Source organism: Acinetobacter sp. YH12041, assembly GCF_013419975.1.
Lineage (GTDB): Bacteria > Pseudomonadota > Gammaproteobacteria > Pseudomonadales > Moraxellaceae > Acinetobacter.
This window is the reverse complement of sequence record NZ_VOZC01000011.1, coordinates 1-115,343: the sequence shown is the minus strand read 5'-3', so window position 1 is coordinate 115,343 and position 115,343 is coordinate 1. Positions and strand designations below refer to the sequence as shown.

Annotated in this window: 108 protein-coding genes (1 of these 108 running past the window's edge); 75 read left to right on the top strand and 33 right to left on the bottom strand. The window is 43.8% G+C overall.

The window, feature by feature from the left end:
• The 7 genes from FTU00_RS10420 to hisC form a co-directional block, all read left to right on the top strand.
• Positions 1-571, top strand: the final stretch of a protein-coding gene (locus FTU00_RS10420; protein WP_159124272.1) for an RNA polymerase factor sigma-54. It extends 875 nt beyond the left edge of the window; only the last 571 of its 1,446 coding nucleotides appear in the window; its start codon lies off the left edge, out of view; the stop codon is at positions 569-571.
• A gap of 185 nt (positions 572-756) precedes the next feature.
• Positions 757-1,089: a ribosome hibernation-promoting factor, HPF/YfiA family gene (gene hpf / locus FTU00_RS10415; protein ID WP_004783414.1), complete on the top strand. Its 333-nt coding sequence runs from the start codon at positions 757-759 to the stop codon at positions 1,087-1,089.
• A 135-nt stretch (positions 1,090-1,224) separates the two neighbouring features.
• A complete protein-coding gene (gene ibaG, locus FTU00_RS10410; RefSeq protein ID WP_004783413.1) occupies positions 1,225-1,476 on the top strand; it encodes a BolA family iron metabolism protein IbaG in 252 nt (83 codons plus the stop codon).
• Positions 1,477-1,483: 7 nt separating this feature from the next.
• The gene (gene murA, locus FTU00_RS10405; RefSeq protein WP_180032234.1) at positions 1,484-2,740 is read left to right on the top strand and encodes a UDP-N-acetylglucosamine 1-carboxyvinyltransferase; all 1,257 of its coding nucleotides are present in this window, start codon (positions 1,484-1,486) and stop codon (positions 2,738-2,740) included.
• Positions 2,740-3,441 carry an ATP phosphoribosyltransferase gene (hisG, locus tag FTU00_RS10400; protein ID WP_005234128.1) on the top strand — a complete coding sequence of 234 codons (702 nt, stop codon included), beginning with the start codon at positions 2,740-2,742 and terminating at the stop codon, positions 3,439-3,441. The genes murA and hisG overlap by 1 nt, the downstream gene beginning before the upstream one ends.
• Before the next feature lie 187 nt (positions 3,442-3,628).
• Positions 3,629-4,930, top strand: coding sequence for a histidinol dehydrogenase (gene hisD / locus FTU00_RS10395; protein WP_180053004.1), 1,302 nt, complete (start codon positions 3,629-3,631; stop codon positions 4,928-4,930).
• A gap of 118 nt (positions 4,931-5,048) precedes the next feature.
• Positions 5,049-6,140, top strand: coding sequence for a histidinol-phosphate transaminase (gene hisC / locus FTU00_RS10390; protein ID WP_180047903.1), 1,092 nt, complete (start codon positions 5,049-5,051; stop codon positions 6,138-6,140).
• Positions 6,141-6,266: 126 nt separating this feature from the next.
• Here hisC and FTU00_RS10385 read toward each other — a convergent pair whose 3' ends face one another.
• Complete coding sequence (locus FTU00_RS10385; protein ID WP_180047905.1) at positions 6,267-7,598, bottom strand: anthranilate synthase component I family protein; 1,332 nt, start codon at positions 7,596-7,598, stop codon at positions 6,267-6,269.
• A 261-nt stretch (positions 7,599-7,859) separates the two neighbouring features.
• Here FTU00_RS10385 and FTU00_RS10380 point away from each other — a divergent pair, with 261 nt between their 5' ends.
• The 6 genes from FTU00_RS10380 (at position 7,860) to FTU00_RS10355 (ending at position 16,105) form a co-directional block, all read left to right on the top strand.
• Positions 7,860-8,927 (top strand): DUF6160 family protein, encoded by a 1,068-nt coding sequence (locus FTU00_RS10380; protein ID WP_180179669.1) that lies wholly within the window; start codon positions 7,860-7,862, stop codon positions 8,925-8,927.
• A gap of 191 nt (positions 8,928-9,118) precedes the next feature.
• Complete coding sequence (locus tag FTU00_RS10375; protein WP_180003094.1) at positions 9,119-9,952, top strand: C39 family peptidase; 834 nt, start codon at positions 9,119-9,121, stop codon at positions 9,950-9,952.
• A 38-nt stretch (positions 9,953-9,990) separates the two neighbouring features.
• The gene (locus FTU00_RS10370) at positions 9,991-11,244 is read left to right on the top strand and encodes a hypothetical protein (protein ID WP_171505611.1); all 1,254 of its coding nucleotides are present in this window, start codon (positions 9,991-9,993) and stop codon (positions 11,242-11,244) included.
• A gap of 12 nt (positions 11,245-11,256) precedes the next feature.
• Entirely contained in the window at positions 11,257-12,921 is a 1,665-nt protein-coding gene (locus FTU00_RS10365) for an OmpP1/FadL family transporter (protein WP_005234148.1), read from the top strand.
• Between the two features lie 7 nt (positions 12,922-12,928).
• On the top strand, positions 12,929-14,158 hold the full coding sequence (gene filE / locus FTU00_RS10360; RefSeq protein ID WP_180179668.1) for a putative pilus assembly protein FilE: 1,230 nt from the start codon (positions 12,929-12,931) through the stop codon (positions 14,156-14,158).
• Between the two features lie 21 nt (positions 14,159-14,179).
• A complete protein-coding gene (locus FTU00_RS10355; RefSeq protein WP_180179667.1) occupies positions 14,180-16,105 on the top strand; it encodes a hypothetical protein in 1,926 nt (641 codons plus the stop codon).
• 45 nt (positions 16,106-16,150) lie between these two features.
• Here the strand turns inward: FTU00_RS10355 and FTU00_RS10350 are convergent, their stop codons facing one another.
• Positions 16,151-16,699 carry an NUDIX hydrolase gene (locus FTU00_RS10350; protein WP_166136775.1) on the bottom strand — a complete coding sequence of 183 codons (549 nt, stop codon included), beginning with the start codon at positions 16,697-16,699 and terminating at the stop codon, positions 16,151-16,153.
• A gap of 123 nt (positions 16,700-16,822) precedes the next feature.
• On the opposite strand from FTU00_RS10350, the gene FTU00_RS10345 reads away from it, so the two are divergent.
• The 13 genes from FTU00_RS10345 (at position 16,823) to FTU00_RS10285 (ending at position 28,327) form a co-directional block, all read left to right on the top strand.
• A complete protein-coding gene (locus tag FTU00_RS10345; protein ID WP_034705731.1) occupies positions 16,823-17,437 on the top strand; it encodes a CoA pyrophosphatase in 615 nt (204 codons plus the stop codon).
• Between the two features lie 14 nt (positions 17,438-17,451).
• Positions 17,452-17,982 carry a gamma carbonic anhydrase family protein gene (locus tag FTU00_RS10340; RefSeq protein ID WP_180003086.1) on the top strand — a complete coding sequence of 177 codons (531 nt, stop codon included), beginning with the start codon at positions 17,452-17,454 and terminating at the stop codon, positions 17,980-17,982.
• 140 nt (positions 17,983-18,122) lie between these two features.
• Positions 18,123-18,788: a tRNA (adenosine(37)-N6)-threonylcarbamoyltransferase complex dimerization subunit type 1 TsaB gene (gene tsaB, locus FTU00_RS10335; protein WP_180053744.1), complete on the top strand. Its 666-nt coding sequence runs from the start codon at positions 18,123-18,125 to the stop codon at positions 18,786-18,788.
• Positions 18,789-18,804: 16 nt separating this feature from the next.
• Positions 18,805-19,629, top strand: a complete 825-nt coding sequence (locus FTU00_RS10330) for an undecaprenyl-diphosphate phosphatase (protein WP_034705726.1) — start codon at positions 18,805-18,807, stop codon at positions 19,627-19,629.
• Positions 19,623-20,441 carry a class I SAM-dependent methyltransferase gene (locus FTU00_RS10325; RefSeq protein ID WP_159124259.1) on the top strand — a complete coding sequence of 273 codons (819 nt, stop codon included), beginning with the start codon at positions 19,623-19,625 and terminating at the stop codon, positions 20,439-20,441. The genes FTU00_RS10330 and FTU00_RS10325 overlap by 7 nt, the downstream gene beginning before the upstream one ends.
• 124 nt (positions 20,442-20,565) lie before the next feature.
• Positions 20,566-21,966: a C13 family peptidase gene (locus tag FTU00_RS10320; protein ID WP_166136755.1), complete on the top strand. Its 1,401-nt coding sequence runs from the start codon at positions 20,566-20,568 to the stop codon at positions 21,964-21,966.
• Between the two features lie 39 nt (positions 21,967-22,005).
• Positions 22,006-22,842, top strand: coding sequence for an S-formylglutathione hydrolase (gene fghA / locus FTU00_RS10315; protein WP_159124257.1), 837 nt, complete (start codon positions 22,006-22,008; stop codon positions 22,840-22,842).
• A 160-nt stretch (positions 22,843-23,002) separates the two neighbouring features.
• Positions 23,003-24,049 carry a YjgN family protein gene (locus tag FTU00_RS10310; protein WP_257218933.1) on the top strand — a complete coding sequence of 349 codons (1,047 nt, stop codon included), beginning with the start codon at positions 23,003-23,005 and terminating at the stop codon, positions 24,047-24,049.
• Positions 24,050-24,060: 11 nt separating this feature from the next.
• Positions 24,061-25,200: a M48 family metallopeptidase gene (locus FTU00_RS10305; protein WP_180179666.1), complete on the top strand. Its 1,140-nt coding sequence runs from the start codon at positions 24,061-24,063 to the stop codon at positions 25,198-25,200.
• Positions 25,201-25,435: 235 nt separating this feature from the next.
• Positions 25,436-26,122 (top strand): ribulose-phosphate 3-epimerase, encoded by a 687-nt coding sequence (rpe, locus tag FTU00_RS10300; protein ID WP_034170624.1) that lies wholly within the window; start codon positions 25,436-25,438, stop codon positions 26,120-26,122.
• Between the two features lie 627 nt (positions 26,123-26,749).
• Positions 26,750-27,067 carry a quaternary ammonium compound efflux SMR transporter SugE gene (gene sugE / locus FTU00_RS10295; protein ID WP_034170625.1) on the top strand — a complete coding sequence of 106 codons (318 nt, stop codon included), beginning with the start codon at positions 26,750-26,752 and terminating at the stop codon, positions 27,065-27,067.
• A 69-nt stretch (positions 27,068-27,136) separates the two neighbouring features.
• Entirely contained in the window at positions 27,137-27,619 is a 483-nt protein-coding gene (locus tag FTU00_RS10290; protein ID WP_034170626.1) for a methylated-DNA--[protein]-cysteine S-methyltransferase, read from the top strand.
• 33 nt (positions 27,620-27,652) lie between these two features.
• Positions 27,653-28,327, top strand: coding sequence for a nuclease-related domain-containing protein (locus FTU00_RS10285; protein ID WP_180003071.1), 675 nt, complete (start codon positions 27,653-27,655; stop codon positions 28,325-28,327).
• A 19-nt stretch (positions 28,328-28,346) separates the two neighbouring features.
• Here the strand turns inward: FTU00_RS10285 and FTU00_RS10280 are convergent, their stop codons facing one another.
• From FTU00_RS10280 to paaZ, 3 genes are all read right to left on the bottom strand, one after another.
• The gene (locus tag FTU00_RS10280; protein ID WP_180179665.1) at positions 28,347-29,282 is read right to left on the bottom strand and encodes a tRNA-dihydrouridine synthase; all 936 of its coding nucleotides are present in this window, start codon (positions 29,280-29,282) and stop codon (positions 28,347-28,349) included.
• 198 nt (positions 29,283-29,480) lie between these two features.
• Positions 29,481-30,920 (bottom strand): MFS transporter, encoded by a 1,440-nt coding sequence (locus FTU00_RS10275; RefSeq protein WP_180179664.1) that lies wholly within the window; start codon positions 30,918-30,920, stop codon positions 29,481-29,483.
• A 206-nt stretch (positions 30,921-31,126) separates the two neighbouring features.
• Positions 31,127-33,238, bottom strand: a complete 2,112-nt coding sequence (paaZ, locus tag FTU00_RS10270) for a phenylacetic acid degradation bifunctional protein PaaZ (protein WP_180179663.1) — start codon at positions 33,236-33,238, stop codon at positions 31,127-31,129.
• Positions 33,239-33,500: 262 nt separating this feature from the next.
• Here paaZ and paaA point away from each other — a divergent pair, with 262 nt between their 5' ends.
• The 11 genes from paaA (at position 33,501) to FTU00_RS10215 (ending at position 43,612) form a co-directional block, all read left to right on the top strand.
• A complete protein-coding gene (paaA, locus tag FTU00_RS10265; RefSeq protein ID WP_180179662.1) occupies positions 33,501-34,445 on the top strand; it encodes a 1,2-phenylacetyl-CoA epoxidase subunit PaaA in 945 nt (314 codons plus the stop codon).
• A 28-nt stretch (positions 34,446-34,473) separates the two neighbouring features.
• Positions 34,474-34,761 (top strand): 1,2-phenylacetyl-CoA epoxidase subunit PaaB, encoded by a 288-nt coding sequence (paaB, locus tag FTU00_RS10260; RefSeq protein WP_004783374.1) that lies wholly within the window; start codon positions 34,474-34,476, stop codon positions 34,759-34,761.
• 16 nt (positions 34,762-34,777) lie between these two features.
• On the top strand, positions 34,778-35,533 hold the full coding sequence (paaC, locus tag FTU00_RS10255; RefSeq protein WP_004783372.1) for a 1,2-phenylacetyl-CoA epoxidase subunit PaaC: 756 nt from the start codon (positions 34,778-34,780) through the stop codon (positions 35,531-35,533).
• 28 nt (positions 35,534-35,561) lie between these two features.
• Entirely contained in the window at positions 35,562-36,062 is a 501-nt protein-coding gene (gene paaD / locus FTU00_RS10250; RefSeq protein ID WP_180003062.1) for a 1,2-phenylacetyl-CoA epoxidase subunit PaaD, read from the top strand.
• 65 nt (positions 36,063-36,127) lie between these two features.
• Complete coding sequence (gene paaE / locus FTU00_RS10245) at positions 36,128-37,186, top strand: 1,2-phenylacetyl-CoA epoxidase subunit PaaE (RefSeq protein WP_180179661.1); 1,059 nt, start codon at positions 36,128-36,130, stop codon at positions 37,184-37,186.
• Between the two features lie 64 nt (positions 37,187-37,250).
• The gene (gene paaG, locus FTU00_RS10240) at positions 37,251-38,042 is read left to right on the top strand and encodes a 2-(1,2-epoxy-1,2-dihydrophenyl)acetyl-CoA isomerase PaaG (RefSeq protein WP_180031824.1); all 792 of its coding nucleotides are present in this window, start codon (positions 37,251-37,253) and stop codon (positions 38,040-38,042) included.
• 442 nt (positions 38,043-38,484) lie between these two features.
• Positions 38,485-39,696, top strand: coding sequence for a 3-oxoadipyl-CoA thiolase (gene pcaF / locus FTU00_RS10235; RefSeq protein WP_180179660.1), 1,212 nt, complete (start codon positions 38,485-38,487; stop codon positions 39,694-39,696).
• A 58-nt stretch (positions 39,697-39,754) separates the two neighbouring features.
• Positions 39,755-41,047, top strand: a complete 1,293-nt coding sequence (paaK, locus tag FTU00_RS10230; protein ID WP_180179659.1) for a phenylacetate--CoA ligase PaaK — start codon at positions 39,755-39,757, stop codon at positions 41,045-41,047.
• Between the two features lie 60 nt (positions 41,048-41,107).
• Positions 41,108-42,049: a phenylacetic acid degradation operon negative regulatory protein PaaX gene (paaX, locus tag FTU00_RS10225; RefSeq protein ID WP_034701554.1), complete on the top strand. Its 942-nt coding sequence runs from the start codon at positions 41,108-41,110 to the stop codon at positions 42,047-42,049.
• Positions 42,050-42,091: 42 nt separating this feature from the next.
• Positions 42,092-42,691 carry a gamma carbonic anhydrase family protein gene (locus FTU00_RS10220; RefSeq protein ID WP_179993128.1) on the top strand — a complete coding sequence of 200 codons (600 nt, stop codon included), beginning with the start codon at positions 42,092-42,094 and terminating at the stop codon, positions 42,689-42,691.
• 141 nt (positions 42,692-42,832) lie between these two features.
• A complete protein-coding gene (locus FTU00_RS10215; RefSeq protein WP_179993127.1) occupies positions 42,833-43,612 on the top strand; it encodes a class I SAM-dependent methyltransferase in 780 nt (259 codons plus the stop codon).
• 55 nt (positions 43,613-43,667) lie between these two features.
• On the opposite strand, the gene FTU00_RS10210 is transcribed toward FTU00_RS10215, so the two are convergent.
• The gene (locus FTU00_RS10210) at positions 43,668-44,477 is read right to left on the bottom strand and encodes an inner membrane protein YpjD (protein WP_004783358.1); all 810 of its coding nucleotides are present in this window, start codon (positions 44,475-44,477) and stop codon (positions 43,668-43,670) included.
• 138 nt (positions 44,478-44,615) lie between these two features.
• On the opposite strand from FTU00_RS10210, the gene ffh reads away from it, so the two are divergent.
• The 3 genes from ffh (at position 44,616) to FTU00_RS10195 (ending at position 47,500) form a co-directional block, all read left to right on the top strand.
• Entirely contained in the window at positions 44,616-46,022 is a 1,407-nt protein-coding gene (gene ffh / locus FTU00_RS10205) for a signal recognition particle protein (RefSeq protein WP_004783356.1), read from the top strand.
• Positions 46,023-46,181: 159 nt separating this feature from the next.
• Positions 46,182-46,757, top strand: coding sequence for an alpha/beta hydrolase (locus FTU00_RS10200; RefSeq protein WP_179992862.1), 576 nt, complete (start codon positions 46,182-46,184; stop codon positions 46,755-46,757).
• A gap of 137 nt (positions 46,758-46,894) precedes the next feature.
• Complete coding sequence (locus FTU00_RS10195; protein ID WP_166136715.1) at positions 46,895-47,500, top strand: alpha/beta hydrolase; 606 nt, start codon at positions 46,895-46,897, stop codon at positions 47,498-47,500.
• Here the strand turns inward: FTU00_RS10195 and FTU00_RS10190 are convergent.
• Positions 47,454-48,194 (bottom strand): type III pantothenate kinase, encoded by a 741-nt coding sequence (locus FTU00_RS10190; RefSeq protein ID WP_180179658.1) that lies wholly within the window; start codon positions 48,192-48,194, stop codon positions 47,454-47,456. The genes FTU00_RS10195 and FTU00_RS10190 overlap by 47 nt on opposite strands.
• Positions 48,195-48,208: 14 nt before the next feature.
• Positions 48,209-48,964: a biotin--[acetyl-CoA-carboxylase] ligase gene (locus tag FTU00_RS10185; RefSeq protein WP_180070304.1), complete on the bottom strand. Its 756-nt coding sequence runs from the start codon at positions 48,962-48,964 to the stop codon at positions 48,209-48,211.
• Between the two features lie 27 nt (positions 48,965-48,991).
• On the opposite strand from FTU00_RS10185, the gene FTU00_RS10180 reads away from it, so the two are divergent.
• From FTU00_RS10180 to rlmF, 6 genes are all read left to right on the top strand, one after another.
• The gene (locus FTU00_RS10180) at positions 48,992-49,795 is read left to right on the top strand and encodes a sulfite exporter TauE/SafE family protein (RefSeq protein ID WP_180070302.1); all 804 of its coding nucleotides are present in this window, start codon (positions 48,992-48,994) and stop codon (positions 49,793-49,795) included.
• Positions 49,796-49,989: 194 nt separating this feature from the next.
• On the top strand, positions 49,990-50,685 hold the full coding sequence (locus tag FTU00_RS10175; RefSeq protein WP_034170647.1) for a GntR family transcriptional regulator: 696 nt from the start codon (positions 49,990-49,992) through the stop codon (positions 50,683-50,685).
• A gap of 11 nt (positions 50,686-50,696) precedes the next feature.
• Positions 50,697-54,149, top strand: a complete 3,453-nt coding sequence (gene smc, locus FTU00_RS10170; protein WP_180179670.1) for a chromosome segregation protein SMC — start codon at positions 50,697-50,699, stop codon at positions 54,147-54,149.
• A 1-nt stretch (position 54,150) separates the two neighbouring features.
• Positions 54,151-55,146, top strand: a complete 996-nt coding sequence (locus tag FTU00_RS10165; protein ID WP_180179657.1) for a cell division protein ZipA C-terminal FtsZ-binding domain-containing protein — start codon at positions 54,151-54,153, stop codon at positions 55,144-55,146.
• A gap of 96 nt (positions 55,147-55,242) precedes the next feature.
• The gene (ligA, locus tag FTU00_RS10160; RefSeq protein WP_180179656.1) at positions 55,243-57,282 is read left to right on the top strand and encodes an NAD-dependent DNA ligase LigA; all 2,040 of its coding nucleotides are present in this window, start codon (positions 55,243-55,245) and stop codon (positions 57,280-57,282) included.
• A gap of 224 nt (positions 57,283-57,506) precedes the next feature.
• Complete coding sequence (gene rlmF, locus FTU00_RS10155) at positions 57,507-58,481, top strand: 23S rRNA (adenine(1618)-N(6))-methyltransferase RlmF (protein WP_180179655.1); 975 nt, start codon at positions 57,507-57,509, stop codon at positions 58,479-58,481.
• A gap of 121 nt (positions 58,482-58,602) precedes the next feature.
• On the opposite strand, the gene FTU00_RS10150 is transcribed toward rlmF, so the two are convergent.
• Positions 58,603-59,670, bottom strand: a complete 1,068-nt coding sequence (locus tag FTU00_RS10150; protein ID WP_180179654.1) for an aldehyde reductase — start codon at positions 59,668-59,670, stop codon at positions 58,603-58,605.
• A gap of 337 nt (positions 59,671-60,007) precedes the next feature.
• On the opposite strand from FTU00_RS10150, the gene bfr reads away from it, so the two are divergent.
• Complete coding sequence (gene bfr / locus FTU00_RS10145) at positions 60,008-60,472, top strand: bacterioferritin (RefSeq protein ID WP_004783337.1); 465 nt, start codon at positions 60,008-60,010, stop codon at positions 60,470-60,472.
• A 53-nt stretch (positions 60,473-60,525) separates the two neighbouring features.
• On the opposite strand, the gene FTU00_RS10140 is transcribed toward bfr, so the two are convergent.
• The 5 genes from FTU00_RS10140 to FTU00_RS10120 all read right to left on the bottom strand — a co-directional run bounded on the left by FTU00_RS10140 (position 60,526) and on the right by FTU00_RS10120 (position 65,860).
• On the bottom strand, positions 60,526-60,945 hold the full coding sequence (locus tag FTU00_RS10140) for a biopolymer transporter ExbD (protein ID WP_004783336.1): 420 nt from the start codon (positions 60,943-60,945) through the stop codon (positions 60,526-60,528).
• Between the two features lie 20 nt (positions 60,946-60,965).
• On the bottom strand, positions 60,966-61,391 hold the full coding sequence (locus tag FTU00_RS10135; protein WP_005234255.1) for a biopolymer transporter ExbD: 426 nt from the start codon (positions 61,389-61,391) through the stop codon (positions 60,966-60,968).
• A 15-nt stretch (positions 61,392-61,406) separates the two neighbouring features.
• On the bottom strand, positions 61,407-62,306 hold the full coding sequence (locus FTU00_RS10130; RefSeq protein ID WP_180017059.1) for a MotA/TolQ/ExbB proton channel family protein: 900 nt from the start codon (positions 62,304-62,306) through the stop codon (positions 61,407-61,409).
• Between the two features lie 36 nt (positions 62,307-62,342).
• Positions 62,343-63,044, bottom strand: coding sequence for an energy transducer TonB (locus tag FTU00_RS10125; RefSeq protein WP_086044090.1), 702 nt, complete (start codon positions 63,042-63,044; stop codon positions 62,343-62,345).
• A gap of 149 nt (positions 63,045-63,193) precedes the next feature.
• Entirely contained in the window at positions 63,194-65,860 is a 2,667-nt protein-coding gene (locus FTU00_RS10120; RefSeq protein ID WP_180031806.1) for a TonB-dependent receptor, read from the bottom strand.
• A 741-nt stretch (positions 65,861-66,601) separates the two neighbouring features.
• On the opposite strand from FTU00_RS10120, the gene FTU00_RS10115 reads away from it, so the two are divergent.
• From FTU00_RS10115 to FTU00_RS10090, 6 genes are read left to right on the top strand one after another with little or no spacing between them, the layout of a single operon-like run.
• Positions 66,602-68,359 carry an ABC transporter substrate-binding protein gene (locus FTU00_RS10115; protein WP_180179653.1) on the top strand — a complete coding sequence of 586 codons (1,758 nt, stop codon included), beginning with the start codon at positions 66,602-66,604 and terminating at the stop codon, positions 68,357-68,359.
• A gap of 22 nt (positions 68,360-68,381) precedes the next feature.
• The gene (locus tag FTU00_RS10110; RefSeq protein ID WP_180179652.1) at positions 68,382-70,184 is read left to right on the top strand and encodes an ABC transporter substrate-binding protein; all 1,803 of its coding nucleotides are present in this window, start codon (positions 68,382-68,384) and stop codon (positions 70,182-70,184) included.
• A gap of 19 nt (positions 70,185-70,203) precedes the next feature.
• Complete coding sequence (locus FTU00_RS10105) at positions 70,204-72,207, top strand: M3 family metallopeptidase (protein WP_159123537.1); 2,004 nt, start codon at positions 70,204-70,206, stop codon at positions 72,205-72,207.
• A gap of 17 nt (positions 72,208-72,224) precedes the next feature.
• Positions 72,225-73,163, top strand: a complete 939-nt coding sequence (locus tag FTU00_RS10100; RefSeq protein ID WP_004783323.1) for an ABC transporter permease — start codon at positions 72,225-72,227, stop codon at positions 73,161-73,163.
• A 7-nt stretch (positions 73,164-73,170) separates the two neighbouring features.
• Positions 73,171-74,319 (top strand): ABC transporter permease, encoded by a 1,149-nt coding sequence (locus tag FTU00_RS10095; protein ID WP_034170660.1) that lies wholly within the window; start codon positions 73,171-73,173, stop codon positions 74,317-74,319.
• 10 nt (positions 74,320-74,329) lie between these two features.
• Complete coding sequence (locus tag FTU00_RS10090; protein ID WP_180047961.1) at positions 74,330-76,057, top strand: ABC transporter ATP-binding protein; 1,728 nt, start codon at positions 74,330-74,332, stop codon at positions 76,055-76,057.
• Positions 76,058-76,104: 47 nt separating this feature from the next.
• Here FTU00_RS10090 and FTU00_RS10085 read toward each other — a convergent pair whose 3' ends face one another.
• The 4 genes from FTU00_RS10085 to FTU00_RS10070 form a co-directional block, all read right to left on the bottom strand.
• Positions 76,105-76,605 (bottom strand): hypothetical protein, encoded by a 501-nt coding sequence (locus tag FTU00_RS10085; protein WP_166136674.1) that lies wholly within the window; start codon positions 76,603-76,605, stop codon positions 76,105-76,107.
• A gap of 79 nt (positions 76,606-76,684) precedes the next feature.
• The gene (gene rluB, locus FTU00_RS10080; protein WP_004783318.1) at positions 76,685-77,728 is read right to left on the bottom strand and encodes a 23S rRNA pseudouridine(2605) synthase RluB; all 1,044 of its coding nucleotides are present in this window, start codon (positions 77,726-77,728) and stop codon (positions 76,685-76,687) included.
• A gap of 42 nt (positions 77,729-77,770) precedes the next feature.
• Positions 77,771-78,361: an SMC-Scp complex subunit ScpB gene (gene scpB, locus FTU00_RS10075; protein WP_180179651.1), complete on the bottom strand. Its 591-nt coding sequence runs from the start codon at positions 78,359-78,361 to the stop codon at positions 77,771-77,773.
• On the bottom strand, positions 78,358-79,152 hold the full coding sequence (locus FTU00_RS10070; RefSeq protein ID WP_180179650.1) for a ScpA family protein: 795 nt from the start codon (positions 79,150-79,152) through the stop codon (positions 78,358-78,360). The genes scpB and FTU00_RS10070 overlap by 4 nt, the downstream gene beginning before the upstream one ends.
• A gap of 449 nt (positions 79,153-79,601) precedes the next feature.
• Here FTU00_RS10070 and FTU00_RS10065 point away from each other — a divergent pair, with 449 nt between their 5' ends.
• Positions 79,602-80,165, top strand: a complete 564-nt coding sequence (locus FTU00_RS10065; RefSeq protein ID WP_125278774.1) for a hypothetical protein — start codon at positions 79,602-79,604, stop codon at positions 80,163-80,165.
• Positions 80,166-80,191: 26 nt separating this feature from the next.
• On the opposite strand, the gene FTU00_RS10060 is transcribed toward FTU00_RS10065, so the two are convergent.
• From FTU00_RS10060 to FTU00_RS10050, 3 genes are all read right to left on the bottom strand, one after another.
• Positions 80,192-80,464, bottom strand: a complete 273-nt coding sequence (locus tag FTU00_RS10060) for a hypothetical protein (protein WP_125278773.1) — start codon at positions 80,462-80,464, stop codon at positions 80,192-80,194.
• Positions 80,465-80,502: 38 nt separating this feature from the next.
• Positions 80,503-81,120, bottom strand: a complete 618-nt coding sequence (locus FTU00_RS10055) for an L-threonylcarbamoyladenylate synthase (protein WP_004783309.1) — start codon at positions 81,118-81,120, stop codon at positions 80,503-80,505.
• A gap of 84 nt (positions 81,121-81,204) precedes the next feature.
• Positions 81,205-81,867: an elongation factor P hydroxylase gene (locus tag FTU00_RS10050; protein WP_125278772.1), complete on the bottom strand. Its 663-nt coding sequence runs from the start codon at positions 81,865-81,867 to the stop codon at positions 81,205-81,207.
• Between the two features lie 99 nt (positions 81,868-81,966).
• On the opposite strand from FTU00_RS10050, the gene FTU00_RS10045 reads away from it, so the two are divergent.
• From FTU00_RS10045 to lysM, 6 genes are all read left to right on the top strand, one after another.
• Positions 81,967-82,524, top strand: coding sequence for a DUF177 domain-containing protein (locus tag FTU00_RS10045; protein WP_004783305.1), 558 nt, complete (start codon positions 81,967-81,969; stop codon positions 82,522-82,524).
• 77 nt (positions 82,525-82,601) lie between these two features.
• Positions 82,602-82,784: a 50S ribosomal protein L32 gene (gene rpmF, locus FTU00_RS10040; protein WP_004783304.1), complete on the top strand. Its 183-nt coding sequence runs from the start codon at positions 82,602-82,604 to the stop codon at positions 82,782-82,784.
• 245 nt (positions 82,785-83,029) lie between these two features.
• Positions 83,030-84,016: an ACP S-malonyltransferase gene (fabD, locus tag FTU00_RS10035; protein WP_034701605.1), complete on the top strand. Its 987-nt coding sequence runs from the start codon at positions 83,030-83,032 to the stop codon at positions 84,014-84,016.
• Positions 84,013-84,747 carry a 3-oxoacyl-ACP reductase FabG gene (fabG, locus tag FTU00_RS10030; RefSeq protein WP_159123542.1) on the top strand — a complete coding sequence of 245 codons (735 nt, stop codon included), beginning with the start codon at positions 84,013-84,015 and terminating at the stop codon, positions 84,745-84,747. Before fabD ends, fabG begins: the two co-directional genes overlap by 4 nt.
• Before the next feature lie 86 nt (positions 84,748-84,833).
• Positions 84,834-85,070 carry an acyl carrier protein gene (acpP, locus tag FTU00_RS10025; RefSeq protein ID WP_004783299.1) on the top strand — a complete coding sequence of 79 codons (237 nt, stop codon included), beginning with the start codon at positions 84,834-84,836 and terminating at the stop codon, positions 85,068-85,070.
• Between the two features lie 182 nt (positions 85,071-85,252).
• Positions 85,253-85,762, top strand: a complete 510-nt coding sequence (gene lysM, locus FTU00_RS10020) for a peptidoglycan-binding protein LysM (protein WP_034701613.1) — start codon at positions 85,253-85,255, stop codon at positions 85,760-85,762.
• 124 nt (positions 85,763-85,886) lie between these two features.
• Here lysM and FTU00_RS10015 read toward each other — a convergent pair whose 3' ends face one another.
• Complete coding sequence (locus tag FTU00_RS10015) at positions 85,887-86,354, bottom strand: Lrp/AsnC ligand binding domain-containing protein (RefSeq protein ID WP_180002408.1); 468 nt, start codon at positions 86,352-86,354, stop codon at positions 85,887-85,889.
• Positions 86,355-86,494: 140 nt separating this feature from the next.
• Here FTU00_RS10015 and FTU00_RS10010 point away from each other — a divergent pair, with 140 nt between their 5' ends.
• The 4 genes from FTU00_RS10010 to FTU00_RS09995 all read left to right on the top strand — a co-directional run bounded on the left by FTU00_RS10010 (position 86,495) and on the right by FTU00_RS09995 (position 90,895).
• Positions 86,495-87,754, top strand: coding sequence for a D-amino acid dehydrogenase (locus tag FTU00_RS10010; protein ID WP_180179649.1), 1,260 nt, complete (start codon positions 86,495-86,497; stop codon positions 87,752-87,754).
• Positions 87,755-87,789: 35 nt separating this feature from the next.
• Positions 87,790-88,902 carry an alanine racemase gene (gene alr / locus FTU00_RS10005; RefSeq protein WP_180002410.1) on the top strand — a complete coding sequence of 371 codons (1,113 nt, stop codon included), beginning with the start codon at positions 87,790-87,792 and terminating at the stop codon, positions 88,900-88,902.
• Between the two features lie 38 nt (positions 88,903-88,940).
• Positions 88,941-89,303 (top strand): RidA family protein, encoded by a 363-nt coding sequence (locus tag FTU00_RS10000; protein ID WP_034701622.1) that lies wholly within the window; start codon positions 88,941-88,943, stop codon positions 89,301-89,303.
• 152 nt (positions 89,304-89,455) lie between these two features.
• The gene (locus tag FTU00_RS09995; RefSeq protein ID WP_180179648.1) at positions 89,456-90,895 is read left to right on the top strand and encodes an amino acid permease; all 1,440 of its coding nucleotides are present in this window, start codon (positions 89,456-89,458) and stop codon (positions 90,893-90,895) included.
• A 54-nt stretch (positions 90,896-90,949) separates the two neighbouring features.
• Here FTU00_RS09995 and FTU00_RS09990 read toward each other — a convergent pair whose 3' ends face one another.
• Together FTU00_RS09990 and FTU00_RS09985 are read right to left on the bottom strand one after the other, a co-directional pair.
• The gene (locus tag FTU00_RS09990) at positions 90,950-91,402 is read right to left on the bottom strand and encodes a CopD family protein (RefSeq protein ID WP_004783286.1); all 453 of its coding nucleotides are present in this window, start codon (positions 91,400-91,402) and stop codon (positions 90,950-90,952) included.
• A gap of 23 nt (positions 91,403-91,425) precedes the next feature.
• The gene (locus FTU00_RS09985) at positions 91,426-92,655 is read right to left on the bottom strand and encodes a beta-ketoacyl synthase N-terminal-like domain-containing protein (protein ID WP_005234293.1); all 1,230 of its coding nucleotides are present in this window, start codon (positions 92,653-92,655) and stop codon (positions 91,426-91,428) included.
• A 275-nt stretch (positions 92,656-92,930) separates the two neighbouring features.
• Between FTU00_RS09985 and FTU00_RS09980 the strand changes: the two genes are divergently transcribed.
• The 7 genes from FTU00_RS09980 to rimI all read left to right on the top strand — a co-directional run bounded on the left by FTU00_RS09980 (position 92,931) and on the right by rimI (position 100,854).
• A complete protein-coding gene (locus tag FTU00_RS09980; RefSeq protein ID WP_180179647.1) occupies positions 92,931-94,433 on the top strand; it encodes an EcsC family protein in 1,503 nt (500 codons plus the stop codon).
• Positions 94,434-94,588: 155 nt separating this feature from the next.
• Entirely contained in the window at positions 94,589-94,963 is a 375-nt protein-coding gene (rpsL, locus tag FTU00_RS09975; RefSeq protein ID WP_004783283.1) for a 30S ribosomal protein S12, read from the top strand.
• 180 nt (positions 94,964-95,143) lie between these two features.
• The gene (gene rpsG / locus FTU00_RS09970; protein WP_004783282.1) at positions 95,144-95,614 is read left to right on the top strand and encodes a 30S ribosomal protein S7; all 471 of its coding nucleotides are present in this window, start codon (positions 95,144-95,146) and stop codon (positions 95,612-95,614) included.
• Positions 95,615-95,745: 131 nt separating this feature from the next.
• Positions 95,746-97,881 carry an elongation factor G gene (gene fusA, locus FTU00_RS09965; protein WP_159123545.1) on the top strand — a complete coding sequence of 712 codons (2,136 nt, stop codon included), beginning with the start codon at positions 95,746-95,748 and terminating at the stop codon, positions 97,879-97,881.
• A gap of 94 nt (positions 97,882-97,975) precedes the next feature.
• The gene (tuf, locus tag FTU00_RS09960; RefSeq protein ID WP_166139643.1) at positions 97,976-99,166 is read left to right on the top strand and encodes an elongation factor Tu; all 1,191 of its coding nucleotides are present in this window, start codon (positions 97,976-97,978) and stop codon (positions 99,164-99,166) included.
• A 234-nt stretch (positions 99,167-99,400) separates the two neighbouring features.
• Complete coding sequence (locus FTU00_RS09955; RefSeq protein WP_180179646.1) at positions 99,401-100,282, top strand: metal-dependent hydrolase; 882 nt, start codon at positions 99,401-99,403, stop codon at positions 100,280-100,282.
• A 113-nt stretch (positions 100,283-100,395) separates the two neighbouring features.
• Positions 100,396-100,854: a ribosomal protein S18-alanine N-acetyltransferase gene (gene rimI / locus FTU00_RS09950; protein ID WP_180002414.1), complete on the top strand. Its 459-nt coding sequence runs from the start codon at positions 100,396-100,398 to the stop codon at positions 100,852-100,854.
• Positions 100,855-100,881: 27 nt separating this feature from the next.
• Here the strand turns inward: rimI and FTU00_RS09945 are convergent, their stop codons facing one another.
• The 3 genes from FTU00_RS09945 to trxB form a co-directional block, all read right to left on the bottom strand.
• On the bottom strand, positions 100,882-101,697 hold the full coding sequence (locus FTU00_RS09945) for an arginyltransferase (RefSeq protein WP_005234302.1): 816 nt from the start codon (positions 101,695-101,697) through the stop codon (positions 100,882-100,884).
• Positions 101,698-101,718: 21 nt separating this feature from the next.
• A complete protein-coding gene (gene aat, locus FTU00_RS09940; RefSeq protein ID WP_180179645.1) occupies positions 101,719-102,450 on the bottom strand; it encodes a leucyl/phenylalanyl-tRNA--protein transferase in 732 nt (243 codons plus the stop codon).
• An 83-nt stretch (positions 102,451-102,533) separates the two neighbouring features.
• The gene (trxB, locus tag FTU00_RS09935) at positions 102,534-103,493 is read right to left on the bottom strand and encodes a thioredoxin-disulfide reductase (RefSeq protein WP_004783272.1); all 960 of its coding nucleotides are present in this window, start codon (positions 103,491-103,493) and stop codon (positions 102,534-102,536) included.
• Between the two features lie 238 nt (positions 103,494-103,731).
• Between trxB and FTU00_RS09930 the strand changes: the two genes are divergently transcribed.
• Complete coding sequence (locus FTU00_RS09930) at positions 103,732-106,782, top strand: DNA translocase FtsK (protein ID WP_180002417.1); 3,051 nt, start codon at positions 103,732-103,734, stop codon at positions 106,780-106,782.
• A gap of 61 nt (positions 106,783-106,843) precedes the next feature.
• Here the strand turns inward: FTU00_RS09930 and FTU00_RS09925 are convergent, their stop codons facing one another.
• From FTU00_RS09925 to FTU00_RS09900, 6 genes are all read right to left on the bottom strand, one after another.
• The gene (locus tag FTU00_RS09925; RefSeq protein ID WP_004783267.1) at positions 106,844-107,131 is read right to left on the bottom strand and encodes a PA4642 family protein; all 288 of its coding nucleotides are present in this window, start codon (positions 107,129-107,131) and stop codon (positions 106,844-106,846) included.
• Positions 107,132-107,380: 249 nt separating this feature from the next.
• A complete protein-coding gene (gene minE / locus FTU00_RS09920; RefSeq protein WP_004783265.1) occupies positions 107,381-107,653 on the bottom strand; it encodes a cell division topological specificity factor MinE in 273 nt (90 codons plus the stop codon).
• A gap of 2 nt (positions 107,654-107,655) precedes the next feature.
• Positions 107,656-108,468, bottom strand: a complete 813-nt coding sequence (gene minD / locus FTU00_RS09915) for a septum site-determining protein MinD (protein ID WP_166137968.1) — start codon at positions 108,466-108,468, stop codon at positions 107,656-107,658.
• A 64-nt stretch (positions 108,469-108,532) separates the two neighbouring features.
• Entirely contained in the window at positions 108,533-109,243 is a 711-nt protein-coding gene (gene minC, locus FTU00_RS09910; protein ID WP_180002419.1) for a septum site-determining protein MinC, read from the bottom strand.
• A gap of 157 nt (positions 109,244-109,400) precedes the next feature.
• The gene (locus tag FTU00_RS09905) at positions 109,401-110,465 is read right to left on the bottom strand and encodes a preprotein translocase subunit SecA (RefSeq protein WP_180138561.1); all 1,065 of its coding nucleotides are present in this window, start codon (positions 110,463-110,465) and stop codon (positions 109,401-109,403) included.
• A gap of 17 nt (positions 110,466-110,482) precedes the next feature.
• The gene (locus FTU00_RS09900) at positions 110,483-111,409 is read right to left on the bottom strand and encodes an acyltransferase (protein ID WP_166137960.1); all 927 of its coding nucleotides are present in this window, start codon (positions 111,407-111,409) and stop codon (positions 110,483-110,485) included.
• Between the two features lie 253 nt (positions 111,410-111,662).
• Here FTU00_RS09900 and FTU00_RS09895 point away from each other — a divergent pair, with 253 nt between their 5' ends.
• The 3 genes from FTU00_RS09895 to dut all read left to right on the top strand — a co-directional run bounded on the left by FTU00_RS09895 (position 111,663) and on the right by dut (position 115,010).
• Entirely contained in the window at positions 111,663-112,316 is a 654-nt protein-coding gene (locus tag FTU00_RS09895) for an OmpA family protein (RefSeq protein WP_159124472.1), read from the top strand.
• Between the two features lie 136 nt (positions 112,317-112,452).
• The gene (rep, locus tag FTU00_RS09890) at positions 112,453-114,492 is read left to right on the top strand and encodes a DNA helicase Rep (protein ID WP_159124471.1); all 2,040 of its coding nucleotides are present in this window, start codon (positions 112,453-112,455) and stop codon (positions 114,490-114,492) included.
• Positions 114,493-114,557: 65 nt separating this feature from the next.
• Positions 114,558-115,010 carry a dUTP diphosphatase gene (gene dut, locus FTU00_RS09885; RefSeq protein WP_180017037.1) on the top strand — a complete coding sequence of 151 codons (453 nt, stop codon included), beginning with the start codon at positions 114,558-114,560 and terminating at the stop codon, positions 115,008-115,010.
• The last annotated feature ends 333 nt before the right edge of the window (positions 115,011-115,343 follow it).

The following is a 115,343-nucleotide window of genomic DNA, read 5'->3' as shown; positions in this document are numbered from 1 at the left end:
GTTAAACCCTGATGTGATGCCTAAGTTGAGACTAAATTCTTTTTATACCAATATGATCCGTCGTGCTGATCAGAGCGAAGATAATCAATATTTGCGTAATCAGATGCTGGAAGCGAAAAACTTTATTAAAAGCATCGATGAACGTCATAAAACTTTATTGAAAGTAGCCACCTGTATTGTTGAACATCAGAAAAGTTTTTTAGAAATTGGCCCTGAAGGTATGAAGCCTCTGGTTTTACGTGATATTGCTGAAGAAGTGGAACTACATGAATCAACTGTATCTCGTGTAACGACTAACAAATATATGCTGACCCCACGTGGATTATTCGAACTGAAATACTTCTTCTCGAGTCATGTGGGAACGACTTCGGGTGGTGAGGCTTCATCTACTGCAATCCGTGCCAAAATTAAGAAAATGATTGCTGAAGAAAATGCACGTAAGCCTTTATCTGACAATGCAATTGCCAATCTTTTGAAAGAAGAGGGGATTGATGTGGCACGACGCACGGTCGCGAAATATCGTGAATCGTTACATATTCCTTCATCTTCTGAGCGAAAAGTCTTGATCTAGTTTTTGAAATTTGATTATTCTAGAGATTCATTATGACATCGTAATGAATCTTTTTTTCTTTTGAGGAATGGTAAAAATGATCTGAATAAATGCTTTAAATCACGATTTTGCTTGAGCAAGTTATTGTATTCTTTTCATTTTTAACTGTGACTCTTCTGATCCTAACGAAGGTGAGGGATAGAACTATGCAAATAACAATTCGTGGACATCATTTATCAATTACGCCAGCGATTGAAGAAACTATAAAAACGAAATTTTCACAGATGACCAAACATCTGGATCAAGTGAACAGCATGCAGGTTAAGCTTTCCAAAGATCATCAGATTGATAAGCGCTCAAAAAGAGGCAGCAGTAACCATATCGCAGAAGCGATTGTCCGTTTACCGGGTATTGAGTTTTTTGCCCATGCTAATGCTGATGACATGTATACCTCAATTAAAATTTTGACGGAAAAATTAAAAAAACAGATTGACCGATATCGCGAAATGCAGCTGAATCATCAGAGTTTAGCCATTTAAGCGACCAAATGGGGAAAAAGAGGTTTTTAAAAGCCTCTTTTTTTATATATATAATGTATGTGACTAATGAATTATTTTTTACATTTATAGTAAAATGACTCGTTTTACACCCTTAGTCCTATAAGAGGTCTTGTGATGAATAATGAACAGCTCGCTGAAATTTTAAAAGCCGCTTTTCCTGAGGCGGATGTTGCTGTGAGTGGTCAGGGCGGAAAATTCGATCTCCGTATTGTGGATGATCAGTTTGAAGGTAAACGTCCGGTTGCACGTCAACAAGCTGTTTATGCTCCTCTCAATTCCCATATTGCCAGTGGTGCAGTGCATGCTGTAACCATTCGTGCATTGACCAAAGAAGAATGGCGTAAAGCAAGCTTATTTGGAGCTTAATCAATTAATGGATAAATTCTTAATTCAGGGCGGTATTAAGCTCGACGGTGAAGTGCGTATTTCTGGTGCAAAAAATGCAGCGCTTCCATTATTAGCAGCAATGATTCTTGCTGATACGCCAATCACACTTAAAAATGTTCCAAATCTAAAAGATGTAAATACCTTGGTAAAGCTGATCGCAGGTCTTGGGATCACGATTAGTTATGAAGGCGATACAGTTATTGCAGATACCTCTACTTTGGATAACCAGTTTGCACCTTATGAACTCGTAAAAACCATGCGTGCTTCTATTTTGGTGCTTGGTCCTCTATTGGCGCGCTACGGTAGTGCAAAAGTATCCCTGCCAGGTGGATGTGCGATTGGTTCTCGTCCAGTCGATCAGCATTTGAAAGCACTAGAAGCTTTAGGTGCCGAGATTGAGGTTGAGGCCGGCTATGTCCATGCTAAAGTCGATGGTCGTCTGAAAGGCGGTGAAGTTGTCTTTGATATGGTGACTGTGGGTGGTACTGAAAATATTCTGATGGCTGCAGTATTGGCGGATGGTGTGACTACGATTCGTAATGCGGCGCGCGAACCTGAAATTACCGATCTTGCCCAAATGCTGATCAAGATGGGTGCGAAGATTGAAGGTCTGGATACCGATACGCTAGTGGTAATCGGTGTAGAAAGCCTGCATGGCTGTGAATATGCAGTGGTTGCCGACCGTATTGAAACCGGTTCTTACTTGGCTGCTGCAGCCATTACTGGTGGACGTGTTAAAACCACGCATACAGATCCGGCTTTAATGGAAGCTGTACTAGATAAGTTTGAGGAAATGGGCGCAGAAGTCACTCGTGGTGATGACTGGATTGAACTGGATATGATGGGTAAACGTCCGAAAGCAGTGAGCTTCCGTACCTTGCCACATCCAGATTTCCCAACAGATATGCAAGCCCAGTTAATGGCAGTCAATGCCATTGGCCGTGGATTTGCCACAATTTCTGAAACGATTTTTGAAAACCGTTTTATGCATGTTCCTGAATTGGCTCGTATGGGAGCCAATATTCAGGTCGAAGGTAATGATGCTGTCGTAACAGGTGTAGAAAAACTTTCTGCAGCGCCTGTGATGGCAACAGATTTACGTGCTTCATTCTCTTTAGTTCTTGCAGCACTTGCAGCCGAAGGAGAAACATTGATTGACCGTATTTATCATATTGACCGCGGTTATGAAGATGTCGAAGCAAAGTTACAAGGTTTAGGTGCCCAAATTAAGCGAGTAAGTTAATGAGTGATATGAGAAACGATGATCCAAACTTTGACGTAATGGGCAATTTTGATCATGGTTTAACGTTAGCATTAAGCAAGGGCCGTATCTTAAAAGAAACTTTACCTCTGCTTGAAACAGCAGGGATTAACCTGCTGGAAGATCCGGATAAATCACGAAAGCTGATTTTTCCAACCACGCATAAACAGGTGCGTATCCTGATTTTACGTGCCTCTGATGTGCCGACTTATGTTGAGAATGGTGCGGCAGATATCGGTGTAGCAGGTAAAGATGTGTTGATGGAACATGGCGCGCAAAATGTCTATGAACCATTAGATCTTAAAATTGCCAACTGCAAATTGATGACAGCAGGTAAAGTCGGCATGGAGCGTCCGAAAGGCCGTTTAAAAATTGCGACTAAATACGTGAATCTGACCCGTCAATACTACGCGAGCCTCGGTGAACAGGTTGATGTGATCAAGCTTTATGGTTCAATGGAACTTGCACCATTGGTGGGTTTAGGTGATTACATTGTTGACGTGGTCGATACAGGCAATACACTGCGTGCCAATGGTCTTGAACCACTTGAAGAAATCTGCAAAGTCTCTTCACGTCTGATTGTGAACAAAGCCAGCTTTAAACGTAAGCAGGCATTACTGAATCCGATTCTTGCTCAGCTTGAGCAAGCAGTGGAAGCACGCGAACAGGCGAAAAAAGCTTAAATTTAAGCTTTATCAAAGACCGTCCACTTTGGGCGGTTTTTTATTGCTGATTATAAATATAAGAAGCTCAATGCTTTCATCAATTTTATCAAAAGCTATTTCCAATAAAACTCATAGCACAAGTCTGTTCTAGCTACCGACAAAGTCTTTGAAAACAGGTAAACTAAAGCCTTCGAATTCAAACCTTATGGGTAAATTGATGCGACGTTTATCGACACAAGATCAAAACTTCAAGCAAGCGTTTGCTGACTTGTTGGCTTTTGAAACCGTGAATGATCCTGAACTTTTAAAAACTGTAGACCAAATTATTGCTGACGTACGTCAGCATGGTGATGCTCATGTTCTTAAATTGACTCAGCAGTTCGATCGACATCCAGCACATCAATTTTCAGATTTGGAACTGACCCAAGAGCAACTTAAAGCAGCCTTTGAAGGCTTAACGACTGAAGTGCGTGAAGCTCTAGAATTGGCTGCAAACCGCATTCGCGAATTCCATCAGGCACAAAAACAGGATGGTTGGACGTATGTCGACGCTCTAGGTAATACCTTGGGTCAGAAAGTGACGCCATTGGATCGCGTAGGGATCTATGTACCAGGTGGCTTGGCTTCTTATCCATCTTCAGTATTAATGAATGCTGTTCCTGCACATGTGGCAGGTGTGGGTGAAATTGTTATGGTGGTGCCTGCTCCAAATGGTGAACTGAATCCATTGGTCTTGGCTGCTGCCTATCTGGCTGGCGTACACCGTGTATTTACCATTGGTGGCGCACAAGCGGTTGCTGCATTGGCCTATGGTACAGAAACCATTCCACGTGTCGATAAAATCACTGGTCCAGGTAACCGTTTTGTGGCTGCGGCAAAACGTGCAGTATTTGGTCAGGTCGGTATCGACATGATTGCTGGTCCTTCAGAAATTCTGGTCTATGCAGAAGGGCAGAACAATGCCAAATGGCTGGCAATGGATTTGTTATCTCAAGCTGAGCATGACACTGTTGCTCAAGCTGTATTTATTACGCCTGATGAACAGCTATTAAGTGAAGTAGCGCAAGCAATTGAAGAGCATTTACAAGCCCTACCGAAAGCAGATATTGCACGTACTTCTATTGCCAATCGTGGTGCATTAGTGCTTGTGAAAGATCGTGCTGAAGGTATTGAGCTAATTAACCAAGTAGCACCTGAACATTTAATGCTATGTTTGGATGAAGCTCAAGAAATGGCTGAAGAGATTCGCCATGCCGGTGCGATCTTCATGGGACGTTATACGCCTGAAGCGATTGGTGACTATTGTGCAGGTCCAAACCATGTATTACCGACATCGGGTACAGCACGTTTCTCATCACCACTGGGTGTGTATGATTTCCAGAAACGTTCAAGCCTGATTATGTGTTCTGAAGATGGTGTGAAAACCCTTGCGAAAACTGCAGATGTTCTGGCACAGCAGGAAAATCTGGATGCGCATGCCCGTTCAGCACGCTACCGTTATCAGTAATTAAATACTTATATTAAATAAAAGATATTTCTTTCCCTTCGGGAGAGGTTAGGTAAGGGGAATTATTTGACCTCTCCCTAACCCTCTCCTAAAAGGAGAGGGAATTTGAGAATAGAAAATGTCGAATATCACCATAGAGCAAATGCGTTTTTGGAGCCCTGAAGTCCGTGAGCTAGAGCCTTACGTTCCAGGTGAACAGCCCAAAATTCAAAACCTTTTAAAATTAAATACCAATGAAAATCCGTATCCACCATCACCGAAAGTCGTGGAAGCGGTGCAAAAAGTTTTAGCCAATGGCGCAGATGTTTTACGCCTTTATCCAGATCCCGATGCATCTGAATTGAAACATGCCATAGCTAAACAACAAAATGTGGCTGCTGAAAATGTCTTTGTCGGTAACGGTTCTGATGAAGTTCTAGCACATATCTTTAAAGCCTTTTTTATTCAGGAACAGCCACTGCTTTATCCAGATATTACCTATAGTTTCTATCCGGTTTATAGCCAGTTCTTTGGTGTCAAAACCAAAATCTTGCCACTGAATGAAAATTTTGAAATTGTGGTAGATGATTATAAACAGCCAAATGGCGGCATTATCATCACCAATCCGAATGCGCCAACCAGTATTGCGCTTAGTTTGTCTGCCATTGAAGAAATTCTGCAGGCGAATCCTGATTCAGTGGTCGTCATTGATGAAGCCTATGTAGATTTTGGTGCTGAATCAGCAGTGAGTTTGATTGATAAATACGAGAATCTAGTAGTCTGTCAGACGACTTCAAAATCCCGCTCTTTAGCAGGCCTACGTGTTGGTTTCGCGATTGCTCAACCTCATCTGATTGCAGCGCTTGAAGCGGTAAAAAACAGCTTTAACTCTTATCCAATGGATCGTTTTGCCATTGCGGCTGCGGTAGCTTCATTTGAAGATCAGGAATACTTTGAAGCACAAAATGCCAAAGTCATTGCCAGTCGTGAAAAACTGGTTAATCAGTTGAATGAGCTCGGTTTCAAAGTCTTGCCATCAAGTGCGAACTTTATTTTTGCTTCACTACCATCAAAAGATGCAGGTGAGTTAGCGGCAGAATTACGGGAACGCGGCATTATCGTACGTTACTTTAATAAACCTCGTATCAATCAATTCTTACGTATTACCATTGGTACAGATGAGCAAAATCAGCGTTTAGTAGACACGTTGAAAAATGATATTTTAGCTTAATTAAATCCACCCTAACCCTCCTTTGATAAAGGAGGGAACCTTTTTCTTTTTAAAGAGAGAGAATCCCCCTCTTTGTTAAAGAGGGGGGTAGGGGAGATTCAAGACTCTATGGAGTCGCTTTTTTATTTATTCGGGTTTATACCAAGTATTGAGTAAATCCAACATGGCTTCAACCTTATCAAAACACTCCTGATATTCCGCATCACAATCCGAAGAAATCGTAATTCCGCCACCGGCCCAAAGTGAAACCTTATCCTGATATTTCTGAATGGAGCGAATCAGAATATTCCAGCTTCCTGTTCCATCGAAATTAAAATAGCCTAATGAACCACAATATGCTCCACGTGGAGCGCCTTCTAACTCTTCAATAATTTGCATGGCACGAATCTTTGGTGCGCCGGTAATTGATCCACCCGGAAGCGCAGACAATAATACATCAAAAGGATGCACATCTTCTTTTAAAGTCGCTTCGACTTCGCTAACCATATGATGTACCTGATTAAATGACTCAATATTGAATAACTTAGGTGTCTTGACTGAACCTGTTTCCGCGTAAACGCTAAGATCATTGCGTAGTAAATCTACAATCATGACATTTTCAGCCTGATCTTTCTTTGAGTCTTTTAATCGTTGTTTGGATTGCTCATCAAGCACCGGATCGGCAAAACGTGGCATGGTACCTTTAATCGGTTTGGTGACAATTTTTCGATGTGCTTCAAAATCAATAAACAGTTCAGGTGAACAGCTCAATAATTCAAAATCACCAATACGAAGATAGCCCGCATATGGCGCATTGGTTAATGTCCAGAAAGCATGTGCAGTTTCTAATAATGAACCTTCAGCCAGTGCTGTAAATTCTTGGGTTAAGTTAATCTGGTAACAATCACCGGCTAGAATATAATCCTGAATATCCTGGAATGCCTGTGCATAGCGAGATTTGTTCCAACGTGGGCTGCAAAGGGTTTTTAATTGAAACTTAGGCGCTATGGAGGCTTGATTTAATAGATTTTGAAGATGATTGAAAATATCTGCTGCTTGCGGATCATGACTATAAAATACCCATTGATCAGCTTCGAACTTGATATAAGAATCAAATTGACCGATAAATAAGCCAGGTTGAGCTCGCTCCGGGTATTGGATGTGCTGTTGAGCAGCGTAATCATAGCCAATAAACCCAACATAACCCCCAGAAAATTCATTCGCTTGAATATCTGGAGTTTGCTCAAGCTCTAAGATGAGTTTAGCTATATTAGCCTGATATTGTTCGATATCCACTCTCTTAAATGACTGAGGTTGTCCATCTTGCACCATAAAATATTTCTGTGCACAGCAGGCAATAAAAGGCTGCCCATTATTATTTAAATATATCAGGTGATCTAAGGGGCTTAATGCATGCAATAGATCTTTAAGCTGAAGAGATGCAAAACTTAAAGGACAATGGTAAGGAGCTTCGTTCATTCAGTAGCGCATATTCCGATATGACCCGGTATTTTATATCAAGAATAGGAAAAAATATTTCTAAATCATCAAATACCGTTTGTCGGTAAGCTCAATATTGCGACCAACAACAGTTGATCAAAATATGACTCGACGTTAATTTAAGTGGGCGAGCAAAATTACTCAAGGAAAGATGCTTTGCGTTGTCAGAAAATAAAAAACACAACGTCGGCACTGAGTGATTCACAACCAAAAAAAATAGTACTCTTGGGAGAGTAAACAATGAAAAAATTCACAAAATTGGCTTTAGCTGCTTCAGTTGCTTTTAGTGCAAACGCAATGGCGATGCAATCACTGGACGATGCATCTCTAAGCGCGACTACAGGTCAGGACGGTTTGAAAATCGGTATCGGTATTTCAAAAATTGAAATTGAAAAACTATTTATCCATGATAATGATGGTTTAGCTGAGGACTCTACTGCAACAGCGGGTGTTATTGAAATTTATAATAATGATGGAGTTGTTCTTCGCCCTGGAGAGGCTGCTAAGGGTATTGTGGGTGGTACTGGTGAAGCAGGTGCGATCTATATCAAAGCAAATGGTAAAGGAAGAACAACAGCTAATGGTATCGTGATTGGTGCAAACTACGATAACAATGGTGCGTATTTACTAGCTTCACGTAACCTTGCAGATTTAACCATTGACTCAGATGCTGGTGCTGGTAACCCGTTCATCAACATTGCCGCTGAAGTATCTGGTTTAGATATTAACATCGGTGAAATTGGGGTTGTGGGATCAGCTTCATCTCTTACAGATTATGAAAGTGGTTTAGCTTCAGCTACTAGTATTCGCCGTGGTGGTGCTGGTAAGGAAAATGCGATTTTATCTGGCCTATCACTTAAAACAGGTCCAATGTCTGCCAATATTCAATTAGGTGCTGCTCCACAGGGTGCAATGATTAAACTGAATGCAACAATGACTGGCGGCTTAACAATTACAGATTTGGGTATTCTTGATAATTCAACGACTGGTGGACAAGTTGCTGACGGTGTAACCACTTCCGGCCCAGGTGAAATCTTCATTGAAAGCATCAAGTTGACAGATGCTAACTCTAAAGATTTGACATTGAACCAAAGCATCAGTGTATTTGGCGAATCAAGTGCAAACGATGGTTTCATTCGTATTATGAGTACAAGTGGTGCACATGATAACTATGTGAAAGGTATTCACCTAGGTAGCCAAAATGCAGCATCAATTGGTGATATGGAAATTCAAGGTCTGCAAACTTACTTTAGCCCGGCACCTGGCCAATATGCAAAAGGTGCAATTATTACCATTTCTGGTCACTAATTTTTACCTTAAAAAAGCGCGTGTTTACACGCGCTTTTTTTTATGACTACAACATCTATCTAAAAAAATAAAAAAAGACTGTATTTTTTTGAAAAAGAAGGTATCTTTCTAGTTACAGGGAAGTAGAGTAGAATACTCTATAAAAAGAAAAATTAGGCACATCATGCCAATGATAAGAAAAGTAAAAGAATATGTTAGAGATTGCATTGGGCTCGGCATTGATGTATTACGCTGCCAAAGAAGCTCTGGATATTAAAAAACAGCCTCCAGGCGCTGTTCACTATACTGAAGTTCTTGATTCAAGAAATGATTCTTTCGTACGTATGCACCGCGAACATGTGGAAGTCAAACCTGCACTGTTAGACCAGTTTCAGGGGATTGTGCGTCAGGCTTATGATTATAGTTGTGGTTCAGCAGCACTTACGACTTTATTAAATGGCTATGTAGGTACTCGGCTGGATGAGCAGCAAGTCATGAATGGCCTAATGAAATTTGGTGAAACGGATAAAATCATCGAACGTCGTAGCTTTTCCCTTCTTGATATGAAGCGTTTTGTTGCTGCCTTAGGTCTGGAAAGTGGCGGCTATCGCGGAGAATTTGAAGATCTGGTTAAACAGGGGCAACCCGCCATTGTTCCTATTTCCTATGCAGGATTTAAACATTTTGTCGTGTACAAAGCTTATAAAAATGGACGGGTGTATGTTGCAGATCCTGCGCTAGGTAATATCAGTTTTGATGAACAGCGATTTAAGGAAATTTGGGAAAACAATACTTTATATTTAATTAATGTCCCTGAACAATATCGAAAAAACTTTTTGGCATTAAAAGAGTCGGATATGCGTCATGTCGAAGATGCAACCATTAACCGTTATGCTTTAGTTGATATGCAGTATCCACAGTTCTATATGGATAAAATTGCCGATAAAGCATCGACTATCCGTATGGATCGTAACCGTAATGTAGATTCAGAAAAATTTGGGGAATATCAATATAATTTTCTCAGACTTTATTACAAGAATAAATAAAACGAAAAGATGGCTATAGAAAAATTAAAAATGGTGAAATGGATATGAACAGTAAATGGATGAACAAGACATTCTTGGCGCTCAGCATTCAGATGGTTATGGGAGTGGCATGGGCTGCGGATGAGCCTGAACTGGGTGAGTATGAAACGGTTGAGGAAGAAGTAGTCGAGACTGCCGCATCCGTTGATATTCAGCCTGAACCAGCAGCAACTCAGGCTGTAGAAGAACCTGAACTTGGGGGGTATGAAACAGTTCAGGAGGAAGCTGTAGCAGAGCCTGAACTGGGAGGATATGAAACAGTTCAGGAAGAAGCTGTTGTTGAAACAGCTGCACCTGTTGAAGCTCCAGCCACTCAAGCAGTAGATGCATCTCAAGCCTTACAGAAAAAAGAAGGAGATGCTACTCAGGAAGCAAGTCTAGAAGAAGTATTTACTTCAAATGAGCGTCAATACTCACTTATTAAACAAGGCGAAATTTCATCCTATTATGATATTGATTATACCTATTATCGAGATACACAACTCGATATGGAAATGGCACAGGGCCAGTTGTATCAGCTCCGTGTTCAGGAAAATGCAACACATAGCCTGACCAATACTTTCACTTTTCAGTACGGGGTGAAAGATAACCTGACCTTAACAGCTTCCTTACCTTTGGTGGCTAAAACAGATTTATTAAAAGATACCTCTACAGCAGGATTAGGGGATATTAGTCTAGGTGCGCGTTGGGAGCCATTCCCTTTAAAAGCAGGTCGTTTACCACTTATTTTATTTGCCAATTTGTCGACTAAAACAGGTGATAGCCCATATGAAATTAATGCAGCAAAAGATCTGGCTGCAGGTAAGGGGTATTACTCAGCGGGTGTAGGGGCGAGTACACGTAAATATATTGATCCAGTGGTACTATTTGCCTCTGTTTCTGCAAATTATGGGTTTAAGGAATCTGGCTTAGATCAGCGTCGCGGTACACGAATTATTGAAGAGTTTGAACCAGGGATTAGTGGTGGTTTTGCTTTCGGTTTCGCTTATTCATTTAACTATGACGTTTCCATGACCATGTCTTATCAGCAAAGCTTTAACACTGGTGCAGAATTTAAGTATCACACGGGTGAAAGCTATTCAGCCGCTGATCAGACTAGTTCTACTTTTGCGATTTCTTTAGGGGTGCGTGTATCCCCAGAAACCATTGTAAATGGTACGGTCGGATTGGGGCTGACCGAAGATGCACCAGATGTTTCACTGGGACTTTCATTCCCACTTGATATTTTAGGTTTCGGTAAGAAATTCAGTTAATAGGGGTGTCGTATGAAAAACATTCGACTTAGCCCGTTATTAACAGGAATTATTCTTGCGGGCTGTTCAAGTTATACCTTTGCACAATTAGGGACCAACCTTTCTGTTGACCTGCGTGCATTGTCTATGGGGAACGCAGTTACTGCAGATCCGCCAGGAGTGAATGCAATTCACTTTAACCCGGCTGCATTGGCTAAAATTGAAGGCTTACAAACCGAACAGCAAATTATTGTTGCGAACTTTGATATTCAGCGTGAATTTACGGTTCCTGCTGGATATAACGTTTTTGGTTATTCAGATGATCCAATGGTCTGTAATGATGGACCTGAAGTGTCTTCTGATTTATGTACAGATTTTAAGGGCCCAGTGAAGGGTGATGTAGAGTATGTCAGTCTCTACGTACCAATTTTGAAAAAAATGGTGGATTTGGGTGAAGGCCTCCCGATGGCAGCACCTACCATGGGGGTCTCTTATAAACCACCAGGCTCTAAAGCAACTTATGCAACTGCCGTTTATGCACCGCTAGTTGCAGGTTTTGGTCATGAAGATGGTAATCCTGCCAATTTTATGGGACAACAGGTTGCTCTGGAGCGGATTACATATTTATCTCCATCAATTGGTTATGAAGTCAACGACCAGCTTTCGATTGGTGCTTCAATCGGGATGTCTTATCAAGCCATTGCCATGAAAACAGATTTACGTTTTCCCAATGAGCTGATTGGCATGTTGCGTATGATTGATGAAGTCGTATGTACACCATTTAAAGAAAATTCTGACATCATTACTGACATCTTGTTGCTCGGGATCTGTAATGCTGATGAAGGAATGAACCCATTTGGTAAATTTGGCCAAATGCAACTTTCATTAGAACAAAATTTAAGTCCAAGCTATAACCTGGGTGTTCTATGGGAGCCTACTGAAGATTTCAGTTTTGGTATGGTTTACCAGAGTGCTGCCAAAATGCGCTTAAAAGGTAAATATCATATCGATAATGCCAAAGCACCACAGGAAATGATTAAAGGTCTGATGACCTCCCCAACTGGCCAGATTTTAGCTGCAATTCTTGGTTTTCCAAATTATATCCCTTCAAGTGAATCGGGTCTGGTTTCCATGGATTTCGAATACCCAGCTCACTTTCAGGCGGGGATCAAATATAAGGTAATGCCAGATCTACAAGTCAATTTTGATATTGGCTGGACAGATTATGCTGCTTGGGACCAATTCAAGTTTGAGTTCGACCGTACCCTGTCTGCCTTGAAGATTGCCAAACTGTTATCTGCCAATGTAACGGATTCTTCACTTGCATTACCGCTTAGGTTTGAGTCGCCATGGAACTTCGGGATCGGAGTAGAGTATTCAGCAACTGACCGACTGAAACTTCGTGCTGGCTATGAACCACGTACCAGTGCCATTCCAAAAGATAAACGCAATACTATGGTACCGATTAATGGTGCACAGCTATTTGGTTTAGGAGTGGGCTACCGTTTTGACGCAGATACGGATCTGGATCTATCTATTGGTTTCTTACGCAGTAAAGATAATATTCCAGCAAATACCAGTAGCCTAGCGAACCAGACCGGGGTAAATAACCTGTTACTGAATCCATATGCAGGCTTGAATGTCAAAACAGATACCAAGATCACAATTTTAGGTTTGAACTATCGCACCCGTTGGTAAGGAAGAAATGATCAGAACAGGGAACTTAGGGATAAAAATGGTACTGGCATTAAGTCTGGTACCATGGTCTTTTTATACAAATGCCAGAGAGTTTATTACGATCATTGGGCCCGATGGGCGACCATTAGTTGTGCCACGTCAAAATAATGAGCAGAAAGAAACAACAAAAAACCAAGCGGCCACTACTCCGAAAAAATTGACTACGCCCGTTACATCTACTGCACAGGATCTGAAAAAATCCGAGCCAAAGGCGGTGGAAAAAAGTGTGACAATAGGTGAGCAAAAAAATAATATGGTTGTACAACCAGTACAACCAGTACAACCAGTACAACCAGTACAACCAGTACAACCAGTACAACCAGTACAACCAGTACAACCAGTACAACCAGTACAACCAGTACAACCAGTACAACCAGTACAACCAGTACAACCAACTAAACACGTTGAGTCTAGATTACCGCAGCACTTACCACCAGTGACACAGCTTCAAACCCCTGAACCTGTCATTCAGGCAGTACCTGATCCTGTTCAAAAACAGGGTTTCAGTCAGGTTGAAGGGGTGGAATATGTGGATAGTGAATATCTGGAAAATAAAGAATTTAATCTGGAAGGTAAAAAACGTTTCTATAGTATGCCTGAAGGGATAGTTGATAAAAATATTGGGTCAACACGTGTACAGACGATTGAGCGTGAAAAAGGAGTTGGACAGTCGATTATAAAATCCTTGTTTCAACAACCTGTCGTAGATTCTGGTCCTATTGTACTGGCTCAAACCTACTATCGTATTTCTCAGCCTGAATCTGTAGAAAGCTTAGGTAAGCAGTGTTTTAAAGATAAAAAAGTTAAGAATGCGAAAGAGATTAGTGCAGGTAAATCCATTAATCTGTGGCCACGGGCACCGCTGAAATCAGATGAGTTTGATTATGAAATTGTGAAGCTAAAATCTGATATTAAAAATATTCAGATTCAGTCTTATGCTTCCCGTCAGAATAATCCTGCTTATTACTGGCCATTTGTTGTATTTCTGGATGAACGAGGCTGTGTTTTAGAAGGGGCGGGCGGTTTTAAAAATCAGGAAGCACAAGCCAATATTATTCAACATGAGAAGATACAGGGAATTATTCAGATTCCTGCGCAAAGCCAATATGTATTAATGACCCCACTCGCTTCAGCCATAGATGTTGAAGACAAGATGCTGACAAATTATGGACAACTAAAACTAGTCGCCATTCGATAAGGACGATTCGAGTAGAATAAGATGAAAAATAAAATATTATATCCATTTGCTTTCACTGCTTTATTTGCCGCCCTCAGCGGATGCGGAGGTGAAAGTGCGAATGTCATACCAGAACAAAATGATGAAGCCACCACGAATGGTTCCTGCTCTGCTACTGCAACGAATTGTCTGGAATGGGGGCTTGAATATCCAATTGATGGTCTTAACTTTAATTGTAGTGGTGATAAAGAAAATACCTTTATTACTTTATTTGACCAAAATGATGGTGTGGCATCAGGTACTTGTCAAAAAGCAGATAGTATTGAATTTTATCTGAAAAGTTTTAGTGATACCAAAATCAAATTGGGTACTGTAAAGCTTTCTGAATATATGAACCTCAGTACATCGAGCCAATTACCCCGACTAAGTGTACTTGATATTGCCAAGGGAATTACCGGCCGTAACATTGCCAGAATCGAACAGACAGATCCAACCGTACAGGTGGCGATGAAACTGGTCAAAATCTGGCAGACCTTGGCACTGGAAAAAGGCCGTATCTATAATCCGACGGATGTACAGCCCTTGTATATCACAGAAGATATGCGAAAGAATCTGGGCAAAATTAATAAAGATATCAGCCTGACAGATGCAAATTTGGCAGAAATCCTTAAACCTTTTATTGATATTAGCCAGATTAGTGATGATCAGGCCTTTGAAGTTGTAAAAAAACTGGCCAATATTGCCAGCGCAGCAGTATATCAACCGGAATTTTCTCTGTTCTCAACTTCAGGCATTATTAGCAGTAACTTGACTGGTTCTGATGGTCTGGCGGGTTGTAATAAATCTGTATGTGACATTAAAGATAAAACGACTAAATATTTATTTGGACATTTTATCCTGATTACAGACCGCCAGGGTTATACCTTTGGCAGTGGACTACAGTGGCGTGACACTCAGCTAAAACTGGGCTCCAATAATCTGGGATCTTTGGGGGGCATTAATGCGGAATTGATCCGTAAAGTCAAACCACAGCAAATTACTGCAGTACCGCAAACCAGCTGGATTAGCCCTGCCACGAGAATGCTTTCATCAAATGCACCATATAAAATGAATGTGGCTAACAACAGCAATCCATTAGAAATTTACCAAGGTCGTTTGCTGAGTGATTATGTGATTGCCGGTAAAGAAGCATTTTATAAGATGGCCACAGGTAAGACTGAACTCAGCGATGCTGATCGTGCCAGTCTTGGCTTATGGCGTTTTAATGCCGATGATGACAACTATAGTGGCTCAATTGATCTTTATAAAATTTTCCCGATCAGCTATCTGGATCGTCAAGTCTTTAGAACAGCTGAAAATGTAGAGCCAGGTGAAGAATATATTTTCCCAATGTATGGCAACATGGAGTTTAAATTTAGCGAAAACTCAATTAGCCCTGTTACAGTGGGTGTTGTGATTGATAGTAATGGTGATGTGCGTACCAATATGCAGTCCGCGAGCAATCTTGCAACTGATAGCATTAATGGTTGCCAGGGAGATATCTTACCGGCTGGACTTAAAGACAATAACGGCGTTCAACAATATCGTCTCGGTACCTTAGGCCGTGCATTTATAGATGAAAAAACAGTATCTATGCGACTGGTCTTCGCTGATCCTGTATTTGGTTCATTAAATGGTGCCTTGGTAGGTATGAACTCCACTATTCAGGCTTCAACCAATACAGATGATAAGATTGTGATTGGTGGGGCATTACTCAATTTATCTAATATATTGAATGGAACCAGTCGTGTGGGCTTTACCAACTCAGCTGGAGAAAGTGTAGGCTGGGCAAATACTTATGCCAGCTTCCAGAAAGTCTATAACAACAATAATACTGATGAAACGACAGAAGAGACCAATCTGGCCAAGCTAAGTGGCGGAAGTGTTTCATTTAAATTAGCGGATTGTTATAGCATCAAAACCAAATAATGAAAAAAGCCCATCAAATGATGGGCTTTTTTATAAAAAGACATTTTAACCTGTGTGATCCAAACGAGTTCCCAAGGTCTCAAGATGCATCGGGAAGTTATTGGTTTTACGGTCTTCAAAATAATGACGGAGTGTATGTTCTACACTCGGGAAAGCCAGTTCACTCCAGGGAATTTCATCTTCATCAAATAAACGTGCTTCAATGGTTTCTTCACCTGCACCAAATTTTCCATCAATCAGTTGAGATTTAAACAGGACATAAATCTGGCCAATCCGCGGAATATTGTACATGCAGTACAGCTGTTCAATATCTACTTCAGCTTCGGCTTCTTCACGGGTTTCACGTGCTGCGCCCTGTTCCATGGTTTCAAACAGTTCCATATAACCGGCAGGGAGGGTCCACAGTCCATAACGTGGTTCAATCGCACGGCGGCAGAGCAGAACTTTATCTTCCCAGAGCACCAATGCACCGCAAATCACTTTTGGATTAATGTAATGAATATATCCGCATGTAGTACAAACCTTGCGAACCTTCTGATCGCCTAAAGGAATTTTCTCTGTTGTTTTATGTCCACAGTTCACACAGAAGTTCATATTCATCATCAATGATAACAGTAAGGTCAGGATAACTGAAAAATCAAAATTTGGCATCATTTCTATCCCGCCAAATCAAAAATCAGCTATGATGAAATTATAGTCGCATAGGGAGCTGAATGAATGGATGAGCTGGGATTAATACAACGCTTGCAGAAACATTTACGATTTTCCAAACGGATTCAAACTGCACAGGCTGCTGTATTAATTGCGATCACAGATGAAGCTGATCCCAAAGTTTTGCTGACACGTCGTTCAGCTTATATGAATAATCATGCAGGGGAAGTCTCTTTTCCAGGGGGTAAACGCGACCCGCAAGATACCAGTAATATTGTAGTGGCTTTGAGAGAGGCGTATGAGGAAACGGCGCTTAACCCATTTGATGTGCATCTGATCGGGGATCTCCCGATGCAAAAGGCACGTAACGGGATGCTGGTTAAGCCTGTGGTAGGTATAATTCCGCCTACCATTCAACTCATTCCTCAGCCGACGGAAATTGACCGGATTTTCTTTGCTTCCTTACAGCATTTGCTGGAAGCCCAGCCGATGCCTTATGAAGTGCGGTTTGCCCAGCAGTCTTTATATTTTCCAAGTATGCGGGTGGAAAATGAGATTGTCTGGGGACTGACCGCACGTATGCTAATTTCATTATTTCAGTACGGGCTTGACTATAAAAAAGACTGGCCATTTTTACTTAATTCACCTGCGTTTAAACGCTCAAAATTTTTTAACCGTTGAACAGGATTTCAGCCATGTTATATCAATTTCAGGGACATTCACCAAAAGTAACGCATCAGCCATGGGATGGTTGGGTGGCACCTACAGCGACGGTCATTGGACAGGTTGAATTAGGTAAGCAGGTGAGTGTCTGGTTTGGCGCCGTTATTCGTGCCGATAACAGTAAAATCCGTTTAGGTGACTTCACCAATGTTCAGGAAAATGCGGTGCTACATACCGATGCTGGAATTGAAATGAACATCGGGAATTATGTGACCATTGGTCATCAGGCCATGCTGCATGGCTGTACCATTGGCGATAATAGCCTGATTGGAATTCAGGCAGTGATCTTGAATCATGCCGTGATTGGCAAGAATTGTATTATTGGTGCCAATGCTCTGATTCCAGAAGGGAAGGTGATTCCTGATAATTCGGTGGTAATGGGCTCACCAGGCAAAGTCGTGAAAACTTTAGATGAAGCCAGTATTCAGAAACTGAAAATGAGTGCCATGCACTATGCTGAGCATTTCCAGAAATTTCAGGACCTGGAAGAAGTACAGCTTTAGGCTGTTATCTGAATAATGTCCTCAGTTAAGCCTAGAATTTTCTAGGCATTTTTGTATCTGGCTTGGGAAAATCTCGCCTAGAAGATATGAGTGGAGTATTATATTCAACGTTTTTTATATTCTCTGAATTAAGGTTGTGCATGAAAGTGCTGGCATTGGAGACTGCCAATGAGCAGTGTTCCGTCTCTGTGATCGATGATACTCAAGAACTATTTTTTCAGCTTGATGCGCGTGCCAAGGCACAAACGCAAACCATTCTCCCAATGATTGAACAAGGCCTCAATGATCTGGGCTTGGCTGTATCTGATCTGACAGCGATTGCCTTTAGTCGTGGCCCGGGATCGTTTAGTGGTGTTCGTATCAATGCGGCTGTGACCCAAGCTTTGGCTTGGTCAAATGATCTGCCTGTAATTCCGGTATCCACTTTACAAGCTTTGGCGCAAGCGGCATATCGTTTGCATGGTTTAACTACAGTAACTGCCGTACTGGATGCACGGATGAATGAAGTCTACGTGGCCAGTTATCAGTTAGATGCTCAAGGGATTATGCAGGCTGTTGATGAAGAACAGCTTTTGAGTTATGAACAAAGTGCTGAAGCAGTAAAATTTACTGTGGTGGGTTCAGGTGCCAATCTAGTTCAAGAAACAGCATCTGAATATAAAAATGTCAGTGCAACAGCGCAGGATATTGCCATGATTGCGCGTGCAGCAGCAAAAACAGAAAATTGGGTCAGTGCAGAATTGGCACTTCCGGTATATTTACGTGATAACGCATGGAAAAAAATTCCAGAACAAGGCAAAGCATAATTAATCAGGATTAAGCATGGATCTTTTACTGCTGCTGAAAGCAGCAATTATGGGTATTGTTGAAGGTATTACTGAGTTTTTGCCTATTTCCAGTACTGGGCATCTGATTTTGGCTTCAGAATTAATGAATTTCTGGACTAAACAAAAAAGCGATGTTTTTGTCGTCGCAATTCAGATGGGGGCAATTGCCGCGGTTATTTATGAATATTGGGCACGGCTTTGGGGTGCAGCAACCGGGATCGTAAGTGGTGAACCGCAAGGACGCCGTTTAGGGATTGGCCTGATTCTGGCCTCTATTCCCATTGTGCTGATTGGTCTGACCCTAGGGCAAACTGTAAAAGAACTGCTATTCAATAATATTGCAATTGCCATTGGCTTGATCGTCGGTGGTCTGATCATTATCTGGATTGAAAAGAATCCACCTAAGGTACGTGCCCAGGAAGTTGAAGATCTAACCGTAAAAGATGCGATCTGGATTGGTCTGATTCAGGTCTTATCCCTGATACCGGGAACTTCACGTTCAGGTGCGACCATTATCGGGGCGATGTTCCTTGGCGTATCACGTAAGGCTGCAACTGAATTTTCATTCTTCTTGGGGATTCCGGTTATTATCGGTGCAGGCCTGCTCGATCTGTATCAAAGCTATGATGTTTACAGTACCACAGAAGACTGGACGGTTCTGGCAGTCGGTATCATCGTATCGTTCATCTCAGCGCTTTTATTAATCCGTGCCTTGGTAGCCTATGTGGCAAAACGTGATTTCATGGTTTTTGCCTGGTATCGCATAGCCTCAGGTTTACTGATTTTATTATTTGCCTTTACAGGTTGGAGATTATGGTAAGCACGATTCGCTTATATACCGAATCTGAGTATCAAGAGAAAGCACAGCACTTCGAGGCTGTGCTTTCTTCTCGTGGTGTAGAGGTTAGTATTGAGGTTATTGAAAAGCTGAATGCACGTTTCTTGCGTTTACATCCCGAACTGGCCCTGTGTGTTGATGCTGACGGCCTATGGCTCTGTGCCAATGGCATGAAAATGCAACCAGATTGGCAAGCAGAAGTAGGGCGTTTAAAACGTGCCTCTTTAAAATCGGAAATGATTGCTCGTGCTTGTAACCTCGGAGAAAAGCCGACTCTTATCGATGCGACAGCTGGGCTAGGTCATGACAGTCTGTTGATGGCACATTTGGGTGCTCAGGTGACCTTGGTCGAACGACATCCTATTTTATTTACCCTGCTTGAAGACAGTCATCACCGAGCGAAAAAGGATACTTTTCTAAGTTCGGTGGTTAACCGGATTCATCTGGTTTTTTCAGATTCTGCAGACTATCTGAAATCACAGGCTGAGCAGAATGCGGTCGTCGATGTGGTTTATCTGGACCCGATGTTTCCACAACGTGACCAGAATCAGCAGGCACCGAAAAAGCAGGCACAGGTGAAAAAACAAATGCAGTTATTACATTTGCTTTTACCGGAAGATGGTGAAATGGATCTGGGGGATAATCTCTTAGAATTAGCACAAAAAATTGGCAAGCGGGTGGTGGTGAAACGTCCTCGTCTGGCCGTATTTTTAGCTGGAAAAGAGCCAAATCATCAATGGTCTGGTGATGCTTGCCGTTTTGATGCCTATTTTCAGCATGAACTGGTTACTTAATATGAGAATTGCTTCAAAATAGATCAAGGATTTGTTATATATTTAAAAATTGGCATTGATAAAACTTATATCAAGCATAAACTTATTGGGCACATTAGCGAGCCACTCATCTCCCTGAAATCATATGATCGACTTTAAACCCTCCATCAATTTTTGGCACGATTTTAAAAGCAACCAAATTGCCGGGATGTGGTTATTTCTGGGATCTCGGCGTTCGCTGCAACTGGTGCGTCCCTCTATTCTGCAACTGGTATTCTGGGGGATTTTGGGCGGCTGTGCTAACAGTCTCTTTAGCTGGCTCAGTTCTGGTCGTATGGGAGATTTCAACTCTCAAGGTCTCATCAGTTATGCGCTTTGGCCCTTTATTGCCTTGATTGTCGGGATCTTTTTGTCCCAACGGGTGAATAATCCTCGTCTGATGCTGGTACCCGCATTGCTCTGGCTGGTGCTGGATACGCATATCATGCTGTTCCAGAGCTTGATCCAGTATCTGGGTGATCTGGATTATCTACCCTATATTTTCTATGCCTATATTCCGACCCTGTTTGTCATGCTGTTTGTCTGGCAAAGTCTGGCTGTGGTCTGGGTGATTTCACGTGAATTAAAATGGCCGTGGTGGGAACGGGCACTGATTATGCTGGCCACCTTGTTTACCTTGGTGGTGTGGCAGATTTCGGTGAAAGATCAGCCCATCTGGAAAGTTGAAGAAATTCCACCAAGTTTTGCTGAAGATGCTTTCTATGCTCAGCCGATCTTGCTGAATAAGGCGCTGGATGCAATTGAATATGGTGAATTTGCACAGTCGCATTGGTACTTTATGGGTGTGGCTGGCGCGAGTTATCAGGATGTGTTCTATTCAGAAATAGAGCGGATTAAAAAGCAGTTTGATACCCGGTTTGGGACTTTTGGCCGTTCGATTATGCTGGTGAATCATCCGGCAACACGGACTGAGATTCCACTTGCTTCCAAAACCAGCATGGAATTGGCCTTGCGCCGTATTGGCCAGCAGATGAACCGGGAAAGTGATGTACTGTTCCTGTATATGACCTCACATGGCTTGCCAAATGAATTTGAAATGGAAAATGCACCGCTAGATCTGGCATCAGTCGATCCAAAATGGTTGCGTGATACTCTGGATGCCTCAGGTGTACGCTGGCGAGTGATTGTTATTTCTGCCTGTTTCTCAGGTAGTTTCGCTTCGGCTTTGCAGAATGATAATACTTTAATTATCACAGCCTCTGCTGCTGACCGTCAGTCTTTCGGTTGTTCAAACGAAGCTGATTATACCTATTTCGGCCGTGCTTTCTTTGATGAGGCCATGCGTGAAAATAACAGCCTGAAAGCCTCTTTTGAGCAGGCCAAGACTACAGTGGCTAAATGGGAAGCAGCTCAGGGATTTGAACCGTCAGAACCACAATGGGTGATTGGCAAAAACATGGAATTGATGTTGCCACAACTGGAACAGCGTCTTTTCCCTCCAGCGACGACCACTTCAGCATCTCCGTCTGTCGCTTTGACTCCATAAACCAATCTACAACTTTAGAAAATAGAAAAAGGAATGATGATGGAACTGGTACAGAATAATCGAAGCTTTGAGGGTGAACAGCGGATTTATAGCTTTGAGTCTAAAATATTAAAAAAACCAACCAGATTTGGCATCTTTCTGCCGCCACAAGCTCTGGAAGGCCAAAATTGTCCAGCTTTGTTCTATTTAGCTGGCCTGACCTGTACGGAAGAAACTTTTGCAATCAAGGCACATGCCCAGCGTCTGGCGGCCCAGCTTGGCCTGATTCTGATTACACCAGACACTTCACCGCGTGGAGACGATGTTGCCAAAGGGGATCACTGGGATATCGGGCAAGGCGCTGGCTTTTATATCAATGCCACTCAAGCACCGTGGGCTGAACATTATCAGATGGAAAGCTTTATCGTCGATGAGTTGTATGAACTGGTGTGTGAAGAGTTCGTAGTTCAGGCAGATAAGATCGGGATTTTCGGTCATTCCATGGGTGGACATGGCGCTTTAACTTTGGCTTTTAAATATCCGGAAAAATTCTGTTCAGTTTCGGCATTTGCACCGATTTGTGCACCAAGCCAATGTCCATGGGGTGAAAAAGCATTCTCAAATTATCTGGGCGAAAACCGCAAAGAATGGTTGAAGCATGATGCAACTGCGCTGGTTCAGGAAAAAGGTGCGCTGTTTAGCGATATCCTGATTGATCAGGGCTTTTCTGACCAGTTCTATAGCCAGCTGAATCCGGCGTTATTTCAGCAAGCTTGTGATGCCGTGAACCAGAAATTAACCTTACGTGAACATCAAGGTTATGATCATGGTTACTATTTTATTCAAAGCTTTGTAGATGACCATTTACAATTCCATGCCGTACAATTAAATCCATAAGCCAAGCAACAAAAGCGCAGCAAACTTAAAAGTACAATGAAACTCCAAAAATAGGTCATGTTTCTGGAGTTTTTTATATGAGTATCAAATAAATATAATAAAAATGGCATATAAGTTGCTATTCAAAAATCAGGTAGAACCAGTTGCAGTTAAGAACACGATGCACAATAAGCCTGAACCAGAGATTGACCAACCATCACCTCCACTAGAAAAACACAGCTTCCGATTTCATGGCAGTGCCACTGAATATTTTGGAATCTGGATGGTGAATCTGATGTTAACCATCATTACGCTTACTTTGTATAGCCCTTGGGCAAAGGCACGCCGTATCCGCTATTTCTACGGTAATACCCAATTGTTAAAACATCGCTTTGACTTCATCGCCATGCCAAGCCGAATTCTGCTAGGTCGTCTATTGGCATTGGAGTTGTATGTGGTGACAGTGATCTTGACCAATTACTCCATTCTTGTCACCAGTTCATTATTTCTGATTGCTGCGATCTCTCTACCTTGGTTAATTCGGATGACCCTGAAATTTAAGGCCCGGAATAGTAAATATGGCAATGTCCGGTTTCATTTTAGTGGAAGCAATCGGGAAGCCTATAGGGTTTTATGGCTCGCGATATTGGTCAATATTTTCACCCTGTTTCTTTTCAGTCCAGTGGTGATCTGGCTATACAAACGTTACTGCTTTAATCATTTATCGATCGGCCAACTTCAGTTCAGCTTGGGGATCAAATGGTCTAAATTTATGTCAGCAGTCTATGTTCCCTTATGTCTGTGTCTGCTAATTGGTATCGCATGGATCGCGGCAATCGTTTACTGGGTCGATTTGATCGGTACAACCCTGTTTACCTTAGGTGTTGTGTTGAGCTATCTGTTTTGCCTGGCCTTGGTCTGGCCGATGATCTCTGCACGCTTATATATGTATACCTGGAATCATGTAGAGCTTGGTCAAAGCTATTTTAAAACCCGGGTAACGACATGGCGCTATAGCTGGATTGTACTCAGTAACTGGATAGTGCGTGCACTCAGTTTGGGACTCATGACCCCTTGGGCGAGCATCCGTTTATATGAATATCAACTGGCTAACCTAGAACTCTATCTAGCAGAGGACGAAACTAATCTAAAAAATATCTTGCAGCGTGATCCAAATGCTATAGCCAATGAAGTACTGGATATCTTTGATTTCGATGCATCGTTATAGAGGCAAGTAGGATGAAGCGACCTGTTGAAGTCAGATTTTATGATGGGGTTTTGGCCGAAGCCCAGCGTGCATGGATTGTCCCTGATCAGCAACGCGGGATTGCCCTAAAGCTTAGTGAAGAAACACCCAAGCAAGTGAGCGAGGCTGACTTTTATTTTAGTTATCCTGATATGGCGTATATTGGCGGGGTCGGGAGACGTAAACCGATTATCGAATTACCTGAAGATCGTCGGATTGAATTTTTGACCAAAGCACCGCATTGGCTGAAGATTAAATCCAAAGAAATCTATCATGCCATATGGAAATTTGAACGTTCTCCACTCCTGATTTTCTTCTCGATGATTATCGTGATATGTGCGGTAATTTTTATTCTTAAATGGGGAATTCCATATACGGCCCAGCAGCTCGCTCAATTACTTCCGGAACAGACCTTGATCGAGGTAGGAAAGCAAACTGAGCAGAAATTAATTGAGCAAACTGAGTCATCCAAGCTCTCCGCAGAGCATCAAGCACGTCTAAAAAAATTGTATGAACAAAAAATTGCAGTAGGGAAACCCGCTAAGATTATTTTCCGTCAAGGCGGTGAAACCATGGGACTTAATGCAGCTGCGATTCCGAACAATACCATTATTGTCACCGATGAACTGGTCAAGCTTAGCGGTGCAGATGAAGAAGTTCTTGCAGTACTGGCGCATGAACAAGGTCATCTGGTACAAAAACATAGCATGCAAAAAGTGATTTCCAACCTGGGTGCAGCAGGACTATTTGCCTTGGTAACAGGAGATTTAAGTGATGTGGTGGCGGCATCTATAGCGGTACTCGCCGATGCGGGATATTCACAGGCACTTGAACTTGCTGCGGATGATTATGCCATGCAACATTTACATCAACAGCAGATCTCCAGTATCCATTTGTCGAACTTTTTGCAGCGGGTTGAAAACGCTAGAATCTTGGCAGAGCAGAATAAAACGATAAAAATAAAAAACTTTACTTTGAATATTGATGGAAAAGAACGGCAAATTACTGAGTCTGAGCTGAAATGGTTGCGTTTGATTGGAAAACTCAAAAAATATCTGGAATCGCATCCCGAACTGGATAAAAGAATTGAACGGATTCATGCATTCGAAGAAAAAATGAGCCAACCTGTTTAGCTCTAATATTGAGTATAAAAATTCATATCTCTATATCCTGAGGATCGAGGCGTGTTTAGCCTCGATTTTTTATTGATGGATATGCGAGTTTTCCTGTCTTAATCAATCATTTTCATCTAGGCCAAGTGATATTAAGCATAAATACTGTCCAGCGTTACATAACATCCAAGTCACAGTAGCAGGACTGGATTTGGTATAATGAGAAAAATCCAATTTCAGTTAGCCAGGTCCTTTCATGTCCAAGCCTTATTTAATTGCACCTTCTATTTTGTCTGCCGACTTTGCCCGTTTAGGTGAAGAAGTTGAAAATGTACTTCAGGCCGGTGCAGACGTTGTGCATTTCGATGTCATGGATAATCACTATGTACCCAATTTAACCTTTGGTGCAGGGGTATGTAAGGCATTGAAAAAATATGGTATTCAGGCACCTATTGATGTGCATCTCATGGTGAAACCTGTAGATCGCATGATTGGTGACTTTCTGGAAGCAGGTGCAGATATTATTACGTTTCATCCGGAAGCGTCTGATCATATTGACCGTTCTTTACAATTGATCAAATCGGGTGGTGCTAAAGCCGGTCTGGTATTTAATCCAGCGACACCATTGCATTATCTGGATTATGTACTGGATAAGGTTGATCAGGTATTGCTAATGAGTGTGAACCCTGGCTTTGGTGGACAGAAATTCATTCCAATGACTTTGGATAAATTACGTCAGGCGCGCAAGATCATTGATGCTTCAGGTCGTGATATCCGCTTAGAAGTAGATGGCGGTGTGGGACCAGCAAATATTCGTGAAATTGCAGAAGCTGGTGCAGATATGTTTGTGGCCGGTTCAGCGATTTTTGGCAAGCCGGATTATAAAGCTGTGATTGATGAAATGCGTAGTGAGCTGGCTAAAGTCGGTCAAATCCAGCTTTAATCTCTAAAATGTTTAAGGTGCATAAATCTGTGGATAACTTTATGGATAAGTGTGTAGATATCTATGTTGATAACCATATGGATATGTTGCATATTTTGTAATCGTTTGTAGCCTGATTGATTGTATCTTAGACAAAATTTGTATAAAAAGAACTCAATTGGAGTTCTTTTTACATATGTCAGCCCTTGATTTTAGTGGTCGTTTATTCATCAAAGGTTAATAATCAAGCCAAACAAAAAGTGATCAATAGGTCTTAGTTTTGTGTTTCATTGTGTAAGATCTCCATGCTATTTTTAAATTTAATTCATGTGCATAACTTAATAATATGGACTTATTCCTTGTTTGTTTTTCTTACTCAAGTCTCTGTAATGCCATAACACGATGTCCCATGTTGGCGTTCCTTAAGATAGGCTGAAATCTTCAAGTTGTCCTGAGCATTTGAGTAAGACATGGTTAAGTTAATTCTCATTCAGTCAAATTTTGTAAACGGCAGTTTGGTTTTGTCATCTGTTTTATAAGATGTTTATTTTTTTAGGGGGAACGACCTCCCTTGTTGATTAAATTTATAAAATTCAACAAGAAAAATCGTCAGGACGGCCTGACTCTGTTAATTAGGAGGAAGGCAATATGGCCTGGATTATACTTGTATTCGCTGGACTATTTGAGATTGTCTGGGCCTATTCCATGAAGCTCTCAGAGGGTTTTACTAAACTCACACCGAGTATTTTTACGATTGTTTTTATGGTGCTCAGTTTTGTATTACTGGCCTATGCCATGCGTACTTTGCCTCTAGGAACTGCCTATACCATCTGGACGGGCATTGGCGCAGTCGGCTCATTTCTGGTCGGTGTTATAGTTTTAGGTGAACCTGCTTCTGCTATGCGTATGCTCGCTGCGGTGCTGATTATCTCCGGACTTGTTTTGATGAAATTATCCTCCTCCTAAGAGCTGTTGAGCAGTTCTGATTTCGAGTAAAATAAAAACTGGCAAGCTTGATTCTGTAGGAGTAGGGCCATGCAACTCAGTTATATTTATATGGACTCGCCTGTAGGGCAGTTGCAGCTGGTCGCCAATGAAACGGCGCTGGTAGCTGTACTCTGGGATTGTGAAAAACCGAATCGGGTCAGGTTGGCAACTCTGGTTGAAGATCCACAGCATCCTGTATTGATAGAAGCTCGGCGTCAGCTTCAGGAATATTTTGCCGGTCAGCGCAATGTTTTTGAACTGCCTTTAGATTTTGCCGGTACTGATTTTCAAAAAAAAGTCTGGCAGGCTTTGCTGAATATTCCTTATGGACAGACCCGAAGTTACCGGGAAATCGCTGAACAGGTCGGTAATGTTAAAGCAGTGCGCGCCGTGGGCGCTGCCAATGGTAAAAATCCGATCTCGATTATTGCACCTTGTCATCGGGTGATTGGCAGTAGCGGTAAGCTGGTAGGCTTTGCAGGCGGTCTGGATAAAAAAGAAATTCTGTTAAATATTGAGCGAACCCATTAAGATCAAAATCATAAAATTAATGAAAATTAAAATATGGATCAGTTCGCAACACAAATCTTAGGCCAACTCTGGTCGAGTTTATGGTGGGTTCTTCTACTTTTTATTGGTTTAATCGTTTTTAAGTTATTTAAACCATTTTTAAAAGGAAAGCTGGGAGAATTCGCTGTTGCCACGCATGTCAAACTTTATCTGAAAGACCTTGAGTATCGGTTATTAAACGATTTGACTCTTCCTGATGGAGAAGGGAGCACAACACAAATTGATCATCTCTTATTAAGTCCTTATGGCCTGTTTGTGATTGAAACCAAAAACTATAAAGGCTGGATCTTTGGTGGCGAGCGACAAAAGACCTGGACGCAAAAACTTTATAAAAATAGCTATAAATTTCAAAATCCGATTCATCAGAATTATAAGCACATCAAAGTTCTGGAGCAGGTGCTGGCTGATATTATTGAGCCAGACCAGCTGCATTCTGTGATTGTATTTATGCCAGATGCGGTATTCAAAACCCCAATGCCAAATTATGTATTTCGAGGCGCAGGTTGGACAGATTATGTAAAAAGCTTTAATCAGCGAGTTATTTCTGATACCAAGATTAAACGTATCCAGATTCGCTTGGAGAAGGAAGTACTAGAAAAATCCTGGAAAACCAACCGTGAACATGTTGCAAATTTAAACAGGCGAGAATCCGAACAAAAAAGCCTTTGAATCATTCAAAGGCTTTTTCTTAATTTTTCGAGGCTTTTAGCTTTTCAGTAATTTCAACCAGCTGTTTAATCCGTTTGACCTCATCCCAAAGTGTTTTGGCCTCAGGATAATGCTTGGACATCATACCCAGCCATTGCTTATAACGGCCGACCATATTCATTTCCTTTTTATAGGAACCATTCAGGAAACGGATTTGCAGTTTCAGTAGTTCATTCCAGGTGATGAGCGGCTCATCAGAATTCTGGCGAATACATTGGGTCAGATCAGGTGTAGTGACCGCACCACGGCCAATCATCAGGTCTTCACAGCCTGATTCTAGCTGACATTGCTTGGCATCGGCATTGGTCCAGATTTCACCATTGGCAATCACATTAATCTTTAAGGCTTCACGGATCGGTTGCAGTTGGTCCCAGAAGGCTGGTGGAGTATAGCCATCGGCCTTGGTCCGTGCATGGACAGTGAGCCAAGCCGCTCCAGCATCTTCAATGGCATGTGCATTTTCCATCATGAAGTTGCGATCCATATAACCCAGACGCATTTTTGCCGAAACCGGGATATGTGCGGGCACTGCATCACGAACAGCTTTGACCAGTTCATAAACGACTTCAGGTTCATCTAGCAGTACTGAACCACCACGATGACGGTTTACGGTTTTGGCTGGACAGCCAAAATTCATGTCAATTGCAGGGGCGCCCATGGCAGCGACTTTCACTGCATTGGCTGCCAGCATTTCCGGATTATTTCCCAGAAACTGTACATGCACCGGCGTACCGGCAGCAGTTTTGCCCTCATTTAACAGTTCAGGGCAGTAGGTGTGATAGATATGATCTGGCAGCACCGAATCTGTGACACGAATAAACTCGGTTACACACCAGTCGAAGCTCCCGACGGATGTCAGTACATCGCGCATAATCGGGTCAGTTAAGCCTTCCATGGGTGCAAGAACAAGTTTCAACGGTCAACACCTGTTAATTCGAAAAACGGTGTTATACGGCTTTTTGGTGGGAATGTCCAGGCAGTTTAATTTTCATATGAATTGCAGAAAAAGATTGATCCTGAATGAGTACCTATTGATCTTTTGCTATCGAAATAAAAAAACCTTAAATCGACTGATTTAAGGTTTGGATTTAAATCTTAAAAATCTAATATTGTCTTAATCGATTAGTTTTTCGACTTTCATACTTTCACGATAATACTGACAGCCTTTATACAGTAGGAATACTCCAATTACGCCTGCTACCGCATTCACGATAGAAATTGAATTACCTACCATTAAAGTATTTTCGTAATATTTATCAGTAATGAGTGCAACAGCTGTCGTACCTACACCAAGCGCAATCAGGTTGGAAATTAAAAGGAATTTAGCTGATACCTGAGAGCGCAACTGGTTCGGTGTCAACATCTGGGTAGCAGCGGCTGATGCTGGAATCGGGAAGGTGGAGAAGAACATCGCGACAAAGATCAATGCGAATGAAAGCTGCATATTGTCGACCTGAGTAAACAGCACACTTGGAATGATCAGGGCAGCACAGCCAATTGCACCGGCACGGATCGCTGCATCGCTATAGCCACGTTTAGAAAAGAAGTCGATGAGCCAGCCACAGAATAAGGCACCTGAAGTATTTGCGACAAGAATAATACTTCCAAGGATATATCCGGTCTGGCTTGCATCCAGGCCAAAGTGACGCATGTAGTAGGCCGGTGCCCAGCCGAGCAGGGAATACAGCATCATGGTGTAGAAAGAGAAGCCAACAAAATGACAGAAGAATGTCTTTTTATGGGTTTTGATAAAACCTATCGAATTCTTAAAAGATGCTTTCACTGCGACACCATTCGCATCCATTTTGAGGCCTTTACGTTCTGGTTCACGTACGGTCAGAATCATGAGTAGTGCCAACAATACACCCGGTAAACCGACAATCATAAAGGTCAGCTGCCAGGTTTTGATCTCACCAATTACTGGTAAAGTGACAAAGCTAACATCTTTGAGCAGACCAATGACATAACCGCCAATCAGGAACGCTAGTCCCAAACCGATAAAGGCACCAATGGCATAAACACCCAGCGCACGGCCCAGTTTATGTTTCGGGAATAGATCTGCCACGATTGAGTAAAAAGCAGGAGAAAGTGCGGCTTCACCTGCACCGACACTAAGACGTGCGAGGAACATCTGGATAAAGTTTTTGCTGAGACCGCAGGCTGCAGTTGCCAGACTCCAGAAGGCAATCCCGACCGAAATAATTTTCACACGTGATTTCTTGTCAGCCAATGCAGCGATCGGTACACCCATAAAGGCATAAAATAGGGAAAAGGCCAGCCCCTGCAACAGGCTGAACTGAGTATCACTCAGCATTAGATCGGCCTTAATCGGCTCAATCATCAGGGATAAAATCTGACGGTCTACGAAAGACAGAATATAGGCCACCATACAGATGATCACGACATACCATTGATAGCTGCTACGTTCTGGAGCTGCTGGTGGAATTTCTGTAGCTACCTGTTCAGGGATAGGCGTAGTAATTTTTAGATGAGAATCGAGTGGTTGGACGTCATTGTCAACCTTATCTATGACCAATGTTTTTTCATTCATCATGCAACATCCTGTGCAAGTTATAGTGATTGGTTTATTTGATACAAATTTAATTATTTTTATTTTTAATGTGTATCAATTAATCTAATCTAGGAGTAATTTGCACAGCCGTCAATATGTCTGGATTAAAAAGATACAATTATTTTTAAATCAATAAAAAAGGGAATCAAATAGATTCCCTTCTTACTTTAAGTGTCTGAAAATATTTGTTAAGCAGCTTTTTCTACGAGAGTTAGGATGTCATAGGTCGCGACCAGTTCATTGCGCTGGTTTTTCACCTTGATGTCCCAGACCACGACACCATGCGGTCTCTGCTCATCACGCAGCGGTTTTGGGGTTTTCTGCTTGCAGGTCAGTTCTACCTGAATGGTATCACCAATTTTCACCGGTTCTACGAAGCGCAGGTTGTCCATGCCATAGTTGGCAATAACTGGACCTGGAGCAGCATCAACAAACAAGCCGGCAGCGGCAGAGACAATGAAGTAACCATGTGCGACGCGTTCACCGAACAAGGATTCCGCAGCCGCAATCTTATCCATATGTGCATAGAAGTAATCTCCACTTAAACCACCAAAGTTGACAATATCAGCTTCAGTAATGGTACGGCGTGCAGTCAGCAGGCGTTCACCGATCCGCAGTTCATCAAAGGATTTCTTGAATGGATGCACGCGGTCTTCAAATACCTCCGCACCCGCGGTCCAGCTATGACCGACCTGAGTCAGCACATTTGGTGAGCCTTGAATAGCAGTACGCTGCATATAGTGTTTCACTGCACGCAGACCACCGAGTTCCTCACCACCGCCAGCACGCCCCGGACCACCATGCACTAACAATGGCAGTGGTGAACCATGACCGGTACTTTCCTTAGCGCTTTCACGATCCAGAATATGCACACGACCATGCCAAGGCGCGATCTTGCTGAGTAGCTGTTCAATATTTTCATCATGGTTACGCACGATTGAAGCGACCAGACTGCCTTCACCACGAGCTACTAATGTTGCCAGTTGTGGTAGGTCACTATAGGGCATCAATGTAACCACTGGGCCAAAGGCTTCGATATTATGAATCTGTTGGGCCTGTACCGGATCTTTACATAACAATACTGTTGGTGGATAGAAAGCAGATTTTTCCGGATGTGCGACCTGGATGGCAAAGTCCTGGCGCAGGTGGCTACCTATGATGATTTCAGCTTCCTGTGCCAGCTGTTCTACCTTGGCAGCAACATCATGCTTCTGTTTAACGCTGGCCAGAGCACCCATGGTTACGCCGTCCTGTGCAGGATCACCGATGACTACTTTCTGTAGTTTTTCAGTCAGGCGTTGCTGTACGGTATCGAGCAATGCTGCTGGCACAAAGGCACGACGAATTGCAGTACATTTTTGTCCGGTCTTGGTTGTCATTTCACGGAAGACTTCACGCACAAACAGGTCAATGGTTTCATCGTTGGCTTGCTGGGTCAGGATGGCGCTGTTCACCGAATCGGCTTCCATGCTGAATGGAATGGAGTGGGCATTCAGGTGTGGATGCGCACGCAGTTTCTGGCCGGTAGCAGCCGAACCTGTGAAGGTTACCGTATCCTGTGCATTCAGGTGATCAAACAGGTCGTAAGTCTGCCCGCAGATCAGCTGCAGAGCACCTTCTGGCAGTAAATTACTGGCTAAAATGTCTTTAACGACTGCATGTGTCAGTTCTGCGCCTTCTGTTGCCGGCTTCACAATACATGGCACACCGGCTAGTAGAGTAGGTGCAATTTTTTCCAGCATACCCCAGATCGGGAAGTTAAATGCATTGATATGCACTGCTACACCGGCTTTCGGGCTCAGAATATGTTTGGCACCAAAGCTGCCCTGTTTGGATAATGGAATCCAGGCATCTTCAACCAGTGCCGTTTCATCGCTGAGTTCACGGCGAACCAGACTTGAATAGGCAAACAGGGTGCCAATCCCACCTTCAATATCAATCCAGGCATCTTTGCGGGTACAGCCAGTTGCGGCTGCCAGGCGGTAATAATCTTCCTTACGTTCCAGTAAATATTGTGCCACCTGTTTCAGGGCGTTGGCACGCTGGTGGAAGGTCCAGTGGGCAATGGCAGCACCTTTCTGTTTGGCATATTGCACTACGTTATGCATGTCGATGCCGTGACTGCTGACCTGATAAATCGCTTCACCGCTAATGGCGTGATAGACCGTACGCAAGTCATTTTGTGCGCTATGTTCACCACCTAAAACCAGTGAACTCAATATTTTAACTTTAGCTGCGTAATGCGCCTGTGTGTCGTCCTGAAGATCCGTACTCTGGGTAGTGCTGTCCAGTTCCAACATTGTATAACTCCATTTATGATACGTTGTTGAGTTTATTTTTACTTTTGATGTTTCATAAATTGCAATCAAAAAGCTTAAATGTCAATCATAATCCGCAAACAAAAAAGTAACTTTCATGTAATTAAAAATTTAAAAACAATAAAAACAATAGCTTAATAGAAAATGCTTTTAAAAAATATATGATACTTAAAAAATAGTATTGATTTTATATTTGTATCGTTTTAATTTGATTGTATCAGCACTTGGGATAAGTGAGACAAACATGAATAAGCAACAACAAACATTCGATCAGAAGATAGAGCAGGACATTTCTATTGAAGCGAAGGACTGGATGCCGGATGCCTATAGAAAGACCCTGATCCGCCAGATTGGTCAGCACGGACATTCAGAAGTGATTGGCATGCTGCCAGAAGGTAACTGGATTACCCGCGCACCGACTTTGAAACGTAAAGCGGTATTGCTGGCTAAAGTACAAGATGAAGCCGGGCATGGCCTATACCTCTACAGTGCAGCAGAAACGCTAGGTGCAGACCGTGATGACATGATGGAAAAGCTGATTGCTGGCCGCATGAAATATTCATCCATTTTTAACTATCCAACCCTGACCTGGGCAGATGTTGCTGCGATTGGCTGGCTGGTAGATGGGGCGGCAATCGTCAATCAGGTGGCGTTGTGTCGTACTTCTTATGGTCCTTATGCACGTGCCATGGTACGTATCTGTAAAGAAGAAAGTTTCCACCAGCGTCAAGGCTTTGAGGCCATGATGCAACTGGCACAAGGTACGCCAGAACAGAAACAGATGGCACAGGATGCAGTGAACCGTTTCTGGTGGCCGGCACTAATGATGTTTGGTCCAAGTGACGACAACTCTCCAAACAGTGCACAAAGCATGCAGTGGAAAATCAAATTATTCAGTAATGATGCATTGCGTCAGAAATTTGTCGACAACACTGTGCCGCAAGTATTGCAGCTTGGCCTGACTGTGCCGGACTCAGACCTGAAATTCAATGAAGAAACTGGCCACTATGAATTTGGTCAGGTGAACTGGGATGAGTTCTTCGATGTGCTGGCAGGCAAAGGTCCATGCAACCACGAACGTATCGAAGCACGCCGCAAGGCTTGGGAAGAGGGCAAATGGGTACGTGAATCAGCAGCAGTTTATGCCAGCAAGCAACAGCAGCAGTCAGTTCAACGAAAAATCGCCTAAGGCAACGGAATAGCACAAGGATATGCAAATGAACAAGAATAACTGGTCTTTATACGAAGTATTTATTCGCAGCAAACAGGGTCTGAGCCACCGTCATGTCGGCAGCCTGCGTGCTCCTGATGATGAAATTGCCCTGCAAAATGCCCGTGACGTCTATACCCGCCGCAATGAAGGTGTAAGTATCTGGGTCGTGAAATCTGAACTAATTACCTCATCTCAACCAGATGAAAAATCGGAGTTTTTTGATCCTTCATTGAACAAGGTCTACCGTCATCCGACCTTCTATCACATTCCAGATGGCATCGAACACATGTAAGGTGGAGGAAAGAGCAATGACGAATCAGGTATTGGCACAATTTTTACTGCATGTTGGCGACAGCCAGCTCATCCTTTCACACCGTCTGGCAGAGTGGTGCGGTCACGCACCGGAGCTGGAGCTGGATATTGCATTGGCAAATATCGGTTTGGACCTGCTGGGTCAGGCACGTACCGCGTTGAGTCTAGCCGGTGAAATTGAAGGGCAAGGTCGTGATGAAGATAAACTGGCCTATTTCCGTACCGAGCGTGAATACCGTAACTTACTGCTATGCGAACAGCCAAATAATGACTTCGGTCAAACTATCGTACGTCAGTGGTTGATGGATCATTACCATGCTTTGCTGTTTGCAGCCCTGAGCAATAGCAGGAATGAAGAGATTTCCTCATTCGCCATCAAGTCGCTGAAAGAAGTGAAATACCATTTGCGTTTTTCAACCTCATGGATGGAACGCCTGAGCTTAGGTACAGCAGAAGCTCATGAAAAAATCCAGAATGGTCTGAATCAGCTATGGCGTTTTACCGAAGAGTTGTTCAGCCTGACTGCAGATGAACGTCAGCTGGTTGATGCTCACCTGATTCCGGATGTGGAACTGCTGAAACCGAAATGGTTGGAAAGCATATCTGCTGAGTTGCAACGTTTTGAACTGAGCTTGCCAGAAAGTGGTGCTTACCGTAGTGGCGCCAAGCAGGGACTACATACCGAACATCTGGGTTATGTACTGGCGGAACTGCAATATATGCAGCGCAGCTATCCAGGCATGAACTGGTAAATCCAGCACATCACAGGGAGTGAGTGGCATGAACTTGATTAGACATGTAGAAGATCAATGCTGGGAGGTCCTGGCACAGGTTTCCGATCCGGAAATTCCAGTCCTGTCAGTCCTTGACCTGGGCATGATTCGTGGAGTGGAGATCAACCCACAGGATGAAATCGTGGTTCGATTGACCCCCACTTATAGTGGCTGTCCGGCAACCGATCTGCTCAAGGCGGAAATCACCCAGGCATTTGCAGCACATGAGCTGACGCCGGTCAAAGTCGTGGTCGATCTGTCAGAAGCATGGACCACTGACTGGATGAGTGAGGAAGGTAAACATAAATTGCAGCAATACGGTATTGCTCCACCTAAAGGCGAATCGAATAGCTGCGGTACCCATGTCGCACTTAGTGATGGTATCCAGTGTCCACATTGTCATAGCCACCACACCCGATTACTCAGTGAATTCAGTTCAACCGCTTGCAAGGCGCTGTACAAATGTCAGGAATGCCTGGAGCCGTTTGACTATTTTAAATGTATTTAAGGGCTTAAGCGCACAAGCCATAACAATAAAGCGTGAGATCGCCACAGCTTAAGAAGGATTTTGAAATGAGCCAATTTATTCCGTTAACCATTAAATCGATTCAGCCTCAGACTGAACAGGCAATTTGCATTGCTTTTGAACTGAGTCCGGAACATGCCGAAAATTTTCAGTATCAGCCGGGCCAACACCTGACCATCCGTCATCTTACAGAACAGGAAGAATTGCGCCGTTGCTATTCGATCTGTAGCGATAGTGATGAAGACATGAGTATTGCGATCAAGAAAATTGATCAAGGCCAGTTCTCAACCTGGGCCAATGAAAACCTGAAAGTGGGCGATGTACTGGAAGTGATGCCACCACAAGGTGTGTTTTTCCAGAAAGCGGCCAAGACTGGTGGTAAACATTATCTGGGTTTTGCTGCAGGTAGTGGCATTACACCAATTTTGTCTATTGTCAAAGCAGTGTTGAGCCGTAAGCAAGATGCCACTTTTACACTGGTTTATGGTAACCGTTCCTGGAAACAGACCATGTTCTCTGAACAGATCATGGATCTGAAAGACCGCTTTAAAGAGCGTTTGCAACTGATCAATATTTTCTCGCGTGAGCTAAATGACAGCGAGATTTTCAATGGTCGTATTGATGAAGAAAAATTGCAGCAGTTGTTCCAGGCGGGCCTGATTCCAGCAGAAACTGATCACTGCTTTGCTTGTGGTCCTGAAGAAATGATGAATGCGGTAGAAACCGTATTGCCAACCCTTGGGATCGAACGCAGCAAAATTCACACCGAACGCTTTAATACCGGTACTGCACCAAAAGCCTCTGCGCAGCAGATCGAAAGCCGTACCGAGGAAAAGGTCAACATCATTCTGGATGGTCGTGAGCTGATCATTGAAGTGTCCAAACAGGATGACAGCATTCTGGATGCGGCTTTACGTGCTGGTGCGGATCTGCCATATGCCTGCAAGGGCGGGGTATGCGCAACCTGTAAATGTAAGGTGCTGCAAGGTGAAGTGGAAATGGCAATCAACTATAGCCTGGAAGAAGAAGAAATCCAGAAAGGTTATGTGCTGAGCTGTCAGGCGCGTCCAACCACTCGAAATGTTCGTCTCAGTTTCGACGAGTAAAGATTTTAAATTAAGCACCATGCAGATAAATGCATGAACGAAATAGAAACTTAAAAGGTGTGTAATGGATTACCAAACAATTATTGTTGAAGAAAAAAATGCAGTGGGCTACCTGACTTTTAATCGTCCAAAACAGCTCAACAGTTTTAATGAAACCATGCATCAGGAAGTATCTTCTGTCGTAAAACGCTGGGCGCAAGATTCAGCAATTCGCGCAGTGGTGATTTCTGCAGAAGGTCGTGGTTTCTGCGCTGGTCAGGACCTGAACGACCGTGTAGTAGATCCAAATGCTGATGCTCCAGATTTAGGTTTATCCATTGAAAAATACTACAACCCGCTGATTAAACTGATTACTGAAATGCCAAAACCGGTGATCTGTGCCGTAAATGGTGTAGCAGCGGGTGCAGGTGCCAATATTGCTCTGGCTTGTGACATCGTGGTAGCAGCGAAATCTGCTTCATTTATTCAGGCCTTCTGCCGTCTCGGTCTGGTGCCAGATTCAGGGGGTACCTGGTTCCTACCACGCCTGGTTGGCCGTGCCCAAGCGATGGGTCTGGCGATGCTGGGTGACAAAATCTCGGCTGAACGTGCACTGCAACTCGGCATGATCTGGCAGGTAGTTGAAGATGATCAGTTAAAAGCAGAAGCTGAAAAAATGGCTGAACATCTGGCGACTCAGCCGACTTATGGTCTATCCCTGATCAAGAAAGCGATTCATGCCGCTGCAGACAATAATCTGGATGAGCAACTGATTCTGGAGCGGGATCTGCAACGTCTGGCGGGCCGTTCTAATGATTATCGTGAGGGCGTTCAGGCCTTTATGCAAAAACGCACACCACAATATAAGGGCTGCTAAATCTGCCGGAGAAGGATTTGACTCGGCTCAAAGTTGTTGGATTTTTTCCTTTCAGTTATCGCTTAGCAACTTGGTCGAGTTGAATTATTCCTGACAGGTATGAATATGATACCTATTTGGTCTGATGGTTAGCTAGGTCCTATGTTATATGTAGTAGTACCCTGATAGTAAATGAAATCTGAAAATATAGATTTATGCACTATTTTTCTACTCAAGCTGTTGATTTTTGAATTATTTTTTATTTTTTTTATTCAAAAAAATGATTTGGATGAGTAAATGGAATTTAATATGTCAGGAATTTACAAATATTAAAAAATATGTATCGTATTTTTGGTGAAGAGTGATACAACCTGGTATATATTGAACTAAGCAGACAGCGCTAGGACAGGCGCAACAAGTATCGCCAACAGACTGAGGTATGGCGAGCTAAGGAACAAGAACGATGGAACATGTTTATATTTTTGACGGTATTCGTACCCCAATTGGTCGTTACGCAGGTGGTTTGAGCAGTATTCGTACTGATGACCTTGCTGCTTTGCCGATCCAGTATTTAAAACAGCAGCATCCCAACCTGCCATGGGCAGAAGTCGATGAAGTGATTTTAGGTTGTGCCAATCAGGCGGGTGAAGATAACCGTAACGTGGCGCGTATGGCAGCCCTTTTGGCTGGGTTGCCGGAAAACGTACCGGCGATTACCGTAAACCGTCTCTGTGCTTCCGGTCTGGATGCTGTTGGTTTGGCAGCACGTGCGATTAAATCGGGTGAAGCGCAGTTCGCAGTGGCGGGTGGTGTGGAATCGATGAGCCGTGCGCCATTCGTACAGTCTAAGCCGACAGCAGCCTTTAGCCGTACTCCGGAAATTTATGACACCACTATTGGCTGGCGTTTTATCAATCCAAAATTCAAAGCTGGTTTCGGCGTAGACAGCATGCCGGAAACGGCAGAAAATGTGGCTGAAAAATATCAGATCAGCCGTGAAGACCAGGACCTGTTTGCCTACCGCAGCCAACAAAAAACTGCACAGGCGCAGCTGAATGGTATTTTCCAGGCAGAAATTCTGCCAGTAGAGATCAAGGGTGCTAAAGGCTCTACTCAGGTAATTGCTGAAGATGAGCATCCACGTGCCGATACTACCTTAGAAAAACTGTCATCTCTTAAAGCGCCATTCCGAAAGGAAGGTGGTTCGGTAACTGCTGGTAATGCGTCTGGCGTGAATGATGGTGCAGCCTGTGTGTTATTGGGTAACCTGCAGTTCGCAGAACAGCATGGCCTGAAACCGCTGGCACGTGTGATTGGAATTGCCAGTGCCGGTGTAGAGCCGCGCTATATGGGCATTGGTCCAGTACCAGCAGTGCAGAAAGTATTGAAACAGACAGGGCTCAGTCTGGAACAGATGGATGTAATCGAACTGAATGAAGCCTTTGCTGCACAGTCACTTGCAGTACTACGTGAGCTGGGCCTTCAGGATAATGATCCACGAGTGAATCCGAACGGTGGTGCCATTGCTCTCGGCCATCCTCTTGGTATGAGTGGTACACGACTGGTGATTACTGCGATGAAAGAACTACAGCGTAAACAAGGAAAATATGCCCTTTGTACCATGTGTGTCGGTGTTGGACAGGGTGTCGCACTGATTATGGAAAATGTGGCTTAAGGACTGAATTAAAAAACAGGAACATCAGCAGTCAGGATGACTGCAGCAGGAGCAAAATATGAATAACAATGCAATGGAAAAGATTGAAACCGCTTCAGTGGATGAATTACGTAGCCTGCAACTGGAACGTATGAAAAAAACGCTGCAGCATGCCTATCAGAACAGTACAGTTTACAAGAAAAAGTTTGATGAAGCTGGTGTGCATCCCGATGATCTGAAATCACTGGAAGACCTGGCAAAATTCCCCTTTACCACCAAGCAGGATCTGCGCGAAAACTATCCATTTGGCATGTTTGCTGTGCCTCAGGAGCAGATTGTCCGTGTACATGCTTCTTCAGGAACCACAGGTCAGCCTACTGTAGTCGGTTATACCCAGAATGACATCAACACCTGGTCCAATGTTGTGGCACGCTCGTTACGTGCAGCCGGACTCAGCAGTAAAGATACGATTCAGGTATCTTATGGATACGGGCTATTTACTGGCGGGTTGGGTGCACATTATGGGGTAGAACGTCTGGGTGCCACCGTAATTCCAATGTCAGGTGGCCAGACCGACAAACAGGCACAATTGATTCATGATTTCAAGCCAACAGCTTTAATGGTCACACCATCTTATTGTCTGAACATTATTGAATGTCTGGAGAAAAAATTCGGGACTGCCAAGGATTGTTCCATCAAGACCGGGATCTTTGGCGCAGAACCTTGGACCAATGAAATGCGCCGTGAAATCGAAGAACGTCTGGGTATTGATGCACTGGATATTTATGGCCTGTCTGAAGTGATGGGGCCAGGTGTGGCGATGGAATGTCTGGAATCCAAAGATGGACCTACCATTTGGGAAGACCACTTCTATCCTGAAATTATCCATCCGGAAACTGGTGAAGTATTATCTGATGGTGAATTAGGTGAACTGGTATTTACCACTATTACCAAAGAAGGTATGCCGGTGATTCGTTACCGTACCCGTGATCTGACACGCTTATTGCCAGGTACAGCACGTACCATGCGTCGTATGGATAAGATTGTCGGTCGCAGTGATGACATGATGATTATTCGTGGTGTGAATGTGTTCCCATCACAAATTGAAGAGCAAATCCTGCATATTCCGCAGCTTATTCCAAATTATCAGATTCAGATTTGTAAACAGGGTCATCTGGATACATTGCATATTCGTACCGAAATGCGTAAAGATAGTGCTATAAATATGACACACCAATTGGCAAATCAGCTGAAAGTACAAATCAAGACCATGGTCGGGATTAGTGTCAGTGTGGAAGTTTTACCGGAAGGTAGCTTGCCACGTTCTGAAGGTAAGGCTCAGCGGGTGTTTGATATCCGAAAGTCCGCTTAAATACGTCTGGATGACAGGCTCAGGTCTGTCATCCGGCTTTGACAAGGTAAATTGAACATAATGAATCCGAAATTAAAACAAGTAATTGATGATTTCATTCAGAATGAGACCCTCAGTGGAACCTCATTGGTAATGACGATTTTTGGTGACAGCATTTATCACCGTGGGGGAGTCATTAGTCTTGCCAGCCTGATTCAGCTGATGGATGTATTTGGCTTCAATGAGCGTTCTGTGCGTACCGCTGTATTCCGTCTGGTACAAAATGGCTGGCTGAGTTCAGAAAAGATTGGCCGCACCAGTTATTACCGGATTACCGAAAGCAGCCGTCAGCGTTTTATTACCGCAGACCAAAAGATTTACAGCTTCCAGCATAATGAATGGGATCAGAAATGGGATCTGGTTCTGCTCAGTTCAGTTGAATTGGAAAATAAACAGATACTAAAAAAAGAACTGGAATGGTTAGGCTTTGCCAATATCGCGACCAATGTCATGGCCTATCCGGGTTGTGATCAGCAGAAACTGCAAAACCTTTTACTGAATAACAAGATGACTGATCAGGTGGTAGTATTCCGTGCTGAAACTTTACAGCTTTGGCAGGAATCTTATCCGACCATTAAACGCATGGTTGAAACCAATTGGCCAATCCCGGAATTGCATCAGCGTTATGAAAAATTTATTAGTGATTTCCGTGAATTTTTCTATCTGGTGGAAAATGAAGAGGAACTGGATCCAGTACAAGCCTTTCAGATCCGTATCCTGCTGATCCACCAGTATCGCCGTATTTTACTGAAAGACCCGAATCTGCCATTTGAACTGTTACCAACAGACTGGTTGTCACTGATTGCACGTAACTTAAGTACCAATCTATATCAGGCAGTATTTGCAGCAGGAGATGAGTTTTTCCTGGAGACTGCCCGGACAGCGGAAGGCCTTATGCCACCTGCACATCCACAATTTTATAAACGTTTTGGTGGCTTAAAGCAGCCGGAATTGACTTTTTAATATTTTAAAAAATCATGAATGTAATAGCTCAAGGAGGAGTCTATGCCATGTTATGCGATTGATGGGGTGATTCCTGTCGTCAGCCCTGAAGCTTATATCCATCCTACGGCTGTGCTGATCGGTGATGTGATCATTGAAGCCGGAGTTTATATTGGTCCGTTCGCTTCGCTGCGGGCCGATTTTGGCCGGATTCATATCCAGAAAAATGCCAATGTCCAAGACTCCTGTACCATCCATGGATTTCCGGACAGTGTGACCTTGGTTGAAGAATATGGCCATGTCGGTCATGGTGCCATTCTGCATGGCTGCGTGGTACGAAAAAATGCCCTGATCGGTATGAATAGTGTGATTCTGGATGAGGCCGAAATCGGGGAGAATGTCATTGTTGGGGCCAACAGTACAGTCAAGGCTAAATTCAAAGTACCAGCAAATAATCTGGTACTTGGCAGTCCGGCGAAAGTAGTTCGTCCCTTAGAGGAAAAAGAAATTGCCTGGAAAAGCCATGGCACCGAGCAATATATCCAGCTCACTGCACGTTGCTTGAATACCATGCAGGAAGTAAAAGCTTTAACCGAAAATTCCGCAGAGCGACGTAGTTATCAGAACTTTAAAGCGGATTATCAAATCAAGCAAAATAGTTAAACTAGCTGATGTTTAAAAATTTTAGATAATTTAAATACGCTAATTTTTTAGTTTTAAAAATTATTGGAAATGAAACCAAATTACTATTGTCGCCTTTCTGGATCGAGTTAAGCTGTTAGAAAACAGGTCAGGAAAGTGCAGATGGAAAGGCGGGAATTTAAAGACCATTTCTCCCAGCAGTCCCAAGATTATGCCTTGTTTCGCCCGCATTATCCGGACACTTTGGGGAAGATGCTGGCAGAGCTATCAACGAGTACCAAATTGGCTTTAGACGTCGGCTGTGGCTCAGGACAGTTTTCAGAGGTTTTGGCGCATTATTTTGATCAGATCATTGCCATTGATGCGAGTAGCGAACAAATCGCACAGGCCAAACCTCATCCGAAAATTCAATATCATCAGGCCTTAGCCGAAGAAATCCCATGTGTTGACCAGAGTGTAGATCTGATTTCAGTCGCACAAGCTGCCCATTGGCTGGATCTGGACAAGTTCTATGCGGAAGTTCGCCGTATTGCAAAATCCAATGCCATTCTGGCTCTTATTAGTTATGGGGTATTCAGCATTGATGAAGAACATCTGAATCATTATTTCAGACATTTTTATGAAGTGACGATCGCACCCTATTGGGCACCTGAACGTCGCCATGTCGATGAAGGATACAAAAATCTGCCATTTCCATTTCAGGAAATTTCTGTACAGCCGCCGGTATTACAAGTCGAGTGGAACTTTTACCAACTGATAGGCTATATGAGTACCTGGTCAGCCGTAAAAGCAGCCACCCAGGCACTCGGACATAATCCGCTGAATGTACTGGCAGATGCCTTATTGCCAGAATGGGAAGATCCAGAATTGCCCCGGGTGGTGAGTTGGCCGCTATCGCTACGAGTGGGAAGGATAAATCCAGATCAAGAAAAGGATAATTAAATAAAAAGCCCAGTCTTAGCTGGGCTTTTATAATACCGATCGAAGATCAATCAGCTTATTTGTTTAACAGCATTTCTAGCACAAATTTGGAGCCGATAAAACCGAGCGCCAGCAGGCCAAACCCAAGCAGGGTAAAACGAACTGCTTTCTGACCACGCCAGCCAAATTTCCAGTGGCCGATCAGTAATGCACCATAAACCAGCCAGGACACAATACTAAAGGCAGTCTTATGGGCCAGATGCTGGGCAAAGAAATTATCGATGGTAAAGAAGCCAAAACCCAATGCCAGTGTCAGTAAAATGAAACCGGTCATCAGCATATCGAACAATAAAGATTCCATATCCTGATACGAGGGCAACAGATTCACCCAAACCCGACGTTTCTGTTTTTTCTTCAGTTCACGATCCTGAAACCGCAAAATGACGGCCTGAATCGTCGCCATCAATAACACAGCGTATGCAGATAGGGACAAGATAATATGAATATCCAGGCCTAGAGAATTCTGTGCAATGACTTTCGCTGGCTGGGTGAAACTGAAACCGAGAATTAGGCCGGTTGCAGCGACGGGGATACCAATCAGGTTTAAAGCAATAATCGGCCGATAGGTACTGTAAATGATACTTAGCAGCAGCATTAGCCCTGACGTAAAGGAAAGTAAGGCAAATACATCATAATTCATCCCCATCGGGGTATACATGTCACCTGATAAAACCAAAGCATGCAGTACCAGTCCAACTAAAGCTGTTAAGCCGACAAACCATTGATTTGGAGTACGTTTAGTCATTAAATGAATGAACAGATACCAAAAAGAGGAGGTATAAGCGATTAATGCTAAGATCGTGTAAACCAAGGGTAGGCTAAGCATGTCAAACCTTTTTAAGGGTGATGAATATTCATTTATATAAATTCAGTGCGAACTACAGTATCCTATAGCATTCTATGCATAAATTTTCTATTTTAAGAAACAATTTTTTGCTACTGGCTATTTTAAGCGGATTTTGCAATGTTTGATACCTTAACAGAACGACTCACGCAGAGTTTAAGAAATGTTACTGGCTCAGGGCAGCTAACCGAAGACAATATTAAAGATACGTTACGTGAAGTACGTATGGCACTTCTTGAAGCCGACGTTGCGTTACCTGTAACTCGTGAATTTATCGCGAAAGTTAAGGAAGAAGCATTAGGCCAGGAAGTGATGACTCAGTTATCACCAGGGCAAGCCTTCGTCAAAATCGTCTATGACGAATTGACCAAAATGATGGGCGAGGCTAATGAAAGCCTTGACCTTGCAGCAAAACCACCGGTGGTGGTACTGCTTGCCGGTTTGCAGGGTGCGGGTAAAACCACGACTGCAGCCAAACTTGCGCGCTTCCTGCAAGAGCGTCAAAAGAAAAAAGTAGCCATGGTGTCTGCCGACGTTTATCGTCCGGCTGCGATCAAGCAGCTACAGACGGTGGCTGGCGAAGTTGGCGCGATTTTCCTTGAATCGAGTGCTACTGAAAAACCAATCAGTATCGTTAATCGTGCAATTGAACAGGCAAAAATCCAGTTTGCCGATGTACTGATTGTCGATACTGCAGGTCGTCTGCATATCGATGACGATATGATGGAAGAGATTAAAGAGCTGCATGCAGCGATTAATCCGACTGAAACCCTGTTCGTGGTTGATGCCATGACCGGTCAGGATGCGGCAAATACAGCCAAAGCATTTAACGATGCGCTTCCTTTGACGGGTGTGATCCTGACTAAAACTGATGGTGATGCGCGTGGTGGTGCAGCACTGTCTGTTCGTGCGATTACTGGCAAGCCAATCAAGTTCCTCGGTATGGGCGAAAAACTGGATGCTCTTGAGCCATTCCATCCGGAACGTGTGGCACAGCGTATTCTGGGCATGGGTGACGTGCTTTCTTTGGTCGAAGAAGTTGAACGCAAAATCGACAAAGAAAAAGCCGAGAAAATGGCGAAGAAATTGCAGAAAGGCGGTAGCTTCAACTTTGAAGATATGCTGATGCAATTCGAGCAGATGAACAAGATGGGCGGCATGATGGGCTTCCTGGACAAACTTCCAGGCATGAGTAATTCTGGTATTCAAGATGCGATTGCGCAGGCGAATCCTGAAAAGCAAGTGAAGAAAATGGAAGCGATTATCCAGTCGATGACTATCAAGGAGCGCCGTAACCCTGACCTGATGAATCCAAGCCGTAAAAAGCGTATTGCAGCAGGTTGCGGTATGGAAGTCTCAGAAGTCAACAAGCTGATTAAACAGCATGCGCAAATGGCGAAGATGATGAAGAAATTTGCTAATCCGTCGGGTATGGCAAAAATGATGAAATCACTGAGCGGTCTGCAAAAACAGTTTGGCGGTGGCGGTGGTATGGGCCCACTGTTCGGCGGCAACGACAAAAAATAACTGTTTTAAATAAAAAAGGCGCGTACAGCGCCTTTTTTATTGTCTGTATTTTCTTTTATATCTGGTTTAAACAAAACAACATTTGCTTACCCAAATTTCTAGAAAAATCAGGCAGACTCGAAAACATTCGAAATAAAATAATACAGAAGGATGTATCTAATGACTCAAGTGATTGTGGTGCATGGCTATACCGCAAGTCCTGAAGAAAACTGGTTTCCATGGATTCAGGAAAAAGCCCAGCAGGAACATGTCAGCTTGAAAGTACTCAGACTTGACCCGTCAACTACGCCAAAACTGGAGGTCTGGGAACAGCAAATGCGTGAACAGATTGACGGGATTGACGAAAACAGTATTTTTATTGCGCATAGTCTGGGTTGTCTGGCTGCATTACATTATTTAAGTCGCGAATTAAAAAATCAGAGAATCAAACAACTGGTTTTGGTGGCCGGTTTCAATGGCCGACTGGGACGTCTGGAAGAAGTTAATCCGTTCATTGACGCGGCTGAAGTAGATTTTGATTTACTGAAACGTCAGATTGATGAACGTGTAGTGATTTATTCGGAAGGTGATGATCGGGTTCAGCCTGACTTCAGTCTGGAGCAAGCGGAAAGTCTGGATGCAATCGTAGTCTGTGCCGAACATCAAGGGCATTTTATTAATTCGCAGGGTTGTACTGAACTGCCGGAAGTCTGGCGAGTGATTCAGCCTTATCTGATCCAATCTTCAACTAAATAGGGAGGATGATGAACAGATTGGTTCAATGATGACAGGGTGAAGTTGAATAAGGAATATTGAATTTCATCCGCTAATAAATAATTAAAAACTTAATTTTTTTCGGAGCATTTTGCTCTCAATATAATAAGTACAATGCTATGAAAAATATAACGAAGAAAGTCTATATCGTGCCTGACTATCAGGCGACCTCAAATGACCACTGGTATCCGTGGTTAAGCCGGCAGATCAAAGACGCCGGGTTCGAGGCCAAACGGATCATGCTGGCCAATCCTTTTCAACCTGATCTGGAAGAATGGCAGCACAACCTGAAACTACAGATTCCGTACCTGGATGAGCATAGTTTCATTGTTGCGCATGGCTTGGGTGGCTTAAGTGCTCTAAAGTTTCTCGAAGAACACTATAACCGTACACAATTGAAAATTGGCGGGCTAATGCTGGTCGCAGCTTTTGATACACCACTGGTGGCCTGGTCGGAACTAAACAAAATGGTGCAGGCAGTAAAGCTAGATCTGAACAATTTATCACATGGCGCCAAACGTTTTGTAATGCTGCTTTCCAGCAATAATCCTTATGTGCCTGCACCGATTTCGTTGCGTTTGGGCCATAGCCTGAATGCACAGATTTTTGAAATCAAAAATGCAGGGCATTTTAACAAGCTGGATGGCTATGCAGATTTTTCAAAGTTGCTCGAGCTGCTTAAACTGTGTCTGGCAAATGATCTGCAAAATGCTGCAGGCCTTTAAGCAATAAATCGGGTTCAATAATAGGCTGAAACCGTTCGAGATGCTGGGCAAAGAGTGCAGCATCTCCACCGGTCAGGATCAGCTGTGCCGGAAAATCTTGCAGTACTTTTTCAATGGTACTGAGCAGACCGAATAAAATGCCATGGTGTACAGCATCAATGGTATTACGTCCAGGACTGAGTTCCTCGAAAGCTGCATCCGGGATTTTAATGCCTTTGGTATTCTGGATCAGGGAATCGCGTTGTAAATACAGATTCGGCAGGATATAACCACCGAGATGTTTTTGACCTTGGGCAAGATCAATGGTCAGGGCAGTCCCACAGCTAATCACACAGTAATTTTGCTGAGTTGACTTGGCAACGGCCAGCACTTGCAACCAGCGATCGATCCCAAGCTGGGAAGGATCGTCATAGCCACAAATCAGACCGGCATAGCGTGCCTGTACCCTGGCAAAAACTACAGGAATGTTCAGGCAGGTCAGAATCGATTGAATACGGACATTATTCGCTTTGTCCAATACTGAAGAAATTCCGACCTGATGCAGACCCAAACTTTTAAAGTGCTGAATCAGTCCTAAAAGTAAGTCGGCAGGAGATTGCAAATGCATTTCCGCAGCATGTTCAATGATCTGGTTCTGCTCAGTAATCCAGTACTTGAGCCGTGTATTGCCGATATCCAACCATAATTTTTTCATTGAATGATGCCTGTTCAGCCGCCGTTTTTAAGACGGAGTTGCCCCTGATAAAATGTCTGTGTACCTGCATCCGTTTCGATAATGACCGCACCATCGTCCTGAATGCCGAGGAAAGTTCCGAAATATTGGCCTTGAATATCGGTAAATTCAACTGTTTGCTGGAAAAATGCAGCATATTGGTTAAACCGTGCTGGTAGATTCTGACTGCCGTAATTAAACCATTCACCCGCTTGCTGAATGGCGAGATACAACTCGGCAATCAGATCTACACGTGAAGCATGCTGTAGTCCCAATTCAGTCAGAGAGGTGACCTGCTGGTCTGGAATGCTTTCCATGAGTGGGCTGATATTGATCCCGACACCAACCACCACCTGTTGAGTCGAAATCGGTTCAATCAGAATGCCACCCCATTTCCCCTGCAGGCTGTACAGGTCATTGGGCCATTTCACCTGCAAGTCCAGTCCTTTTAGGCTTGGCATTTGCAGGATATTTAATGCAATTTCCAGTGCCAGGCGACCATCGATTACTTTTTGTGTATGCAGCAATGTGCTTAAATAGATGTTCCCCTCAGGAGAAATCCACTGACGTTGACGCTGTCCACGTCCCTGGGTTTGCACGCGGCTACACACTAGTACCTGTTGTACCCCTTTGGTTGCCAGTTCCCGGACATCGTCATTGGTCGATGTGGTGATCGGCTTGATCAGCAATACTTCAGGGAGTTGGCCTGCTTGACTTAAACGTTGCTGCAGTTCGCGAGTTTCTACATCCATTTGAATCTAAACGTGGTAAATGTCGTTATGGAGTTAATCATATATTTATTGATTGGTGCAATTGCAGGATTTGCCGCAGGCCTGTTTGGCGTTGGTGGTGGTCTGATTATCGTGCCAATTCTGTACATTGTTTTTACCCAGCTCCAGTACGATCCAAGCGTGATTATGCATATGGCAGTCGGAACTTCTCTGGCCACAATTATTGTGACCTCAATCAGTTCGGTGATGGCACATCATCAGAGAGGGGCAGTGTTATGGGATGTAGTGCGTAATCTGGCACCCGGCCTGGTCATTGGCTCATTCTTGGGAGCTGGAATTGCAGATTATTTATCGGGCCAAGGCCTGCAATTGCTGATTGGCTTCTTTGCAGTCTGGATTGCATTCAGAATGTTTAGAGGCGCGCATTATCAGGTTGATCCGAATCAGAAATTGCCTTCAGCCGCATTACAGTTGGCAGCGGGTGGTGGCATTGGCGTGGCATCGGCCATATTCGGGATTGGTGGCGGCAGTTTGACTGTGCCTTTCCTGAATCGTTGTGGTGTCGTCATCCAGAAAGCAGTAGCCACTTCTGCTGCCTGCGGTTTGCCGATCGCAGTGGCTGGTGCCTTAGGTTTCATCTGGTTTGGTCAGAAAGCTGAAGTCGAAGTGCCAAATACGATGGGTTATATTCATATTTATGCGTTTATTGGTATTAGTGTGATGAGTTTTATCACTGCAAAATTTGGTGCAAAAGTGGCGCATTTATTATCACCAGTTCTATTAAAAAAATGTTTTGCGGCCTTATTGACTACAGTTGGTCTGTATTTTATCTATCAAGGCTTTACTGCCTGAACTACTCATTTTTTATCAGCTAAATTTTTTGAGGAGAATAGGTCACTATTCTCCTTTTTCTTTGACTGGGTTGGCTGTATAGACACAAGATTGTCTGACAATGTCAAAGTATTTTCTGCAAAAAAGCCGTTTAATAACTGAAAAGTCATCCAGAATGACTGTATTTGCATCAATAAAAATAAGACAGGAACAGTATGCAACAACAAGAAGCACACAGTTTGTCTGAACAGATTGCCAAGCATATCAGTGAACAGATTATCCGGGGTGAACTGGTTGAAGGCGAACGCATCCAGGAACTCAGAATTGCATCGGAACTTGACGTCAGTCGGGGATCAGTCCGTGAAGCCTTGCTCTTGCTTGAACGTACCCAGCTGATTGAAATCTTCCCGCGTCGTGGCGCCATTGTTTCGGAAATGTCGGCCATGCAGGTTCGTGCCCTGTTTGACCTGACCTCTTTATTGCTGGGGCAGATGGTACATCGCATGGCAGAGACCTGGCGCAGTCATGAGGCAGAGCGCATTCAGCTATTATTAGAACAATTAGAAGCCGAAACCCGCCAAGGCCATATCGAAAAGTTTTATGATTTGATCTTTCAGGGAATGGCCCAGCAACAGGAGATGGTCGGTAATCTTTACCTGATGCGCTACTATCAGGAACTGCTGCCATCTTTACGCCGTAGCTATTTTCTGACCCTGAATATTTCAAGACGTGAGCTACAGGAATCTTTTGAATTATTTAAACTGGTGACGGAGGCGATTTTAATTCGTAAATCCCATCAGGCGACGTTATTTATGGAAGATTTTTGTCGACACTTGCGCAACCTTGTGTTGGAATCTCTGACACGGATGAAACAAATTGAACTCGCGTGGGCCAGACGCTCACGACGTTAAATCAGGACACTATGCGTTTAAGCAGTTTAAAACTTTCAGGCTTCAAATCTTTTGCTGACAGTACCACCTTACACTTCAAGGATAACCGGACTGCAGTGGTGGGACCCAATGGTTGTGGTAAATCAAATGTGATTGATGCCATACGCTGGGTGATGGGTGAGTCCAGTGCGCGCCAACTACGTGGTGGCAGCATGCAGGATGTGATTTTTACCGGAACAGCCAAGCGCAAACCGGTGGGCATCGCCAGTGTAGAACTGCGTTTTGATAATACTTATGGCAAGCTGGGCGGTGCGTATAATGCCTATAATGAGCTGGCAGTGCGTCGTCAGGTCAACCGTGATGGCAAGTCTGAATATTTCCTGAATGGCACTAAATGCCGACGTCGTGATATTACCGATATTTTCTTGGGAACCGGTCTGGGGCCGCGTTCTTATGCAATTATTGAACAGGGCATGATTAACCGTCTGGTAGATGCCAAGCCGGAAGAAATGCGGGTTTTTATTGAAGAAGCTGCCGGGGTTTCCCGTTATCAGGCACGTCGCCGCGAGACCATGCTGCATCTGGATCACACGACGCAGAACCTGTCGCGTCTGGAAGATATTGCCTCTGAACTCAAGTCTCAGCTTAAAACCTTGAAACGCCAGTCAGAAACTGCCATTCAATATAAGGAACTGGAAGGCCAGATCCGTACCATCAAGATTGAAATCCTGTCGTTCCAGTGTGAGCAGAGCCAGCGTCTGCAAGAAGAATATACTGTGCAGATGAATACGCTGGGCGAGAATTTTAAGCTGGTACGTTCTGAATTGACTACTGTTGAGCATGATCTGGGAGCGACCAGTGAACTGTTCCAGCGCTTGATTCAACAGTCCACACCGCTACAAACTGAATGGCAACAGGCTGAGAAAAAGCTCAGCGAACTGGAAATGACCCTGCAGCAAAAGCAGTCCTTATTGCAGCAGAACTCAAGCAGTCTGGTGAAGCTGGAAGAACAAAAAGCACAAACCAAAGAACGTTTACAGCTGATTGAATTGCAACTGGACACCCTGCATCAACAACTCGAAGATCAGACTGCACAATTGCAGCAGCAGGAAGGTCAAAGTCAGGAACAAAACCAGGGTCTGACTGATCTGAAATCCCAGCAAGGCACAATTGCTGCCCAGTTTGCTCAAATTAAAACCCAGGTTGAGCAACAGCAACAACGTAAACAGCAAATGCTGGCGCAAAGTGAACAGCTGGCTAAAAATATTGTCCGGATTGAACAGCAAAAAGAAACCTTGCAACAGCAGGCAGCACAAATTCAGCAGCAGGCGCAGCAAGATGAGCTGGAACAGTATCAGACTGATAGAGCTGAAACTGAACAGCAAATCACTGGCTTTGAGACTCAGCTCAAAACACTGAAAACTGAGCTTGAGCAGCTACAGGCAGAACAGGCAGGTCAGCAGCAATTGCTCATACAGATGAAATCAGAAATTCAGGTACTGCATTCAGAACGGAAAAACCTGAGCCAGTTACTGACCAAAGCCAATCCAAACGCCAAAGCGGATGCGGTGCAGTTAATGCAGGTGTTGAAGCTGAATCCACAGGCCAAAGCTCATGCCAGCCTGATTGAAAAGTTCCTGGCGAAATGGCTTTCTGCACAAGTATTAGAAGAAACTGAGCATTTTTTGAAAAATAGTGCACGCCAGCTCAAAGCTCAGATGATACAGGATAATATTCAGCTTGATGGACTCCCTTGTTTAGCAGACTGGATTGAAGCGCCTCAATACTCACTCTGGCAACAGGTGGCCGTAGCTGAGAACTTTAAACAGGCACTTGGTTTACAAACGCAGTTGCATACAGGCCAGTCGATCTTAAGTCTGGATGGCTATCATGTCGGACCCGACTGGATGATTGCACTGGACTATGATGAAGCCAGTCAGGCGGGACAAGGGGCACTGAGTCATCGTATTCGTCTGGATGAAATCGAGCAGCAACTGATTCAGCTTGAACCAAAATTCGCAGATCTAGAGCAACAGCTTCCTGAGTTAAATGCTCAAGTGAAAGCTTTACAGAGCCAGATTCAGAGCATCAATGAGCAGCAGAAGCAGGCACAAAAGCAGTTACAACAGCTTGATCTGAATATTGCTAAAGTCCAGAGTGCGACACAGGCCTTTGCAGTACAGAAACAGCAATTGCAGAACCAGTTACAGCAACTGGACGAGCAACTGGAAGAAGATGCGATGCAGAAAGACGATCTGGAAATTGATCTGCATGCACTGAATCTGAAACTGGAACAGGCACTGCCAAATTACAAAACCTTGCAATTCCAGCTGGAAGAACTCAATGCCCAGCTGGAAGACTCACAGCTAGTCACTCAGCAGGCGCAGCAGGAATTAGAAGTACTGCGCCGTCAAACAGTACAAAGCCAGCAGCAGGCTGAACTGCTAGAAAAAGACCAGCTGTTTTTGAAAGAACAATATCAGCAGATTATTGCGCAAATAGAACAGGCCAAAAAGTTTGTCGATCCGGTACAGCTGGAATTACCTGCTTTACAGAGCCAGTTCAATGAACAGGCACTGATCACGGAAAAACTGCAAAAAACCTGGGCAGACTGGCAGATCGAGCTGAATCAGATCCAGAGCAAGCAGCAGCACCTGACTGAGCAGCGCCATACTTTCCAGCAGCAGGATGAACAACTGCGTACTGAACTTGAAGCCAAACGTCTGGCTTGGCAAGCTGCCAGATCTGATTTACAGCATTATTCAGAACAACTGAAAGAGTTGAATAGTGAAGTAATTTCAGGGCTAAATATTGATGTAAAAGTACATCAGGCTAAACTGGAAAAAGCACAGGCTCAATTCGATAAACTGGGTGCGGTGAATCTGGCAGCTTCTGAAGAGTATGAAGAAGTTTCGAAACGCTATGGCGAACTCAGCCATCAGATTCAGGACCTGGAAAATACCGTTGAACAGCTGCAGGCAGCAATGAAAAGTATTGATCAGGAAACCCGTAAGCTGTTTATGAATACCTTCGATCAGGTCAATGCCGAGCTGCAAACTCTGTTCCCGAAAGTATTTGAGGGCGGTGAAGCGAGTTTAAGTCTTGAAGATGGATGGCAATCGGGTGTAAAACTGATGGCACGCCCACCAGGCAAGCGCAATAGCTCACTGGCATTGCTTTCTGGTGGTGAAAAGGCTTTAACCGCATTAGCACTGGTCTTTGCAATTTTCCGACTAAATCCGGCACCGTTCTGTGTACTGGATGAAGTCGATGCACCGCTGGACGATGCCAATGTGGGACGTTTTTGTAATTTAGTCAAAGAGCTTTCTGAACAAGTGCAATTTATTTATATTACCCATAACAAACTTGCAATGATGATGGCGACTGATCTTTTAGGTGTAACCATGCCTGAACCGGGAACCTCAAAATTAGTGACAGTAAATTTGGAACAGGCAAAAGAATACGGCTTAGCTGCGGAGGTATAACATGGAAATCACCACAATTATCGGGATTGTTATTGCAATTGTGATTATGCTATTCGGCATAAGACTGATCTTGAAAAAACCTGCGGAGGCTGTACCGTCACTGGATGCGGATCTTCATATTGATCCTGACAGCCAGACTCCGGTTATTCCAAGGCATGTACGATCTCAACTGTCTAAAACAGAAAGTCCGGCAGCTACACGTGTTGAACCGAGCCTGAATGAAGAAGCAGTAGACAACATTGCACCTGTGGCAGAACAAAAAGAAGCAGCCAAAGTAGAGCCAACTTTGACTGAAACCGTCCAGCCCGAAACCAAAGCAGCAAGTCCGCTCGATACACAGGTGGTTGCAGAGGAAGCAGCCAAAACAGAAGAAAACACTACGTCAGCTGAACAAGAAAGCAAGCCTGAAACAGTAGAAGTAGCAGAAACAGCAAAAGAGCCTAAAGCCGCCGAATTTAGCCTGAATAGCAATATTGAGAAAGCTGAAATTTCTGACTTCAATGATGAAAGCAGTATTCTGGATGCACATCTACATGAGCAAAAAATTGTGGATGAAGAATGTTCGCTGGCTACTGCTGAAACGATTATTTCATTGCATGTTTATCCCCAAGGCCGAGCTCTTTCAGGCGAGAAAACTTTAAAAGTTTTACTGAAATATGGTCTGCGTTATGGTGAGCTGGCATGTTTCCATCGTTATAGTGAAGATGGCTCGAAACTGCTATTTTCAGTATTACGTATGGCAGATACCGGTATGGAAGGTTTTGACTTAGAAACTCTGTCGACTGAAGAAGTGAAAGGTCTGGCGTTCTTCCTGGCTTTACCGCATAGCGATGTACAGAATGCCTTCGATACTATGGACAGCATTTCACGTCTGATTGCGCGTGAAGTGGATGGTCTGGTTTATGATCAGAACCAGCAGGAAATGACCCCACAATTACGTGAATTCTGGCGTCATCAGGCGATTGATTATCGTGCTGGACAGACTGCAGAAGTTTAATATTCCAATATTGAATCTGCAGAATCCGATTTTTATAATAGCGAAAAGCTGAATATTGTATAGGGCGGATTTTCCGCCCTTTTTTATGGTGAAATTATGACCCAAGATGCCACTGTCATTGCGCAAATGCGTCAATTGATTCAACTGATTGCCAAGCATAATCATGCTTATTATGTGATGGATCAACCTACGATTGAAGACAGTGAATATGATCAGCTCTTTCATCAGCTCAAAGCTTTAGAAGAACAATATCCACATTTACAGCAGCCAGACACACCGACAGTTAAAGTAGGCGGTCAGGCACTTTCCAAATTTCTGACCGTAACGCATGCGGTGCCAATGCTGTCTTTAGGCAACGTGTTTAACCAGGATGATCTGTTTGCTTTCGCACGCCGTATTGAAGAGCGTTTACCCAATCAAAAGATTGAATACGATGTTGAGCTGAAATTTGACGGTCTGGCAATTTCCCTCTGGTATGAACATGGCGTACTGGTTCGTGGTGTCACTCGTGGTGATGGGGAAACTGGCGAAGATATTACCCAGAATGTCAAAACCATTCGTAACCTGCCGAAATTTCTGTCTCCAGTGAATGGCGTGATTCCAGAATTACTGGAAGTGCGAGGCGAAGTGCTGATGCCGAAATCTGGCTTTGAACGCCTGAATGCAGCCAATGCTGCGAAAGGCGAAAAAACTTTTGCCAATCCACGTAATGCCGCGGCCGGCAGTTTACGCCAGCTTGATCCGAATATTGCAGCTTCTCGACCTTTGGCTTTCTATGCCTATGGGATTGCCCAGTGTGTACCGCATCATGGTCAAACCACGATGTCAGCCAGCCTGGAATGGCTACAGCAGTTTGGCTTTGCTGTGGGTGAGCGTCATTTTATCTGCAGTAGCATCCAGGAAGTGCAAAAGGTTTACGAGCAGATCATTGAAGAACGTTCAAAGCTTAGTGTCGAAATCGATGGTATGGTCATTAAGGTCAATGACCTTAAACAGCAACAAAAACTAGGTTTCTTGAGCCGAGAACCACGTTGGGCAACTGCTTATAAATTCCCGGCAGTGGCTGCATTGACCACCGTTGAAAATATTGACTGGCAAGTGGGCCGTACCGGGACTCTAACGCCTGTGGCACGATTGAATCCGGTTGCTGTGGGCGGTGTAACCGTTTCTAATGTGACCCTACATAATATTGGTGAAATTCACCGTCTGGATGTAAGAATCGGGGATACCGTCAGTGTTTATCGTAGTGGTGACGTGATTCCTAAGGTTGAAAAAGTCTGGCCAGAATTTCGTCCTGCCGATGCGGTAGAAGTGCATTTACCTGAGAACTGTCCAGTCTGTGATTCTCCGGTGGTGATGCCAGAAGGTGAAGCATTGGCACGCTGTTCAGGTGAACTGTATTGTGCGGCGCAGCGTATCGAAACCATCCGTCACTTTGTTTCGCGTAAGGCTATGGATATCGAAGGTCTGGGCGATCGCTGGGTGGAGTCACTGTTACATCTCAATCTTTTGAAAGATGTGTCGGATATTTATCACTTGCATGAGCATCGTGAGCAATTACTGCAAATCGAAAAAATGGGTGAAAAGTCCGTTCAAAATCTCATTGATTCGATTGAGAACAGCAAGAAAACTACATTGGCAGCGTTTATTTATGCGCTCGGGATTCGTGGCGTAGGTGAAACGACAGCACGTATGCTGGCCAATACTTTCCAGACTCTCGACGCTTTACGTAGTGCTGATGTAGACGCTTTAAAGAAAACACCGGATGTGGGTGATATTACCGCAGAATGGATTGTTGATTTCTTCCAGGCACCGCATAACTTGGAAGTATTGGATCGCTTGTTGGCTGCCGGTATTCATTGGGATGCGCCAATTGCACCAACGCGCCAACCACTGAATGGTGAAAGCTGGGTAGTGACTGGAACTTTAAGTTCTATGGGACGTGATGAAGCGACGCAATTACTGCAAGCATTAGGTGCACGGGTCAGTGGCAGTGTCTCTAGCAAGACCAAATGTGTGGTGGCTGGTGAAAAAGCGGGTTCTAAGCTCGATAAAGCAGAAAAACTCGGTGTGCCTGTGATCAATGAAGCGCAATTTATTGCTTTGATGAAGGAGCATGGGCAAATCGAAGAATAATTAGCTCTAAACAATGACTCAAATAAAAAAGACACCCAGGATGATGAATCTTGAGGTGTCTTTTTTATTGCTAGTTCAAAACTATAGGTGAATGAGAGGGGGAGGATAGACAAATACAAGGACGGGTTCGGCAATGTGAGTTGAATTCACGTACAATATCGATTCATTTGCAGGATAGATCCTGCCTGATTGATTCTGTTCTCCCGTTGATGATTGGTATACACATGGCGCAAGCAAAGAAATCTTTTCCGCAACAAAAATCGCAATTACATGCACGAAATCTGCACCGCAGTCGTTACGATTTTCCTCAGCTAATCAAGAGTTGTCCGGAACTTGCGCCTTTTGTCAGCTCGAATCAATACAACGATCTTTCAGTCAACTTCTCTGATCCTCAAGCTGTGAAAATGCTCAATAAAGCATTGCTCAAGCATTTTTACGGCATTCAATATTGGGATATTCCTCAAGATTATCTTTGCCCACCGATTCCGGGTAGAGCAGACTATATTCACTATTTGGCTGACCTGTTAAGTGACAATAATAACGGCCAAATTCCAACAGGGCGTGCAGTTCAGGTGTTAGATATTGGGGTAGGTGCGAACTGTATTTATCCGATCATTGGGCATCGTAGTTATGGTTGGAAATTTGTTGGCTCAGACATTCATCCTGCATCGGTTAAAAGTGCTCAATTTATTGTGGAGGCAAATCCAAATCTCAGGAAGGGGATTCAGATTCGATTGCAAAAGACACCGAGCAATATTTTCAAAGGTGTGATTAAACCTTCAGATCGTTTTGATTTGACCCTGTGTAACCCACCATTTCATGCTTCACAAGATGAGGCAAATGCCACAGCAACGCAAAAATTACGCAAACTTGGCAAACCGGTTGATCGGTCTAAAGTGGTGTTAAACTTTGGTGGACAAAAGAACGAGCTGTGGTGTGACGGTGGAGAAGAACGCTTTGTTTGCCAAATGGTACAAGAGAGCACACAGTTTGCTGAGCAATGTCTTTGGTTTAGTACACTGGTTTCTAAGAAAACCACATTGCCTATGCTGTTAAATACCTTGCGTAAGTGCGGTGCAGTGGATGTAAAAACCATTAAAATGACGCAGGGGCAAAAAGAGAGTCGTTTTGTGGCTTGGACTTTTCTAAATACAAAGCAACAGCAAGCGTGGAAAAATGCGCGTTGGGCTTCTGCTTAAGTAGATTTTTAAGCAGTCGTCATAAGCTTGCCGATAAATGACTTGATGCATAAGCTCAAACTTAATCTGACAGATACAATAAAAAATCGGTCACTGTCAGATCAGGTTTGAGCGAGTACGGTTAAGGAATATATTTTTTTACCAGACCATCATCCAGTAATTGCTGGAAATGTTCGACCAAGCTTTCTTTTACTGGACGATATTCCAGACCGAGTTCATCCTTACTTTTTTGTGCATTAAAGAAAATTGGATAACCCATATTGAGTTCAACAAACTTGCGGCTAAAGCCGGCCAGAGGACCAAAAATCTTGAAAGCCGTTTTTGGCAACTGGTTGCGCGGGAACGGGAATTTAGGACCAAAGGCTTCACGCAGGATTTTACCCATTTCTAGCAGGCTTAAAGTTTCACTACAGATAATATAACGGCCATGCGCTTCCGGGTTAAATGCAGCACGGATATGGGCATCCGCAACATCCTGAACATCGACCACACCATTCCACATCGGTGGAACGCCGAGTAAAGTCATGCCATTGGCAAACTGTTGCAGAACTTCCACACTGCCTGATTGAGTATTAGGCGTTAAGGATTCCCCAAAGACCAGTGCCGGATTGATACAGATCAGGTCCCAGCGATCCTGCGCTTCCGCCATTTCCCAAGCTTTGCGTTCTGCCATGACTTTGGAATATGGATAAGGTTGATGGGTTTCTGAACTGGTGGTATTCCAGTGAGATTCATCAAAACTGGTGTGCTCGGTTTGCAAAATATCAATCGCATCCCCATACGTTGAGGCAATACTTGAGGTGACAATCACACGTTTGACAGATTCAATTTTATTGACACTATTCAGCACATTTTGTGTACCCAGAATTGCTGGTTCAATAATGTCTTTAAGCGCATCCTTATAATTAGTGACCACAAAAGGCGAGGCCATATGAAAGACAATTTCACAACCTTCCATGGCCGCATCAAAAGAACCGGGCTTGAGCAGGTTGGCTTCAAACAGCTTTAAGGTTCCCGGACTGCTGTCTGCAATTTGTTCTAGGTGTGTATAACTCTGGGTTTTATTCAGATCGCGTACAGTGGCATGTACGGTATAACCCTGTTTTAAAAGTTTCTGGATCACCCAACTGGCGATATAACCAGATGCGCCGGTGACCAGAACAGGTGCTGTGCTATGTTGTAATGTCATATTTAAACCGTTGTTGTTTGACTTCTTTCATCGTAGGCACAATTATGCATGAACCAGGCCAAACAGGTGAGTCCAAGATAAAAATAAGCAACAAGATAAGTGCTTATTAATATTTACAAAAATTAACGTTTGAATATTCCAGCTTGCTGGATTGAATAAAAACGGAATGAAAAATGCAAGATATTGTTTTATAAATGGGATTTGGTCGAACAGAGAGCGTAAATGCAAGTGCTTCTCATTTTAATTATATAAAAATCAGACATTTACCATAATTTTGTTTTTGCAAAACAAATATCTTTTCTCCATAATAAGATGATAAAAGCAGGGAGTAATTCAAATGCGCGGTAATCCAGAAGTCGTAGATTATTTAAATATGCTGATCGGTGGCGAACTGGCTGCTCGTGATCAATACCTGATTCACTCTCGTATGTATGAAGATTGGGGTCTGACGAAAATCTTTGAACGCATCGACCATGAAATGCAGGAAGAAGCACAGCATGCAGATGCCCTGATTCGTCGTGTCCTGTTCCTTGAAGGTACGCCAAATATGCAGCGTGACGATATTGAAGTCGGTGAAGATGTGGTGACCTGCCTGAAAGCTGACCTGAAGCTTGAGTATCATGTCCGTGAAAAGCTGGCTCAAGGGGTAAAACTTTGTGAAGAGAAGGGCGATTATGTGACCCGTGACATGCTGCGCCAGCAAATGTCAGATACGGAAGAAGACCATACTTACTGGTTAGAAAAACAGTTACGTTTAATCGAGCTGATTGGTCTGCAAAACTATATCCAGTCGCAAATGTAAGATATTGAATAATAAAAAACCCAGCACATGCTGGGTTTTTTGATTCTGTAGATTTAAGAATTGTTATTGCTGACAATCCCGATTTTTTTCACTTCCAGACGCTGAGCCGCAGCCATCACCATGGCGATATGCTTATATTCAGTTGCGCGATCAGCCTTGATTTTAATCTGATCCTGATCGGCTTTTTGCGCCACGGTCTTGAATAAGGCTTCTAGCGCTTGGGCATTCGCCACCGGCTGATCATTCCAGAAGATCTGGCCTTGAGCATCGAGACGCAAATTCACAATCTCTGGCGGTTTTTCCTCAGTCGGTGGTGGTGTACCATTCGGCAGGTTGATATTAATCGAATTATTCGGCAACGGAATAGTGATAATAAACATAATCAGCAAGACCAGCATGACATCAATCAATGGTGTCATGTTGACGTCCAGCATTACATCATCATCCTGATTTGAGCCAACATTCATTCCCATAACTGGATTCTCCCTCAATCTTAAGGTGAAGCGGGCGGGGTCGTGACAAATGCAATCTTGCCAATACCTGCTTGCTGGGTAGTACTGATGACCTGATCAATCGCTTCAAAAGCTGTTCTTTGATCACCGCGAATATGCACTTCAGGCTGAGGACGTTTCTGGGCTTCTGCCTGTAAACGGGTCAATAAAATTGCCTTGTCCGGAATATAGGATTCATTCCAGAAGATATCGCCATTTTTATTGACTGCCAGTTGGATATTTTCCGGCTTGGTTTCATACGGGACATTACGTTCTTCAGGCAGATCGACCGGTACGGTATGAATTGCAACTGGTACTGTAATCAGAAAGATAATCAGCAGTACCAGCATCACATCAACCAGAGGCGTGGTATTAATGGTACCAATGACCTCATCATCGCTGTCGTTTGAATTGACCATCATTCCCATGGTTGACCCCCATTTTTATTTTGTGTCGCGGTGAACAGGATTGTTTGAGCTGATTTCGCCGCTCAGTAGTACAGCATGCAGGTCAGAACCGAAGGTACGAACTTCTTCCATTACAGCTTTATTACGGCGAGTTAACCAGTTGTAACCAAGTACTGCCGGAACTGCCACAGCCAGACCGATTGCAGTCATGATCAGTGCTTCACCGACCGGACCAGCAACTTTATCGATTGATGCCTGTCCTGAAATACCAATTGCAGTCAGTGCATGGTAAATACCCCAAACGGTACCAAACAGACCTACGAAAGGTGCTGTAGAACCGACTGTAGCAAGGAAGGCCAGACCGCCACTCAGATGGTTCTGGATTTTGTCGATTGCACGTGAAATTGAAATGGTGACCCAGGTATTGAAGTCAATACGCTCAAGTAATGTACCGCCATGATTTTTGGTTGACTTGATGCCTTTTTCCGCAATAAAACGGTAGACGCTGGCTTCATCCAGGTTCTCGGTGGCATTATCCAGAGAAGAAGATTCCCAGAAAGTATTTTCAGCTTGCTTAGCCTGTTTGCGAATCTTGCCTTGTTGTAGGCATTTGCTGATCATGATGTACCAGGTGCCGATCGACATGACAACCAGAATAAACAAAGTGATTTTCGAAACAATATCACCTTCTTTCCACATGGCTTCTAGGCCATAAGGATTGTATCCAGCTTTTTCATCACTAGCTTCATCAGGCAGTGGGGGCGGGGTTGGTGTGGCCGCTGTTGCAGGTGTTGTTACCGCTGTTTCAGTGACAGCACTGGTATTTGGTGTAGCGGACTGTTCTGCAAAAATTGTTTGCAGAGGTAATAAAGTGCTCATGGCAATTACACCGGCAGCAGTCATGTTTTTTAAAGGTTTTAGTGATTTTTTCATCATGGATCTCCTGATTTTTTTCTTTATCTGTTGTATCTGTTAGTCAAGGACAAATTCATAGGGAATGTCATACCAAGATTCTTGCGGTTCGCCATTTTTCATTGCCGGCTTGAAAGTACATAAACTGAAGGCCTTGGATGCTGCACGATCCAGCGCACGACTACCGCTCGACTTTTTCACCTTCGCATCCTGGACCTTGCCGGAGGTATTTACATATACAGAGATCAGGACTTCACCTTGCTCTTCATTCATCAGTGCATCACGTGGATAGTCTGGGCGTTTACATCCTGCTTCACCTTGTGAAACACCACGAGTTACGCCAGCGGGTGGAGGAGCTGGGGCTGGAGCGGCTGCGACTACTGGAGCCGGTGCTGCTACCGGACTTGGTGAAGGACTCGCTGCAACGGGAGTAGGTACTGCAACAGTTGTCGGTTGGGTTGGCGTTGGAAGCGTTTTCTGTACAGGAACTACTTTTTCAACCGGTTTCACCTCAGGCACTTGTGCCACTTTTTCCACGATTTTTGGTGGTTCAGGTGGAGTTTCTTTTGGTGGCTCAGGTTCAGGCGGCTTAATATCTTGAATAATCATTAGTTCAACCGGCTGTTCTGTCGGTTTAATAATGTCTTTTGCCATACCAGCCATGAGTACTAGGCCAACCAGGATATGCAAAAAAACAACGACCCCAATACCAGTCAGTTTTTTGGCGGAGTTTTTTTCTAAGTCTTCAAACTTTGTGCCCATCATGACTCCTAGAATTTAAGACAAACAGGAAATAGTGCACTGATGAGAAAATTGTTTTTAGTTACAGGCAGCATTATTTTTTGTTTGGCTAAAATTAAACGGGGAAAACCGCAAACACCGCTTGGCAGCAGTGTTTGCGAAGTAATTAATTAAAAGAATTTATAGGTACCACGTAGGAAGTAGGTACGGCCCATTGGATCACCGTGACGAGGGTCATAGCCATATTGAGCATTGTTAGTTGCATCAGAAGCAGGTGGTTCTGCATCAAACATGTTGCGAATACCTGCAGTTAGCTCTAAATTCTTGAATCCGCTATAGGTGCCTGCAAAGTTATAAAGCGTATAGGCACTTACATCACGTTCTTGAGAAAAGTCTTCATAACCACGGATATATTGTTGTTCTAGTCTCATTTTCCAGTCTTCATAAGACCAGTTGATATTGGCAATATGTCTCCAGCGGACGACTGCAGGATCATCATAGATGCCGACGAGCCCTTCCCATTCACCGTTTGGTTCTTCTTGCTCATCCATTTTGATGACATAGGTACCATCAATCCCAAAACCAAAACGGCCTGTTGCTGTCATTGGGCTTAAGTAGTTCAGGCTGAGGTCAATCCCTTCAGTTTTTAATCCACCCATATTTTGTAGAGTTGTATTTAAATACTGGATACGACCATCTGGAGCGTAAACGATCAGATTGCCATAGCGATCAAGGTCATTAAAAATGTCATTAGGAGTAACTGAGCTGACTAAACCTTCAATATCAATATTGTAGTAATCAGCGGTGAATACCAGATTCTTGATTGGTTCATATACGAATCCGGCTGTAAAAGAGGTTGATTCTTCTGGCTGTAAGTCTGGGTTACCACCTTGTTTACGCTTGAACTGCATACCACATTGGTCTGCAAATTGGGTGCTGGTCGGTTGACCGTTAGCATCACAAAAACGTGGGTTATTGAAGTTAGTGCTAGTATTGGTTTCACTTTGTAAAGAGTTGATTTCCCACATACTTGGGGCGCGGAATCCAGTACTATAAGAACTACGGAACATTAACTCTTTAACCGGTTCCCAACGTAGGGATACTTTTGGATTGAAAGTATCACCAAAGTCACTATAGTCATCATAACGTGCCGCAAGTTGAGCTTCTAGAGTCGGCAAGATCGGTACATGTAATTCAGTAAACACCGCAGTAATATCACGGTCACCTGAACTTGACGGTTTATTTGGATCAATACCAGAACCTGGAACCTGGCGAACAAGATCGGCATTCACCTTGGCTTCCCAGTCCTGAGTGGTGTAGCTACCACCCAAGGCAAATCCAACTTCACCTGCAGGTAGTTCATAGATTGGACGGCTGACAGTGAAATCTATAGTGGTAGAATCCAGACTTGCCATATTTGTTGGACCTGCCACATCAAAAGTAGACCATTTCCCAGCATCTGCAGCGGCCTGAGGACCAAATGGGTTTAAGGTGCCATCATTAAGTGCGGCTTGAACCAAACTTTGATTCAGGTAACCACTGACAAAATTATCAGTTGCTTCACTTTTGGCATAAGTAACGCCACCATTTACATCCCAACCGTAGACTTCACCTTCAATCCCTGCAAAAAAGCGGTTTGATTCATTTTCTGATTGAGAAACACGGTTACCTGATTGTGAACGTAAATAAAGTGCTGCTCTTGGATCTACCAGACCAGCGATGTCTGGTGTAATGCCGTTGCCTGGATAATATTTGCTGGTATTTGGAATAGAAAGACTACCTCCCCATACATCAGGTGCTATCGAGGTTTTTACTTTACTTTCAGTATAAATATATTCAGCAACCGCATTTAATGAATCGGTTAATTTGAAGGTACCTTTACCTAGAGCTGAAAAAGTTTCTTCTTCTGGAGTAATACCAATGAGTGCTTGAGTGTTTAACAAGCAACGTGTACCAGATACAAACATATTTGGTGCATTATTACAGTTTTGATTGATATAAGGGTTAACTACACCTACACCTGAATCTAAAAGGTTGGCAGGGAAGCCGGCACTTGAACCGATCGCCATGTTTAACTCTGGAATTAAACCACCACGACGGCTGACTTTACGATCTTTGGCCATGATCATGTCAGAAGTACGATAATCGACTACACCGTAAACGTTGAAACCTTGTTCATCCAGATCACCATAACCACCGAAAATAGAGACATCATATTTGTCGCCATTCTTTTCTTCAGGTGCTTGCAGTCCACCAGAAATACCGAAACCTTGGTATTCCTTTTTGATAATAAAGTTAATTACGCCGGCAATTGCATCTGCACCATATACTGCAGAAGCACCATCACGCAGAATCTCGATTCGCTCAACCATCGCGAGCGGAATAATATTCAGGTTAACTTCAGAAGTACTAAATGGGCTGTTAGCCAAACGACGCCCATTTAATAAAACTAAGGTCTTATCAGTACCAATCCCACGCAGGTTGGCAGAAGAGCCTGAAGTATTACTTTTACCAATATTTTGAGAAACAGCAAAACCAGCTTGGTTAGCACTTACTTTATTAATTGCTTCTTCAACCGTGGTGACCCCCTGATTCACCAGATCTTCGACTTTAAGCACAGTAATAGGAGATGCACTTTGTGCAGCTACTCCTTTAATAGATGAACCTGTCACTGTCACTTTTTGAACCTTGGTAGGTTGAGCGGCAGAGTTTTCTGGTTCATCGGCTGCATGTGCCAAAGACAAGCACATCATACTTAAGCTGAGTGCGCTTAACTTGAGTAGTCTTTTGCTGACGGTTGGAGCCCCCATAGATCCGACTAGTTTGTTTATTTTCATCGTAAAGTTCACCTTTCTTGTTGTGTGAAGATAATGCTGTATTTTTTTTAAGCAAAGCAAGTGCCAACTTAGTCAGAATTCTTCTAAAAATATTCAATATATTAAGAAATGCTTAATTTATAGGGTCTTAGAAAGAGAGAACTTGTGCGTCAGGGAAAACAGATGAGCTGTATTGGAAGTAATAAGAAAAAATGATATTGCAAATCAGTATTTATTGATTAACTCTAAACATTAATTGAAAAATATGTGAACTAATCGATATTTTTAGATTCTTTAATGTAAGTGAAATATGAGTTATGAGGGGTGGTTGTTTAATTTTTAGACATATTCTTAGTTATTAAAAAATATAGATTTATTTTTTTGGATTACGAATGGCTGAATTGGAATGTGCTATAAAATGACCCACTAGCGAATTATTTTTGTGCAATAAAGTGAAAGTCATTGTAGGATTAGTGCAGTAAATACTGCAGATAGTATCTAAGTAATTGCCTAAATTATTATTATTTTAAATGATTAATAAAAATATATTTTTTGTTGTAAAAAGAACTTAATTGTTACTTAAAGTATAGAGTGGCATGAAATTAGCTTTCAAACGCTAGATTCATAAGATAGGCGGAATGTTGAAAAATAAAAAAACATGAAGCAAATCAGAAGAGATTAAATGCTTTTAAAAAACCTTAATCATTTTAATGATTTAAATAAACAAAAATAGGTGTGAATTTGAAATCAGTAATTTTAAGGATGACAGTTTTAGCACTGGCAGTAACATCAGGGGGGATGGCTTTAGCAAAATCATCTGCACATCCGGATAAAATTTTAAACCTGGCTTTCGAAGCACCTGATGACGGTTTTGATATGGTCAAAACCTATAATTTTTATAGTGGTAGCGTGGCTGAGGCCATTTTCGAGCCTTTGTTGCGTTATGACTATCTGGCCCGGCCTGCAATTTTGGCTCCGAATACCGCCGAGTCTTTACCCGTGGTTGAACAGGATGGCAAAGTTTATACCTTTAAAATCAAGCCAGGAATTTATTTCAGTCCGGATCCAGCCTTTCAGGGCAAGAAGCGTGAACTGGTTGCCCGGGATTATATTTATTCCATGCAAAGGGTGATGGATCCGAAAAGCCATTCGCCTTCTTTTTCCTTTATCGAAGGCAAAATTCTTGGCGCAGATCAAGTTATCCAGCAGGCCAAAAAAACTGGCAAGTTCAACTACGATGCACCTATTCCCGGTTTAAAAGCCCTAGATAAATATACCTTACAAATTACCCTGACCCGTTCCGACCTGAACTTTCCTTACATTCTGGCCTATGTCGCTTTTGCTGGTACTGCACGCGAAGTCATCGAATATTATGGCGATCGGGTAGGTCAGCATCCAGTCGGAACAGGGGCATACCAGTTACACAAATATGTGCCGCGTAGCCGTATTGAATTAACTGCTAATCCAAATTATCGCGGTTTTGTCTGGAACTTTAAGGGGGATGGTTCAGAGTGGGATCAACGGATTGTCAAGGCCATGCAAGGCAAGCAGATGCCGCAAATCGGCAAGGTCAAGATCAGTATCATTGAAGAAGAACAATCACGTTGGCTGGCTTTAAAATCTGGACAATTAGACTATGACAAACTGACTGCAAGTGGCGCTGAACAGGCATTGGAAAATAAGCAGCTGAAAAGTGAATACAAGAAAAAAGGCATCCTGCATTATCCGAATAAAGAACCGGAAATCACCTATACCATCATGAATATGCGTGATCCGGTGATTGGTGGGAACTCACTGGAAAAAATTGCACTACGCCGTGCCATTGCCTTGTCCTATAACCAGAAAGAAGCCATCCAGCAGCTATATAAGGGGCATGCTGTTAAAGCTGAAATAATTCTTCCTGAAGGCGTGGGCGGATATAACCCGAATTATAGAAGCAGTATTGCCTATAACCCATTACTCGCCAATAAACTGCTCGATCGTTTTGGCTACAAGAAAGGCGCCGATGGTTATCGCACCTTGCCTGATGGCAAACCATTGGTTCTGAAAATGAACTCGACTAGCTCAAGCTCTTCCGTTATTTCTGCGGAGCTATGGAAAAAGAACCTGGATGCAATCGGGGTAAAAGTTGAATTTAAAGTCAGTAACTTTGCCGACAATTTAAAAGAAGCCACCCAGTGCAAACATATGATGTGGGGTGGCGCCTGGATTGCAGATTATCCGGAAGGGGAAAACTTTGCTCAGTTGCTGTATGGCCCAAATGCCCAGCAAGGTAACCTGAGCTGCTATACCTCTAAAGCCTATGACGCGCTGTATCAAACCGCAATGAAGCTGCCACCTCAGCAACGTACTCCCTATTATGAGCAGATGAACCGCCAGATGGAGGCCGATAATCCATGGATTTTGCACAATACCCGGGTACGCAACTGGCTGATTCACCCACAGGTACAGGGCTTTAAGGCACATCCGGTGACCAGGGCAGTTTGGCAATATCTGGATATTGAACCTGTTAAAAAATAACTTGAGAAGATTAAGAACCAGTATGAATGTGAATACAAACACTTTAAAAAAGCTGGCCAGTGGGGTTTTAGTGGCCAGTTTAATGATGGCAGGTGCTGCACCCACATGGGCTGCCAATCCTGCCAATCCGAATAAAGTCTTAAAAACGGTCTTTCCCGCGGCTGAAACCGGTTTCGATCCCGGTTATATCCATGACCGTTATTCGGCCAAGATTAACTCGGCGATTTTCGAAACCTTATATACCTATGATTATCTGGCCTCCCCAGCGAAACTGGTGCCATTGACTGCGGTAGATATGCCTCAAGTCAGTGCAGACGGTTTGACTTATACCATTAAAGTTAAAAAGGGCATTTACTTTGCAGATGATCCGGTCTTTGGCGGTAAAAAACGTGAACTGACCGCCTATGACTATGCCTATTCTCTAAAGCGTCTCTTAGATCCAAAACTTAATTCACCAAATAGCTGGTTGCTGGATGGTCGGATCAAAGGGCTGGAAGCATGGACAGCCATGGCGAAAAAAAATGGCAAAGTCTATGAAAATCCATTTGAAGGCATTCAGACTCCAGATCGCTATACCTTGGTACTCAAGCTGAATAATCCGGATCAGAACTTTCCGATGTTGCTGGCACATGGTCCGGCTGCCGCAGTCGCACGCGAAGTCATTGAAAAGTATAAAGACAAAGCTGGCTGGGTGATGAGTAAGCCGGTCGGTACAGGGCCTTATGTACTTAGTCGCTGGACACCGGGATCACGCATTATCTTAAAGCCAAATCCGGCTTACCGTGGTTTTGTCTGGAATTATAAAGCCAATAGTGCAGAAGACCAGGCGATTGTCAGTGCGATGCAGGGCAAAAAAATGCCTCAAATCGGCACCATTGATGTGCGTGTCATTGAAGAAGCCCAATCACGGATGTTGTCATTCAAGAAAAATGAACTGGATCTGGTGGAAATCGACGGCGATCTGGTCGTGCAGGCATTGGATGGTGACAAGTTAAAACCTGAGCTGGTCAAGCAAGGCATCAAGCTGTCACGCATGTTGGAGCCATCGATTAACTACCATTATTGGAATATGCAAGATCCGGTAGTAGGTGGCTTTACGCCAGAAAAAATTGCCTTACGTCGTGCGATGGCAATGGCTTTTTCTGTTGAAAATATGATTAGCGTACTCCTTAAAGGAGATGGTGCAAAGCTGCACATGCCTATTCCGCCAGGAGTTGCAGGCTATTCACCCGCTTATAAAACCAGTACACCATATTCGGTCAAGGCAGCCAACATGTTGCTGGATCGCTATAACTATAAGATCGGTGCGGATGGCTGGCGGAGAACTCCTGAAGGCAAACCTCTGGTGATTGAACTGATTACGGCCAATACCAGTCGTGGTCAGCAACAGGGCGAATTCTGGAAAAAGACCCTAGATAATATTCATATCAAACTGACCAGTAAGGCCATGCCATTTGCTGAAGGCATCAAGCTGGAAAAGCAATGTAAAACCATGTTTAAAAGCTCTGCATGGATTGCCGACTATCCGGATGCTGACAACTTCATGCAGTTGTTCTATGGCAAAAACGTCAATGTCACCAATAATGCCTGTTTCAAGCATGCGGAATATGACCGTTTATATGAACAGAGTCAGAGCATGCCACCGGGTCCTGAACGGGATCTGGTTTATCGCAAAATGACCCGTATTCTGGAGGTCAATATGCCCACCATGATGCTGTATAGCACCTACCGTAATGCATTAGCGCAACCTCATGTTATTGGGCACAAGTCCCATCCGATTCTGTCTACAGAATGGATGTATATCGATATTGATACTAAAAAGTAAGAAAAAGCTGGAGATGATGATGACATTAAAACACTTGAAATTTACCACACTCTGTCTGGCGATGATCGGGGGATCTCAAACCGTCATGGCAGAGACCCAAACCCAGCTTTTGCCTTTATTCAAGGCTGCAGAAATTCCGGCATTGTGCGATGCCAATTTGGATAAAATGCAAAAAGATATCCAGAAATTTGAAAGCCAGAAAATCAAAAATAAGGCTGAAGCCCGTCCTTATCTGGCAGCTTGGGATACATTGCAGGCATCGATCGGTGATTTTGTTTCGCCAATCGGTCTATATAGCAATGTTGATCCTGATCCGGCCTTGCGTCAGGCAGCAGATGACTGTGAGCTGAAAATCAGTAAATACCTGACTTCCATGTATCAGAGTCCAAAACTGTATGCCCAGTTCAAGAAACTGAAAGCCACAGATCCGGTCGATGAAAAATTCCTGAAAGATATTCTGAATCAGTTTGAAAAAACGGGGGTACAACTCAGCGCAGAGAAGCAGAAGCGTCTGAAGGAGATTATTGAAGAAAGTACCAAACTGGGGCAGGACTATTCCAAGAATGTACGTGATAACCCTGAAAAAGTTGAATTCACTGTTGCAGAGCTGAAAGGTTTACCTGAGAGCTATATCGCCGGTTTAAAGAAAAATGAAAAGGGCAATTATCTGCTCGGCTTCGACTATCCGGAATATCAGCCATTTATGGAGCTGGCAGAGAGTGATGAAGCTCGTAAACGTTATCAGACTGCCTATACCCGCCGAGGGACTGAGAAAAACCTCGAATACATGAAAAAGGCTATTGATCTGCGTTATGAACTGGCCCAGCTATTCGATAAAGACAGCTATGCTTATGTTGCCTTAAAAGATCGCATGGCCAAAACCCCAGAAGCAGTCAATAGTTTTCTGGATGAGGTCTATGCCAAAGTTGCGCCATTAGAAAAGCAGGATGTTGAAGAATTACGTCAGTTCAAGGCAGAAACCTTAAAAATTCCGCTGGAAAAAGCAGAGATTGAGCGCTGGAGCCAAGGCTACTGGAGTGAAAAACTGCGTCAGGCCAAATATAAGGTGGATCAGGAAAAACTGCGTGATTATTTCCCGACTGAAGCGGCGCAAAAATGGTTATTTGCCATATCTTCCGATTTATATGGGATTGAATTCAAGCCGGTAAAAGTCAAAGCCTGGCACGATGAAGTTGAATACTATGCCGTGCATGACAAAGCCACTGGTGAGTTTATGGGCGGACTTTATGTCGATAAATACCCGCGTGAAGGCAAATATGGCCATGCTGCAGTTTGGGGCGTTTATGGTGGCAGCCGTTTAAATCATCGCCGTCCGGTCTCTGTTTTGGTGACTAACTTTAATCGTAAGGGTCTGAACAGTAATGAGCTGGAAACCTTTGTGCATGAAATGGGGCATGCGCTGCACGGAATTTTATCAAAGACCCGTTATACCGAGCAGTCAGGTACATCGGTAGAGCGTGACTTTGTTGAAGCACCTTCGCAAATGTATGAAGAGTGGGCGCGCCGCTTCGAGACTTTATCTAAAGTAGCAGACTACTGTGAACCCGCTTGTCCTCGTGTCGATGAAGCCATGACCGAGCGCTTAAAGAATGTGAAAAATTATGGTCGCGGCCTGCATTATGCCCGTCAGACTTTATATGCTCAGTACGACATGGCCCTGCACGGTAAAGATGCGAAAAGTATTGATCCATTAAAACTCTGGCAAGATATGGAAAGTAAAACTGCGTTGGGCTCTGTTCCAGGTCAGCAATTCCCGGGTCAGTTCGGACATTTGATGGGTGGCTATCAGGCGGGTTATTACAGCTATATGTGGTCTGAAGTGCTGGCACTCGATATGTTGTCTGCTTATGGAGACCATCTGATGGATCCAAAAGTCGGCATGCACTATCGCGAGACTGTACTAGCACAAGGCGGACAAAAGCCGGGCGATCAGATGGTTAAGGATTTTCTGGGCCGTGATCCGGACAGCAAAGCTTTCTTTAATGAAATTTCAGGACATTAAGTCAAGGAAGGAAAGCGATGCTGGCATATATTATTCGAAGGATTTGGCAAATGATCCCCACCATGCTGGGGGTGATTCTGCTGATATTCCTGTTATTTAACTGGGTCGGGGGAGATCCGGCCTATATCCTGGCCGGTAAAATGGCCAATGCTGAGCAGATTGAAAATATCCGCCAGCAGCTCGGGGTCGATCAACCTTATTACGTACAACTGTGGATTTTCATCCAGCAGATTTTGACCTTTGATTATGGCGTGAGCTGGAGTACCGGTGAGTCGGTATCCCAGATTATTACCACGCGTTTGGGGCCATCACTGACCATTCTGATTCCACTGACTATCCTGCAAACGATTGTTTCAATCATTTTGGCACTTGGGGTAGCTTCAGTGCGCGGTTCACTGACTGACCGCATGATCATGATGCTGTGTACCATCGGTATGTCGATCAGTATTCTGGTCTATATCATCGTATTCCAGTACGTCTTGGCTTATGAACTGAGCTGGTTCCCGGTACAGGGCTGGAGCGATAACTTTACTGAAAACTTATTCAAATATGCACTATTGCCAGTATTAATCATGCTGGTGGTGAGTATTGCACCGACTTTACGTCTCTACCGCAGTTTTGTTCTGGATGAAGTCAATCAGGATTATGTCCGTACCGCACGTGCCAAAGGTCTGGGCGAAAGCCGCATTCTGGGCGTGCACGTACTGCGCAATGCTTCGATTCCAATCATTACTGATGTCATGGCGGGACTTCCGGCTTTACTGATCGGTGCTTTCCTGATTGAACGTTTCTTCGGTATCCCTGGCATTGGCCGTGAAGTGATTATCGCAGTTGAACGTTCTGACTTTCCGGTAATTAAAGCGATTACGGTCTATGTTGCGGCTGCGACCATGTTATTTAACCTGATTGCCGATCTGATCTATAAATGGGTCGATCCACGTGTACAGTTGAAGTAGGTGAATTATGCTGAGTGCGATATTTAAAAAAGAGCAACATGCTTCAGCAGTGCCTGAGTCTGCTTCAACCGGATTATGGCAGCTGGCGTTGCGTCGTCTGAAACGTGACCGTATTGCGATGTTCTCCCTATTTGTGGTGCTGTTTTATCTGCTGATGTTGCTGCTTTCCATGACAGGTGTGATTGCCAAGGACTGGAATAAAGAAGTAGCGGTGAGTTATGCACCCCCAAGTTTTATCTATACACCGTCTATGCCTGGAGCGGCAGGTGAAGATCAAAGTACTGAATCTGCCGTAGTACCAGTTAATCCAGTTGATCCTTTAAAAGATGTGATTGCAGAACTGGAAGCAGAAATTGCTGCTGAACAGGGCGCAGGTGTGATTGATTATTATGGTGTAGTCGATCCACTGGCTGAAGATATGAAAGCCATTGATCAGGAATTAGGGGGTCAGTTACTGGATCAGAGTAGTGAGCTTAAACAGAGCCTGTTCTTTGGCGCAGATAAATGGGGTCAGGATGTACTACTGAAAACCATTAAAGGTGCAGAAACTTCAATCTTGGTTGGCCTGATTGCTGCGCTGGTTGCGGTGGTGATTGGTACAGTACTTGGTGCGATTGCTGGCTATTTCGGTGGTTGGGTCGATGATGTGCTGAACTGGTTCTACAATATCTTTACTTCTATTCCTTATCTGTTGCTGGTGTTAGCGATTGCAGCAGTACTGCAACAAAAAGGGATTTTATCGATTATCCTGATTTTGGGTCTGACCGGCTGGACCGGGGTATTCCGCCTGGTTCGTGCGGAATATATGAAGCATACTGCACGTGAATATGTACTGGCAGCGAAAGCCATTGGGGTAAGCAATATGCGCCGTATCTTCGTGCATATTTTTCCGAATGTCAGTCATATCGCTTTGGTTCAAATGTCCATTCTTGCAGTGGCCTTTATCAAGTCCGAAGTGATTCTGAGCTTCTTAGGCTTTGGCGTACCGATTGGTGTGGTGTCATGGGGTAGTATGCTGAATGAAGCGCAAAGCGAGCTGATTTTAGGCAAATGGTGGCAGTTGACTGCGGCATCGGTGGCGATGGCGGTACTGGTGACAGCTTTCTCAATGTTTACTGATGCATTACGTGATGCATTAGATCCAAAACTGAAATAGGAGCGCAGCGATGTCTGAAATGAATCCAAGCACAGCACCCGCGTTACTTCGCGTAGATAACTTACGTGTCAGTTTTAAAGGTGAAAATAAACAATATGTGGAAACGGTCAAAGGAATTTCATTTGAAATTCCGGCCAATACCACAGTGGCGTTAGTCGGTGAATCCGGAAGTGGTAAATCTGTGACTTCATTAGCAGTGATGGGACTTTTGGCGCCAGAAAATTCTAAGGTCGCTGAAGACAGTCAGATCCTGTTTGAAGGTCGGGACTTATTGAAACTTAAGTCGAGTGAAATGCGTCAGATCTGTGGCAAGGAAATTGCCATGATCTTCCAGGAACCGATGTCCTCATTAAATCCGGTGTTTACCGTAGGCATGCAGATTTCTGAAATTCTACGCCTACATTTGGGCATGAATAAAAAGCAGGCCCGTCAAAGAACACTGGAACTTTTGCAGGAAGTCGGTATTCCTTCACCGGAAACCAAGATTGATGCTTATCCGAGTCAGTTATCTGGTGGACAGCAGCAACGGGTCATGATTGCCATGGCCATTGCCTGTGAACCGAAACTCTTGATTGCTGATGAACCAACGACGGCATTAGATGTGACTATCCAGAAACAGATTCTGGACCTGCTTGAATCCTTGCGTCAGCGCCGTCAAATGTCGATGTTATTCATCAGTCATGACCTAGCGGTAGTTGGTGAAATTGCGGATCAGGTCATTGTAATGCGTTATGGCGAGATTCGTGAGCAAGGTTCGGTGACAGAAGTCCTGAACAATCCTCAGGATATTTATACCCAAGCCTTGTTGCATTGCCGTCCACAGCTGTCGCACCGTCCTTTGCGTTTGCCGGTGATTAGCGACTTTATGAAACAGGATAGTCTGGCGCATGACCTGCATGCGAACGCTCCGCTACAACAGGAGCGTTCTCGTGGTTTAAAAGGTAATGAAGAGATTATTCTGGATGTGCGCGATCTGAAAAAATCTTTCTATAGCCGTAAAGGCCTATTTGGCAAAGATGAATTTCAGGCCGTGAAAGGGGTGTCTTTTCAGCTGGCTAAAGGTAAAACCTTAGGACTGGTTGGTGAATCAGGCTCTGGCAAAACTACAATCGGTTTGCTATTGATGCGTTTACAGCAGGCCACAGGCGGCAAGGCGTTGTTTCAGGGTAAAGATATCTTGTCGATGACGGAAAAAGAGTTTACGGCCTATCAACGTAAAATTCAGATCATTTTCCAGAATCCGTATGCTTCGCTGAATCCGCGTTTTACCGTGGGACAAATCCTGATGGAGCCGATGCAGATTCATCATATTGGCAAGGATGATGCAGAACGTAAACAGATGGCACTTGATTTATTAGAAAGGGTCAGCTTACCGGCTCAGGCCTTCTATCGCTATCCACATGAGTTTTCAGGTGGCCAGCGTCAGCGGATTGCAATTGCACGCTGTCTGACCTTAAAGCCTGAGATTTTGATCTGTGATGAATCCGTGTCCGCACTGGATGTATCGGTACAGGCGCAGGTACTGAACTTATTGCAGGATTTACAGGATGAGTTTAGTCTGAGTTATATCTTTATTTCGCATGATTTGTCAGTAGTGAAATATATTGCTGATCAGATCATGGTGCTAAATCATGGTGATCTGGTGGAAATTGCCAACTCAGATGACCTGTATCAGTCTCCGCAACACGACTATACCAAGCGTCTGCTAAGTGCGATTCCCCAGGGTATTCCGCAGTAACTTGCTAAAGCACGAAATAAAAAAATGTCCACATTGCTGGGCATTTTTTATGATGGGAATTCACTTTCAGGAAATCGCTGAGCCAACTGCTCGTATATTAATTTTTGGTCTAGCATATTAAATTGACTGAGATTAAGATCATAGTTTTGTGCCGCTGTATGTAAGCGGAGCAATACCATTTGATGCTGGTCATTGGGAGGAATTGCAATATATTCAAGCTGCTGAACTTCACTCAATTTACATACCTTGCGGTAAGGATGCTCAAAGAGAAACCAGTAGATACTATGCTCAGAAATGACCAGTGCCCGGTATGTTTTTATAAGATGGATGACAAGAACCAATAAGAGGGAGGAACCGATTAGGATACAGGTCCATAGATCCAGCACTTGCAAAGGATGCGTACTAAAATCACGAATAAAATGAAAATCACTAAAAGGGATAGGGCTGCGCTCTGGATCAGCTCTTTGCCAGATGTTGTAATGAACCAGCATAAAATGGATCAGCATCAATATATAGAAGCCGTAAAGCCGGTTAGTCTTAGTAGACATAGGTTTATAATATTGGTTTGTCATTATTATTGTTCTTGCAAAAAAAGAGCCACCGAAGTGACTCTATCTTATTCAAAGCCTAGAACTTTTTAAAGCCTTTATTCGCACCATATAAACCGCGTGGTGCATTACCTTCACGGTTTTCGCGGCGGCCAAACTGGTTGTCTTCACGGTTGTCACGACGTGCAAACTGGGTGCCATTCTGGTTTTCACGACGACCAAAGCCCTGATCATCGCGACGTTCACGGTTGTTGTATTGCGGCTGCTGCTCATCGGTATCACGGCGTTGCTGACGCAGGTAACCACCACGGCGCGCTGCCATTGGTTTTTCCTGCATACGCTCATTACGACGTTTCGCCATACCGAATAAGCCGGTACCTTGACGCGGTTTCAGCTCAACTGATTTGGTCAGGTTATCGATATCCTGTTTATCCAGTTCAATCCAGCGACCTGTACGAAGTTCACGTGGCAGAATCACGGTACCATAACGGGTACGTAATAAACGGCTGACTTTCAGGCCTTGTGATTCAAAGATACGACGAACCTCACGGTTACGACCTTCTTTCACGACAACTTGATACCAACGGTTGATCCCGTCACCACCCAGTTCAGAGAATGATTCAAACTTCGCAGGACCATCATCTAGCACCACGCCTTTCAGCATGTTGTTTTTTAGTTGAGGAGTCACTTCACCCATGACACGAACCGCATATTCACGTTCGATTTCATTGGATGGGTGCATTAAACGATTCGCTAGTTCACCGTCATTTGTGAACAGTAACAGACCGGTCGAGTTAATATCCAGACGGCCGACCATGACCCAGCGATCGCCTTGAATTGATGGCAGGTTGTCAAATACTGTTGGACGCTGTTCAGGATCGTTACGTGAACAGATTTCGCCTTCTGGCTTATAGTAAATCAGGACACGACGACGGATTTCGTCTTCGATCTGGAACTGCACTTTACGACCATCGATGCGAAGCTCATCACCTGGTTCGATTCGTTCACCCACTTGGGCAATCTGCCCATTCACACTCACACGACCTGCGGCAATGACTTCTTCCATATAACGGCGAGAACCCAAACCAACACGTGCAAGCACCTTTTGCAACTTTTCACTCATGACAGCATAACCTTAGAAATAATTATTCAACAGTTCACCTATTTATGACTTCGGTGCATTCGCATCGAGCGCCATAAAAGCTTCCTTGGCATCCTGCAGGGGAGGCAATTGGCCTAAAGAATTTAAGCCAAACGCATTTAAAAATTGTGGCGTTGTCACTAACAACGCAGGTCTTCCAGGGAGTTCACGAAAGCCGGATTCTTTAATCCAGTTCCAGTCAAACAGCGTACGCAAAATCTGACTGTTATTCGTGACACCACGAATTTGTTCAATATCAGCTCGGGTCACTGGCTGATGATAAGCAATCACCGCAAGCATCTCCAGTAATGAAGGTGACAGGCGTGTCGGTCGCTCGGGCCAGGTCTGTGCAATAATATTACGATATTTTACACGCACTTGAAAACGGTAACCTTGCACAGTTTCAACCAGTTCAATAGAACGGCCATGCATCAGCATGGAAAGCTGTTGTAAATACTGGCGCAGCTCCTGCTTGTTATAGCGATCCTGAAATGCTTCTTTCAGTCGAGCTAAGGAAACTGGGGAGTCACTGGCAAAAATAATGGCTTCCAGCTGCATCAGAATTTCATGCAGATTATCTTCCGCAGACAAGGAGATATTATGTTCTGTGTTCATGCGTGTGCTCCTTGAATTGCGAGCGGTGCCTCAACACCTGAGGCAATAATTTGAATTTTTTGCTGGCGGGTGAGTTCCAACACGGCCATAAAGGTCACGACTACACCCATGCGTCCCTGACTTGGCTTGAGTAATTTATCAAAAGATAAGACTTCACCAGATTCCAGACGGCTTTCAATATAGGCAATCCGCTCTTCTAGTAAAACAGGCTCCTGTTGCACTTGATGAATGACAGGTTCAGGGCGGTTAAAGACACAAAGCAAGGCATCACGTAGCAGATCAGCACTATGACCTTCATTCGGCTGGATAAACTCGCCTAAGTGAACATTGGTCTGAAAGGTATCACGTTCCAGAATCGTCATCTGACCCAGACGTTCCGCAGCTTGCTTAATCCGTAAATAATTTTCCAGACGCTCAATCAGATCCTGTTTCGGATCCTGTTCAACCGCAGCCACGCTTTTCGGTTTAGGCAGCAATAAACGGGATTTGAGATCGGCCAGTAAAGCAGCCATCACCATATAATCCGCGGTTAGCTCAATATTTAGGGATTTCATCGCATCCATATAGGACAGATATTGGGAGGCAATCGGCGCGATATCAACCTGCAACAGGTCAAAACCATTTTTCTGGATCAGGTAGATTAAAAAGTCGAGGGGGCCTTCAAAATGTTCTAACAGAATTTCAAACGCTGCTGGAGGAATATACAGATCCTCTGGAATCGTATTTTGCCATTCATCCAGAACCCGGATGTTTGGAGCAGATTCCATAGCGTTATGGGGCATTTGAGTCATTACAATTATAAGCCACGCGAATTTTCAAAGGCATGAAATGGCTTATTCCCCGAGCTCTTGTCAGGAGAAAAAGCACATAATTTAGTAGTTGGCATTGTACTGGAAAATTGTCGTTAAATAAAATAGATATGCATTCAAATGCAAAAAAACCATATTTATTTTAGGAGAAATTTTATTTTTTTAATTGGGTAAAACGCACAAGTCTGATATTAAACAGCATATTAGCTAAAATTAAATACAATATGGTCTGGGGGGCTTAAGAAACTGTAACTTCATATAGAAAATTTTTAAAAGATTCTCAACACCTATTAAATAGTGACTGAGTTAAAGCTCATCAGGAAATATGTGATAAAAATAAGAAAAAACAGTTATCTATCGCCTAAAAAATAAACTAATATAGCCAAAAAAATATTGATAAATAACAATCATAGATCAGGTTAATTATAAAAATGCCAATCATACTTGTGTTAATCGGCGTCATCGGCTTAGGGGTATTCTGGGGCTATCCTCAATATCAGCTCATGCAGCTTGAAAATGAAATGCGTACCAATCTGAAGTCTGGCGGCTTTTCCAGCTTTGTCGAGCAGGCCAAACCAGTGATGCAGGCCATGAAACTGGATTTTAGCGTACTGGACCAGTATCCTCATATTCGTTTCTATATGCGTAATACGCTTTATACGGGCAAAGATTTACCCGACGGTGTTACTGCAATGGTCAAAACCATGAGCTGTAATTCTATTGATTCTTTTAGGACTATGGAATCCACAGCCCGGACTGCGTTATTGAATGTGCTTGAAGAGGATCAAATCACTTTTCATGTTTCAGTCAAAAACAGGTTTGGTGCTGAACTTGCAACTCATCAGCAAAAACTGTCGGAATGTCCAAACTTCTTGCAGTTAAAACATTATAAAGAAGGTGATCCGTTACCCCCAATGCCAAGTTTGAATAATCAGGTTCCTTCGGTTGCACCAGCGGTCAGTACATCTACTCAGGAGCGTGCAGCGAGCTATTAAATCTTGGCATGCGTGATAAGGTTATTTTAATTCTGCTCTCGCAATACATATTCGATGATACGTTGGCAGGTAGCTGCCAGACAAACATTGCTTGTTGAATAAACTTGTAGAAGTTTTCTTGCCATCGCGATCTCAAGAAAGTATGAGTATTCAATATTGTTGATATTCAGATTTAATTCTGGCTTGGAATTTTTATCGATAGATATTGCCTTGGATTCCAGTGTCCAAGGCAATTCAGCATAGATCAGATGATCGGCAGGAAATTCATTCAGGTTCAGGAGGATATAAAACAAATCCATTTTATTTTCTTCTGAGACTTCATTAGAAGCAGCTTTATTTATTCAAAAGCACTGACATCACCAACACCACGACGAATCACTTCAGGCTGATCTCCTGATAAATCCACAATAGAAGTCGTACTTAATGTGCCTAGTCCACTGTCGATAAACACATCAATACGCTTACCAAGCTGCATTTCAATGTCATAAGGATCATCTAAAGGATCCGTCTGGTCTGGCAGGATGAGCGTTGAAGTGAGCAGCGGTTCGCCCAGCTCTTGAAGCAGCATCTGACACACAGGATTGGTAGGGATACGCAAACCAATGGTTTTTTTCTTTGGATGCATTAAACGTTTAGGCACTTCGCTGGTTGCCGGAAGAATAAACGTGGTCACAGCAGGTGTATTATTTTTCAGCAAACGATAGACGGCATTGTCGACTTTGGCATAAGTCGCAAGATCGGATAAGTCACAGCAGATAATGGCATATTGGTGCTTAGGTCCTAGACCACGAATCTGTGCGATTCGCTCCATCGCATGTTTATTCCCGATCTGGCAGCCAATCGCATAGGCTGCATCGGTCGGATAAACCACAACATCACCGGCACGAATACGTTCTACTGCCTGACTGATCAGACGAGCTTGCGGATTATCCGGGTGTACACGTAAATGCAGCATAAATATTCCTCCCAACCTGCCTTAAACTTATTATGAAATGCCTTTGTATAAAGTAACAATGACAAACAGGTAGATTTGTGTAATTTAATCAAGCATTTCACGTTGAAATTCATCAGATTGTAAACTTTTGCCCGCACGGGTACAGACACAGATACAATCAATGAAACGTTTGGCATCACGTGGCAGTTTGGCTTCACCACTAAAATAGCGTTGTACCTGAGCATAAACATTATCTTTAAAGCTGGAGCCATCGCCACCATCGCCGGTTAAATTGTCCAGGGACACACGGAACTTACGGCCAAATGCTTTGGAAAACATCCATTCAATCGCTTGTGGCTTGATTTCGACCTGCTCAAATAATGCTTGCTGTTCCTTGGTGCGACCATCTGGCGCATACCAATAACCTAGATCTGGTAGCAGACGGCGCTTATCACCGGCAATCGTCCAGTGACTGATTTCATGCAGGGCACTATTAAAGAAGCCATGCGCAAACTGGATCCGGGCAGGGCTATCTTTTGTTGCCGGGAAATACTCCGGTTCAAACTCACCACGGACTAAAGTGACATTTAGGTGGGAAAACCAGTGATTAAAGTGTAAGATGAGCCAATCAACCTGTTCCGCTTCTGAGGATAAATTCGCCCACGGTAAGCGTTGCACTTGCTGTAGTGAGCTGTCAGAATCGGAGGTTGAAAGTGTGCTAACGAGTGATGAAACATTCACTTCTGTTTGCGGCTGCAACAGATGCATGACTGAAATTACCCAATTGGTCTGTCTAAAAATAAGTACAAAATTGTATCTTAATCTTTGACAGAGTTCTGATGAATTTGTAGAATTGCCGCCTTAATTATGTCAGCAAATACCTTTCCGGCACAGATTGAGCCGTTTAAATGGGCTGAACAGGGCTTTAAATGGTCAGGTCAACTGCCTTTATCCCGCTTTGTTCGTATTGCTCGTGAAGCTGTTGGATCAATTGATGATCAATTGATTAACATAGACTGTAAGCTATCAATGGATGCCTATCATCGCATTGCATGGTTGGATGGTCATGTTGAAACGAAAGTTCCAATGGAATGCCAGCGTTGTCTGGAGACCGTTGAAATCGAACTCGTTTCAGATTTTCATCTAGCTCTTGTGGATGATGAGTCACTGATAGAGCGCTTGGATGAGGATGCTGATTTCATCGTCTTAGGTGAAAGTGAAGCAACGACGAAGGGTTCATATGATGCACCTGCCACCGCTGACTTACTCGCACTGATAGAAGATGAATTGTTATTGTTGATGCCGCTGTCTCCTAAGCATGACGTTTGTGAGCATAAGCATCAACCTGCCGCAGAAGAAGTTGTTGAAGAAAAACGGGATAATCCGTTTGAAGTTTTGGCAGCTTTGAAGGGTAAACTTAACTAATTTTTGTGTTATACTCATGCGTATAAGACAATCGAATTTGTTCTGATCCATTTTTTCGATATTTGTAAGGAGCCATCATGGCCGTTCAGCAAAACCGTAAAAGTCGCTCTCGCCGTGACATGCGCCGTTCACATGACGCTTTAACTGAGAATGCATTAACTGTAGACCAAACTACTGGTGAAACTCATCGTCGTCACCACGTATCTAAAGATGGTATCTACCGTGGTCGTCAATTATTCGCTAAAGCATCTGCTGAATAATTGATGATGTATTAAGCGTTAAAGCTTAGTAGAAAAAATGGGAGCGTTAAGCTCCCTTTTTTTATGCCTGATTTTATGTTCAGGTTTTGCGGCCATCATGTGAAGTCGCGGTTTTTGTTGTATTTGGCAATTACCCAAGCCAAAATTACGTGTTAAATTGCGCTCCACAATGGGTAAGGTGATCTGATCGGCCAATTTTAGGTCTAAGAAAAGATTCGCACCTCTTGAATGAAAGGATTTTATTTATGTCTGCTAAACAACTCGAACAAGCAGCTCAAGCAACTAAAACTGCATTTGTGTTCCCAGGTCAGGGTTCACAAAAAGTCGGCATGCTCGCTGAACTTGCAGAACAGTTTAGTGGTATCCGCGATACATTTGCTGAAGCATCTGAAGCGGTGGGTTTTGATCTGTGGCAGATTGCACAGACGGGTGAAGGTCTGGATCAAACCGAATTTACTCAACCGGTACTATTAACAGCATCCATTGCTTTATGGCGTGTATGGTTAGAGTTGGGTGGGGTAGCACCAAAATATATGGCGGGCCATTCACTCGGTGAGTACAGCGCATTAGTTGCAGCGGGTGCTTTAAGTCTGGGTGATGCAGTCAAGCTGGTGAACCTGCGTGGTAAGTTGATGCAAACTGCTGTACCTCAAGGCGTAGGTGCAATGGCAGCGATTCTGGGTCTGGATGATGCCAAAGTGATTGAGCTTTGTGCACAGGCGACAGCAGCGGGCGAAGGTTCAGTTGAAGCAGCCAACTATAATGCTCAGGGTCAAGTCGTAGTTGCCGGTAATAAAGAACGTGTAGAAGCCGTGATGGCACTGGCGAAAGAAAATGGCGGTAAAGCGATTGCACTGCCAGTTTCAGTTCCTTCACATTGTTCACTGATGAAACCTGCCGCTGAGCAGTTCGCAACAGCTTTGGAACAAACTGCCATTGAGATGCCACGCATACCTGTATTACAAAATGTAGGCGCAAAAGCAGCTGCGGACGTGAGTGAGCTTCGTCAGGCTTTGACTGAGCAGCTGTATGAGTCAGTACAATGGACTAAAACACTACAATTCCTTCAAGATGAAGGCGTTGAGTACATTGTAGAATGTGGCCCAGGTAATGTACTGGCCAATATGGCAAAACGTTTACCAAATATCGAAAAAGCACTTCCATTAGATACTCAATCTCGTCTGGAAGATGCGCTTAACACCGTATTGGTGGCAGAAGGGAAAATTGCATGACACAGGAACGTAAAGTTGCCTTGGTGACAGGTGCAAGCCGCGGCATTGGTGCTGCAATTGCACAACAATTAATTCAAGACGGTTATTTTGTCGTAGGTACTGCAACTTCTGAAGCGGGTGCAGAGAAACTTAACGTACAATTTGCTGAACATGGTGCCGGTAAAGTTTTAGATGTACGTGATGGTGCTGCGATTGATGCACTGGTCAGCGATATTGAGCAAAACTATGGTCCTGTGCTGGTACTGGTGAATAATGCCGGTATTACCAAAGACAATCTGTTATTGCGTATGTCGGAAGACGACTGGGATGATATTTTAAACATTCATCTGAAAGCCGTTTATCGTTTATCTAAACGTGTGCTGAAAGGTATGACTAAGGCACGTTTCGGCCGTATCATTAATATCAGTTCTGTGGTGGCGCATTTTGCTAACCCAGGTCAGGCAAACTACTCTGCAGCAAAAGCAGGTATTGAGGCATTTGGTCGCAGTCTGGCTAAAGAAATGGGTAGTCGTCAGATTACTGTCAATGCTGTTGCACCAGGCTTTATCGCGACTGAAATGACTGAACAGTTAAGTGAAGAAATTCGCAAGAAAATGAGTGATCAAGTGGCTTTAAACCGTTTAGGTGATCCACAAGATATCGCGAATGCCGTAAGTTTCCTGGCATCGGACAAAGCCAGTTACATTACAGGTACAGTCATTCACGTTAATGGTGGTTTATACATGAGCTAAACGGCACATGTATTAACTTTCCAAATTTTATAGATTCAATTAAACTAACGGCATTAAAAACGCCACAAGCAATGAGGAGAATTCCTGTGAGCGATATCGAACAACGCGTTAAACAAGCGGTTGCAGAACAACTTGGTATTAAAGTCGAAGAGATTAAAAACGAAGCATCTTTCATGGATGACTTAGGTGCTGACTCTCTAGACCTGGTTGAACTTGTTATGTCTTTCGAAAATGACTTCGACATCACTATTCCTGATGAAGATTCTAACGAAATCACAACTGTTCAATCTGCTATTGACTATGTTACTAAAAAACTTGGTTAATGCTGATTTTCAGCTTTGCTGAACCTAAAGACCACCGCAAGGTGGTTTTTTTGTGCCTGTAGAATAGATATAGGGTGATTTTACAATCGATAACCTTTTGCTTACCAATGACTAACTTTGTATCTGCTGCTTTCCTTGTACAAATAAGAATGATCTGATGAATAGCAAGAATGGAGTCCACTATGGGTCTTTTTGATTTTGTAAAAGGCATTGGTAAAAAGAACACTGCAGCTGCGGAGCCACAACAAACACCTGCAGCAACTCAGCAAGCGCCTGCAGCTGCACCTAAGGCAGCACCGGCTGAACCTTCTGCACAGGAAATAGCAAATAAGTTGTTAGGTCATGTCAAAAGCCTAGGACTGCCAATTACAGGATTGTCGATCAGCTATAACTCAACCTCAGATCTGGCAACCGTACGCGGACAGGTACAAAGTCAGGCGGATCGTGAAAAGATTATTTTAGCGGTAGGAAATGTTGATCATGTCGCTAAAGTGGATGACCAGCTGACTGTGGCGAATCCGGAACCTGAAAGTAAGTTCTATACGGTTAAATCGGGTGATACTTTGTCTAAAATTTCGAAAGAGTTTTATGGTGATGCCAATCAGTACAACAAGATTTTCGAGGCGAATCGCCCTTTACTGAAAAATGCAGATGATATTTTCCCGGGTCAGGTACTACGTATTCCTGCCTAGTTTTAAATAATCATCAATATAAATAATAAAATTTTATTTTAAACTTATCTGATTCAGATAAACGGTTCACAACAAAGCCCCTTATGGGGTTTTGTTGTGTCTACCACTTGAACTCGGGTCAGAATTAGATTCCTACATCCAGATATGAACTTTCCTTTACTTCTTCCATCACCACATAACTATGTGAGGAAGCAGAAGAGGGGAGCTTTTTTAATAAATCCCCAAGCAGACGCCGGTAAGCACTCATTTCCTTTAGGCGGGCTTTCACCAGGTAATCAAAATCTCCCGAGATCAGATGACATTCCAGCACTTCAGGAATTTCACTTAAGTCACGCGCGACCTGTTCAAATACATCGCCCGATTTGGCAGAAAGTTTGATTTCCAGAAATACTAGTAAGTTCTTTTCCAGCTTTTCCGGATTGAGCCGGGCATGGTAACCCATGATGATTCCATCGCGTTCTAGCCGCTTCACTCGCTCGGAACAGGGTGTGGTGGAGAGGTTGACCTGAGAGGCGAGTTCACTGATTGCAATGCGTCCATCGCGCTGTAGGATATCTAAAATCATGCGATCAATGCGGTCTAATTTGCGCATCTATTATTCCCTTAATTTTTAAAAATGACGCGAAAAATCTAGTGAATTTACTGAATATATCAGTTTAAAACAGTGAAATTCACTATTGATCCAAAAATATACTGGTGAAATAAACTATAAATGTCATTGAGGGTAATGTCATGCGCGTAATTGTATTAGGTGGTGGTGTCATTGGTGTAACGAGTGCCTACTATCTTGCGCAGCAGGGAGCAGAAGTGACTGTCCTTGACCGTCAGGCAGGTCCGGCTGAAGAAACTAGTTTTGGCAATGCAGGCCAGATTTCTCCTGGTTATTCGACACCATGGGCAGCACCTGGCATTCCATTTAAAGCAGTGAAATGGATGTTCCAGCATCATGCACCATTGGCGATTAATGTTGATGGTAGTCTGTGGCAGCTACAGTGGATGGCCCAGATGCTCAAAAACTGTAATGCTCAACATTATGCAGTGAATAAAGAACGTATGGTGCGGGTCGCTGAATATAGCCGTGACTGTTTACGTAATCTACGTCGTGATATCGGCATCTCTTATGAAAACCGTTCTAAAGGAACCTTGCAGATTTTCCGTAAGGAAGCACAGCTCGATGCAGTGCAACGTGATATCGAAGTGCTGAAAGAAACCGGCGTGGATTTTGAGTTGCTGGATCGTGAACAGCTAGCAAAAGTTGAACCGGCACTGGCAGAAGCTAAAGATAAACTGGTAGGTGGTTTGCATCTGCCAAATGATGAAACTGGAGACTGCTACCTGTTCACCAATGCGCTGGCCAATTACGCCAAAGGCATGGGCGTACAATTCAAGTTTAACCAGCATGTTGAAAAACTGCTATTTGAAGGCGACCACATCAAAGGTGTACTGGTTAATGGTCAGGTGTTGACCGCAGATAGATATGTGCTGGCTTTCGGCAGCTATTCCCGTGATTTTCTGAAGCCGTTACACCTGGATCTGCCGGTGTATCCAGTCAAAGGTTATTCATTGACCATTCCAATTGTGGATCAGACTCATGCACCACAATCGACTGTGCTGGATGAAACTTACAAGATTGCATTGACTCGTTTTGATCAGCGCATCCGTGTCGGTGGTATGGCAGAGCTGACAGGCTTTAATTTGGGTCTGAATGAAGATCGTCGCGCAACCTTGGAAATGGTCACTCGTGACCTGTTCCCGGGCGGCGATATGGCGCAGGCCAGTTTCTGGACCGGCTTACGTCCAATGACCCCGGATAGTACGCCAATCATTGGACCAACACGCTTTAATAACCTGTTCCTGAATACTGGACACGGTACCCTAGGTTGGACCATGGCCTGTGGTTCAGGAAAGCTGATCAGTGATCTGGTACTGGGTCAAGCACCTGAGATTAGTACTGAAGGCTTGTCGCTGAATCGTTATCAGCAGGTTGCTTAAGCTTTTAAGGATTATCAGTTTCAGGGAAGAAATTTATGCCACGTCCAATACACGCGGTGATTCATCAACAGGCATTGCAACATAACCTGCAAGTTGCACGTTCCTGCGCACCTCAAAGCCAGGTCTTTGCAGTGGTTAAAGCTGATGCCTATGGGCACGGTATTGAGCGGGTTTATCCCGCATTAAAAAGTGCTGATGGTTTTGCCTTTCTGGATCTTACTGAAGGAAAGCGTTTGCGTGCCTTAGGCTGTGACAAACCCTTATTGTTACTGGAAGGCATTTTTGGCCTTGAAGATTTATTCGACTGCGCCAAGTACGGGATAAGTTTTGCAATTCATGCCCAGCATCAACTGGAATGGTTAAAAACCTTTGTCGACTTACAACCAGACGTACAGTTTGATGTCTTTTTAAAAATGAATAGCGGAATGAACCGACTGGGTTTTTTACCTGAGCAGTATCGTGTCGCTTTTCAGGAATTAAAAAATATTAAGCAAGTATGCTCCATCAGTCATATGACACATTTTTCCGATGCGGATGGCATGCGCCTTGGACAGGAAGGTATTGAACATCAACAGCTGGTCTTTACCGAAACCATTCAAAATCTGCCGGGCAAAACTTCACTCAGTAATAGTGCTGCCATTCTGCGTCATCATCAGCATATACAGTCAGACATTGTACGTAGCGGCATCATGCTTTACGGCAGCTCACCTGACTATCCCGCCCATACGATTGATCACTGGAACTTAAAGCCGACCATGAGTCTGCGTAGCGAACTGATCGCGATTCAGCAGGTTCGGGCAGGAGACAGCATTGGTTATGGCTCTACTTTTATAGTTGAGCAAGATATGCAGATTGGAATTGTGGCCTGTGGTTATGCGGATGGTTATCAGCGAATCACACAAACTGGAACACCAGTTTTGGTAGATGGGATTCGAACCCAAACGGTCGGTCGCGTCAGTATGGATATGCTGGCGGTTGATCTAGGTTCTGTACCTGATGCGCAGATTGGTAGTGAAGTTGTGCTGTGGGGACAATCCATACACGGCACAGTATTGCCGATTGATGAAGTGGCCGCGGGTTCGGGTACGGTTGGCTATGAGCTGATGTGTGCCATTACTCAACGTGTGCCCGTGCAGATTGAAAGCTAAAGATTAAACAAATATTAGAAATAAGAGAGGATAAAATTATGACGGAACATGCAGATATTCAGCGTTTGAACAGCAATCAGGTCATGAGTGCTGTCACCATTCACAATAAAACGGTGTATTTATCAGGGCAGGTGCCAGACAGCAGCAGTCTGGATATTCGTGGTCAAACGCGGGAAGTGCTCATGAAGATTGATCAACTCCTTAAACTGGCAGGTACAGACAAAAGCCGTCTGTTATCTGCACAGCTCTTTGTTAAAAACCTGGAAGACTTTCAAACCGTCAATGCACTCTGGATTGAATGGCTCGAGGGATGTGGCACACCAGCACGCGCAACCATTCAGGCGGATCTGGTGAATCCCGCCTGGTTAATTGAAATTGCAGTGATTGCAGCACTCCCTTAAGTTGCTTCAGATTTTTATATCTCCCAACTTGATTTTGTAAGCACATCAGGCCTGATCATTTAATTCATTAAATGAAACTGCATCTGCAATCAGGATTTCAGGAAGAAATCCGATCAGATGAGCGAGGGCCTGATGTGAAAAAGGAACTGAATATGAATACAGCCTCTTCTAAAAATGATGCATCATCATCTCCCCATGAATTACAGCGTAAGCTCTCTAACCGACATTTGCAGTTAATTGCCATTGGTGGTGCCATTGGTACAGGCCTGTTTATGGGTTCTGGTAAAACGATTGCACTGGCAGGGCCTTCAATCTTATTTATCTACATGATTATTGGAGCCATGTTCTTTTTCCTGATGCGTGCATTAGGAGAAATTTTACTGTCCAATCTGCACTATAAATCCTTCATTGATATGGCGCATGACCTGATTGGTCCGGGGGCTGGCTATTATATTGGCTGGTCGTACTGGCTGGGCTGGATTCTGGTCGGCATTGCTGACTTAGCGGCAATTATCAATTATCTGAATTTCTGGTTGCCGCCCGACATGACCTTTACACCCATGGGGCAGGCCATGATCAGTGCGGGCTGTGTATTGCTGGTACTGGGAATTAACTTGCTGACCGTGAAGCTGTTTGGTGAAATCGAGTTCTGGTTCGCCCTAATTAAAATCTTGGCGATTCTGGGCCTGATTGCGATTGGCGGATATATGATCTTCAGCGACTTTCAGGCACCAGGTGGATCGGCTGCCAGCCTGACCAATGTCTGGGCCTATGATGGTATGTTTCCTAAGGGCACGATGGGCTTTCTTGCCGGCTTCCAGATTGCGATGTTTGCTTTTGTAGGTGTGGAACTGCTGGGTACGATGGCGGCTGAAACCAAGGATCCGGAAAAGAACTTGCCTAAAGCCGTGAATGCGATTCCTACGCGAATCATCCTGTTCTATGTATTGTCTTTGCTGGTGATTATGTCTGTAACACCTTGGGTAGAAATTCCTGCTGATCAAAGTCCTTTTGTGACTCTTTTCCTGCATGCGGGTATTCCGGTGTCAGCCATTATCATGAATCTGGTGGTGCTGTCTTCTGTAATGTCTTCCATGAACAGTGGTGTGTTCTCTACCAGTCGAATGTTGTTTGGTCTGGCACGTGATGGTCAGGCACCTCAGGCTTTGGCTGAGCTTTCGAGTCGTGCAGTTCCGGCTAAAGGTCTGTTATTTTCTTGTGCCTTTATTATGGCAGGTGCGGCTTTCCAGTATTTTGTGCCGAACACCATGGAAGCCTTTACGCTGGCCAGCTCACTCTGTGTGATTCTATTTATCAGTATCTGGGGGCTGATTATGGTGTGTTATATCCGTTACCGTAAACAGCAACCTGAAAAACATGCCACTTCGACCTTTAAGATGCCAGGCGGAATCTGGATGTCCTATCTGGTGCTGATCTTCTTGTTCTTTGCCTTGGTTATTTTAAGTCTGGAAGCAGATACCATGAAGGCACTGATGATTAGTCCGCTGTGGTTAGTGATTCTGTTTGCTACCTATCATACTTTGTATAAACCACGTCTTCGTAAACGTCAGCAACTTCTCTCCGGAGAATAAAGTGCAGATAAAAAAATCCCCGATCAATCGGGGATTTTTTTATTTTAGGGAATTTTAGAAAGTAGGTTTTACAACCACTAAAATCACTACTGCAAACAGGATCAAGGTTGGCATTTCATTAAAGAAGCGCCAGAACTTATGAGACTTGTAATGTGCATTTTCCATCAGTTTCTTGCGGTAATAACCACATACCAAATGGTAAATGACCAGCAAGCCGACTAGGCCGACTTTCAGATAGAACCATAAGGCTTCATGGTAATGACGCGTTGCATCACCCCAATCGACCAGAAAGTGTGCTGTAATCAGCGTGGCGACCATGGCTGGCCACATAATCCCGCGATACAGCTTGCGTTCCATAATTTCAAAGCGTTGATGACTTACGACATCTTCACTCATGGCATGGTAGACATAAAGCCGTGGCAGATAGAACAAAGCAGCGAACCAGCAAACCACAGCAATAATATGTAATGCTTTTACCCACAAGAAAGCATCAGAAGGAGCATCCATCAAGTCACCCTAAAATGGGCGGCTTAGCCTTCCCATTTTTTGAAAACGAGACAAGCATTTACGCCGCCGAAACCGAAACTGTTACTCATCACAGTATTCAATTTTGCGTCACGTTTTTCAAGTACGATATCAAATGGTTTTGCGCCTTCATCCAGTTCAGTCACGTTGATGTTTGGTGCAATAAAGTCATTTTGCATCATCAGGATAGAGTAGATCGCTTCCTGTACACCTGCAGCACCCAGGCTGTGACCTGTCATAGATTTAGTCGAGCTGAGTGGAGGAACCTGACCTTCACCGAAGGCACGTGCCATAGCTTTAAGTTCAGTAACATCACCTGCTGGGGTAGAAGTACCATGTGTATTCACATAGTCAATTTTATCTACACCATGCTGTTTGGCTTCTTCTAGAGCCATCAGGATACAACGTGTTGCACCTTCGCCAGATGGAGCAACCATGTCAGCACCATCAGAGTTGGCTGCATAGGCTACAACTTCAGCCAGAATATTCGCACCACGTGCCTGAGCATGTTCCAGTGACTCAAGCACCACAAAACCGCCACCACCAGCAATCACGAAACCGTCACGGTCTGCTGAATATGGACGAGAAGCTGTTTCAGGTGTGTCGTTGTATTTAGAGCACAGTGCACCCATCGCATCAAACAGCAGGCTTTGAGACCAGTGATCTTCTTCGCCACCACCGGCAAGCATTAGATCCTGTTTGCCTAATTGAATCAGGTTATAAGCATAACCAATGGCATCGGCAGAAGTTGCGCAGGCGCTGGTAATCGAGTGGGCAATCCCTTGTAATTTGAATGCCACACCGACGTTTGCTGTAATGGTATTCGACATGTTACGTGGTACGAAGAATGGACCAACTTTGCGTGCGCCTTTTTCTTCCAGCAATTTTGTCATTTCTACTACAGAAGCTGTCGAGTTGCCACCTGAACCACCCGCAATACCATAACGTGGATTATTCGCCAGATCTTCCTGCTTTAAACCCGCATGCTCAACAGCAGCCACAGCAGCATTATAGGCATACATCGCGCACACGCCCATAAAGCGTTTCAGCTTACGGTCAATACCATCAAAATCCTGTTCAGCAGCAGCGCTAACATGACTCTTGAAATTCAGTTCAGCATAAGTCGGATTAAAACGTGTTCCTGAAATCCCGTTTTGTAAAGAGTGATTCACATCCTCTAATGTATTACCAATGCACGAGTTAATACCCATACCAGTGATGACAACACGTTTCATCTACAGATCCTTATAGTTTATCTCTGGGGCAGCGGGAGATATTTGGCGTTGATAAGACTGCAAAATATAGCGCTGACCCCTATTTCACAATGCAGAACATCATAGCAGAAAGATTTTTGAAATCTTATGGCAAATGTTATGCCGTGTGACAGTAGGTTGAGTTTATAAAGTACTGTGTAGAGCTTTTACTAAATGAAACAGAATAAGGTTGAGATAAATGCTGACTACACCTAGTATTTATACCAAATACAAGCACGTGCATGCTGAGGTAAAAAATGGTAAATGCTAATAATAAACAATCTAATGGTCTGATTTCGAATGCCTTTGGAGTGGCGAAAAAGTTCAGTTCAACAGGTTTGGAATTGTTAAATCATGTTGCACCAGATTCTGTGACTAAAACCTTCAATACCGATCATGCTGTTGATGGCTCGGCAAAAGTCAAAAGCCCTTTTGCTTCAAAAAAATATGAAAATCCTAAAGACATGCTACGCGAACATCTTCCCAATGTTTCCCGTCAGCTGCTGGGCCGTCGTTTTAATACCGTGAATAATGTCGCGCATTTTGTTTCTCCCCAGCTGGCCGACAAAGTATCTGACTACTTTTATAATCACCTGAATCAATTCAGTAACCAGATGAGTTCGGTTGATGCCATTCTGAATGAAGCAGGGGCGAAGGATCTAGAAGAATTAACTCAGGATACTACGCGTTCACAACGCATTTCTCAGGCGTTTGCCGAACAAAATAAATGGATGGCGACAGTACAAGGTGCTGTAAGTGGCGTCACTGGGGTATTGGGAACTGCGATTGATATTCCGGCTTCTTTATTGATGGCACTGCGTACCATCTATCAAGTAGGACGTTCTTATGGTTTTGATCTGAGCAAGGAAGATGATCAGGAAATCGTACAGCATATCTTTAGACAAATTGATCTCAGTCTGATTGCAGAAAAACAAGCACTCTTAATGGGGCTTAAAGCGCTGAGCAGTACCTTAAAGACACATGACCTGTCCCAGCTACAGACCATGCTCGGGTCAAGCAATGATATAGAAACACTGAAAAAATGGCTCAGTAATCAGGATGGCAGCATGAAGTGGGAATGGATGAACCATTTTCCGAAACTGTCTTTATTAGAGCAGCTAACCAAACTGACTCCATTGGCAAGTGCAGGGATTGGTGCAGTCTATAGCCATCGCTTTGTGAATGATGTGAACCAGAAAGCTCAAGAAGTATTCTCGCATGCTCGTCAGTATTTGCAGCAGCATCAGGATCTAGGTTTGTCGCCATATGCTGCCTATGAAAAAGCCGTTGACCTGCTCCAGCAGGCGACCCCGAAGCTGATGGAAAATCTTGATCATTCAGCCGCTGATAAAGATAAGCCAATTCTGGATAAAGAAATCCTAATTGAAGGCAATCAAACCATCAAGCAAGTCAAACTGGTTAAGAAAGAGCAGGAAAGCTTGAGCCCGGAAGAAGCTGAAGTGAAAAAAGATGAAAAGGTCAGTGAAGGTCTGGATGAATTGACCGATAAACTGGTTGAACATGCCGACGCTAGACAGGAACAAAAACCGGCTATTCCAAAAGATTCTTTTGATGCAGATGCAGCCCTAGAAGAAGAGCTCGGCTTGCAGGAAAATGACACAGAAATGTTACAGGCAGCCGCTGAAGAAGAGACGGATACAAATAATCCAGAAAACTCCGAGACTGCAGACAAACAAACGCAAGCTGAGGAAACTACGGAAGATGTTACAAAAAATGCTGCCACGAAATCGAAAAAATAAGTGATTTTCGCCATAAAATAAACGCTTAAAGTCGAGATGCGATCGTGTTTTGCCTGACTTCGGCATATTGACCGATTTTGCATCTTGACATACAATTGCATGCCCTCAAAAAGTAGTATTTTTTTGGGGCTTTTTATTAACGGGAGAATTGCCACATGGCAACAACAAATCAGTTGATCCGTAAGGGTCGTACGACTTTAGTTGAAAAATCTAAAGTTCCTGCGTTGAAGGCTTGTCCACAGCGCCGTGGTGTTTGTACACGTGTTTACACAACTACACCTAAAAAACCTAACTCAGCAATGCGTAAAGTTTGCCGTGTTCGCTTAACTTCAGGTTTCGAAGTTTCTAGCTACATCGGTGGTGAAGGCCATAACCTGCAAGAGCACAGTGTTGTTCTTATCCGTGGTGGTCGTGTTAAAGACTTACCAGGTGTACGTTACCATACCGTTCGTGGTTCTTTAGACTGTGCTGGTGTTAAAGATCGTAACCAAGCTCGTTCTAAATACGGTACTAAACGTCCTAAGAAATAATCTTTCGAGATTAAGCTCTTAGTTCGCTAGAACTGCAATCCTTTATCGTCTCGCTTGTCTGATTTCTGCATTTAATTTTGTGAAAATTCAAGCGACGTGTAGTAAGGCCAGCGAATGCACACGACACTTTGTGCTACTGCTGGATTAACCTGAAGTGTCATATTTATAGGTAGTTTTAAAATGCCAAGACGTCGCGTAGTCGCTGCTCGTGAAATCCTTCCGGATCCTAAGTTCAGCAGCCAAACAATCGCTAAATTCATGAACCACGTAATGCAAGATGGTAAAAAATCTATTGCTGAAAGTATCGTTTACGGTGCTTTAGACCGCGTTCAAGAAAAATCTAAAGTAGATCCAGTTGAATTTTTCGAGACTACTCTTGAAAAAGTTCGTCCTATGGTCGAAGTAAAAGCACGCCGTGTTGGTGGTGCTACATACCAGGTACCTATGGAAGTGCGCCCATCCCGTCGTACTGCCTTGGCTATGCGTTGGTTAGTAGATGCTGCTGCTAAGCGTTCTGAAAAAACTATGGCTTTACGTCTTGCTGGCGAGTTGCTTGATGCAGCTGAAGGTAAAGGCGCAGCGGTTAAAAAACGTGAAGATGTGCACCGTATGGCTGAAGCCAACAAAGCCTTCTCTCACTATCGCTTCTAAGCGGTTAAAACAGCCCCTATTCAGGAGGATGATGAGCCAGTTTTCGCTGTTTTGTCATCGAATCGCTTTAAGCTGCCCAGCAGCTTAAAGCGTCCTGTTTTAAACAACAAAATTTAGGAATGCAAGAAATCATGGCTCGTCAAACCCCAATTTCTCGTTACCGTAACATTGGTATCTCAGCGCACATTGACGCTGGTAAAACAACGACTTCTGAACGTATTTTGTTCTACACAGGTGAGAGCCACAAACTAGGTGAAACTCACGAAGGTTCGGCAACTACGGACTGGATGGAACAAGAGCAAGAACGTGGTATTACCATTACTTCAGCAGCTGTAACATGCTTCTGGAAAGGTATGGGCAACCAGTTCGAACAACACCGTATTAACGTTATTGACACCCCAGGACACGTTGACTTCACAATCGAAGTTGAGCGTTCTATGCGTGTTCTTGACGGTGCGTGTATGGTTTACTGTGCTGTAGGTGGTGTACAACCTCAGTCTGAAACTGTATGGCGTCAAGCGAACAAATATAAAGTTCCACGTATTGCGTTCGTTAACAAAATGGACCGTACTGGTGCGAACTTCTTCCGTGCGGTTGAACAAATGAAAACTCGCTTGGGTGCTAACCCAGTGCCAATCGTTGTTCCAATCGGTGCTGAAGAAAACTTCCAAGGTGTTGTTGACCTTATCGAAATGAAAGCGATTATCTGGGATGAAGCATCTCAAGGTATGAAGTTCGAATATGGCGACATCCCAGCTGACCTAGTTGATACTGCTAATGAATGGCGTACAAACATGGTTGAAGCAGCTGCGGAAGCATCTGAAGAGCTTATGGACAAATACCTTGAAGAAGGTGATTTGACGAAAGAAGAAATCGTAGCTGGTTTACGTACGCGTACGCTTGCAAACGAAATTCAACCGATGATGTGTGGTTCGGCGTTCAAAAACAAAGGTGTTCAACGTATGTTGGACGCAGTAATTGAATTCCTTCCAGCGCCGACTGACGTTGAAGCAATCAAAGGTATCTTAGACGACAAAGACGAAACTGAAGGTTCTCGTGAAGCGTCTGATGATGCACCGTTTGCTGCGTTAGCGTTCAAAATCATGAACGACAAATTCGTTGGTAACTTAACGTTCGTACGTGTTTACTCTGGTGTTCTTAAAGCGGGTAGCCCGGTTTATAACCCAGTGAAAATGAAACGTGAGCGTATCGGCCGTATCGTACAGATGCACGCAAATGACCGTCACGACATCGAAGAAATTCGTGCGGGCGACATCGCGGCATGTGTAGGTCTTAAAGATACAACGACTGGTGATACATTATGTGATGAAAACCACGTAATTACACTAGAGCGTATGGAATTCCCAGAGCCAGTAATTGCACTTGCAGTTGAGCCTAAAACTAAAGCTGACCAAGAAAAAATGTCAGTTGCTTTAGGTCGTTTGGCGAAAGAAGATCCATCGTTCCGCGTACGTACTGACGAAGAATCTGGTCAAACAATTATTGCTGGTATGGGTGAGCTTCACCTTGACATCATCGTTGACCGTATGAAACGTGAGTTCAACGTTGAAGCAAACATTGGTAAACCAATGGTTGCTTACCGTGAAACGATCAAAAAATCTGTTGAACAAGAAGGTAAATTCGTTCGTCAAACAGGTGGTAAAGGTAAATTTGGTCACGTATACGTACGTCTTGAGCCAATGGACCCTGAATCTGGTAAAGACTACGAGTTCGCTGAAGAAGTTGTCGGCGGTGTAGTACCGAAAGAATTCTTCGGTGCGGTTGACAAAGGTATCCAAGAACGTATGAAGAATGGTGTCCTTGCTGGTTACCCAGTAGTTGGCATCAAAGCGACATTGTTCGACGGTTCTTACCATGATGTCGACTCTGACGAATTATCGTTCAAAATGGCGGGTTCTTATGCCTTCCGTGACGGTTTCATGAAAGCAGATCCTGTTCTTCTTGAACCAATCATGAAAGTTGAAGTAGAAACTCCAGAAGACTACATGGGCGATATCATGGGTGACTTAAACCGTCGTCGTGGTATGGTTCAAGGTATGGACGATCTTCCTGGCGGTACTAAAGCAATCCGTGCTGAAGTTCCACTTTCTGAGATGTTTGGTTACGCAACTCACATGCGTTCTATGTCTCAAGGTCGTGCGACTTACTCTATGGAATTTGCTAAATATGCTGAAACTCCACGTAACGTGGCTGAAGGCATCATTGCTAAGTTCCAAGCTGGCGGCAAAAAAGGTGACGACGAGTAATCTTTCGATTACTATATTGCCTAACTAAATTTATAGTTAAAATCTAATACTCATGCAGGTTTACTGCATGAGTAATCTACAAAGGAAGATGAACATGGCTAAGGCTAAGTTTGAACGTAATAAGCCACACGTTAACGTGGGCACAATCGGTCACGTTGACCATGGTAAAACAACTTTAACAGCTGCGATTGCAACTGTATGTGCTAAAAAATTCGGTGGTGAAGCGAAAGACTACGCTGCAATCGACTCTGCACCAGAAGAAAAAGCACGTGGTATTACAATTAATACTTCACACGTAGAATACGATTCTCCAACTCGTCACTATGCTCACGTAGACTGCCCGGGCCACGCCGATTATGTTAAAAACATGATTACTGGTGCTGCTCAGATGGACGGTGCGATCCTTGTATGTGCTGCGACTGACGGTCCAATGCCACAAACTCGTGAACACATCCTGCTTTCTCGTCAGGTAGGTGTACCTTACATCGTTGTATTCTTGAACAAATGCGACCTTGTAGACGACGAAGAACTTCTTGAACTGGTTGAAATGGAAGTTCGTGAACTTCTTTCTACTTACGACTTCCCAGGTGATGATACTCCTGTAATCCGTGGTTCTGCTCTTCTTGCACTTAATGGTGATGACAGCCAATACGGCGAGCCAGCAGTAGTTGCGCTTGTTGAAGCTCTTGACTCTTACATCCCAGAACCAGAACGTGCAATCGACCAAGCATTCCTGATGCCAATCGAAGACGTATTCTCAATTTCTGGCCGTGGTACAGTTGTAACTGGCCGTGTTGAAACTGGTATCATCAAAGTTGGTGAAGAAGTTGAAATCGTGGGTATCAAAGACACAGTTAAGACTACTGTAACTGGCGTTGAAATGTTCCGTAAACTTCTTGACGAAGGCCGTGCTGGTGAGAACTGTGGTATCTTGCTTCGTGGTACTAAACGTGAAGACGTACAACGTGGTCAAGTACTTGCTAAACCAGGTTCTATCAAACCGCACACTAAATTCGATGCAGAAGTATACGTACTTTCTAAAGACGAAGGTGGTCGTCACACTCCATTCCTGAATGGTTACCGTCCACAGTTCTACTTCCGTACAACTGACGTAACTGGCGCGATTTCTTTGAAAGAAGGCGTTGAAATGGTTATGCCTGGTGACAACGTAGAAATGTCAGTAGAACTAATTCACCCAATCGCAATGGACCCAGGTCTACGTTTTGCGATCCGTGAGGGTGGTCGTACAGTTGGTGCTGGTGTAGTTGCTAAAGTAACTGCATAATCGCTGATTGTGTGAAAAAAGCGTCCCTTTGGGACGCTTTTTTTATATCTGTAAATTCAACCTACTCATTTTCAAGCATATTTAAATTGTCTAACAATATATTTACAAGCTGTCCTTAAGTGATATTTCACTGACCTTATCTACCCTTATGTGAAAAATTCAACGCAGTAATATAACTATAAGAATTTTAATAATTAGATTTCAGCTCTATATAGAACTGATGGGAGTAAGTGTATGAATGCTCAAGTGAAAATTACCAATCGTGCAGGCGCAAGTTTTCCGGTACGTCGTATGAGTTTTGATTTTGATCAAGTGCCAGAATACTGGATGAATGGTTCAGCAGGACTGACTCACTTTATGGCTGCACTCTCTGCATTATTCCCGGCAGGTGAAAAATTCTTTATTGATTCTGTTCGCGCTGTACGTCAGCACCCAGCAATTAAAGACAATGAAGCATTGCAAAAAGAAATTTCTGCCTTTATTGGTCAGGAAGCCATGCATACCCAGGAACATGTTGGCTTTAATGCCTCAGCGCAACGCCATGGCCATGATGTTGATACGCTAGATCATTATACTGACCGAGTCATTCAAACTGCACGCAAAATCTTTGCGGCAGTCGGTAAGCCAGTTGGTATTACCCAGGAAATGGTCGACCTCACTGCGACGACTGCACTAGAACATTTTACTGCGACCATTGCATCTCAGTTACTGACCAATCAGCATATTCAGGAACTGATGAAAGATGACACCATGAAAACCATGTGGCTCTGGCATGCAATTGAAGAGAATGAACATAAGGCCGTGGCCTATGATGTATTCGAAGGTGTTTTCGGTAAAGGTTTAAAATCTTATCTACTGCGTACCACTTCACTGGTTGCAGCGATGGTCACGCTATTCTTTGTACAAAGCTACTTCGTATTGCGTTTATTGAAAGAAGACCGTCAGTTAAGTCTTGGAGCTTTAAAAGAAATCTATACTTATGGTTATAGCCCATCTAAAGGAATTATTACCGGTATGGGTAAAGAAATGCTGATGTACTTTAAACCTGGTTTTCATCCAAATGATCATGACACCCATAGCTTATTACAAAGCTGGAAACAAAAACTGGGCCTTTAATTTAAAACTAGATTAAAAGACTGAAGAGCAACCTAAGTTGCTCTTTTTTTTGCTCGATTTTTTAAATAAAGTTTCTATAATGCGGAGGTTAATTCTAGATAAGATGAACGAAGATGATTCGTTTGATGCAAGCTGCGGATGTACCAGCCGTTGCCAAGATTGAAACCAAAGTACAATCCCATCCCTGGACCTTTAAACAATTTGAAGATGCTGTTACTGCCTATCAAAGCACTGTGATTGAACAAGCAGGGCAAGTCGTAGGGTTCTGCATTTTACAGCCGGTGTTGGATGAAGCCAATTTATTACTGATGGCAATTGATCCTGCGCAACAGGGCAAAGGTTTAGGTTATCAGTTGCTAGATGCCTCAATTGCATTATTGAAAAATAGTCCAGTACAAATCTTTCTGGAAGTACGGGAAAGCAATACTGCTGCAATTAAACTGTATGAAAAAACCGGTTTTCATCAAATTGATCTGCGCAAGAACTATTATCCGAATTCGAATGGCACTCGGGAACATGCCATTATTATGGTGAAGTCCTGTACTGATGATTTTGCCAGCCTGTTTAAATAATATTCCAGCTCTTATTTGACGACTAAATTACTTGATGATGGGATTATTCCATCCGCTAGGCAAGGTCGTCATCAAGGAGTTTCCCAGATGTTCAATCTCCACAGGGGTAAGGGTGCGGTTTAATCGGCGCCATTGCCCGTCAATCAATAATTCAAGTGGCAGGTATTGAGACTTGTAGTTCATTTTGGCTGAATGTGGCACCCAGTAGCCCAGATAAACAAACTGTAAGCCAAGTTTTTGAGTGTGCTCAATCTGTTTCAGAATCGCAAAGGCACCAAGGGAACGGCGGTTCTCATCAGGATCAAAGAAAGTATACACCGCTGAAACGCCATCATCGAGCAGGTCACAAGTCGATACACTGATGAGACGGTCATCTTTCCATAATTCCAGAAAGAAACTATCGGTACAGCTTTGCAGTAAAAACTTTTCGAACTGGTCACGGCTAGGTGGATACATATCACCATCTGCATGACGTTCATTAATATAACGTTCATAGAGGGCGTAATGTATATCTGTGGCCTGTTCAGGATGGGTAATTTTAACCGTCAAATCCTGATTACGTTTCCAGGCTTTTTTTTGCGAGCTGTTCATTTGGAATTCATGAACAGGAATACGTGAAGATAAACATTGACGGCACAGGTGGCATTCAGGCCGATAGACAAAATCACCACTACGACGGAAACCGGTACGAGAAAGCTCGGACAGCGTCACTACATCAATACGGTGCGCTGGATCAAGAAAAACCATGCGCGCGGACTTGTTGGGCAGATAGCTACAGTCATGCGGCGGCGTAATATAATACTGTAAATCGTTCAGTAGGGACTGTGGTTGATAAGAGTTCATAACAAGTGCCCTCTGTTATTTTCATTCACTTAATCGCGCAGACTGCGCTATTGTTTTACTTGAAAATACACCGTCTTGATACTTTTTCCAATTGATCGCAGGCTGTTTTATCACATCTTGTAACGATTTAAGATATGTATGGCGAGAAATTGTACAGGCACCTAGACTCATCAAGTGATCATTCACCAATTGACAGTCAATCCAGGGCAGCTGATTTTCTCTGCCAATCAGCATCAGGGCATAGAAAGCCATTTTAGAAACATCGGTCTGGGTGCTAAACATGGATTCACCGAAACAGCCCTTGCCGATAGTCACCCCATAGAGTCCACCTACTAGGCGATCTTCATCCCAAACCTCAATACTATAACCATGACCCGCATTAAACAGGTCGCAATAACCTTGAATGATCTCTTCACTAATCCAGGTCTCATCTGCATAAGCGCGAGGCAATGAGCAGGAACGGATGACTCTTTCAAAAGCATGATTCACCGTAATTTTATAATCCTGTTTTTTCATGCTTCGAAGCAGGGATTTACTTGGATGATAATCTTCTGGCCGAATAATACAGCGTGGTTCCGGACTCCACCAGCAGATCGGATCACCTTCAGAAAACCAGGGGAAGAGACCATGGGTATAGGCCTCATACAAAGTAGAAGGGGAGAGGTCTGCACCGATACAAATCAGGCCTTCACCCTCAAGATCTGCTTCTTCAGGATTGGGGAAAATGTACTGTGAAGGAGGAAGAAGATGCATGCAGAACCCTGATCTTGAAATAGACTGTTTTTATCATACATAAAAAAACCGCCCATGATGGACGGTCTTTTTATTTTCGCTGCTTAGTCTAATTTACCCATTGCATCGAGATATTTTTCTGCATCCAGTGCCGCCATACAGCCTGAACCTGCAGAAGTAATCGCCTGACGGTAGATACTGTCTGCGATATCGCCTGCAGCGAATACACCCGGGATAGAGGTTTGGGTGGCATTCCCTGCGGTACCACTTTGAACCTGAATATAACCATCACGCAGTTCTAGCTGGCCTTCGAACATGGTGCTATTTGGTTTATGACCAATAGCAACAAATAGACCTGATACTTCAACGTCCTGAGTTGAATCATCTTGAGTTGATTTTAAACGTACCGCAGTGACGCCAGTGGTATCACCCAACACTTCTTCTACCTGATGATTCCAGATAATACTGATTTTGCCTTCTTTTTCTTTTTCAAAAAGATGGTCTTGCAGGATTTTTTCAGAACGTAGTGTGTCACGACGGTGAACCAGGGTCACGTGAGAAGCGATGTTAGAGAGATATAACGCTTCTTCAACAGCGGTATTACCACCGCCCACAACCATGACTTTTTGCTCTTTATAGAAGAAACCGTCACAGGTTGCACAAGCGCTCACGCCTTGACCCATAAATGCAGCTTCTGATTCCAGACCCAGGTATTGCGCAGTTGCACCAGTACAAATGATCAGGGCATCACAAGTGAATTCTTCCATATCGCCTTTGAGAACGAATGGACGAACGTTAAGGTCAACTTCATTGATATGATCATAGACAATTTCAGTACCAAAACGTTCTGCATGAGCCTGCATACGTTCCATTAAAGCTGGACCTGTCAGACCTTCAGGATCGCCAGGCCAGTTATCTACTTCAGTCGTTGTGGTTAATTGACCACCCAGTTGCAGACCTGCAATCAGGGTCGGTTTTAAGTTTGCACGCGCTGCATAGACTGCTGCGCTATAGCCAGCAGGGCCAGAACCTAAAATAATCAGTCGTGAGTGACGTGCGCTCATTCGCTGTATCCTTTTTTATTTAGAAATTTATTGAATTATACGTGAAACTGTATAACAGTGGTGTGAGATTAAAGTCGATATTATTGATCATCGAAATCGATTTGGGCTATATAGAAGAAGTACACAATAATGCATCTTTTTTGATGCAACAGGTGCATAATATGCATTTTATTGCGACGCTTTTTTTGAAGCATACCAGCAAAAGAATATTCATGAAGAATTGGTTACAGGACAGTATATGACAGCGGTGTCGAGTGCCTATGCACAGCGCTTAGTAATGACATTATTTTTAGTCTCATTTGGGATTTATCTGTTTCTTGCAACAGTGACCTATACACCATTTGATCCGGGGTGGATGCATATCTCTAGTGATACGCAGACAGTTTCAAATGCGAGTGGGGTTGCAGGGGCCTGGATTTCAGACCTGTTATTTGGTTTTCTCGGTTGGGCAAGCCTGCTGATCCCTGTGTATCTGTTTATGGAAGCAATCCAGGTCTGGTGGCCGCGCAGCTTCCTGAACCGTCCATTCCGCTATGCTGCCCAATTCTTCCTGTTATTGACTACATCGGCGTTGCTGTTCCTGTTCTGGCAAGTTCCAGCCGATACGCTGGATAATTCTTCAGGCGGGATCATTGGCTATGAGCTGGGCCAAAGTCTTGAACAATTACTAACTGTCTATGGCGCAGCTTTTTTCTTGCTGGTGCTTTGGGTGGTTCTGTTTACCTTGGCATTTGGTGTGAAATGGAACAAGACCTGGAGCAGTCTCAAGGCAACACCTGCTTATCTGCAAGACCTGTTCTACCGTAATGTGCCAGAAGGTATGTCTGATTTTGACCGTACCGCACCTGTAATTAAAAAAGAAGCGGTAAAAGCAGCTGCCAAAAAAGTGACAGTACCAGTCACTGCCGCACCTGAGCATGATCTGGTAGAAGTCGACCCTGTAGTTCGCGATCATGTCGCTGAACGCCTGTTTGAGGATTTTGCAGATAAAGAATCGCACCAGCCTCACCACTATGAAGAAGATATTTCTGAACCTGTACAGACATCAGCTTCAGAACCTGTTCAGGAACAAGCACCGCGAACAGTAGAGCCGGATCGTGTGGTGGCAACAGGGGAGGTGTGGCGTGCGTTACATTCCAATGAAGACCAGCGTCACAAGCAGGATATCGATGCTTTGCTTAAAGCTGCAGAAGAAGAGCAAGCTGATTTTTCTCCTGATGCATTTGCAGCTGCGTCAACGAATCACAATGCTCATGAAGTGACATCATCATCTACCGCCAAGAATAATCTGGACTGGGATGATGATGAAATTTTTGATGAGTTATTGGCCGCAGTCCCGCAAGGTAAAACCGCAACGGATGTGCATAGCCCGTTCAATTCAGCAGCAGCTGAAAAATCCCTCAGAATTGTAGAAGATGCTGGAACAATCAGCTCAACTGCGGCTGCTCCACTTATGGCTGCACATGCGATTAAAAATACCAGCCTGGAAGCGGACTTTGAGGATCTGGACGATTTACTGGTTGAAGCTGATGAACCAAAACCTGCACCTGTACGTGCATCAAGTTATGCCCAATCTTCTGCTTTTGTTCAGGCACCGATTCAGCGTGTAGAGACAGCAGCTCAAACCGCAGCGACCAATGCAGCAGTTCGGGAAGCATTGTCCAAAGAAGAATTTATTGAAGCTTGGCATGAAACTGCCGGTAAGCCTCAGGATGAAGACGAGTTTGACTTCGATGCGCCACTGACCGATGCCGCTGGTCGTCCAATGTCACGTGCCATGCAGGTCGCTGAGCGCCGTAAAGACCTGTCACCATTGCCGGGTCTGGAATTGCTGGATAAAGTCGATCCGAACAAAAAAGTGAATTTCACTGAAGAGCAATTATCCCGTTTATCAGAACTTCTGGAAATCAAGCTTCAGGAATTTAACGTTAAAGCCAAAGTGGTCGAGGCTCAGCCAGGCCCAGTCGTGACCCGTTTTGAACTGGACCTTGCGCCTGGTGTGAAAGCTTCCAAAGTCACTAATATTTCACGTGACTTGGCTCGTTCGATGTCAATGGCTTCAGTACGTGTAGTCGAAGTTATTCCAGGTAAGCCTTATATCGGCATTGAAGTTCCGAACAGTAGCCGTGAAATGGTGCGTTTGATTGAACTGGTACAGATTCCAAAATTCAATGATCCAGATGGCATTTTGTCGATGGCCATGGGTAAGGATATTTCGGGCAATCCGGTGATTACTGAACTGGGTAAAGCACCGCATATGCTGGTAGCAGGGACTACGGGTTCTGGTAAGTCGGTGGCGGTTAACTCGATGATTCTATCGATGCTATTGAAGTACACACCAGACCAGTTACGCCTGATCCTGATCGATCCGAAACAGCTTGAATTGGCCAACTATAACGATATTCCACACCTGTTAACCCCAGTTGTGACCGATATGAAAGATGCAGTCAGTGCCTTGAACTGGTGTGTGAATGAAATGGAACGTCGTTACAAACTGATGTCTTTCCTGAAAATTCGTAAGCTCAGCGACTATAACCGTAAGGTAGAAGAGGCGCTTGCCAATGGTGAAGAGCTATTTGATCCAACCTGGAAAGCGAGTGAATCAGTCGCAGGGGAACGTGCACCGCGCTTAACGCCATTGCCATCGATTGTGATTGTTGCCGATGAGTTCGCGGATATGATCATGCAGGTCGGTAAGAAAGCTGAAGAGATGATTACCCGTCTGGCACAAAAATCCCGTGCTGCCGGTATTCACCTGTTACTGGCAACTCAGCGTCCCTCAGTAGATGTGATCACTGGTCTGATCAAGGCGAATATTCCGACACGTGTCGCACTTCGTGTGAACTCAAAAATTGACTCACGTACTATTCTCGATGCAGGTGGTGCAGAAGACCTGCTTGGTCACGGTGACATGCTGTTCCTTGGCCCGGGTAAAATTGAGCCGGAGCGTGTACACGGGGCTTTTATTGCCGATGATGAAGTGAACCGGATCTGTGATGCATGGCGTGAGCGTGGTGCGCCTAACTATGTGGATGAGATCCTGACCCCATTTGATGAAGAACCGTCTAGCCGCGGCTTTGAGGATGGTGGAGATGGCGGATCGGATCGAGATGCACTCTATGACCAGTGTGTAGCCTTCGTCTTGGAAACCCGCAAAGCATCAACTTCATCTTTGCAGCGTAAGTTCAGTCTGGGTTACAACCGTGCTGCGAGGATCATTGATCAGATGGAAGAAAATGGCATTGTCAGCTCAATGGGTGCCAATGGTAAGCGTGAGATCCTGGTTTAAATCCAGAATCTTTAGCGATTAAAAAAGCCTGCTTAAAGCAGGCTTTTTTATGCATTACAACTTATGCAAATTTTTCTAATACTGCGAGGAACTCGGCACTTTGACGCGGATAAGTGGCAATCACGTCATGAATGCGCTGTCCTTCCGGATTGGTGGCGTTAAGATCGCGACCGTCTGCGACAAATTTGGTTAGTAGGCGTTCATAATCAAAAGGGCGCATATGCTTGAATGCATGATAAAGCACATGAAAATCTGCATTGACGCCTGCAGGAGGAAGCTGATTCAGGTAGGCATATACACGCTCATCTGACCATTCTTCGTTAAAGGTCGCTGGTTGAGATAATGCCATCGCAATCTCCTTGATGTAATTCTTCGGCATGAAAAAAGGCAAAATATGAGTTCGCAAGAGGCAAAGTCTTATCATGCACTTTGTCTATTCGAAGTATCACTTCACGTTTTGAGATGAGGTAAAAAAAATACTAATTACTATCAAGTCTACGCGAAGCCAAGCTTCTGGTCTTGCGTCTCAACAAAGCGGCGCTTTGTTGAGGCTCATATTTTGCCTTGAATCAATTTACTTGACTAATCAAAATTCAGATTATCGCTCTTCAGGTAAATTGATATTCATTTCAAGCATTTCAATGTTTGCTTCAGAACGTACCTGCATCTGAATGTGCTGTTCATCAACCCCGCGGACGTAGCGATTGACCACTTGCATGATCTCTGTCTTCATCTGGTCAATTTTATCCTGACTCAAACGGCGCCCCAAACCCTGTTCAGAAGCAACAATGACTTTCAAACGGTCTTTCGCGGTTTGTGCGCTTGATGGTTTATCCTCGCTACTAAAAAGTTTACTCCAGAATCCAGCCATGTTTACGCTCCAAATAATCGTGCTAACCAGCCCTTAGGTTTTACTTCAATATGACGGTAAGGACGCTCTTCACCCAGGAAACGTGCTACAAGGTCATCATAAGCCTGACCTGCGGCAGATTCGGTAAAGTGAATCACTGGTTTACCTTCATTCGATGCCTGTAGAACGCTTGGACACTCAGGAATAACACCTAAGGTTGGAACACGTAAAATATCTTTAGAAATATCGTCAATCGTTAACATTTCCTGTTTATCGGCACGTTCCGGATTGAAACGGGTAATACACAGGTGTTTACGGATGCGACCTTCGTTTTGTTCTACTTTTTTAGTTTTACTATCTAACATGCCAATGATGCGGTCAGAGTCACGTACTGAAGAAATTTCAGGGTTAGTCACAATGATAGCTTCATCTGCATGGTACATGGCTAAAATGGCACCACGTTCAATACCTGCAGGTGAGTCACACACGATATAATCAAATTCCTGTGAAAGCTCATCCATTACACGTTCTACGCCTTCATCAGTTAAAGCATCTTTATCACGTGTTTGTGAAGCAGGTAAAATATATAAATTTTCAATATCTTTATCGCGAATCAGTGCTTGTTGTAATCGTGCTTCGTTATTGAGAACATTTACAAAATCATATACTACACGGCGTTCACAGCCCATAATCAAATCAAGGTTACGCAAGCCTACATCAAAATCGATTACCACAGTTTTGTGGCCACGTAGGGCTAAACCTGTTGCAAAAGATGCACTTGTTGTAGTCTTACCTACGCCACCTTTGCCTGATGTTACGACAACAATTTTCGCCACCGAATCCACTCCTGTTATGGTTCAAATCCCCTATAAAATGGGGTTTTTGGTGTTTATTTATACATTAAAATTGTAGAGCTTCAAATACAAGCTCTTGTTGATCATTCAAGTAAATATGCACGGGTTTTTTCACAACATTCGGTGGAATGTCGTCGGCCACACAGTAAGTACCTGCAATAGAAATCAGTTCGGCCTCCAGCGCATGGCAGAAAATACGCGCTGCAGTATTGCCACCTGCACCTGCAATCACACGGCCACGCGCGCTGCCATAAATATGGATATTGCCTGAAGCAATCACTTCTGAACCACTGTTTATTCCGGCCGTAATAATAATGTCACCCTGATTCTGCACAATGCATTGGCCGGTGCGCAGAATTTCATCGTGATAAGAAGTCACATGCGCGACGATCGGTGCTGCATCAGCTTTTTCATCGTCAGCAGCAGATTCGGATTTGACTTCCATGACCTGTTCTTTGGTCGCCTTAATTTCCTGTAACTGACGGTCAGGTGGCAGAACAGGGAACTGAATCGCACGAGCCTGATCCCCCAGAATCCCTTCAGTCACCGCCATAGGCTGAACTTCGAGATCAATCAGTAACTGGATCAGGGCAATCAGTTCCTGGTCGACTGAACTTTCAATTACCGCCAATGTGCCTGGCGGAAAAGCCGCTTGTAATTTTGGTTTCAGTTGCTGGCGGATTGCATCATGATCATTGGTATCGAGGCTAATGCGTAGCGCATTGACCATTCTGCCTTTTATCCGTATGTCAGCCATAATTTTTCCTTAATACTTCTGACTTGCTGTTTTATGTCGAAGCAATGTTGTAAATAGTGCAAATCCTAGAACAAATTTCGTTAATTCTCTAGCGATCCAAGTTATTTTTTTATACGAATAGAATCCACTTATCTTAGCCGATTCCACAAATGAAAACTCATCTATCGATTGAGCCCTGATTTTGTTCGTGTTCTTCTAAAATCTGTTGCCACTGTTTTACTTTGACCTGTTTTTGAATGGCTTCAAGTGTTTCAAAAACAGCCGATTCGACTAATTTATCAATATGTGGATTATGTTCAATCTGAATCTGGCTAATCTTATCTGAAATCATGGCAAAAGTCGGGTTTTCTTGTGATCCACTATGTGTAAAAGGATCGATCAGGCCTTGAGTGATATTTTCTCCCAGACGTTGACCAATACTCTGGATCTGGCGTTCCAGCCGTCCACCCACAATGGGAATCAGACGCAGAAGCTGGGTGAGCTCAGGTGTATCTTCAATGGCCTGATTGACGACTTGCCCGACATTTTTTGAAATCATGAAGCGCCGTGCCTGTAATTCCTTGCCCAAAGACTCTTGCAAGATATCTGTCAAAGCAACAGCCAGTAATTTACGGTGATGTTCCACCAAATCATCAATTAATTGTTTATGTGATGTGCTGGTGCTGAGTTCACGTTTAATGCCATCCAGTACCGTCAATACTACACGGCTCGAAAGTTCTTCCATCAGCAGGTTATAGTAGAAATTACCCCGTCTATACCAGCTTGCCGGTATGACTTTGTATCCATGGCTATGCAGATTGTAGCCAATCGCGACTGCACGTAACAAACGCAGAAAACGTAGCTGTGGGATGATGGATAAAATTTCATACCAGTGCACAAAGGGAAAGAACCACCAGCGGGCATGGTGGCGCATAACAATGGCAATGAACCAGCGAACGATGAGTTCAATAATCAGGAAGGTGGTAAACCATCCCTCGGTAATCATTACCCAGGGACGTAATTCACTTTTATAAAACTGCAAGACATCAGGCAGACGAATGAAGTCAAACAACCAGTGCCCAAAATCGCTCATCAGAATGGCATTGGCACAGAGACAGAACAAATTGATGATGATGACAACCATCATGAAAATGTCATAAATCAGTGCAATTTTCCAGCCCCAAGTGCCTTTGCGAATAAACTTAAATGAGCTGGACACGAGGTCCGGGTTGTCGTTCTTCATAGTCTCTCTGGCAAATGTCAGGCAGAAGCGGAAATCAGGTTCTGCTGCATTTGCTCAATTAATTGGTCTTTTTCAGTCCAGATTTGGTCTACCCATTGCTGGAAACGCGCACGGTAATCTGCATCATCTTCATAATTGCCGCCGAGTACCCAGTCTGGAATGTCAATTTTTCTCAAGTTCACGGCAATACGCGGGACTTCGCCTAACCAGAATTCCCCATAACCTGGCACACCGTCAGGATAAACAATAGTCATATCCACCAGTGCATCAATTTTGTCCCCCAGAATGTTCAGTGCCAGCGCGAGACCGCCCGCCTTAGGCTTCAACAAATGCTTATAAGGCGATTTTTGCTGTTCATGCTTTTCTGGGGTAAAACGTGTACCTTCCAGATAATTCAGCAAGGTAAATGGCTGGCTAACCAGTTGTTCACATGCCTTACGTGCTTCTTCCATATCCCGATATTTCAGGGAAGGGTTTTTGGCAATCTGTTCCTTGCTATGCCTTTTCATCATCGGGAAGCCCAGAATTTTAAAGGCTTGACCTACAAATGGAATAAAAATTAGTTCCCATTTTGTAAAAAAGCGGGTGAGAGGCATGCGCGTTAAACCGAAATATTGGTTTACCGTGGTATCCACCCAGCTCTGATGATTACAGGTCATTAAATAACGCCCCTGCATGTTCAGATCCAGAGATTCGTCAATACTGATTTGCCATTCGGTATTTTTCAGGACATTGTCAATCAGCCAGTTATTTACGCCCAACCAGCTATTGGTAATCTTGATATTGGTTTCATCAATCTTAGAAGATTTCTTAAAAAGTTTGGTCAGCCCCAAAGCCAGTACGGGTGGTCCATGAAAAAAAGTACTGCCAGTCATAACGGATGTCACCGTGAGGCCACGGGTAAGTTTTTTTAAAGTCGTTTGTTGCTTGCTTTTAGATGACATATAAAAACAGTCCCAGAGAATAATCGTCTAAATTTCATCACATTTTGAACAATATAGAGGGAGTTGAGCGAATAGAAAAGTCCGATCGTTAAACTATGAAGAAACTATGATGAAATTCAGGAAATTGGTTACACATAAACATTATAAAATATTACTAAAAGATTTATTATTAACAAAAATTCAATGGTTATCCCATTATTTTTAAATCATTATCTGACCTAAGATACAAATTACACTACAAAGGAGGCATGCAATGCGTGCACTATTAATTTCAGCAGCTGTAGCAGGGGCAGTAGCACTTACAGGTTGTCAAACTACTGGCAATAACCTGGGTGGTGTTGAGTACGACAAAACAGCTTTGGGTACAGTAATTGGTGCTGCTGCAGGTTATGGTATTTCTAAAAGTAATGCCAATACTAGCCGTCAAAACAACCGTGCAGCTGCAATTGGTGCAGTACTTGGTGGTGCAGCGGGTGTTTACCTTGACAATAAAGAGAAAAAATTACGTCAAGCGACTGCGGGTACTGGTGTAGATGTAAACCGTAATCCAGACGGTTCAATCAACTTGGTAATGCCTGGTGCGATTACATTTGACACTAACAAGTCAAACATCAAACCAAACTTCTATGCAACATTGAATAAAGTTGCCCAAGTTCTGACTGAAGACAGCCAAAGCGGTATCTTGGTAACTGGTTATACAGACAGCACTGGTAATGACTCAATCAACATTCCATTGTCTCAAGCACGTGCACAATCTGTTGCGAACTACCTTGCTGGTCAAGGCGTAGCACGTACTCGTATCAATGCACAAGGTCTTGGTTCAGCGAACCCGATCGCAGACAACTCAACTGCAGCTGGTAAAGAACAAAACCGTCGTGTTGAAATTGCAGTATATGCTGTTCAGTAATCACTGATTTTGTAGAAAAACCACCTTCGGGTGGTTTTTTTTATGTCTGAAAGATGACGCAGGAAAATGAATTTTCAATTAGGCATCTGGGCATGAGATGACTATAATCGGAGCCGAATCTAGAAGAGGAAGCCATATGTCACTCGCCAGTCAGTTAAATGACAAGCAACTTGAAGCCATGAAATATACTCAAGGACCCTTGTTAGTACTTGCCGGAGCGGGTTCAGGCAAGACCTCGGTAATTACAAGAAAAATCGCGTACTTGGTCAAGCATTGCGGGATTCCGGCTCACCGGATTACGGCAATGACCTTTACCAACAAGGCGGCACGTGAGATGAAAGAGCGTGTCACCAAATTGCTGACCCGAGAAGAAGCCAAAGGCCTTTCAGTCTCGACCTTCCATACTTTTGGTCTAAATTTATTACGTTTAGAACTCAAACACACACCGCTAAAAAATAATTTCTCGATTCTGGATGCCGATGACTGTAAGCGGATTCTGATGGATCTGATGCATCGCGATAACTTGTCGGGTGCTGAAAGCAAAGAATTGATTGCCAAAGCGATGAAGATGATTTCGGACTGGAAAAACGATCTGATTCCACCAGAGCAAGCACATACCACCTGTGAAACGCCAGAAGATGTTCAGTTCGCGCATTTATACCAACTTTATGAGCGAAATCTGCGTGCCTATAATGCCGTCGATTTTGATGACCTGATTGTGATGCCAACGCGTCTGTTACAGGAAAATGCTGAAGTTCGGGATAAATGGCAGAACCGTGTACGTTATTTGCTGGTCGATGAATATCAGGATACCAATACGGCACAGTATATTCTGGTGAAATTACTGGTCGGGGTCATGGGGCAGTTCACCGCTGTAGGGGATGATGATCAGTCGATTTATGCCTGGCGTGGTGCCAAGCCAGAAAATATGGCGCTGTTACAACAGGATTTCCCGAATCTGAAAGTGATCAAGCTGGAACAGAACTATCGTTCTACCAGTCGTATTCTGAAAGCTGCCAATACCGTGATTGGCAACAACCCGCATATCTTTGATAAAAAGCTCTGGTCAGATAAAGGCCATGGTGAAGTGATTCGGGTCATCACTTGTCGTAATGATGATGATGAAGCAGAACGCGTAGTGAAAGACCTGATCACGCATAAGCTGATGAATGGTAAAAACTGGAAAGATTACGCGATTCTGTATCGTGGTAATTTCCAGGCACGTATTCTGGAAACTCAGCTGCGCCAGATGCAGATTCCTTACAAGCTCTCTGGCGGTCAGTCTTTCTTTGCGCGTGCAGAGATCAAGGACATTATGAGTTACCTGCGTCTGATCATTAACCCGGAAGATGACAGCGCTTTCCTGCGGATTATTAACACACCGAAACGTGCCATTGGCCCGGTGACGCTGGAAAAACTCGGTCTGTTTGCCCAGGAAAATAATCTGTCTCTACTGTCAGCAGCAGGCGATCAACGTCTGACCATGGTGATCCCAAAGAAAGCGACCACACAACTGGCAGAATTTTCAGATTTTATCAATAACTTTACCCGTAACTTGCTGGAAGATGATGAGCCCGTACCGATTATCCGCCAGATGATGGTGGAAGCCGGCTATATTGACTATATCAAGGAATCCGCAGCGACGCCGGCACAGGAAAAAACCAAACTCGATAATATTGAAGTGCTGTATAGCAGTATTCAGAGTCTGATCAATCGTGCAGAAGATGTCGATGAAAAGAATATCGAAAGTGTCATCCGTAAGATGGTGCTTCTCGATATGCTGGAACAGCAGCAGGAAGAAGAAGATACCGATAAGGTTAACCTTCTGACCTTGCATGCATCCAAAGGTCTGGAATTCCCTTATGTCTACTTAATCGGACTGGAAGAAGAAATTCTGCCACATAAGAACTCGATTGCTGCCGAAACAGTCGAGGAAGAACGCCGTCTAATGTACGTGGGGATTACTCGTGCGCGTCAGGGCTTGACTATTACCTTAGCGGAACAGCGTAAGGCGGGTGGACAGATGAAGCAGATGACCCCAAGCCGCTTCCTGGATGAGCTGCCAGAAGATGAACTGGAGTGGTTAGGCCGCAAGAAAAAACTTGCAGGCAATATTGATCCAAAACAGCAGGCTCAGCATTATCTGGATAATTTACGTGCCTTGATTAAACGGTAAAAGTAACAGAACGCTACGATTTTGATTCTTTAAATTTTTTGATATTAAACAACAGGAATAAATACATGAAAGTTCAGGTGAAAGTCCTTGATTCACGTCTAGGTCAGGAATGGCCATTGCCGACTTATGCAACGACTGGCTCAGCAGGACTCGATCTTCGTGCATGTGTCAACGAAACGACTGTGATTGAACCGGGTCAAACAGTTTTAGTAAAAACTGGTTTGGCAATTTATATTGAAGATCCAGCATTTGCTGGTTTGATCTTGCCACGTTCTGGTTTAGGTCATAAACACGGGATCGTTTTAGGTAACCTGGTTGGCTTGATCGATTCAGATTACCAAGGCGAGCTGATGGTTTCTGTATGGAACCGTAGTCAGGCTGCATTTAGCCTGGAACCTGGTGAGCGTTTAGCCCAATATGTATTAGTCCCTGTGGTACAGGCCGAATTTGATCTGGTGAATGAGTTTGAAGCAACCGAGCGTGGCGCGGGCGGTTTCGGTCATACTGGTAAAAACTAAAATTAAAGGATGACTTAACTTGGATGTTTTGAGTTAAGTCATCTTTTTTTAGAGTTTTAATCATAAAAACAATAAAAAAATGACAGAGCTATTTAATAAACTTTATTCTTGAATTTTATTTCAATGAAAAATATTTAAATAAACTTTTAGTCTCATTTAAATAGAAAAATAAAATCATTTAGAATTTAAGAAAATAGGTGATAAATAATAGATCTCTTTCATAAATCAAAAAACGATCTTCTTTTTGGTTAATATTTGCACTCCGGATTTCTTAGCATTCGTGCATAATCTGCGGATGAAATACATCGATTCAAACAAGCTTTCTGATCCTCA

What these genes read in the sequence shown, in the direction of transcription:
- hpf (WP_004783414.1), top strand. Translation starts at nt 757, where the DNA reads ATGCAAATAACAATTCGTGGACATCATTTATCAATTACGCCAGCGATT.
- ibaG (WP_004783413.1), top strand. Translation starts at nt 1,225, where the DNA reads ATGAATAATGAACAGCTCGCTGAAATTTTAAAAGCCGCTTTTCCTGAG.
- murA (WP_180032234.1), top strand. Translation starts at nt 1,484, where the DNA reads ATGGATAAATTCTTAATTCAGGGCGGTATTAAGCTCGACGGTGAAGTG.
- hisG (WP_005234128.1), top strand. Translation starts at nt 2,740, where the DNA reads ATGAGTGATATGAGAAACGATGATCCAAACTTTGACGTAATGGGCAAT.
- hisD (WP_180053004.1), top strand. Translation starts at nt 3,629, where the DNA reads ATGGGTAAATTGATGCGACGTTTATCGACACAAGATCAAAACTTCAAG.
- hisC (WP_180047903.1), top strand. Translation starts at nt 5,049, where the DNA reads ATGTCGAATATCACCATAGAGCAAATGCGTTTTTGGAGCCCTGAAGTC.
- FTU00_RS10385 (WP_180047905.1), bottom strand. Translation starts at nt 7,598, where the DNA reads ATGAACGAAGCTCCTTACCATTGTCCTTTAAGTTTTGCATCTCTTCAG.
- FTU00_RS10380 (WP_180179669.1), top strand. Translation starts at nt 7,860, where the DNA reads ATGAAAAAATTCACAAAATTGGCTTTAGCTGCTTCAGTTGCTTTTAGT.
- FTU00_RS10375 (WP_180003094.1), top strand. Translation starts at nt 9,119, where the DNA reads ATGTTAGAGATTGCATTGGGCTCGGCATTGATGTATTACGCTGCCAAA.
- FTU00_RS10370 (WP_171505611.1), top strand. Translation starts at nt 9,991, where the DNA reads ATGGATATGAACAGTAAATGGATGAACAAGACATTCTTGGCGCTCAGC.
- FTU00_RS10365 (WP_005234148.1), top strand. Translation starts at nt 11,257, where the DNA reads ATGAAAAACATTCGACTTAGCCCGTTATTAACAGGAATTATTCTTGCG.
- filE (WP_180179668.1), top strand. Translation starts at nt 12,929, where the DNA reads ATGATCAGAACAGGGAACTTAGGGATAAAAATGGTACTGGCATTAAGT.
- FTU00_RS10355 (WP_180179667.1), top strand. Translation starts at nt 14,180, where the DNA reads ATGAAAAATAAAATATTATATCCATTTGCTTTCACTGCTTTATTTGCC.
- FTU00_RS10350 (WP_166136775.1), bottom strand. Translation starts at nt 16,699, where the DNA reads ATGAACTTCTGTGTGAACTGTGGACATAAAACAACAGAGAAAATTCCT.
- FTU00_RS10345 (WP_034705731.1), top strand. Translation starts at nt 16,823, where the DNA reads ATGGATGAGCTGGGATTAATACAACGCTTGCAGAAACATTTACGATTT.
- FTU00_RS10340 (WP_180003086.1), top strand. Translation starts at nt 17,452, where the DNA reads ATGTTATATCAATTTCAGGGACATTCACCAAAAGTAACGCATCAGCCA.
- tsaB (WP_180053744.1), top strand. Translation starts at nt 18,123, where the DNA reads ATGAAAGTGCTGGCATTGGAGACTGCCAATGAGCAGTGTTCCGTCTCT.
- FTU00_RS10330 (WP_034705726.1), top strand. Translation starts at nt 18,805, where the DNA reads ATGGATCTTTTACTGCTGCTGAAAGCAGCAATTATGGGTATTGTTGAA.
- FTU00_RS10325 (WP_159124259.1), top strand. Translation starts at nt 19,623, where the DNA reads ATGGTAAGCACGATTCGCTTATATACCGAATCTGAGTATCAAGAGAAA.
- FTU00_RS10320 (WP_166136755.1), top strand. Translation starts at nt 20,566, where the DNA reads ATGATCGACTTTAAACCCTCCATCAATTTTTGGCACGATTTTAAAAGC.
- fghA (WP_159124257.1), top strand. Translation starts at nt 22,006, where the DNA reads ATGGAACTGGTACAGAATAATCGAAGCTTTGAGGGTGAACAGCGGATT.
- FTU00_RS10310 (WP_257218933.1), top strand. Translation starts at nt 23,003, where the DNA reads ATGCACAATAAGCCTGAACCAGAGATTGACCAACCATCACCTCCACTA.
- FTU00_RS10305 (WP_180179666.1), top strand. Translation starts at nt 24,061, where the DNA reads ATGAAGCGACCTGTTGAAGTCAGATTTTATGATGGGGTTTTGGCCGAA.
- rpe (WP_034170624.1), top strand. Translation starts at nt 25,436, where the DNA reads ATGTCCAAGCCTTATTTAATTGCACCTTCTATTTTGTCTGCCGACTTT.
- sugE (WP_034170625.1), top strand. Translation starts at nt 26,750, where the DNA reads ATGGCCTGGATTATACTTGTATTCGCTGGACTATTTGAGATTGTCTGG.
- FTU00_RS10290 (WP_034170626.1), top strand. Translation starts at nt 27,137, where the DNA reads ATGCAACTCAGTTATATTTATATGGACTCGCCTGTAGGGCAGTTGCAG.
- FTU00_RS10285 (WP_180003071.1), top strand. Translation starts at nt 27,653, where the DNA reads ATGGATCAGTTCGCAACACAAATCTTAGGCCAACTCTGGTCGAGTTTA.
- FTU00_RS10275 (WP_180179664.1), bottom strand. Translation starts at nt 30,920, where the DNA reads ATGATGAATGAAAAAACATTGGTCATAGATAAGGTTGACAATGACGTC.
- paaZ (WP_180179663.1), bottom strand. Translation starts at nt 33,238, where the DNA reads ATGTTGGAACTGGACAGCACTACCCAGAGTACGGATCTTCAGGACGAC.
- paaA (WP_180179662.1), top strand. Translation starts at nt 33,501, where the DNA reads ATGAATAAGCAACAACAAACATTCGATCAGAAGATAGAGCAGGACATT.
- paaB (WP_004783374.1), top strand. Translation starts at nt 34,474, where the DNA reads ATGAACAAGAATAACTGGTCTTTATACGAAGTATTTATTCGCAGCAAA.
- paaC (WP_004783372.1), top strand. Translation starts at nt 34,778, where the DNA reads ATGACGAATCAGGTATTGGCACAATTTTTACTGCATGTTGGCGACAGC.
- paaD (WP_180003062.1), top strand. Translation starts at nt 35,562, where the DNA reads ATGAACTTGATTAGACATGTAGAAGATCAATGCTGGGAGGTCCTGGCA.
- paaE (WP_180179661.1), top strand. Translation starts at nt 36,128, where the DNA reads ATGAGCCAATTTATTCCGTTAACCATTAAATCGATTCAGCCTCAGACT.
- paaG (WP_180031824.1), top strand. Translation starts at nt 37,251, where the DNA reads ATGGATTACCAAACAATTATTGTTGAAGAAAAAAATGCAGTGGGCTAC.
- pcaF (WP_180179660.1), top strand. Translation starts at nt 38,485, where the DNA reads ATGGAACATGTTTATATTTTTGACGGTATTCGTACCCCAATTGGTCGT.
- paaK (WP_180179659.1), top strand. Translation starts at nt 39,755, where the DNA reads ATGAATAACAATGCAATGGAAAAGATTGAAACCGCTTCAGTGGATGAA.
- paaX (WP_034701554.1), top strand. Translation starts at nt 41,108, where the DNA reads ATGAATCCGAAATTAAAACAAGTAATTGATGATTTCATTCAGAATGAG.
- FTU00_RS10220 (WP_179993128.1), top strand. Translation starts at nt 42,092, where the DNA reads ATGCCATGTTATGCGATTGATGGGGTGATTCCTGTCGTCAGCCCTGAA.
- FTU00_RS10215 (WP_179993127.1), top strand. Translation starts at nt 42,833, where the DNA reads ATGGAAAGGCGGGAATTTAAAGACCATTTCTCCCAGCAGTCCCAAGAT.
- FTU00_RS10210 (WP_004783358.1), bottom strand. Translation starts at nt 44,477, where the DNA reads ATGCTTAGCCTACCCTTGGTTTACACGATCTTAGCATTAATCGCTTAT.
- ffh (WP_004783356.1), top strand. Translation starts at nt 44,616, where the DNA reads ATGTTTGATACCTTAACAGAACGACTCACGCAGAGTTTAAGAAATGTT.
- FTU00_RS10200 (WP_179992862.1), top strand. Translation starts at nt 46,182, where the DNA reads ATGACTCAAGTGATTGTGGTGCATGGCTATACCGCAAGTCCTGAAGAA.
- FTU00_RS10195 (WP_166136715.1), top strand. Translation starts at nt 46,895, where the DNA reads ATGAAAAATATAACGAAGAAAGTCTATATCGTGCCTGACTATCAGGCG.
- FTU00_RS10190 (WP_180179658.1), bottom strand. Translation starts at nt 48,194, where the DNA reads ATGAAAAAATTATGGTTGGATATCGGCAATACACGGCTCAAGTACTGG.
- FTU00_RS10185 (WP_180070304.1), bottom strand. Translation starts at nt 48,964, where the DNA reads ATGGATGTAGAAACTCGCGAACTGCAGCAACGTTTAAGTCAAGCAGGC.
- FTU00_RS10180 (WP_180070302.1), top strand. Translation starts at nt 48,992, where the DNA reads ATGGAGTTAATCATATATTTATTGATTGGTGCAATTGCAGGATTTGCC.
- FTU00_RS10175 (WP_034170647.1), top strand. Translation starts at nt 49,990, where the DNA reads ATGCAACAACAAGAAGCACACAGTTTGTCTGAACAGATTGCCAAGCAT.
- smc (WP_180179670.1), top strand. Translation starts at nt 50,697, where the DNA reads ATGCGTTTAAGCAGTTTAAAACTTTCAGGCTTCAAATCTTTTGCTGAC.
- FTU00_RS10165 (WP_180179657.1), top strand. Translation starts at nt 54,151, where the DNA reads ATGGAAATCACCACAATTATCGGGATTGTTATTGCAATTGTGATTATG.
- ligA (WP_180179656.1), top strand. Translation starts at nt 55,243, where the DNA reads ATGACCCAAGATGCCACTGTCATTGCGCAAATGCGTCAATTGATTCAA.
- rlmF (WP_180179655.1), top strand. Translation starts at nt 57,507, where the DNA reads ATGGCGCAAGCAAAGAAATCTTTTCCGCAACAAAAATCGCAATTACAT.
- FTU00_RS10150 (WP_180179654.1), bottom strand. Translation starts at nt 59,670, where the DNA reads ATGACATTACAACATAGCACAGCACCTGTTCTGGTCACCGGCGCATCT.
- bfr (WP_004783337.1), top strand. Translation starts at nt 60,008, where the DNA reads ATGCGCGGTAATCCAGAAGTCGTAGATTATTTAAATATGCTGATCGGT.
- FTU00_RS10140 (WP_004783336.1), bottom strand. Translation starts at nt 60,945, where the DNA reads ATGGGAATGAATGTTGGCTCAAATCAGGATGATGATGTAATGCTGGAC.
- FTU00_RS10135 (WP_005234255.1), bottom strand. Translation starts at nt 61,391, where the DNA reads ATGGGAATGATGGTCAATTCAAACGACAGCGATGATGAGGTCATTGGT.
- FTU00_RS10130 (WP_180017059.1), bottom strand. Translation starts at nt 62,306, where the DNA reads ATGATGAAAAAATCACTAAAACCTTTAAAAAACATGACTGCTGCCGGT.
- FTU00_RS10125 (WP_086044090.1), bottom strand. Translation starts at nt 63,044, where the DNA reads ATGGGCACAAAGTTTGAAGACTTAGAAAAAAACTCCGCCAAAAAACTG.
- FTU00_RS10120 (WP_180031806.1), bottom strand. Translation starts at nt 65,860, where the DNA reads ATGAAAATAAACAAACTAGTCGGATCTATGGGGGCTCCAACCGTCAGC.
- FTU00_RS10115 (WP_180179653.1), top strand. Translation starts at nt 66,602, where the DNA reads ATGACAGTTTTAGCACTGGCAGTAACATCAGGGGGGATGGCTTTAGCA.
- FTU00_RS10110 (WP_180179652.1), top strand. Translation starts at nt 68,382, where the DNA reads ATGAATGTGAATACAAACACTTTAAAAAAGCTGGCCAGTGGGGTTTTA.
- FTU00_RS10105 (WP_159123537.1), top strand. Translation starts at nt 70,204, where the DNA reads ATGACATTAAAACACTTGAAATTTACCACACTCTGTCTGGCGATGATC.
- FTU00_RS10100 (WP_004783323.1), top strand. Translation starts at nt 72,225, where the DNA reads ATGCTGGCATATATTATTCGAAGGATTTGGCAAATGATCCCCACCATG.
- FTU00_RS10095 (WP_034170660.1), top strand. Translation starts at nt 73,171, where the DNA reads ATGCTGAGTGCGATATTTAAAAAAGAGCAACATGCTTCAGCAGTGCCT.
- FTU00_RS10090 (WP_180047961.1), top strand. Translation starts at nt 74,330, where the DNA reads ATGTCTGAAATGAATCCAAGCACAGCACCCGCGTTACTTCGCGTAGAT.
- FTU00_RS10085 (WP_166136674.1), bottom strand. Translation starts at nt 76,605, where the DNA reads ATGTCTACTAAGACTAACCGGCTTTACGGCTTCTATATATTGATGCTG.
- rluB (WP_004783318.1), bottom strand. Translation starts at nt 77,728, where the DNA reads ATGAGTGAAAAGTTGCAAAAGGTGCTTGCACGTGTTGGTTTGGGTTCT.
- scpB (WP_180179651.1), bottom strand. Translation starts at nt 78,361, where the DNA reads ATGAACACAGAACATAATATCTCCTTGTCTGCGGAAGATAATCTGCAT.
- FTU00_RS10070 (WP_180179650.1), bottom strand. Translation starts at nt 79,152, where the DNA reads ATGACTCAAATGCCCCATAACGCTATGGAATCTGCTCCAAACATCCGG.
- FTU00_RS10065 (WP_125278774.1), top strand. Translation starts at nt 79,602, where the DNA reads ATGCCAATCATACTTGTGTTAATCGGCGTCATCGGCTTAGGGGTATTC.
- FTU00_RS10060 (WP_125278773.1), bottom strand. Translation starts at nt 80,464, where the DNA reads ATGGATTTGTTTTATATCCTCCTGAACCTGAATGAATTTCCTGCCGAT.
- FTU00_RS10055 (WP_004783309.1), bottom strand. Translation starts at nt 81,120, where the DNA reads ATGCTGCATTTACGTGTACACCCGGATAATCCGCAAGCTCGTCTGATC.
- FTU00_RS10050 (WP_125278772.1), bottom strand. Translation starts at nt 81,867, where the DNA reads ATGCATCTGTTGCAGCCGCAAACAGAAGTGAATGTTTCATCACTCGTT.
- FTU00_RS10045 (WP_004783305.1), top strand. Translation starts at nt 81,967, where the DNA reads ATGTCAGCAAATACCTTTCCGGCACAGATTGAGCCGTTTAAATGGGCT.
- rpmF (WP_004783304.1), top strand. Translation starts at nt 82,602, where the DNA reads ATGGCCGTTCAGCAAAACCGTAAAAGTCGCTCTCGCCGTGACATGCGC.
- fabD (WP_034701605.1), top strand. Translation starts at nt 83,030, where the DNA reads ATGTCTGCTAAACAACTCGAACAAGCAGCTCAAGCAACTAAAACTGCA.
- fabG (WP_159123542.1), top strand. Translation starts at nt 84,013, where the DNA reads ATGACACAGGAACGTAAAGTTGCCTTGGTGACAGGTGCAAGCCGCGGC.
- lysM (WP_034701613.1), top strand. Translation starts at nt 85,253, where the DNA reads ATGGGTCTTTTTGATTTTGTAAAAGGCATTGGTAAAAAGAACACTGCA.
- FTU00_RS10015 (WP_180002408.1), bottom strand. Translation starts at nt 86,354, where the DNA reads ATGCGCAAATTAGACCGCATTGATCGCATGATTTTAGATATCCTACAG.
- FTU00_RS10010 (WP_180179649.1), top strand. Translation starts at nt 86,495, where the DNA reads ATGCGCGTAATTGTATTAGGTGGTGGTGTCATTGGTGTAACGAGTGCC.
- alr (WP_180002410.1), top strand. Translation starts at nt 87,790, where the DNA reads ATGCCACGTCCAATACACGCGGTGATTCATCAACAGGCATTGCAACAT.
- FTU00_RS10000 (WP_034701622.1), top strand. Translation starts at nt 88,941, where the DNA reads ATGACGGAACATGCAGATATTCAGCGTTTGAACAGCAATCAGGTCATG.
- FTU00_RS09995 (WP_180179648.1), top strand. Translation starts at nt 89,456, where the DNA reads ATGAATACAGCCTCTTCTAAAAATGATGCATCATCATCTCCCCATGAA.
- FTU00_RS09990 (WP_004783286.1), bottom strand. Translation starts at nt 91,402, where the DNA reads ATGGATGCTCCTTCTGATGCTTTCTTGTGGGTAAAAGCATTACATATT.
- FTU00_RS09985 (WP_005234293.1), bottom strand. Translation starts at nt 92,655, where the DNA reads ATGAAACGTGTTGTCATCACTGGTATGGGTATTAACTCGTGCATTGGT.
- FTU00_RS09980 (WP_180179647.1), top strand. Translation starts at nt 92,931, where the DNA reads ATGGTAAATGCTAATAATAAACAATCTAATGGTCTGATTTCGAATGCC.
- rpsL (WP_004783283.1), top strand. Translation starts at nt 94,589, where the DNA reads ATGGCAACAACAAATCAGTTGATCCGTAAGGGTCGTACGACTTTAGTT.
- rpsG (WP_004783282.1), top strand. Translation starts at nt 95,144, where the DNA reads ATGCCAAGACGTCGCGTAGTCGCTGCTCGTGAAATCCTTCCGGATCCT.
- fusA (WP_159123545.1), top strand. Translation starts at nt 95,746, where the DNA reads ATGGCTCGTCAAACCCCAATTTCTCGTTACCGTAACATTGGTATCTCA.
- tuf (WP_166139643.1), top strand. Translation starts at nt 97,976, where the DNA reads ATGGCTAAGGCTAAGTTTGAACGTAATAAGCCACACGTTAACGTGGGC.
- FTU00_RS09955 (WP_180179646.1), top strand. Translation starts at nt 99,401, where the DNA reads ATGAATGCTCAAGTGAAAATTACCAATCGTGCAGGCGCAAGTTTTCCG.
- rimI (WP_180002414.1), top strand. Translation starts at nt 100,396, where the DNA reads ATGATTCGTTTGATGCAAGCTGCGGATGTACCAGCCGTTGCCAAGATT.
- FTU00_RS09945 (WP_005234302.1), bottom strand. Translation starts at nt 101,697, where the DNA reads ATGAACTCTTATCAACCACAGTCCCTACTGAACGATTTACAGTATTAT.
- aat (WP_180179645.1), bottom strand. Translation starts at nt 102,450, where the DNA reads ATGCATCTTCTTCCTCCTTCACAGTACATTTTCCCCAATCCTGAAGAA.
- trxB (WP_004783272.1), bottom strand. Translation starts at nt 103,493, where the DNA reads ATGAGCGCACGTCACTCACGACTGATTATTTTAGGTTCTGGCCCTGCT.
- FTU00_RS09930 (WP_180002417.1), top strand. Translation starts at nt 103,732, where the DNA reads ATGACAGCGGTGTCGAGTGCCTATGCACAGCGCTTAGTAATGACATTA.
- FTU00_RS09925 (WP_004783267.1), bottom strand. Translation starts at nt 107,131, where the DNA reads ATGGCATTATCTCAACCAGCGACCTTTAACGAAGAATGGTCAGATGAG.
- minE (WP_004783265.1), bottom strand. Translation starts at nt 107,653, where the DNA reads ATGGCTGGATTCTGGAGTAAACTTTTTAGTAGCGAGGATAAACCATCA.
- minC (WP_180002419.1), bottom strand. Translation starts at nt 109,243, where the DNA reads ATGGCTGACATACGGATAAAAGGCAGAATGGTCAATGCGCTACGCATT.
- FTU00_RS09905 (WP_180138561.1), bottom strand. Translation starts at nt 110,465, where the DNA reads ATGAAGAACGACAACCCGGACCTCGTGTCCAGCTCATTTAAGTTTATT.
- FTU00_RS09900 (WP_166137960.1), bottom strand. Translation starts at nt 111,409, where the DNA reads ATGTCATCTAAAAGCAAGCAACAAACGACTTTAAAAAAACTTACCCGT.
- FTU00_RS09895 (WP_159124472.1), top strand. Translation starts at nt 111,663, where the DNA reads ATGCGTGCACTATTAATTTCAGCAGCTGTAGCAGGGGCAGTAGCACTT.
- rep (WP_159124471.1), top strand. Translation starts at nt 112,453, where the DNA reads ATGTCACTCGCCAGTCAGTTAAATGACAAGCAACTTGAAGCCATGAAA.
- dut (WP_180017037.1), top strand. Translation starts at nt 114,558, where the DNA reads ATGAAAGTTCAGGTGAAAGTCCTTGATTCACGTCTAGGTCAGGAATGG.